Here is a 113,833-nt window from a genome sequence, read left to right on the forward strand (position 1 = left end):
GGCCTGGCGTCGCTGTGCATCGGCGGCGGCATGGGCGTCGCGCTGGCGCTCGAGCGTCCGTAAGGCGCGGCGAGCGTCGCGCCGGCAGCACGGGCAGGGACACGGAACGGCACAGGGGCAAGCGGGCGGCGCGGAGGGGCGCGGCCCGCATAACGAAAAGGGAGTCGGGAATGACGAAGCGCATAGCGTATGTAACGGGCGGGATGGGCGGCATCGGTACGAGCATTTGCCAGCGTCTGCATAAGGACGGCTTCACCGTCGTCGCGGGCTGCGGCCCGAATTCGCCGCGTCGCGTGAAATGGCTCGAAGATCAGAAGGCGCTCGGTTTCGACTTCATCGCGTCGGAAGGCAATGTCGGCGACTGGGAATCGACCAAGAACGCGTTCGACAAGGTCAAGGCCGAAGTCGGCGAGATCGACGTGCTCGTGAACAACGCGGGCATCACGCGCGACGTGGTGTTTCGCAAGATGACGCACGAAGACTGGACGGCGGTCATCGACACGAACCTGACGAGTCTCTTCAACGTGACGAAGCAGGTGATCGACGGCATGGTGGAGCGCGGCTTCGGGCGCATCATCAATATTTCGTCGGTAAACGGGCAGAAGGGACAGTTCGGGCAGACGAACTATTCGACGGCGAAGGCCGGCATTCACGGCTTCACGATGGCGCTCGCGCAGGAAGTGGCGACCAAGGGCGTGACGGTGAACACGGTGTCGCCGGGCTATATCGGCACGGACATGGTGAAGTCGATTCGCCCTGAAGTGCTGGAGAAGATCGTGGCGACCATCCCCGTCCGGCGTCTCGGCACGCCGGATGAAATCGGTTCGATTGTTGCGTGGCTGGCCTCGGAGGAATCGGGTTTTGCCACGGGCGCGGACTTCTCGCTCAATGGCGGCTTGCACATGGGCTGACGGGCGGCGGCTGTCGGATGGGCGCCCGGGGCGCCTGTCCGGACGGCCTCTGCTTGCCGGATATATCAATGATGCGGCGACCCGGCAGCAACGCTTTTTTGCGACAACGCAAGACATGCTTGCTGCCACCGCAGTAAAGTCTTGCGTTTAAAGGCGTTCAATGACCACCCCTACGACTACAAAGAAATCCGCCGAGCGACTCATAAAAAAATATCCGAACCGGCGGTTGTATGACACGGAGACGAGCACGTACATCACGTTGTCGGATGTGAAGCAGCTCGTGCTCGATCAGGAAGACTTCAAGGTGCTCGACGCCAAGTCCAACGACGACCTGACGCGCAGCATCCTGTTGCAGATCATTCTGGAGGAAGAGAGCGGCGGCTTGCCGATGTTTTCGTCGGTGATGCTTTCGCAGATCATCCGTTTTTACGGTCATGCGATGCAGGGCATGATGGGCACGTACCTGGAAAAGAACATACAGGCGTTCATCGATATCCAGCAGAAGCTGTCCGAACAGAGCAAGGGCATCTACGACGGCAACGCGCTGAATCCGGAAGTCTGGTCGCAATTCATGAACATGCAGGCCCCGATGATGCAGGGCATGATGACGAGCTATATCGAGCAGTCGAAGAACATGTTCGTGCAGATGCAGGAGCAGATGCAGAATCAGGCGAAGACGATGTTCAATACGTTTCCATTTCCCGGACAGGGGACTTCTTCTGGCGAGAAGAAGTAAGCAAGCGCTTTCTTTCCCTTCGGGGGATGCTTTTCGTTCGGTTTTTTTGCGGTTGCTTTTTATTCGCGTCGGTCTATTAGTGCGCCCCTCCCCGGGGCGGGGGTCACTTTCTTTGCTGCTGCAAAGAAAGTAACCAAAGAAAGCAGCTTTCTGGCCCGAAGCACTGAATGTCTGGTCACTTTGTAGAACCAGATTGGCACTCAGCTTGACACAGCCTTGAATCACCCTCCGCGCCCGCTGAGCGCCACGTCATGCGAGCCCCTCGGCTCGCCAAAACCGACAGGGCGCAAGGCGCAACACGAAACGCCAGCGCAACGCGTGAGAACGGCCCAAAGCAATCCGGGACGACAAAGGGTCAAGTTCGCTCGGAGCCACGTAGGCTCGCCGTGTGAGCGTGAATGCTGTCGGGGAAGTTGCGCTTTGCGTGACGCGTGGTGTCCCGAGGGTTTTGTCGAGCCGAGGGGCTCGGAGGACGTTAGTCGTCAGCGGGCGCGGAAGGTGATTCAAGGCTGTGTCAAGCTGAGTGCCAATGTGGTTCTACGGAGTGCAACGTGAACATGAACCGGGGGCGAAAAAGCTGCTTTCTTTGGTTACTTTCTTTGCAGCAGCAAAGAAAGTGACCCCCGCCCCGGGGAGGGGCGAGCTAATTGACCGACGCGAAAACAAGTTCAGCACAAGAGCCCGGTGTGCGGGCGCAAGAGCACTCGCAAAGAAAGCCGCCAACCCCATTCCGGTTAAAATAGCAAATTCGCCGCGACCCAGCGGCAAGGCACGAGCACGGTTGCAACCGTGCCCATCCCGGATGTCCCCGTGAATACTCCAGCAAAATCCACCGCCAGCGCGGCGCCAGCGCCAAAGATCGGTATGGTCAGCCTCGGCTGCCCGAAAGCCCTGGTCGATTCCGAGCAAATCATCACCCAATTGCGCGCCGAAGGTTACGAAATCTCCGGCAGCTATGACGGCGCCGACCTCGTCGTCGTCAACACGTGCGGCTTCATCGACGAAGCCGTGCAGGAAAGCCTCGACGCCATCGGCGAAGCGCTCAGCGAAAACGGCAAAGTCATCGTCACCGGCTGCCTCGGCGCGAAAAAAAGCGCGAGCGGCACCGGCCTCATCGAAGAAGTGCATCCGAAAGTGCTCGCCGTCACCGGTCCGCACGCGACCAACGAAGTGATGAACGCAGTGCACACGCATCTGCCGAAGCCGCACGATCCGTTCGTCGATCTCGTCCCGCCCGCCGGCATCAAGCTCACGCCGCGCCACTACGCGTATCTCAAGATTTCGGAAGGCTGCAACCATCGCTGCTCGTTCTGCATCATCCCGTCGATGCGCGGCGATCTCGTTTCGCGCCCCATCGCCGAAGTCATGCTCGAAGCCGAGAATCTCTTCAAGTCCGGCGTGAAGGAACTGCTCGTCATCTCGCAGGACACGAGCGCGTACGGCGTCGATGTCAAATACCGCACCGGCTTCTGGAACGGCAAGCCGCTCAAGACGCGCATGACCGAACTCGTCGGCGCGCTCGGCGAACTCGCCGCGCAATACGGCGCGTGGGTGCGGCTGCATTACGTGTATCCGTATCCGAGCGTCGATGAAGTCATCCCGATGATGGCCGATGGCGCGCTCAAAGGCCACGTCCTGCCGTATCTCGACGTGCCGTTCCAGCACGCGCATCCCGAAGTGCTCAAGCGCATGAAGCGCCCGGCCAACGCCGAGAAGGTGCTCGAACGCGTGAAGGCGTGGCGCGCGATGTGTCCCGATCTGACGATCCGCAGCACGTTCATCGCCGGCTTCCCGGGCGAAACCGAAGAGCAGTTCCAGACGCTGCTCGATTTCATCGCGGAAGCGGATCTCGACCGCGTCGGCTGCTTCGCGTACTCGCCGGTCGAAGGCGCGAGCGCCAACGAACTCGACGGCGCGCTGCCCGACGAAGTGCGCGAGGAACGCCGCGCGCGCTTCATGGAACTGGCCGAGGAGCTGTCGGCGAAGCGCATGAAGAAGAAGGTCGGCAAGACGCTGAAAGTGCTCGTCGATGAAGTCAGCGCCGAAGGCGGCGTCGGCCGGACAGCGGCGGATGCGCCGGAAATCGACGGCGTCGTGTATATCGCGCCGCCCACGAAGGCGTCCAAGCGCTACAAGGCCGGCGATTTCGTCTCGGTCAAGATCACCGGCGCCGACGGCCACGATCTCTGGGGCGAGGTCTGAACGATGACGCCGCTGAACCCGCTGAACCCGCTGAACCCGCACATTCTCGCGCTCGGCGAGGCGATGATCGAGTTCAATCAGTCAACGCGCAATGAACCGGCTTATCTGCAAGGCTTCGGCGGCGATGTCTCCAACTTTCTGATCGCGGCGGCACGGCAGGGCGCGGCGACGGGCTTCGTGTCCGCCGTCGGCAACGATCAGTTCGGGCAGTTGCTGCTCGATCTATGGCGCGCGGAAAACGTCGATACATCGGCGGTGCGGGTCGATCAACACGCGCCCACCGGCGTCTATTTCGTCTCGCACGGCGAGAGCGGGCATCGCTTCGACTATTTGCGCGCGGGATCGGCGGCGAGCCGCTATGCGCCGTCGGATGTGCCGCTCGATCTGATCGCGAACGCGAAGGTCGTGCATCTGTCCGGCATCAGTCTCGCAATCAGCGTGTCCGCGTGCGATGCCGCGTTCGCCGCCATCGACCACGCGCGCCGGCACGGCGTCAAAGTGAGCTTCGACACGAACCTGCGCCTGAAGCTGTGGCCGCTTGCGCGCGCCCGCGCGGTAATGCTCGAAGCCATTCGCGCGACCGACATCTGCCTGCCAAGTTACGACGACGTCACCGTGCTCACCGGCCACGACGACAAGGACGCCATCGTCGACGCGCTGCTCGCGCTCGGCCCCAAAATCGTCGCGCTGAAGCTCGGCAAGGAAGGCGCGTATATCGCGACGCCCGACGAGCGTCGCGTGGTGCCGGGGCGCGTCGTCAATGCGGTCGATGCCACCGGCGCGGGCGATTGCTTCGGCGGCGCGTTCATCGCGCGCATTGTCGCGGGCGACGATCCCTTCACCGCCGCGCGCTACGCGAACGTGGCGGCGGCATTATCGACGCGAGGCTTCGGCGCGGTCGCGCCCATTCCAGACCGGGCGACGGTCGAGCGGGCGCTCGGCGAATAACCTGAACGAGCACAACAAAGGAGACGACATGAAGCGCGAAGTGGTGGTGGCAAGCGGCGTGCGCACGGCAATCGGCGATTTCGGCGGCGCGCTGAAGGATTTCACGCCGAGCGATCTCGGCGCGCGCGTCGTGCGCGAGGCGCTTTCGCGGGCGCGCGTGACGGGCGATGAAGTCGGCCATGTCGTGTTCGGCAACGTGATCCAGACCGAGCCGCGCGACATGTATCTTGCGCGCGTCGCCGCGCTGGAAGGCGGCGTGACGCAGGACGCGCCCGCGCTCACGGTCAACCGCCTGTGCGGCTCGGGTTTGCAGGCCATCGTGTCGGCGTCGCAGTCCATTCTGCTGGGCGACGCGGACATCGCCATCGGCGGCGGCGCGGAAAGCATGAGCCGCGCGCCCTACGTGATGCCCGCCGCGCGCTTCGGACAGCGCATGGGCGACACGCGCATCGTCGACATGATGCTCGGCGCGCTCAACGATCCCTTCGACAAGATTCACATGGGCGTGACCGCCGAGAACGTCGCGAACAAGTACGGCATCACGCGCGAAGCGCAGGACGCGCTCGCGCTGGAATCGCACCGGCGCGCGGCGAAAGCGATCGAAGCCGGCTATTTCAAGGAACAGATTCTGCCGATCACGCTCGCATCGAAGAAGGGCGACACCGTCTTCGACCGCGACGAGCACGTGCGCATGAATGCGACGCCGGACGATTTCGCGAAGCTCAGGCCCGTCTTCGCGAAGGAGAACGGCACGGTGACGGCGGGCAACGCGTCGGGCATCAACGACGCCGCGGCGGCCGTCGTGCTGATGGAGCGCGGTGTCGCGGAGAAGCGCGGCCTGCAGCCGCTCGCGCGCCTCGTCGCTTACGCGCATGCGGGCGTCGATCCGAAAATCATGGGCATCGGCCCCGTGCCGGCGACGCAGAAGGTGCTGGAGCGCGCGGGCCTCACCGTCGACGATCTCGACGTGATCGAAGCCAACGAAGCCTTCGCCGCGCAAGCGTGCGCCGTCATGCAGCAATTGAAGCTCGATCCCGCGAAGGTCAATCCGAACGGCTCGGGCATTTCGCTCGGCCATCCGATCGGCGCGACGGGCGCGCTCATCACGGTGAAGGCGCTCTACGAACTGCAACGCATCGGCGGGCGCTACGCGCTGGTGACGATGTGCATCGGCGGCGGTCAGGGCATCGCGGCGATCTTCGAGCGCATTTGAAGTGGTATCGAAGGAAGGAAGCATGAAAGAAGCAAGGAAGCGCCGCGTAGTGTCGACCCGGCTGACGATCATGGCGGCGGCATCGGCGATGTTCGCGCTCGCGGGCTGCAACTCGCCGATGCCGCCGGATACGTCGTCGAATAGTGGAAGCAGCGGAAGCGGCGTCGTCCCGGAGGGCGAGTCTCACGGCGCGGACGAAGCCATCCGCACGCTTGCGCTGCCGCCGCAAAAGCCGCTCGCGCCGAATCCGGAGTACGCGCGCTTTCCGCGCTATGTCGGCACGCTCGGCGGCAGGCAGATCGAGATGAAGCTCGGCGCGAAAACCGACGAGCCTTCCGGCGTGCATGGCGAATACCGCTTCGCGGGCAGTCCGTCGGTGATTCTCGTCGCCGGCGACCGTGACGGCGAGACGCTCGAAATCGAGGAGTCGAACGACGGCACGCATATCACGGGCAACTGGGTCGGCAAATTCGAGGCGGACGGCAGCGTGTCCGGCGAGCGCATGGACCCGGACGATTCCAACGCGCAGCCGTTCGAACTGCGGCCCGCCGTCGCCGGCGCGAAGCTGCCGCCTTTGCCTGCTGCGGGCGCTGCGCTCCGCAGTCCCGCGCCTTCGCTCGAACCCGCGCCGCCGCCTGCGCCGCGTCCGAACGCGGTCGGCGGCACGACCAACGTGATCATCGGCGAATAGGCGTCTTTCATGCGAACGGGCGCCGCCGGAAACGCGGGCGGCGCCTGTCTTTTTGCTCTCCATTCATCACCATCGTTTCCCCGTCATGACCGATTCCAGCAGCCAGGACCGCGACCTGCAAACCCGCATCGTGCAGCCAGAAGACCGCATCACGCCCGGCTTCGAGTCGTTCGCGGTGCCGGTGGCGCGCGCATCGACGGTCGTGTTTCCCGATCTCGCGACCATGCGCGCGCTCGTCTGGAGCGACGATTCCAAGTGGCGCTACGGCCTGCACGGCACGCCGACGACGATCGCGCTCGCGCAACGCCTGGCCGCGATCGAAGGCGGCGAATACGCGCTGTTGCAGCCGTCCGGTCTTGCGGCGATCTCGAATGTGTACTTCGGGCTCGTCAAGGCGGGCGATCACGTGCTGATTCCGGACAACGCGTACTCGCCGAATCGCGAGCACGCGGACTGGCTCGCCGCCGACTTCGGGCTGGAAGTGAGCTATTACGATCCGATGGTGGGCGCGGGCATCGCCGATTCGATCCGTCCGAACACGAAGCTCATCTGGCTCGAAGCGCCGGGCTCGGTCACGATGGAAGTGCAGGACGTGCCGGCCATCGTCGCGGTTGCGCGTGCGCGCGGCATCGTGACGGCCATCGACAACACGTACTCCGCCGGGCTCGCGTTCAAGCCGTTCGACCATGGCGTCGACATTTCGGTGCAGGCGCTGACGAAGTATCAGTCGGGCGGCAGCGACATCCTGATGGGCGCGACCATCACACGCGATGCCGAGCTGCACAAGAAGCTCAAGCGCGCGCGGATGCGGCTGGGCGTGGGCGTCTCGGCCGATGATGCATCGCTCGTGCTGCGCAGCCTGCCGTCGATGAAATTGCGCTACGAGGCGCACGACCGCTCGGCGCTCGCGCTCGCGCGGTGGCTGAAGACGCGGCCGGAGGTATCGGCGGTGCTGCATCCGGCTATCGAAGATTGTCCCGGCCATGCGTTCTATGAGCGGGATTTCGCGGGCGGCGCGGGCGGTTTGTTCTCGATCGTATTCGATGCCCGGTACACCGCGGCTCAAGTCGATGCGTTCGTGGAATCGCTGCAACTGTTCGCGATCGGCTGGAGCTGGGGCGGCGCGCACAGCCTCGCGATGCCGTACAACGTTCGCTCGATGCGCACCGCGTCGCAGTGGCCGCATGAGGGCGTGCTGGTGCGCCTGTATATCGGCCTGGAAGACGAGGCCGATCTGCGCGCGGATATCGAAGCCGCGCTCGTCAAGGCGCTCGGCTGAGCGCCCGGACGGGTTGCGTCAGAACAAGCGCAGCAGCCCGTCCAGTCCCACGAAATTGAACGCGACGCTCGCGGCCTGACGCACGACCGGCTTCGCGCGAAACGCCACCGACAATCCCGCTTCGGCCATCATTTTCAGGTCGTTCGAGCCGTCGCCCATTGCAATGGCGCGCTGCGGGTCGATGCCGATCTTCTCGCACGTCTCGCGCAGCGTGCGCGCCTTGACCTCCGCATTCACAATTTCGCCGACGACCTTGCCCGTCAGCTTGCCATCGAGGATTTCGAGCGTGTTCGCACGCGTGTAGTCGATGCCGAGCCGCGCCTTCAGCCGCTCGGTGAAAAACGTGAATCCGCCGGAAACGAGCAGTGTCTTCAGACCGGCGGCGCGGGCGCCTTCGAGCATGCGCTCGGCGCCGGGCGAAAGACGCAGGCGTTCCTCGTAGACGCGTTCGAGCGCGCTCGCGTCCAGACCTTCGAGCAGCGCGACGCGGCGCGTCAGGCTTTCGTTGAAGTCCTTGATTTCGCCGCGCATCGCCGCTTCCGTGATCGCCGCGACTTCCGCTTTCAGGCCGCAGAAATCCGCAATTTCGTCGATGCATTCGATGGTGATGAGCGTCGAATCCATGTCCATCGCGACGAGGCCGAAATCCGAAAGCTGCGACTGCGGTTCCACGAACGCGTAGTCGAGCGCATGTGTGCCGCAATAAGCATCGATGTCGGGCCGTTGCAGCGGATCGGCGTCGATGAAGCGCAGCAGCGTATCGTCGATGTGCGCCGTTTCGCGGGAGCGGGCGAGGGCGGCGAGCGGCTTGACGTGCGCATCGGAGATCGGGGCGGGGCTTTGAATGACGAGGTTCATCGAAGGCGGTGCGGTGTGCGGTGAGTGCGCGGGAAACGGCTATTGTACGGGGCGCGGTGTGACTTTTTGAGATCGCTCGCGGCGTGGCGGGTTGCATTTTGCATGCATCATGCAGCGTGCCGCATGCAAAATGCCAAGCGGCTAGCGCTGCACCCGCTCCGGTGCCAAGTCCCAATAAGGCGGCTCGCCGAACCGTTCCGCGAGGAATTCGATGAACGCCAGCGTCTTCGGCGGCACGAACGCGCGGCTCGGATACACCGCCCAGATCGCGACGGTCTGCGCGAGCGGATAGTCATCCAGCACGGTCACGAGTTCGCCGCTCGCCAGCAGCGGCGCGACGCTCCACGTCGATTTCAGTCCGATGCCGATGCCGGCCGCGAGCGCATCGCGCAGCACTTCGCCGTTGTCGGTCACGAGCCGGCCCGACACGCGCACTTCCATGACGCCCGTCGGCGTGACGAAACCCCAGTCGCGCTGGTCCGCGAGAATCACGCATTCATGATGCGCGAGATCGGCGGGATGCCGCGGCGTGCCGTGCTGCTCCAGATAGGCCGGCGACGCGCACAGCACGCGGCGATTGCTCGCGAGCTTGCGCGCGATGAGCGTCGAATCCTTCAGCGCGCCGATGCGGATCGCAAGATCGATCCCTTCATCGACGAGATCGACGATCTGATCGGTCATGCGCAGATCCACGGAAACGCCGGGATACCGTCGCAGGAAGTCGGGGATCAGCGGCGAAATGTGCTGCCGCCCGAGCGATGACGGCATCGTCACGCGCAGCCGTCCGTGCGGCTCTTCGAGCGCCCGCCCGACCGATGCGCGCGCCGCTTCCGCTGCATCGAGCAGACCGCGCGCGTGCGCCGCGAAGATTTCGCCTTCCTGCGTGACGCTCACGCGCCGCGTCGTCCGATGCAGGAGCCGCGCGCCCAGCATCCGCTCCAGTCCCGCGATGCGCGCGCTCGCCACCGCCGGCGACAAGCCGAATTCCCGCGCCGCCGACGACAGATTCGCGAGCGCCGCGGCTCGCACGAAGAGCGCCACGTCGAGAAGATCGAGTCTGTCTCGCGCGTCGGCCGCCAGGATGTCGCCCGTCATTCGATGGATTTTCCGAAAAATGTTTCCACGATTATCGCGGTTTTTTGCATACCGCATGCAAGTTAAGATGCGCGCATCGTTCACGTATTGCTACAAGGAGCTACTCATGAAAGCCATCGGCCTGACGCGCTATCTTCCGATTTCGAATCCCGAATCGCTCGTCGATATCGAACTGGACAAACCGACGCCCACGGGCCGCGACCTGCTCGTGAAAGTGGAAGCGATCGCCGTGAATCCCGTCGACACGAAAGTGCGCGCGCCGAAGGACAAGGTCGAGGAAACGCCGCGCGTGCTCGGCTGGGACGCGGCGGGCGTCGTCGAGGCGGTCGGCCCGGACGTCACGCTCTTCAAGGCGGGCGATGCCGTCTACTACGCGGGCGACATCACGCGTCAGGGCGCGAACAGCGAATTCCATCTGATCGACGAGCGCATTGTCGGCGCGAAGCCGAAGTCGCTCGATTTCACGCACGCGGCGGCGTTGCCGCTCACGACCATCACCGCGTGGGAAGCGCTCTTCGACCGCCTGAAGGTCTCGGCCGAAGGCAAGGACGCGGGCAAGACCATGCTGATCGTCGGCGGCGCGGGCGGGGTCGGGTCCATCGGCATCCAACTCGCGAAGCAGGTCGCGAAGCTGCATGTGATCGCGACCGCGTCGCGGCCCGAATCGGCGAAATGGGCGACGGAGCTGGGGGCGGACCGCATCGTCAATCACTTCGACGATATCCCGAAGCAACTGAAGGACGCGGGCATCGGCCAGGTCGATTACGTGCTGATCTTCAACGACACCGACAAGCATTTCCCCGCCGCCGCCGAAGTCGTGAAGCCGCAGGGCGCCATTTGCACGATCGTCGAGAACGCGCGGCCGCTCGCGATCGATCTTCTGAAGGCGAAGAGCGCCGCGTTCCATTGGGAATTCATGTTCACGCGCGCGATGTTCCAGACGCCCGACATGATCGAGCAGCACAAGCTGCTGTCCGAAGTGGCGCGGCTGATCGACGCAGGCACGATCCGCACGACGCTCGGCAAGAACATCGGCAAGATCGATGCGGCCAATTTGCGCGAGGCGCATCGGCTTCTGGAAGAAGGGCGCGCAATCGGCAAGCTCGTTCTCACCGGCTTCTGAAACGGGCTTCCGAAACGATCGGCTGCTTTGTTTTGCCGCGTGCCCGCCTCGGGTTTTCCATGACGAAGGCCGGGCACGCGCGGCGCTAGACTGACTCCGCCTTAAGCCGATCCGGCGTGCGTTTCGCCGGATCTTCATCGAGTGCTTATCACGGAGGTGCCGGATGAATCGACGTTCGAACGCAGGCCGCCACGCCATCGCAGCCGTTCTCGCGACGAGCGTGCTCGCGACGGCGCATGCGACGCCCGGCATCAAGGTTCTCTCCGAAGCGCCCAACGACGGCCCGATCAAGTACACGGTCAAGATGGCGTCGAAGAACTTCGGCAACGAGCAGGAAACGCGCACGATCCGCTCCGGCCAGACCGACGACTTCACCTGGCAAGGCTCGGCTCCGAGCGGGGCGCAGCCGGTGCCGGACGGGTGCCCGCAAGTCGGATCGGTGCCGCGCAGCGCGGAAGGAATGGCCGTGCGACAGGTGCAGATCCGCTTTGCGCCGGTCGTCGCGGATAACGGCGTGGCGAACGTGCAGATCAGTTTTCGTGCGTATGCGCCGAAGGGCACGAGCAAAGTCACGGTGGGCGGCAAGACGCTGCAATGCCCCGCCGACAATCACGTGAGCCAGATCGTCCGTTTCTCCATGCCCACTTCCACCGGCTCGAAGAAAACCGTCACGCTCGATGACGGCACGCAACTGACCGTCACGGCTAGCCGCAAGTAGCGCACCGTTTTCTTCCAGCAAGGACCGGACGGCGCGCTTGCGTCTCGCGCCAGAACGCAACTAACGGTCGATTTTTCTCGCCACATTGCTTCGACGCCGCGCGTTGAAACGCCGATGCTCACGTGCCAGCAGCCACGCACGTACATGGCACGCTTCCTGCGGCGCCTCACCATGCGCAATGCGCCGCATCGGCGCCCCGGCGCACCATCGACCATTCCGATAGCGAGGTAATCGCGATGCCGCACATGATTTGGAAAGGCGCGATCAGCTTCGGGCTGGTCCACGTGCCTGTGCAACTCTATCCGGCGACGCAGTCGGAGAAAGTCGGCTTCAATCTGCTCGACAAGCGCTCGATGGATCCCATCGGCTACAAGCAGATCAACAAGAACACCGGCAAGGACGTCACGCGCGACAACATCGTGCGCGGCTTCGAATATGAGAAGGGCAAATACGTCGTGATGACCGACGCCGAGATCCGCGCGGCCAATCCCGAATCGACGCAAACGGTCGATATTCTTTCCTTCGTCGATGCTCCCGAAATCTCGTTCCTCTCGCTCGACACGCCGTACTACCTCACGCCCGATCGCAAGGGCGAGAAGGTCTATGCGCTTCTGCGCGATGCGTTGAAGGACACCGGCAAGGTCGGCATTGCGAGCGTCGTGCTGCACAACAAGCAGCATCTCGCCGCGCTGATTCCCGTGGGTCCCGCGCTCGCGCTCAACACGTTGCGCTGGGGCGATGAAGTGCGCGATTTCACCGAATTCAAGTTTCCCGACGAGGACACGAAGAAGGCCGGCGTCACGTCGAAAGAACTGGATATGGCGAAGCGCCTCATCGACGACATGAGCGACTCGTGGGACCCGACGAAGTATCACGATACGTTCCGCGACGACATCATGAAACTCGTCGATCAGAAGGTGAAGGAAGGCAAGATCGCCGAAGTGATGAAGTTCGAGGAAGGCGGCGAAGAGAAGGCGAGCGCCGACATACTCGATCTTTCCGAGCTGCTCAAGCGCAGCCTGAAGAGCGGCGGCGCGACGAAGAGCGGCAAGGCATCGCCATCGAAGGCCGATGCGGGCGATGACGCCGCCGAAGAACCCGCGCGCCCGGCCCGTAAGACGGCGCGTCGCAAGCGCGCTTGATCGCGCAGCGCATCGCATGGAAGAAGCACCGGCAAAGGAGCATTCACGACGATGACCGGCAAGCTCGAAACCTATCAACGCATGCGGCGTTTCAACGAGACGCCGGAGCCGTCGGGGGAGAAGGCCGCCGCGCGCAAGACGCCGTCGCGCGCGAAGAAGACGACGAAAAAGGCCCCAGCGCAGACACTTTCCTTCGTGATCCAGGAACACGACGCGCGCCGGCTGCATTACGACTTCCGGCTCGAACTGGACGGCACACTCAAGTCGTGGGCCGTGCCGAAGGGGCCGAGTCTCGATCCATCGGTGAAGCGGCTCGCCGTGCATGTCGAAGATCATCCGATCGACTACGGCTCGTTCGAAGGCGATATTCCCGAAGGCAATTACGGCGCGGGCAGCGTCATCGTGTGGGATCGTGGAACGTGGGCGCCGCAGACGGGCACCGCCGAAGACGCATCGCGCGATTACGAAAAAGGCAAGCTCAAGTTCGTGCTCGACGGCGAAAAGCTGCATGGCGGCTGGACGCTCGTGCGCAGTCACATGCGCGGCAGCGGCGACAAGGAGCAATGGTTCCTCATCAAGGAACGCGACGACGAAGCGCGTCCCGAGTCCGAATACGACGTACTCCTGAAGAAGCCGGGCAGCGTGCTCTCTGATTCTCTGGGCGCGCGGTTAGAAAACGGCGAGCTGCGCGATCGCACCGAACGCAAGGCGAAACCGGCGGCGCGTCGGACCGCGCCGCGTCCCGCGAACGAGAAGGGCGATGGCCACGCGCATCCGGATATCGTCGCGACGCGTAACGCGGAATCGCTGCGGGCGCTGTCGCACGATCCGGCGATAGAAGGCGCGACGAAGGCGAAGCTCCCCGAGCTGCTGAAGCCGCAACTCGCCACGCTCGTCGATGCCGCGCCGCCCAGCGATGATTGGGCGTACGAAATAAAATTCGACGGCTATCGCGTGCTGGCGCGCATCGAGCGATCGGGCAACAAGCGCGACATTCGCATCTACACGCGCAACGGCAACGACTGGACCGCCAAGTTTCCGAAGCAGGTGAAGGCGCTGGAGAAGCTGGACATCGAAAGCGGATGGCTGGATGGCGAAGCGGTCGTGCTCGACGATCGCGGGCTGCCGGATTTTCAGGCGCTGCAAAATGCGTTCGATGTCGGCCGTCCGCAAGACATCGTCGTGTACTTCTTCGATCTCGTCTATCTCAATGGCTACGACCTGCGCAACGTGCCGCTCGTGCAGCGGCGCGCGTTGCTGAAAGCCGTCGTCGAACCCGTCGACGATCCCGCGCTGCGCTATTCCGAAGACTTCGCCTTCAGCGCCGACGATCTGCTCAAGAGCGCGTGCGACATGTCGCTCGAAGGAATCATCGGCAAGCGGATCGACAGCACGTACGTCTCCGGGCGCAGCAATTCATGGATCAAGCTCAAGTGCCGGCGCAGGCAGGAATTCGTCGTATGCGGCTACTCGGAGCCAACGGGCAGCCGCGCGCAGTTCGGCGCGCTGCTGCTCGGCGTGTACGACGCTAAGGGCAAGCTGCAATATGCGGGGCGCGTCGGCAGCGGCTTCGATCATGCGACGCTCGTCGCGGTGAAGAAGGAACTCGACAAGCGCGAGACCGATCGCATGCCTTTCGAGCGCGAGCCGCAAGAGCGCAGCCGAACACCCGTGCATTGGGTGAAGCCGGAACTCGTGGCCGAATGCAATTTCGCGGAATGGACCAAGGAGCGCATCGTGCGACAAGCATCGTTCGTCAGTCTGCGCGACGATAAACCGGCGCGGCAGATCGTGAAGGAAGAGCCGGCATCGGCGAAGAAGGTCGAAGCGGAAGTCGAAGAGAGCGCCGCGAAGCCGAAGGCGCGCAAGACGGCGTCGGCGAAAACTGCCGCTAAAACCCCTGCAAAAACCGCATCGAAGACGCGCGCAAAAGCGGGTGCGAGCGAAGTGGAAGGCGTGAAGATCAGCCATCCGGATCGCGTGATCGACAAATCGACGGGTCTCACGAAGTTGGACGTCGTCGAGTATTACGCGTCGATCGCGCAATGGATGCTGCCGCATTTGCAAGACCGCGCCGTGTCGCTCGTGCGCGCGCCGGACGATATCGGCGGCGAGCTGTTCTTTCAGAAGCACAGCGCGCGGCTCGCCATTCCGCACATCACGCAGCATCCGGACGCCGATCCCGGGCATCCGCCGCTTCTGACCGTCGAGTCCGCGCAGGCGCTCGTCGGCACGGCGCAGATGGGCACCATCGAACTGCATACGTGGAATTCGGTGGTGTCGAACATCGAGAAGCCGGATCGGATGGTGTTCGATCTCGATCCGGGCGAGGGCGTCGGCTGGGATCGCATGCTCGAAGCGGCCACGCTCACGCGCGACCTGCTTCAGGAACTCGGCCTCGCGTCGTTCTGCAAGACGAGCGGCGGCAAGGGCGTGCATGTGGTCGTGCCGCTCGCGAAACAGGCCGGCTGGGACGAGATGAAGGGCTTCTCGCAGGCCGTCGCGCAGCACATGGCGAAGACGCTGCCGAAACTGTTCTCGGCCAAGATGGGCATGCAGAACCGGCGCGACAAGATTTTCATCGACTATCTGCGCAACAATCGCGGATCGAGCACGGTCTGCGCGTTCTCGCTGCGTGCGCGGCCGGGCCTGGGCGTATCGATGCCGATTGGCTGGGACGAACTCGCCGACACGAAGAGCGGCGATCAATGGAACATCGGCAACGCGCGCGAACGCATGGAAGCGCTCGCCGCCGATCCGTGGGAAGGCTACGCGAAGCAGCGTCAGCGGCTCACGGTGCAGATGAAGAAGCGGCTGGGTATCGGCGGATAAAGAGAAGGAGCTCACGATGAAGCAAACGAAGGACGCACCGAAGGACGGCCGCAAAGAAGACGCCGACAAGCCGCTCTTGCCGAACGAAGCAGATCAGACCGCGGAGTCGCAGCACGAAGAGGAGCCGCGCGATGTCGGCAAGCAGGCGCATGAAGACATCGAACGCGGCCTCGTCGATACGGACCGGCGCAGCAATCTCGACGGCGACGCGTCGCTCAAGTAATGAACCGGACGGTGAGTTTTGGAAGGAAAGGCACGCGTCGTGCATGACAGGGCGGCGGCCGGTTGCGTAGAATGATTCTCTATTCATGAAAGGGGCGCGATGCCGCACCTTTCTTACCGATCCGGCCGCAATACACGCATCCATCCGGTAATCACTTCCGATCAGCAGGCCTTTCGCTGCATCGCCGGAACCTCCGGCATGCAAGCCACACAATCGAACGATGCAACACACTCTTCTGTCACGCCTGAAGAACGACACCGCCGTGTGCCACACGCGGCTGGAGAACGCACTCGATCTGATGCGCGACGACCTCCAGCGCGACGAATATATCGCGCTGCTGCAACGCTTCTACGGCTACGTTGCGCCGTGGGAGGACGCGATCGGCGCGTGCATGCCCGCGTCGCTGCGCGCATTCTTCGATGAACGCCGCAAGGCGCCGCTGCTTGCCGCCGACATCGCGGATCTCGCCGCGCTGTCGGGCGAACGCGCCGCGCCCGATGCCCTGCCGCACGCCGATGCGCTCGCCGACTTGCCGCGCATAAGCGATATCGGCGGGGCATTCGGTTCGATGTACGTGATGGAAGGCTCGACGCTCGGCGGCCGCTTCATCGCGCCGCATGTCGCGCGGTTGCTGGACCTGCCGCCGGTTATCGGCAATACCTATTTCGACGGCTACGGCGCGCGCACCGGCAGCATGTGGAACGCGTTTCGCGAAACCGCCGCCGCCACCGTGCCCGAAGCGCAATACGACTCGGCCGTGAGCGCGGCCATCGACACGTTCGAAACCTTGCAGGCGTGGCTGTGCTCGTCGCTGGAAACGCCGGCGACCTCGGGAGCCGCCGCATGAGCGATCTTCCCGGCGCGCCGCGCGCACCGAACGAGGCGGAGGCACGCAGCGCAGGTCCGCCCGATGCCGAAGCGCGCCGCCGCACGCTGAGTTCGGGCGTCGTCGGCGAGGATTGCGGCGCGGAGCCGATCCACATTCCGGGCGGCATCCAGCCACACGGCTATCTGCTCGTGCTCGACGAACGCGGCGCGCAAGCGGGCGACACGCGCATCGTGCAGGCGAGCGAAAACGTCGCCGCGCTCACGGGCGAAAGCGTCGAAACGCTGCTCGGCAAGCCGCTCGATGCGCTGCTCGGGACGGCCGAGGCGCGCCGCATCGCGCAGGCGGCATCGACGATGGAAGTCGACGACGCACCGCTCTACGTCGGCGCGATGCACAAGCTTCCGGGCGCGCGCGAATCCACGCGGCTCGACGTGACGATCCATCGGCACGACGGCGCGCTGATCGTCGAAATGGAGGCGGCGGCGCAGTCGGAAGAATCCGCGTTTTCGTCGATGTATCCGCTCGTGCGCACGTTCGCGCGCGGTCTGCAAAACGCGGAGACGGTGCAGGAGCTGGCCGAACTCGCGGTGCGCGAAGTGCGGGCGATCAGCGGCTTCGGCCGCGTGATGCTCTACAGCTTCGACGCCGAAGGCCGCAGCCACGTGCGCGCCGAAGATCGCGACGAGCGCTACGCGTCGTTCCTGCATCAATTCTTTCCGGCGTCCGACATTCCGCCGCAGGCGCGCGCGCTCTATCTGCGCAACCGCATCCGCCTGGTCGCCGATGTCGACTATGTTCCCGCGCGGCTCGTGCCCGAGTGCAATCCCGTCACGGGCCGTCCGACGGACCTGACCTACGCGGCGCTGCGCAGCTTCTCGCCGGTGCATCTCGAATACATGCGCAATATGGGCACGCACGCGTCGATGTCGGTGTCGATCGTCGTGCGCGGCAAGCTGTGGGGCCTCATTTCCTGTCACGATCACGACCCGCGCCAGGTGCCGTTCAGCACGCGGCTCGCCATCGAGCATCTCGGGCACATGCTGTCCCTGCAGATCGAAGCGAAGGAAGAGCGCGCCGAGGCCGAGTATCTCGCCGAGCTGCGCCGCACGATGGCGCGTTTGATCGCCGCGATGGGCGAGCAGGAGAACTTCGTCGCCGGGCTGCGCGGCGTGCCGAACGACGTGCTGGGCTTCGCGCGTTCGGCGGGCGCGGCCATCGTCATGAACGATCAGGTGACGCTGATGGGCGCGACGCCCGACAAGGACACGGTGCGTGCGCTCACGGACTGGCTCGCGGAGCACACGTCCGGCGTCTGGGCCACGGATTCGCTCGCGCGCGAATGGCCGCCCGCGAAGGCGCACGAAGACAAGGCGTGCGGCGTGCTCGCGGTGCCGGTGTCGCAAATTTTCCGAAATTATCTGCTCTGGTTCCGACCCGAGCGGATGCAGACCATCAAATGGGCCGGGGAGCCGGTCAAGGTGCGCGGCGCGGACGGCGCGAGCGCGCCGCGCACGAGCTTCAGCCCGTGGCTCGAAACGGTGCGCGGGCATTCCGCGTCGTGGCGGCAGGGCGAACTGGAAATCGCGAGCGAGTTGCGCGGGGCGCTGCTGAACATCGTGCTGCGGCGCGCGGAAGAGCGCGCCGAACTCGCGACCGAACTCGCACGCGCGAACAAGGAACTGGAAGCGTTTTCGTATTCGGTGTCGCATGACTTGCGCGCGCCGCTTCGGCACATCGCCGGATACGGAGACCTGCTGCGCGAGCAGGAAGGCGAGCGCATGTCGGAGAAAAGCCGGCGCTTTCTCAACAACATGCTGGATTCTGCGCGTTTCGCGGGCACGCTCGTCGACGATCTGCTGACGTTCTCGCAAATGGGCCGCGCGGCGCTGCGTCCCGCGCCGGTCGATCTCGCGCCGCTCGTGCGCGCGATCGTGCAGGAATTCGAGGCGGACACGCCGGAGCGGCGCATCGAATGGGACATCCGCGACTTGCCGCGCGTCACCGGCGACGCGGCTTTTCTGCAACTCGCGCTGCGCAACCTCATTTCGAACGCGGTGAAATATACGAGAACGCGAGAATCGGCGAAAATTGAGATATTCGCGACTCGCAGCGGCGATGAGCACATCGTCGGCGTGAGGGACAACGGCGTCGGCTTCGACATGAAGTACGGAGCGAAGCTGTTCGGCGTGTTCCAGCGGCTGCATCGCGCGGAGGAATTCGAAGGGACGGGGATCGGGCTCGCCAACGTGCGGCGCATCGTCGAGCGTCACGACGGGCGCACGTGGGCCGAAGGACGGCTGGGAGAGGGCGCGACGTTCTACTTTTCCCTGCCGGTCGAGTTCCAGAGCGTCACGGGGCGCGAAGCTGCCCGCCCGAATTCCGGCGCGCCGCATTCGCAGCGTCAGTAACGAAGTCAACAACAGACCCATGCTTAAACCGATATTGCTCGTCGAAGACAATCCGAACGACCTCGAGCTCACGCTCGTCGCGCTCGGCAAAAGCCAGCTCGCCAACGAAGTGATCGTCGCGCGCGACGGCCAGGAAGCCATCGACTATCTGACCAGCGAAGGCGAATGGAAGGAACGCACGCCCGGCAATCCGGCCGTCATCCTGCTCGACCTGAAGCTGCCGAAGATCGACGGCCTCGAAGTGCTCGACATGATCCGCTCGAACGCCACGCTGAAGAGCATTCCGGTCGTGATGCTGACTTCGTCGCGCGAAGAGCAGGACCTGATTCGCAGCTACGAACTCGGCGTCAACGCTTACGTGGTGAAGCCGGTGGAGTTCGCGGAATTCGTCGAGGCGATCAGCGACCTCGGCGTGTTCTGGGCCGTCCTCAACGAGCCGCCGCCGGGCTCGACGCGCTTTCGCCGTCCGGCGGGGCAATGAACGCGCGCCCGCCCGTCTGCGAGGCCGTCTAGATCATGCAGCCTCTTCAACTGCTCCTCGTCGAAGACAACGCGCTCGATGCGGAGCTGACCATCGCCCAGCTCGAACGCGCCGATTATGTCGTGGAGGCGTCGATCGTCTACGACTCCGCGAGCTTCATCGCCGAACTCGAAGCGCGTCGTTTCGACGTGATCCTCGCCGATTTCGTGATGCCGACGTTCTCGGGCATCGAGGCGCTCGCCATCGCGAGCGAGCGCGCGCCGGACACGCCGTTCATCTTCGTGTCGGGGCTGCTCGGCGAAGAGCACGCGGTCGACATGCTCAAGCGCGGCGCGACCGACTACGTGCTCAAGCAGCGCCTGCAGCGGCTTCCCGCCGTCGTGCGCCGCGCGATGCGCGAGTCGGCGGAGCGCACGCAACGCATCGCCGTGGAACGGGCGCTGCGCGAAACGGAGACGCACTTTCGCCTGCTGATCGACGCGCTCAAGGATTACGCGGTCATCACGCTCGATCCGGAAGGGCGCATCCGCACGTGGAACGCGGCGTCGGAGCGTATTCTCGGCTTTCCGCCGCAGGACGTGCTTGGGCAGTCCGCGAGCATTTTCTATAGTCACGACGACCGCGAATCCGGCGTGTTCGACAACGAACTGGAAACGGCGCGGCGCGAAGGCAGCGCGTCCGACGATCGCTGGCTCTGGCGCAAGGACGGCCATTCGTTCTTCGCGTCGGGCGTGACGACGGCCATCCGCACCGAGCAGAACGAGCTGATCGGCTTTTCCAAGATCGTCCGCGACGCGACCGACGCCCACATGGCCGCCGACGCGCTGCGGCTCGCGAAGGATCAGGCGGAATCCGCGAATCGCGCGAAGGATCATTTTCTCGCGGTGCTGTCGCATGAGTTGCGCACGCCGCTGACGCCGATTCTCGCCGCCGTGCGCCTGCTCGAAATGAAGCATTCGCTGCCGCGCGAGGCGAGTCCGACGCTCGAACTCATCCGCCGCAACGTCGAGCTGGAAGCGCGTCTGATCGACGACCTGCTCGATCTCACGAGCATCGCGCGGGGCAAGCTGAGCCTGAATTTCGCGAGCGTTGCGCTGGACACGCTGCTCACGAGCGCGCTCGACATGTCCGACGCCGACCTGCGCGGGAAGAATCTCACGCTCGAAACGAAGTTCGACGCGGCGCGCTTCATCGTTTCGGGCGATGCCGCGCGGCTGCAGCAGATCGCGTGGAACCTGATGCGCAACGCGGTGAAGTTCACGCCGGCGGGCGGGCGCATCGAAGTGCGGACGTGGAATCCGGACGACGCGACCATCGCCGTTTCGGTGACGGACAGCGGCATCGGCATCAGCGCCGAAGCGTTGCCGCGCATTTTCTCGGCGTTCGAACAGGCCGACGATTCCATCACGCGCTCGTTCGGCGGACTCGGCCTGGGGCTCGCCATCGCCAGCACGCTCGCGCAGAAGCACGGCGGCACGCTTTCCGCCTACAGCGACGGCCGCGACCAGGGCGCGCGCTTCACGCTGACGCTGCCGCTCGCCCGCGTGCAGCCGACGCACGAGGCCGCGCCGCTTCCGCAGGCCGCGCGCGAGGAGCACGGGCATGCGCTCAAGGTGCTGCTCGTGGAGGACAACGAGCAGACGTCGTCCGCAATGGCCGAAGTACTCGACATGCTCGGCCACGAAGTCACGGTCGCGACGACCGTCGCCGAGGCGCTCGTGTGCGCGAAGAGTGGCCCGTTCGATCTGCTCATCAGCGATATCGGCCTGCCCGACGGCAGCGGGCTCGACATCGCGCGCGCGTGGAGTTCGCTGCAGCCGGGGCGGCCGTCGGTCGCGATCACCGGATACGGCATGGACGAGGACATCCGCCGTTGCCGCGAGGCGGGCTTCCGCGATCATTTGACGAAGCCGGTCAACTTCGCGCGGCTCGAAGCGCTGATCCAGTCCCTCGCGGACGAACTCGCGGGATAGCGGCATGTGAAAAATTGCGCTCCGTGCGCGGAACGATGTCGATTGGCGGCATGCTTGCACGTCGTAGGTTTGACCCGTTCTTCCACCTTTGTCCCTGCACGGAGCCGACATGACTGCATCCAACGTCAAAGCCATTCCCGAAGACATGCATTCGCTCACCCCGCACATCGTGTGCGCGGGCGCAGCCGAGGCCATCGAGTTCTACAAACGCGCGTTCGGCGCCATCGAGATGGGACGGCTGCCCGGTCCCGACGGCAAGCTCATGCACGCGATGGTGAAGATCGGCGATTCGGTGCTCATGCTCGTCGATGAAAATCCCGCCTTCGGCATGCTCGGCGCGACCGCGCTGAAGGGCTCGCCCGTCACCCTCCATCTGTATGTCGAAGACGCCGACGCCACCATGAAGCAGGCCGAAGCCGCGGGCGCGCGCGTGATCATGCCCGTCGCCGAGATGTTCTGGGGCGACCGTTACGGGCGTCTGGAAGATCCGTTCGGGCATCAATGGTCGGTCGCGACGCATGTGCGCGATGTCTCGCCCGCCGAGATGCAGCAGGCCACGTGCGGCCAGCGCGGCTGACGCGCGGGTAATCCGGCAAACGTCACGAAGGAGGAGCGCATGAACAAGATTTCGCCCTGTCTCTGGTTCGACGGCAACGCGCAGGAAGCCGTGGACTTTTATGTCGGCCTGTTCCGGAACGCGCGCATCACGCGGACCCTGCTGCATAACGAAGCGAGCCCCGGCCCGGTCGGCAGCCTGCTTGCCGTGGTGTTCGAACTCGACGGCCAGGAGTTCATGGCGCTCAACGGCGGCTCGGAATTCAAGTTCACGCCGGCCATTTCCCTGTTCATCAAATGCGACGATCAGGCCGAGATCGACCATTACTGGGACGCGCTGCTCGACGGCGGCCAGGCGATGGCCTGCGGCTGGCTCACCGATCGCTTCGGCGTGACGTGGCAGGTCGCGCCGCCGCGCCTGCTCGGGATGCTTCAGGACCCGGACCCGGCGAAGGCGAATCGCACGATGACGGCGATGCGGCAGATGATCAAGCTCGACATCGCGGCACTGGAGCGGGCGTATCGCGGGGAATGATCAGAAGCGGCGCTTCTTCTGCCGTTCGATCAGCTTCCCCGCCATGAACCGGTGATCCGGCGAGAAGAGCCGCCGGTAAGTCAGCACGACCGCGCCGACCACGCCCAGCCCGGACGCCGCCGCGATCAGAAACATGATGACGATCTGATACCGCACCGCCTGCAACGGCGATTGCCCCGCTAGCACCTGGCCGGTCATCATCCCCGGCAGGCTCACGAGGCCGACGACGGCCATCTGATTGAGCGTCGGAATCATGCCCGCGCGCACCGCCTGGCGCGCGGGCCCTTGCGCCGCTTCCCAGCGCGTCGCGCCGAGCGCGAGCGACATTTCGACGGCCCCGCGTCCCGCCGTCAGTTCCTCCGTCATCCGTTCGATGCCGAGCGATACGCCCGTCAGCGTGTTGCCGAGGATCATGCCGAGAATCGGAATGGCGTATTGCGGCTCGTACCACGGATGAATGCGGATGACCGCGAAGAGCCCGAACGCGCCGATCAGCCACGAGGCGCCCCATATCGACACGAGGCTGTCCACGCGCTGACCCGCGTAGGTGCGCCGCCCGCGATTCGACGCCGCGAGGCCGGCGATCACGGTCATCAGCGCCATCAGCGGCAGCACGACGAACCATCGGCTGAACGCGAAGACCCAGCCGAGCACGTAGCCGATCAGCAGCAGTTGCACGACCGTGCGCACCGCCGCGATCGCGAGACGCCGTTCGAGCCCGAGTTTCAGCGCGACCGACAGCGCGCCGTTCACGACGATCAACGCCGCCGCGAGACCGATATCGAAAAGGCTCAGGTTCTGATAGCCGTTCATCGCGCGTCCTTGGGTTCGGCCAGCACGCCCGCCGTCATCGTGAGATGCCGCGCGGCCACGCGGTGCGCCTGCTCCGGATCGTGCGATACCCAGATGCTCGCGCGCGACCGGTTCTCATCGCCGTCGTCGAACCAGGCGGCGACGAGCGCTTCGATTGCGCGCACGGAGGCCGGATCGAGCGATGCGGTCGGCTCGTCGAGCAGCAGCACATCGGGCGCGAGTTGCAGCACGCGAACGAACGCGGCGATCTGCGCCTCGCCGCCCGACAGCTCGCTCGCGGGCTTGTCGAGAAAATCCGCGCCGCGCCCGGCCGCATGCGCGAGGCGCGCGGCGGCGTCGCGATCGAAGCGGGCATCGTGATAGGCCTTCAGCGTGTACGGATAGTGCAGGTTGTCTTCGACGGTGCCGTCGAGCATGGCGGGCCGCTGCGCGATATACGCCACGCGCCGCCGATACGCCGGAATCCCCGCGCGCGCGATGCGTTCGCCGCGCCACGTCACGAAACCTTCGTCGCATGGATCGAGCAGCGCGAGCGTGCGCAGGAACACGCTCTTGCCCGATCCCGACGGCCCGGTGATCGAGAGGCGCTCGCCCGCGCCGAGCGTGAAGTCGGTGCGATGCAGCAGCATGCTGCCGCGCGCCGCGTCGAGGCGCACGACACCATGAGCCGCGACCAGCGGCACGGACGGATTCGTCATTGTTTTGCGTGGGGAAATTTTGACTGCCGCCATCTTACGCGCGATGCGTTTCGGGAAACGCGGGCATGCCTTGTGCTGGCGCAGAGCTAATCAGCAAAAACGGATGGAGCCGACATGGCGCAAGCCCGAACCGCGGGGAAAATCGGGAAGATCGTTGCATGGATCTTCGCCATTCTCGCGATCCTGATCGCGGTGCTCGTGGTCATTTTCCTGACCTTCGACTGGAACCGGCTGCGTCCGTGGGTGGATGACAAGGTCACGCAGGCCATCGGCCGGCAGTTCCATATCACCGGCGATCTGAAGGTCGGCTGGCGTCGTCCGCCCAACGAAACGGGCTGGAAACGCTGGGTGCCGTGGCCGCGCTTTTCGGCTGAAAAGATCACCATCGCGAATCCTGATTGGGCACGCCAGCAGCATTTCGCCACGCTCGACGAAATCGACTTCCAGGTGGCCGTGCTGCCGCTGCTCGCGCACAACATCGTGATTCCGACGATCAATCTCGTGAATCCGTCCGTCGATATCGAACGGCTCAAGGACAATCGCAACAACTGGACATTCAAGTTCAAGCAGTCGACACAGCCGTCGACGTGGAACCTGAAGCTCGGCGACATTTCGCTCGCGAAAGGCACGATCAACGTGCGCGACGAAGTGACGAAGGCCGACATGAACGTTGTCGTCGATACGCTCGGTCAGGCCGTGCCGATCGGCGAAGTGATGAAGCAGCAGGAAGCGGCATCGGCGAAGTCGTCGGCGGAAATGGTCGGCAAGGGCGGCGCCGCGAAGCTCGAAAAACAGGCGGATGTGGCGGCGGCTTCCGAAGCGTCGGCGGCATCGGCGGCGTCGGCGGCTGCGGCGGCGAACGCATCGGCGCCGAATCCGGCGAGCACGTCGGCGCAACAGAGCATCACCACGAAGAACGCGCCGAAGCCGCCCATTCCGCCCTATGCATTCGGCTGGACCGCGAAGGGCACGTACAACGGCGGCAAGGTGTCGGGCGAAGGCAAGCTCGGCGGGGTGCTCGCCGTGCAGGACGCGCAGCGCCCGTTCCCCGTCCAGGCCGATATCCGTCTCGGCGACACGCATATCGCGTTCGTCGGCACCGTGACCGATCCGGCGCATCTCGCGGCGCTCGATCTGCGACTGTGGGTCCAGGCCGTCAGCATGGCGCATCTGTATCCGTTCACGGGCGTGACGCTGCCCGAAACGCCGCCGTTCGCGACCGAAGGCCGGCTGACCGGACAGTTCCGCGAGGAAGGCAACGTCTTCCATTACGAGAACTTCACCGGACGCGTGGGCGGCAGCGACATTAACGGCTCGCTCGTGTATGCGGGCAGGAAGCCGCGTCCGCTGCTGCAGGGCGAGCTCGTTTCGCATCTGCTGCAGTTCTCGGATCTCGCACCGATCATCGGTGCGGATTCGAACGCGAGCAAGGCCAAGCGCGGCGAGGATAAGAAGCAGCCGTCCGCGAAAGCGCTGCCCACCGAGGAGTTTAAAACCGACCGCTGGAAGGCCGTCGACGCGGACGTGAAGTTCACCGGCCAGCGGCTCATCAAGGATCCGAGCCTGCCGATCACCGATCTATACACGCACGTGGTGATGAAGGACGGCGTGCTTTCGCTCGAGCCGCTGAAGTTCGGCGTGGCGGGCGGCACTTTTGCATCCAATATTCATCTGGACGGCAGCAGTGCGCCGCTGAAGGGCAAGTTTTCGGCGGAAGCGCGGCATTTGAAGCTGAAGCAGCTTTTCCCGACCAACAAGACGATGCAATCCGCGCTCGGCGAAATCAACGGCGACGCGGCGCTGTCCGCGACGGGCAATTCGCCGGCCACGCTCGCGGCGACATCGAATGGCGAAGTGAAGGCGCTCGTGACTGAAGGGACCGTGAGCCGGCTATATATGGAAGCGGCGGGCCTGAACGTGGCGAACGTGATCTACGAAAAGCTCTTCGGCAAGCGCGATGTGAACATCAATTGCGCGGCGGCGGACTTCGTCGTGACGGACGGCGTGCTCGATTCGCGCGTCTTCGCGCTCGATACCGACGACGCGGTCATCAACGTCGACGGCACCATCAATCTGAAGAGCGAGGACATGGACCTCGGCATTCATCCGCATACCAAGGGCTTCCGCATCTTCTCGCTGCGCTCGCCGCTCTACGTGAAGGGCACGTTCAAGGACCCGCACGTCGGCGTGAACGTCGGGGCGCTGGCGGTGCGGGGCGGGGCGGCGGTCGGACTCGGCCTCATCAATCCGTTCGCCGCGCTGATTCCGCTCATCGCGCCGAGCAACAACAAGCCGCTGCCTTGCCACCAGATGCTCGCCGACATGCGCAAGGCGCCGACCGCGCCGCCCGCGGGCGTGAAGGAGAAGGCGAAGGCCGCGCCGGCGTATATGTCGTCGGATGCGGCGGCAAGCGGGGCGGCGGCCGGCGCGGGCAAGAAGCCGGCGCAGAAGCCGGCCGCGCCGATCGGGGCGAGCGCGGCGCAGTATCGAGGAAGCTGAGCGGTTTGGGTGGACGGCGGGCGCGCGGCGTTTGCCGATGCGCCCGCGTGTATCGAAGAGAAACGAGAGACACGCGCTATCTGCATAGCGCGCTCATAAGGTCAGCGGGTCAAACGGAAATTCCCGGTCCGCCGTTGCTGCCGAGCATCTGCTCGACTGCGTCGGCGTCTTGATAGTCCTGCTCGGGCAAACCATCGAACACGGTGATGACATCGTTGCTGACGCCGGCTTCGCGCGCTGCGTCCACGAGCGCATCCTTGTTCGCGGGATACGTCACGCGGCGCAACACCTGCGCGATTTCGTCGTCGATCGGCTCGTCGTTCAATCCGTGTTGCTGGGATGGCTTGTCGGTCATCGTGGCGTCCTGTTGATGTTATTGGAATCCGGAAGCTGCGAGCGAGGATCAGGTCTGCACTTGAATCGCCTGACTGGCCATGCCATGACTCGGCGCGCGCGATTTCGGCAGCGGCACGTGACGCCAGCGCGCATGGTCGAGACTTTGCGCCGACACTTCCGGCGCGGGCGGAGCGACCGGCCCGGCATTCAGGCGCAACGCGGCCCGCGTGGCGGATGCAACGGCCGCCGATCCATCCGACGAACTCGTGTGCAGCGGCGCGGCATAGCACGACACCGAAACCAGAGCCATCGACAACAACGTTGAGGTCTTCATCGGGTAACCCCTCCTCACCTAAGCAGCGAGTAGCATCAAGCAAAGCATATGCCGATGCAGCACTCGCATGCCGTCCGCGCGTCGGCACTCAACGCGCCGCTGCGCACGGGCGCGACGAGCGGGCGTCGCGCGAAGATACTTCGAGTAATGCGTGAACTCTCCAACGAGTCGATGACGTCGCGCGCCTGATCGCGCGCGCCGGTAATGCGCCACGAAATTGCACGGCCGCGCAGTTTCAGCGCGGCGTCGGGTTCAAGCGGAAGTATGCGTCGAGTAGCGAGGTCTTGTACACGACGCCGAGCAGAAGCGGTTCGCTCTTGCGCTCGATCACCGGCAGCCGTTCGCCCTGGAACGCGAGGAAGTGCTGCAGCGCTTCGCCGAGCGACATGTCGGGCGTGAGCACGTCGAATTGCGGCTGAAGATAATCGGCGGCGGTTTTCGTGGCGGTATCGTGTTCTTCGAGCAGATCCGACGTGATGTCCTTCAGCGCGACCACGCCGCGAAAGTGCTCGCCTTCATCCACCACGTAGAGATACTTCACCGGATATTCGAGGAACACGCGCGTCATGTCCTTCACGTTCGCGGTGAGCGGCACGACGGTGTCGGCGGGCTTCACGAGTTCGCGCATCTGCGTGGCGGCCAGGCGCAGGCGTTCCTTCTCTTCGCGCGTGCGCCGCAGCGTGACTTCGTACATCGACGTCTGCTCGGACGTGCGCGCGATGAAATACGCCACCACGCAAGAGAGCATGAGCGGCAGCACGACCTGATACGACAGCGTCATCTCGAAGATCATGAGAATCGCCATGAGCGGCGCGTGCGTCGCGGCGGCGAGGAAGGCGCCCATGCCGACCATCGCGTAGGCGAACGGGGCCGACGTGGCATGCGGCCAGATGGTGTGAACGGCGATGCCGAACAGACAGCCGAGCACGGCGCCGACGAAAAGCGTCGGCGTGAAAATGCCGCCGACCGCGCCGGAGCCGGCGGTCGCGGCCGTCGCGATGATCTTGAAGGCGAGCACGGTCAGGAGCGCCGTCCACGTCCACGGCTGATGCAACAGCGAGTTCACCACTTCGTAGCCGTTGCCCCAGACTTGCGGCCACCAGATCGAAATGATGCCGACGATCAGACCGCCCAGCGCGAGCCGCAGCGGCAACGGCAGCGGCAGCAGCGAGAAGCGCTTCTTCGATGCCGCCAGAAGCCGCAGAAAGTGCGGCGCGAGCATCCCGCACAAGAGGCCGAGCACGACGAAGAGCAGCACTTCGACACCCGCGATGGTCGGAAACACCGGCATCTCGTACGGCGGCCGATAGCCGGCGAACTCGCGCATCGTGATGTTCGCGACGACCGAGGACACGACGATCGGCCCGAAGCTCTCCATCGCCATCGAGCCGAGCACGATCTCCGTGACGAAGAACGCGCCCGCGATCGGCGCGTTGTACGCCGACGTGATACCCGCCGCCGCGCCGCACGCAACGAGCAGACGCAGGCGCGGCGGATCGAAGTGGACCCATCGCCCGATGAGCGACGACGCGAGCGCGGCGAGCTGCACCATCGACCCTTCGCGACCGATGGAGCCGCCGCTCGTGATCGTGAACAGCGACGACAGGCTGCGCCAGAGACTTTGCTGCACGGGCACGGCGCCATCGCCGATGGTCACTGCTTCCATGTAGTCGGTGTTGCCGTTCTTCTTCGTATGCCGCCGCGCGACGATCAGGCACAAACCGGCGATAAGGCCGCCCGCCGCCGGAAGCACAATGCGCGCGGGCCACGGCAGGCTGTTCGCCAGCGCGACGAGTCCCTCGGAACGATTGCCGAGCAGCAGTTGCGTCCACGCGATGCCTTCGCGGAACACGATTGTCGCCAGCGCGCCCGCCACGCCGACGACCACGGCCCAGATGAGCATGGTGTGCGAATCGGACAGGCGAAAAAGCCGTTCGGCGCGCGTTCGCAGCTTGAGCAGAAATGAGAGCACGAGTTGTTAGCTGAAAACGTGGATAGCTAAGAAGCAAACGGAATAAGAGCGCCGCAAGGATAGCATTGCGCGGCGGGCGCATCGCCGCTTCGTGCGCAGAAAAAAGCCCGGCTCGCGTGAACGGGCCGGGCTTCATCGTGATGGCGGGCGCGTATTCGGGTGCGTCACCACTTCGGCGCGAACGATGGATTCGCGTTGCGCTTGCCCTCGTCGAGCTTGTCGATGCGAGCGATGTCATCGGCGTCGAGCTTGAGCTTCTGCGCGTCCCAGTTGATCTGCTGATGCTCCGCGTTCGTCGATGCCGACAGCACCACGATATCCCGCGACAAGAGCCACGCGAACGTCACCTGCGCGGGCGTCGCGCCATGTTTCTCGGCGATGGCCTTGATTGTCGGATCGTTGTGCGCGCGGCCCTCGCCGAGCGGCATGTAAGCGGTCACCTTGACGCCGAGCCGCTGCGTCGCTTCCACGAGCTCGCGGTTCGCGAGGAACGGATTCACTTCGATCTGATTGGTCACGATCTCGTGGCCGCCCGGCGCGTTCAGCGCCTCTTCGAGCAGCGGCGCCGTGAAGTTCGACACGCCGTAATGGCGGATCAACCCGCGCTTTTGCGCTTCCTGCATCGCGGCGAGCGTCTCGGCGATGGGCACCGCGCCGTCCGGCGACGGCCAGTGCACGAGCGCGAGATCGATGGTGCCGATGTCGAGTTGCGCATGGCTGTCTTCGAGGCTCGCGATCAGCTTGTCGCGCTCGAGCCGCTCCCACCAGACCTTCGTCGTCACCCAGACGTCTTCGCGCGGGATGCCCGAGTCGCGCACGCCCTGACCGACGGCGGCTTCGTTCTTGTAGAACTGCGCGGTATCGATGTGACGATAGCCGATCTGCAGCGCGCTCTTGACGGCGTGCACGGCTTTCTCGGCGTCGACGCGAAACGTGCCGAGACCGAAGGAAGGAATCGTTTCGACCATGGTGGCTCCTGTTATGAACAAGTGGGCATCGAATGGAACGCGCGGCTTACTTCGCGTCCTGATCGAGTTCGGGATAGTGGCGGAAGATGCCGGATTCGTTGAACGGAATGCGCCGTTCAGAATCCACATACGCCGCGATGTTCGGCCGCGCGAGGACGGCATCGTGCAGCGCGGCCACGCGCGGATAGTGCTTCGACAGCGTCTTCATCGCGCGAGGGAATGCATAATGCAATCCCTCGACGAGCTGGAACATCGACAGATCGACGTAAGTGACCGTGTCGCCGACCATCTGTTTATCGCCATGCGGATTCTGTTTCAGCACGCGCTCGAAATAGCCGAAGAACTTCGGCACGCGTTGCTCGATGAAGCTCCTCGCGCGAATCTTCGCGGCGTCCTTTTGGTCTTCAAAATACAAATCGGTGGCGAGCGGGTGATGCGTGTCGTGGACTTCGGTCACGAAATCGGCAATCGTCAGTTGCAGTCCATGCGCGACGTATCGCAAGCCTTCGTCCTTCGGCGCGAGATTCAGCTTCGGACCGAGATACAGCAGGATGTTCGCGACATGCGGCACGATCAGTTCGCCGTCTTTCAGAAACGGCGGCGCAAACGGAATATGCGGCTCGCTCTTGCTGTTGAGCACCTTCATCATCGCGTCCATGCCGTAGCCGCTTGTCTTCGATTCGCGGGCAACATCGATGTATTCCGCGCCGGCATCTTCCAGCGCGAGCCGCACGAATTCGCCGCGGCCTTGCAGACCGTCCCAGTAATAGAGTTCGTAAGCCATGCGTGAGGTCCTCGTCAGTCGTGCCGCAAGCGGCGGTCGTTGTTTATTGAAGCACGATTCGACGCGTGTTCGTTTGGGCGAAAGCAGTAGCGCGAGCAACGCCTATTCCCACTCCTGAGCCTTACACGCAGCGGTTCGGCCAAGAAAAAGCCCCGGTGTAGAATGGTTTTTTGCATGTTGCATGCCGCCGGTTGCATGCAGCATGCCGAATGCAAAAGCACATATCGACTTGGAAGCGGAGAAGGGATGGACAAGCAAGGCTTCACCACGGGCATCGTTCACGGCGACAGAAACACGGGTGTCGAGCACGGCGGCCTGCGCCAGCCGATCCATACATCGGTTCAGTATGGCTTCGATCGCGTGGAAGACCTGATCGGCGTGTTCCAGGGCACGAAAAAAGGCGGTTTCAATTACGCGCGCCAGGGCACCCCGACCACCGCCGCGCTGGAACGCAAGATCACGAATCTCGAAGAAGGCGTCGGCTCCATCTGCTTCAGCACCGGCATGGCCGCGATCACGGCCGTGTTCCTGACGCTCTTGCGCGCGGGCGATCATCTCGTCGCAAGCCGCTATGTCTTCGGCAACACGAACAGTCTGTTCGGCACGCTGCGCACGCTGGGCGTCGAAGTGACGACCGTCGATGCCGGCTCGCGCCAGAACGTCGCCGATGCCATCAAGCCGAACACGCGCATGGTCTTCGTCGAAACGATCGCGAATCCGGGCACGCAGATTCCGGACCTCGAAGGCATCGGCGAGTTGTGCCGCGAGCGCGGGCTGGCCTATGTCGTCGACAACACGATCACGTCGCCCGCGTTGTTCCGTCCGAAAGACGTGGGCGCGAGCCTCGTCATCAATTCGCTGACGAAAACCATCGCCGGTCATGGCGCGGCGCTCGGCGGTGCGGTGACGGATACGGGGCGCTTCGACTGGAGCCAGTATCCGAACATCGCCGACGACTATCGGCGCTCCGCACCGAAGGAACAGGGGCTGCTGCAAATCCGCAAGAAGGGGCTGCGCGACATGGGCGCGGCGTTGTCGTCGGAGCAGGCGCATCAGATCGCGCTGGGCGCGGAGACGCTGGCGTTGCGCGTCGGGAAGTGCAGCGACAACGCGCTTGCGCTCGCGCGCTTTCTCGAGCGGCACGATGCGATCGGCAACGTGTTCTATCCGGGGCTCGAGAGCCATCCGCAGCATGGCATCGCGAAGTCGCTGTTCAAGAGCGGTTCGTGGCTGCTGTCGTTCGAGCTGCGCAATCCCGAGAAAATGGTCGATGTCATCAACGCGCTGAAGCTGCCCGTCAAGGCAACGGGCCTGGGCGACACGCGCACGCTCATCATCCCCGTCGCGCCGACGATCTTCTTCGAAGCCGGGGCGGACACGCGCAAGGCGATGGGCATCTCGGACGGCATGATCCGGCTTTCGGCGGGCATCGAGGAAATCGACGATCTCATCGCCGATTTCGAGCAGGCGTTGCGGCTCGCCTAATTTGGTTCTTTGAATGCGGCATGCTGCATGCAATCGAAAGTAGCAAAATGCGAAAGGCCGCCTTCATTTGAAGGCGGCCTTTTGCATTATTGATGCAGCTCGGTTCAGCCGAACAGGCGCTCGACGCCGATCGTGATCGCGAGTCCGCCGCCGATGAGCCATGCATACAAAATCGCGCCGGTTGCAATCGCACGCGGACCTGCTTCGCGAATTTGCGCGATGCGCGTTTCCATGCCGAGGGCGGTCATCGCCATCGTGAGCGCGAAGGTGTCGAGCGTGTTGAGCGTGCTGATCGCGGTATCGGGCAGGATGTGCAGCGAGTTCACGACGACGAGCGCCAGAAAACCGAGCGCGAACCACGGCACCGCGAGCTTGCCCTTGCCGGCCTGGGACGCTTCGTCCTTCGCGCCACGCGACCGGCTCACCCAGAACCCGACGAAGAGCAGCACCGGCACGAGCAGCATCACACGCGTCATCTTGACGATGGTCGCAATGTGCGTCGCTTCCGGACTCACGTTGCTCGCCGCGCCGACCACCTGCGCGACCTCGTGAATCGTGCCGCCGAAGAAGAGGCCCGCGCCGAGCGTGTCGAGATGCAGCCAGCCGGCGTGCATCGCAAGCGGGTAGAGGAACATCGAAAGCGTGCCGAACAGCACGACGCTGCCGACGGCCATCGCGCTCTTGTGCGGCTTGGATTGCAGCGTCGATTCGAACGCGAGCACGGCGGCCGCGCCGCAAATTGCGCTGCCGGCGGCGGTGAGGAGCGCGGTATCGCGATCGAGCTTCATCAGCTTCATGCCGGCCCAGGTGCCGATGGCGAGCGTGCTCACCACGACGAGCACCGACACGGTGATGCCGGCCAGTCCGACATGCGCGATCTCCTGAAGACTCACGCGCAGCCCGAAGAACGCGACCGCGATGCGCAGCAGCTTGCGCGCCGAGAAGTTGACGCCTGCGGCCCAGCTTTGCGGCATGCCGTCCTTGAGCGCGTTGCCGTAGATGGCGCCGGCGAGAATGCCGACGATGAGCGGGCTGATCCCGAGTCCGGCGATGGCGGGCAGCGCCGAAAGCCGCGTGACGGCGGCCGCGAACAGCCCGACGAACAGAATGCCGTTGAGTTGCCCGCGCGTGGCAGAGTGCGAAGCGGCCGGGGCGGACGATTGAACCGTGGACATGGTGAGCGTCCTTGCATGCAAAGTTGATCCAGTGCCCATATCCTAGTCTCGATATATGCATATGAGAAATCGTGATTTAGAATGCCAAATATCGGCCATTCTGATATTTTGAATGCATGACCCCCGAGCAGCTGATAACTTTCGCAACCGTCGCCGAGCATGGCAACATCAGCCGTGCGGCGGTCGCGTTGCATCTGTCGCAGCCGGCGGTTTCCGGTCAGCTTCGACTGTTGCAGGATGAGTTCGGCGAGCCGCTGTATCAGCGCGACGGTCGCGGCATCCGCCTCACGCCCGCAGGCGAACAATTGCGCATCTACGCCGAACGCCTGCGCGAAACGTTTCAGGCCGCCCACGCACTGCGCGATGCGATGCGCGGCCTCGAACGCGGCACCTTGCGCGTCGGCGCGAGCACGACGCCCGCGAGCTATCTGTTGCCGTACCTGATCGCGGCATTCCACAAGCAATACCCCGATGTCGCGGTGACGACCATCGACGGCAATACGACTGAAATCGTCGCGGCGCTCGGTTCGCTCGATATCGCGATCATCGAAGGGCCGGCGGGGCTGGAACTGCCGCCGACGGCGGGCGTGACCGCGTGGCGCGAGGACGAGATCGTGGCCATCGTGCCGGGCGGCCATCCGCTGGCCGACGGCCGCGAGGCCGCGACGCTCGCCGAGGTGAGCGAGCATCCGCTCGTGTTGCGCGAGCGCGGGTCGGGTGTGCGGCAGATCGTCGAGCGCGCGTTTGCGGAGGCGGGCGCTCAGATGCGCGTCGGGCTGGAAATCGCCGGCGTGGAGGGCGTGAAGGAGGCCGTGCGGGCGGGCATGGGCGTCGGTTTTGTATCGGCGATGTCGATTCGCCACGAGTCCAATGTGCTGCGCCGTCTTCACATTGCTCCGGCTCCGCTGACGCGCCGCTTCTCAATCCTCGTGCCGCACGCGGCCGCGCCTTCGCGGGCGGCGTCGAGATTTCTCGAGCTTTGCGAGCAGTCGGATTCGATCGGCTAGGGAATTCCACTATGGCGCCGCGTGAAGCGTCGAGCGCACTATTCGTCCTCAGACAAGGCGCTCCGGCGTCTTTTTTCTAACCGGGAAATGGAACCGGTTCCAGACAAGGCGAGAGAGCGTGGTGGAAAGCACGAAAAGCATGGAAGTGGTGATCGTCGCGAGCGCATTCGGCGTCGATGCGATCCGTCTTGACGGCCACGCCTTCTGGGCCGAGAGGGCCGCGCTCGCGGGCGCGGACGGCTTCGAAGTCCGCCGCGAATTGTTCGCCGACGACGCCGACACGCACCTCGATGCGCTGGCGCGTCTCGGCGAGCGTATCCACGCTGCGGGGCTTTGGTCCGTGCATTCGACGCCCGCGACGCTCTTTCGCGCGGACGGATCGCTGGATCGCAACGCGCTCACACTCGCGATCGACGAGGCGCATGCGCTCGGCGCGCGCATCGTGAAGCTGCAGTTGGGAGGGTTGGAAGGCAGCGTCGCCACCGATGCCGCGACCATTGATTGCATGATGAATGCAATTGGCGGCTCGCATGCGCGGGTCGTCGTCGAAAACGGACAGATGAAAGCGGGCGGTCTGCCTAGCGCATTCGAAGCACTGTTCGCCGCACTGCCGGCTGCAAGCGGCCTCGCCATGACGTTCGATACGGGCAACTGGCGCTGGGCGGATGTCGATCCGCTCGACGCCGCGAAGCGGCTTGCGCCGCACGTCGCGTATGTCCACTGCAAGACGACGCAAGGCGAGGGCGCGCGCCGCTTCGCCGTCGCGCCCGCGCATGACGACGCAGCGTTTGCCGCGTTACTCGCGCGCCTGCCGTCGGACGTGCCGCGCGCAATCGAATACCCGTTCCGCGACGAAGCCGACGCCGCCGTTCAAGTCGCGCGCATCGCTGCGTTTTGAATTCAGCATGCAATTGCCGCGCACAAGACATCACGCATAGAACACAAGGATCCGACATGCAAGCACAGCACGCAGCCCTCGATGTGGTCACTTACGGCGAAGCGATGGCGATGTTCGTCGCTGCCGCGACCGGCGATCTCGCGACGGTCGGCCAGTTCACGAAACGCATCGCCGGCGCGGATCTGAACGTCGCAATCGGCCTGTCGCGGCTCGGCTTCAAGGTGGGCTGGATGAGCCGCGTCGGCAACGATTCGTTCGGCCGCTACGTGCTCGACGTGCTCGCCGCCGAGGGCATCGACGCGCGCTGCGTGAGCGTCGACGAGCGTTATCCGACGGGCTTCCAGCTCAAAGGCAAGTGCGACGACGGCAGCGATCCTTCCGTCGAATACTTCCGCAAGGGGTCGGCGGCGAGCCACTTGTCGCTCGACGACTATGCCGCCGACTACGTGCTCGGCGCGCGTCATCTGCATCTGACGGGCGTGGCCCCCGCGATCTCCGCGACATCGCGCGAACTCGCTTTTCACATGGCCCGCGAAATGCGTGCAGCGGGCAAGACGATCTCGTTCGACCCGAATCTGCGCCCGACGCTGTGGCCTTCGCGCGAAGCAATGGCCGACGCGTTGAATGCGCTTGCCGCGCTCGCCGACTGGGTTTTGCCGGGCGTGAGCGAGGGCCTGACGCTCACCGGTTACGCGAAGCCCGAGGACATCGCGGCGTTCTATCTCGATCGCGGCGCGAAAGGCGTGGTCGTGAAGCTCGGCGCGCACGGCGCGTATTTCCGCACCGCCGATGACGCAGAGGGGATCGTGCCGGCCGTACCGGTGGCGAATGTCGTCGACACGGTCGGTGCGGGCGACGGCTTCGCGGTCGGCGTGGTCAGCGCGCTGCTCGAAGGGCGCGATGTGCGCGATGCGATTGCACGCGGCAACCGCATCGGCGCATTGGCGATTCAGGTTATCGGCGATAGCGAAGGCTTGCCGACGCGCGCGGCGCTCGATGCACTCGAAACACGGGATTCCAACGACAAGACGGCCCGAGCCGCAGTCATCGCCTGATCGTCGGGCAAAGCAGAGCCAAAGCAGAGCCGGACCGTCACCAAGGCCATCTCGACAGACTCAACCGACTCACGTTCGGAGACAAACATGCAATCTTCCTCGACACCTACGCTCGCCGTGCGCCGCTGGTGGGCGATCATGCCGATCGTTTTCATCACGTACAGCCTTGCCTATCTCGACCGCGCGAACTATGGCTTTGCGGCGGCTGCGGGCATCAATCAGGATCTCGGCATCAGCAAGGGCTTGTCGTCGCTGATCGGCGCGCTGTTTTTCCTGGGCTATTTCTTCTTTCAGATTCCCGGCGCCATCTATGCCGAGCGGCGCAGCGTGAAGAAGCTGGTGTTCTGGAGCCTCGTGCTCTGGGGCGGCTGCGCGGCGGCGACGGGCATGGTGAGCAACATTCCATCGCTGATGGTGATCCGCTTCGTGCTGGGCGTCGTCGAGGCGGCGGTGATGCCTGCGATGCTCGTGTTCATCGCGAACTGGTTCACGAAGTCCGAGCGCTCGCGTGCGAATACGTTTCTCATTCTCGGCAATCCGGTGACGGTGCTGTGGATGTCGGTGGTATCGGGTTATCTCGTGAACTCGTTCGGCTGGCGCCACATGTTCATCGCGGAGGGTTTGCCGGCTGTGGTGTGGGCGGTGATCTGGTGGTTCATCGTGAAGGACAAGCCCGCGCAAGTGAGCTGGCTTTCGGACCAGGAGAAGCGCGATCTCGATGCGACGCTGCGTGCGGAGCAGGCGGCCATCAAGCCGGTGAAGAACTATGGTGAAGCGTTCAAGTCGCCGGCGGTCATCAAGCTGTGCGCGCAGTATTTCTGCTGGAGCATCGGCGTGTATGGTTTCGTGCTTTGGTTGCCGTCGATCTTGAAGAGCGGTTCGACGCTCGGCATGGTCGAGACGGGCTGGCTTTCGGCGGTGCCGTATCTCGCGGCGACCATTGCGATGCTGCTCGCTTCGTGGGCTTCCGACAAGCTTCAGGCGCGCAAGATTTTCGTGTGGCCGTTCTTGCTTATCGGTGCGATTGCGTTCGCGGGTTCTTATCTTCTTGGATCGAGTAACTTCTGGGCTTCTTATGCGTTGCTCGTGATTGCGGGCGCGGCGATGTATGCACCGTATGGGCCGTTCTTTGCGATCGTGCCCGAGTTGCTGCCGAAGAATGTCGCTGGCGGAGCGATGGCGCTCATCAATAGCATGGGGGCGCTGGGATCGTTCGTGGGATCGTACGTTGTGGGATATCTCAATGGGGCGACCGGGTCGCCGGCGGCCTCGTACGTCTTTATGAGCGCTGCGCTGCTCGGAGCTGTTTGGCTTACTTTGGCTGTTAAGCCTCAAGGCCTTGTTAGTACTGGTGCTGTTGCACGGTCTTAATGCGCGTTTTTGTCGTTGAGCTTGTTTTCGTGTCGGTCTATTTGGCTGCCCCTCCCCGGGGCGGGGGTCACTTTCTTTGCTGCTGCAAAGAAAGTAACCAAAGAAAGCAGCTTTAAACCGCCCGAAGCATGCCCGGTGTGCCCATTCTTGAATCACGCGGTGGCACTCGCCTAAGTGTCGCCCCCACAAACCACACCGGGCTTGGTGCGAATAGCCACTGTGTCATCGCACCTTCAAACTCACTGGCACAGCACTAAACAGCTCCGGCCCGCTACGCGGCCGATGGGTTAGTCGAATCACTGAGTAAGTTGGTGCTTGTAGCGCCTCCACTGCATTGGAAGTGAGTTTTTCTAATTGCTTGCTTCTGCTTTGCTTTTCGCTTGTTCTAACCGGACGGCAGCGCGGAGCGCTGTGCCGGATGGATGAGCTGCTTACCACTAAGTTCGAGGGTGCGAAGGGTCAGTGGCTATTCGCACCAAGCCGGGTGAGTTTTGTGGGGGCGACACTTAGGCGGGGCCGGGGTGGGTGTCAAGTATGGTGAACTGCTTGAATTCAGTGGGCCTAATGAAAGCTGCTTTCTTTGGTTACTTTCTTTGCAGCAGCAAAGAAAGTGACCCCCGCCCCGGGGAGGGGCGAGCCAATAGACCGACGCGATAACAGTCTTCCCGAAACGGCATATCATCATCAGCAAGCAAGCCAAACCGCCAGATAAAACTTCCCGCCCGAGCAAGGGCAAAGACAACAGACCATGAACCGCAAAAAAATCGTAGCCTATAAACCTTTACCGTCCGACGTAGAAGCCTACTTGCGCGACCACGCCGAAGTGGTGACCGTCGACCCGAAGGACAAAGCCGCGTTCATAGCGGCACTCAAAGACGCCGACGGCGCGATCGGCGCAAGCGTGAAGATCTCGCCGGATATGATCGAAGGCGCAACGCGCCTCAAAGCGTTATCGACCGTCTCGGTAGGTTTCGATCAATTCGACGTCGACGACCTCACGCGCCGCGGCATCGTGCTCACGCACACCCCCGACGTGCTCACCGAATCCACCGCCGATACCGTATTCGCGCTCATCCTCGCCAGCGCGCGACGCGTCGTCGAACTCGCCGAATGGGTCAAGGAAGGCAACTGGAAAGCCAGCATCGGTGAAGCGTGCTTCGGCGTCGACGTGCAAGGCAAAACGCTCGGCATCGTGGGCCTCGGACGCATTGGGGGGGCAGTCGCGCGGCGGGCGGCGCTCGGCTTTCGCATGAACGTGCTGTACACGAATCGCCATGCCAACGAGCAAGCCGAACGAGACTATGGCGCCAGGCGCGTCTCGCTCGATGAACTCCTCGCGCAATCCGACTTCGTCTGCCTGCAAGTGCCGCTCACGCCGGAAACGCGCGGTCTCATCGGCGCGAATGAGCTGAAGAAGATGAAGCGAAGCGCGATTCTCATCAACGCATCGCGCGGGCCGACCGTCGATGAAGCCGCGCTCATCGATGCGCTCCAGAACGGCACCATCCGCGCCGCCGGCCTCGATGTCTTCGAAAAGGAACCGTTGCCCGCGGATTCTCCGCTGCTCGCCATGAAGAACGTGGTCGCGTTGCCGCACATCGGTTCGGCTACCCATGAGACGCGTCACGCAATGAACCGCAATGCCGCCGAAAACCTGCTCGCCGCGCTCGACGGTATGCTCACGCAGAACATCGTCAATCGCGAAGTGCTTAAGCGCTGACAGCGACGAAACCGCTCTTCGCATGCGCTAACATGCGAAGAGCGTGCGCACGCCATCTACAGGGGATGGCTTCGCCGCCCCACCCGCAGGAGGCAGGCCGCAATGACGAACATGTCCGACGATCCCGACCATTCCAAACAGCTAGCGCGTCTGCCGCGCGCCTTCGATGGCCGCCGCGCCACCATCACCGATGTGGCCCGCGAAGCCGGCACCGGCAAGACCAGCATTTCGCGTTATCTCAACGGCGAAACCGGCGTGCTGTCGCGGGACCTGCGCGCACGCATCGAAGCGGCCATCGAGAAGCTCGACTATCGCCCGAACCAGATGGCGCGCGGCCTCAAACGCGGCCGCAATCGGCTGATCGGCATGCTGCTCGCCGACCTCACGAATCCCTATTCCGTCGAAGTGCTGCAAGGCGTCGAAGCCGCGTGCCACGCGCTCGGCTACATGCCGCTCATCTGTCATGCCGCCAACGAAGTCGACATGGAGCGGCGCTATCTGCAACTGCTGACGACGTATCGCGTGGAAGGCGTGATCGTCAACGCGCTCGGCGTCAAGGAGGAACTGCTGCAAGGCTTCACGCAAGGCGGCATTCCCGTGGTGCTGGTGGATCGAACGGTCGAAGGCATCGTGACCGATATGGTCGGGCTCGACAATCCCGCCGCCGTCGCGCAGGCCACGCGTCACCTCGTCGATCAGGGCTTCGACGAACTGCTCTTCATCGTGCAGCCGGTGACGCATGTCAGTTCGCGGCGTCTGCGCGAAGCCGCGTTTCGTGAGACCATCGCGTCGCTTGGCGCAAGCGGCTCGACGCTCGTCGTCGATCTCGCCAATGCCGCATCCGCGCTCGGCGAACTCGATGCGCGTGTCGATGCGGCGCATGCAGCGGGCAAGCGCGTCGCGCTCTTCGCGGCGAACGGGCCGGTGGCGTTGCGCGTCGCCGTGCATCTGAAGGAGCGCTACGGCGCGGACTGGCAGGCGAGCGTGGCGCTGCTCGCCATCGACGATTCCGAATGGGCAGAGCTTGCCGGAATGACAGCGGTGCGTCAGCCGACTTACGAAATCGGCCGGCGGGCGGTCGAGTTCCTGCACGAGCGGCTCGGCGGAGCGGCGATGCCGGCGCGCGAGTGCCTCTTGCCCGGCGAACTCGTCGTGCGCGCTTCGACGCAGCGCGCGACGGGCGATACACCGCCGCAAGCGACGCACGAAATATCGCAAGGAAAGTGAAGGAAGTGGAATGATCAGTCTCCCGACGCTCGCGAGCCTTGCGCTCGTGACGCTCATCGTCGCGGCCATGCCGGTCGTGCTGTATCGGCGCATGCGTGGCCGCTTCGCCCTTGTGCCGCGCGAGGCGATTCTCGGCATCGCGGTGTTCGCGCTCTTCGCGATGGTCATCGAGCGCGCGCTGCACGGCTTCATGCTCGGCAATCCGGTGACGTCGGCGTGGCTTGCGAATCCCGTCGCGTTCGTCGTGTATGGCGCGCTGGCTGCGGGCGTGTGCGAGGAAGTGGGGCGCTTCATCGGCATGAAATGGCTCATCGAACGCGAGCCAGCGGCGCTGGAAAGAAAGGGGCCGGCGCTCGGATACGGCATCGGGCACGGCGGGGCGGAAGCGTGGATCGTCGGCGTGCTCGTTCAGGCGCAATGGATTGTCTATGCGGTGCTCGCGAACAACGGCACGCTCGATTCGCACTTCGAAAGCGCACCGCTCGATGCCATCGCGCGCATTCACATGATCCTGCTGAGCCTGTCGCCGGTGTCGGCGGGCATCTTTCTCATCGAGCGCGTGAGCGCGTTCGTGTTCCAGCTCGGTTTCTCCGCGCTGATGTGGCAAATGCTGCGCGAGCGTTCGCGTCACGCGCTCGGCGTGCTGATCGCGGCGCATGCGCTCGTCGGCTTGCCGGCCGCGCTGTTTCAGGCGCGCCTCATTCCGCTCATCGCCGCCGATGCGGTCTATCTCGTGCTGGGCGTGATCGTGGCGGCGGCGCTGGTGCGGTACTATCGCCGCGCCGCGGACGCTCTGCCGATCGACGCACGCCAACCCTGAACGACCGACATTCATGGACGATTACCAATACGACTGTCCGAGCGCGGACATCGACATGCTCGCGCACGTCATCAGCGATCTCTTTCCGGACCAGACGCAGTTCGCCGAACGTATCGACGACGCGGGCCGCACGTCGCTGACCATTCACTACGTCGCGATGCGTTTCGGTTCGACGGCGCGCCGCATCACCATCGACGTTCGCTTCGATCCGGCCGCGCTTGCGCGTTATCGCGCGATGCCGCCGCGCATGCACGCGCGCAGCTATGCGGTGCTGCGCGCCTATGTGGAAGCGACGCTCGGCTCGCTCGAAGAGATGCACGCGAACGGCGAGACCGTGCCGCGCGAAATGGAGATCGAGATGGGCGAGGACTTCGCGTGATGCGTGATGCTTGAGGCTTACGCGTCGCGATAGACCTTTGCAAAACGCGCCGCCTTGACGACGCCGTAGTCGCCCGGCGCGTACTGCATGACCCAGTCGCCGGTGTCGCCGGTGAGCACGTCGCCGGACGCGGAACGCGCGATGGAGAACGCTTCGGTCATCTGTTTGGCCAGCACGACGCTCGGCCGGTTGCGATACATGCCCGGCTCGCCATGCGCGATGCCGCCTTCGGGCAGATACTTCGCGTCGAACCGGTCGCGCGAGACGACCCAGCGCTCGCCTGACGCGCCCGTGACGATGGCGTCGCCGGGCGCATACCGGTTCGGCCCTTCCAGGCTCATCAGTTCGCCGGCGACGGCCGCGAATTCGACGTTCACCACTTCGCTCTTGACGACGCGGCGCGCGGCGGGATCGGAAGCGAGATCGGGTTGCGAGAGCTTGAGCATGGGATGGACCGATGTGGAGGAAGGAGCGCGATGCTAGCGGTAATCGCCGCAAAGTGCAAAAAGCCCGCATCGGTCGATGCGGGCCTGCGTTGCCTTATATCGATGACAGCGCTTACGGCTTGGTCGCCGATGCCGCGTCCGCGCCCGACGCGCGCGGCTGGCGATGCGCGTGTTCGCGCCGTCCGTGGTTGTGGCCTTCCTGACGGAAGCTCGTGTCGGCGAGCTTCTTCTGCTCCGGCGAGAGGCTCGCGTACAGCGGCTCGAATGCATCGACGAGGCGCTTCGTGCCGTCCGCGTTCGCTTGCGTGATCTGCTGATACTGCTTCATGTCGTCGAGCGCCGACATTGTGTCGCGTTGCGCGATGCGCTGCCGATACAGATCGGCCATCGCGCGTGCGTTTTCGCGCATGGCGTCGGCGAACGGCGCCCATTGCGCTTCCTGCGCCGAGGTGATCTTCAGGCCCGAGTGCAGTTGAGCGATGCGCTCTTCCACGCGCGCTTCGCGCTTCGAAGCGCCCGGCGTGGACGCAGCCGATACCGCCGGCGCAGCGTTTTGCGCGCCGGATGCAGCGGTGGGCGCGGAGGTTTGCGCGAAGGCCGCGCTGACGGCGCATGACGCCACGATTGCGACGAGTGTTTTCTTCATTCGGGGAATCCTTCGATCGATTCAAAAAGAGGCGAGCCGCGTCTCGCTGACAGTGCGCTGACAGCTGAAACCAGCAAAGACGGGCGTTGATGCCGTCGCCCGATATTAGTATCACGATTGAGCGGCGAATCGCCTGCGTTGCCACAACTGCTTACATTCGATACGTCTCTGGAAAATTCGCGATCCGCGTGCGGATGGCATTTTGCGTGCCGCATGTTGCATGCCGCATGCAAAAGCGATAATCGACACAAACGACAACGCATCCACAAAGGACGACATGAGACCGCCGCGCCTCGACCAACTCGACGATATCGACCGCAACCTGGTCGCACTGCTGCAAACGAATGCGCGCGAGAGCGTCGCCAATCTCGCGCGGCAGCTTGGCGTCGCGCGCACGACGGTGATCGCGCGCATCGCGCGTCTCGAGAAGAACAACGTGATCGCGGGCTACGGCGTGCGGCTCGGACAGGACGTGCTCGACGCCAGCATTCAGGCGTACGTGGGCATCAAGATCGCGCCGAAATACGGCCGCGACGTGCAGAAGCGCTTCGCGCGCATGCCGGAGATCCAGTTGCTTTGCGCGGTCAGCGGAGAGTTCGATTACGTCGCCTGGCTGCGCGCCGATTCGCCCGATCGCCTCAACGATCTGCTTGATGAAATCGGCGCGCTCGAAGGGGTCGAGCGCACGACGACGTCGATCATCCTGGCGCGCAAGATCGATCGCGCGGGTTGAGGTTTCGACGTATCGCAGCGCAGCGTCGTCGAAACGACGAAATGCGTCGTCGATGCGCATCACTTTGTGCCTGTATTCAAAATTCACGCGCTCCTAGACTGATGTGTGACGTCCATGCACACCCAGACAGGAGACAAGAAATGAAAGTGGCACTCATCGGCGCGGGCCTGATCGGCCAAGGCATCGCGCGCTTGCTGCGCGAAACGGGGGACTTCGATGTCGTCGCATTCGACCGCGACGAACACGCGCTCGCGCAACTCGACGCGCTCGGCATCGCGACACGCCGCGTCGATTCCGCCGATACGCCCGCGTTGCGCCAGGCGCTCACCGGCTTCGATGCGCTCGTCAACGCGCTGCCGTATTACCTTGCGATCAGCGTGGCATCGGCGGCGAAAGCGGCGGGCGTGCATTACTTCGATCTCACCGAGGACGTGCGCGCGACGCACGCGATCCGCGCCATCGCTGACGACGCGCACACGGCATTCATGCCGCAATGCGGCCTCGCGCCGGGCTTCATCGGCATCGTCGCGCACGATCTGGCGCGGCGTCTTCACAACGTGCGCGACGTGAAGATGCGCGTCGGCGCGCTGCCGGAGTTTCCGACCAACGCGTTGAAATACAACCTGACGTGGAGCATCGACGGGCTCATCAACGAGTATTGCCAGCCGTGCGAAGCCGTGCGCGAAGGCCGCACGCAATGGCTGCAGCCGCTCGAAGGCGTCGAGCATTTTTCGCTGGATGGCATCGAGTACGAAGCGTTCAACACGTCGGGCGGGCTGGGCACGCTATGCGAAACGCTCGCGGGCAACGTCGAGACGCTCGATTACAAGTCGGTGCGCTATCCGGGGCATCGCGATTTGATGAAGTTCCTGCTGGACGACCTGCGCATGTCCACCGATCGCGACGGCCTCAAGGCCATGCTCAAGCGCGCGATTCCTTCGACGACGCAGGATGTCGTGCTGATCTTCGTCACGGTGACGGGCATGCGCGGCGGTCCCGGCGGGCAACTCGTGCAGGACGTGTTCACGCGCAAGATCTTCGCGAAGGAAGTGTGCGGCGTGCCGATGAGCGCGATCCAGATCACGACGGCCGGCGCGGTGTGCGCCGAACTCGATCTCTTCCGCGAAGGCGTGCTGCCGCAAAGCGGCTTCGTGCGCCAGGAGCAGGTTCCGCTCGATGCGTTCCTCAACAACCGATTCGGCAAATTGTACGAAGGCGCGAACGCGCTCGCGACCGCGCGGCAACTCGCGGCGGCCTGAGCTTTTCTCTAATCTTCGGCGATGAGGCGCGCAAGCAGACGCGCCTCGTCATCGTCGGACGCGGATGCGTTGTCGAACATCAGCAGGTCTGCGGCGAGCGCATCGTCGGGAAAGAAAAGGCGCTGCCGATAATCCTCCCAGTGCGCGAGCTTGTACGCATCGTTCGGATCGCCGCGCGCGACGATGCGTTCGTGTGCCACATCCTCGCTCACGTGCACCCAGACGACGCGGATCGCGACGTCATCGCCGACGCCGAGCCATGCGCGATCGAACAGCCGCCGCTCGCGCACCTCGCGCGACAGCGGCGCGATCACCACCGCGCTCACGCTGAGCGCGAGATTTTCAGCGGCCGTATCGATCAGGCCGCGGTATTCCGGATCGCGCAAATGCTCGATGAAAAGCGGACTGTCGCGGTCGTGCGGATCGCCCGTCAGCGCGCCGATCGCCGCCGCGCTGTAGGCGCCGTAGAGCGTGTCCTTGTCGAGCAGGCAGAAGGGCTCGCCCGTCGCGCGCATGAGCGGCGAGAAGAGGCGCCTGGCGAGCGTCGTCTTGCCCGTGCCCGCGTGCCCGCAAAAGAAGATCAGGTGCTTCATGGAACGGCTCTCAGTCGTTGCTCAGTCGTTGCTCAGTCGTTGTTCTGAATGCGCTGATAGCGATTCATCAGTGGCGTCGATGTCACGCCATGCACGATCACCGATGCCGCGATCGCCGCGATCACGAACGGCACGAGCGGCGCGGCGACGTTCTTCGGCGCGTGCTCGATCGCATAGAGCAGATAGTAGAACGAGCCGACGCCGCGTATGCCGAACCAGCCCATCAGCAGGCGCTGCGGACGCGATGCGCCCGCGCCGATCAGCGACGCCTCCACTGCCAGCGGCCGCACCACGAGAAAGAGCGCGCCGATCAGAAGCGTCGCCTGCCACGTGAACAGTTCGCGCCACATCGCGCCGAGCACCGCGCCGACCATCAGCATGATCGCCACTTCGGCGATGCGTTCCAGTTCGATCGTGAAGCCGTGCACGCGCTCGGCCATGAACGCGTGCGCGCGCCGGGGATCGGCGGCGGTGGCGCTGACGTCGTCGGCATCGACGGTGCCGACCGCTTCGCGCGCGGACTTGTCGCCGCTTGCCTTCTGTTCGACGCGACGCGTCGCAAGCCCCGCCGCGAACACCGCGAGGAACGCATACGCGTGCAGCAGTTCCGCGACGCCATACGACAGCGCGATCAGCCCCAGCGCATAGAAGCCTTCGGAGCCGAGCGCCTCGCCATGATGCGTGCGCAGATACGCGACGAGACGCACCGTCAGCTCGCCGAGCAGCCAGCCGCTTGCCAGCGCGGCGAACGTGCCCCACGCGGCTTGCAGAAGAAAGCCCCAGTGGAGCGCATCGTCGGGCGATGCTTCGTAGCGGCATACCGCGAGGCCGAGCAGCGCGAAGGGCATCGCGATGCCGTCGTTCACGCCGCCTTCCGCCGTCAACGAGAAACGCAGCAGATCGGTGTCGCCGGGCTGTTCGACCTGCACGTCGTGGGCGAGAACGGGATCGGTGGGAGCGAGCATCGCCGAAAGCAGCAGCGACGATCCCCAGCTCATGCCGAGCACATACACGCAGAAGAACGTGAGCGGCACGATGGTCAGCACCATCGCGACGAAGCCCAAGCGCACCGGCAAAAGCCAGCGGAGATCGGTCGGCGGCACGCGCAGCCGCAAGCCGACCGCGAACAGCGACACGAGCATGCCCACTTCGGTGACGAGGCGCAGGACGGTGGCGTCGCCGTCGAGCCGGATGCGCAGCAGATTCGCCGCGCCCGGCCCGAGCGCGAAGCCGATCGCGAGATAACACATCGCGGTGCTGATCGGCAGGCGCTTGAACGCCGAACCGGCGAGTCCCATGAAGATGAGCACGCCGCCGACGACGAGAAACCAGATCGTCTCGGTCATGGAACGCCCTGAAAACAGCGGAAGGATGGGTAAGCCATCCAATGGGTGCGAGCACGCGCCGTGCCCGTCGGCGGCGTTGAGCGTAAGATGGCCGGGCGTTGGATCCAATAACACGTGCATTGTCCGATGTTTGGCCAGGCACGCACCGGCCACGGAGGCTTACGCATGTCACAGCATTTCGATGCAGTCGTCATCGGCACCGGGCAGGGCGGTTCGCCGCTTGCCGTGCGGCTCGCCGAAAGCGGCAAGCGCACGGCGGTGATCGAGCGGCATCTTTTCGGCGGCACGTGCGTGAATGTCGGCTGCACGCCGACCAAGACGTACGTGGCGAGCGCGCGCGCGGCGCATGTCGCGCGGACGGCGGCCAAGTATGGCGTCGATATCGGCGGCGACATCACGATAGACATGGCGCGCGTGAAGGCGCGCAAGGACGAAGTGATCGGCGCATCGCGCGACGGCATCGAACAATGGCTGCGCGGCACGCCGAACGTCACCGTGTTCAAGGGGCATGGCCGCTTCACGGGACCGCGCGCGCTCGCCATCCGGAGCGACGACGGCGCGACGCAGGACATTCACGCCGACATGATCTTCATCAACACGGGCACGCGCGCGACGGTGCCGCATATCGACGGGCTGGGCGGGCTCGACGGCGTTCCGTATCTGACCAACTCCAGCATTCTCGAATTGACCGACGTGCCCGCGCATCTCGTGATCGTCGGGGCGAGCTATATCGCGCTCGAATTCGGGCAGATGTTCAGGCGCTTCGGCAGCCGCGTCACGCTGCTCGTGCGCGGCGATCGCATCCTGACGCGCGAGGACGAAGACGTCGCCCGCGCGATGCAGGACGTGCTCGCGCGCGAGGGCGTCGAGTTTCGTTTCGGCGCCGAAGCAAAGCGCGTGCAGAAAACGAGCGGCGGGCTGCGCATCGAGCTGGGCGATGAAGCCATCGATGCGTCGCATCTGCTCTTCGCGACCGGGCGCACGCCGAACACCGACAATCTCGGCCTGGAACACGCGGGCATCGCGGTGAACCGGCATGGCTTGATCGACGTGGACGGCGAGCTGCGCACGAAAGCGGAAGGCGTCTGGGCGATCGGCGATGTGAACGGGCGCGGCGCGTTCACGCACACGTCGTGGAACGACTACGAGATCGTCGCGGCCAATCTGCTCGATGGCGAATCGCGCAGCGTCGACACGCGCATCATGACGTACGCGGTGTTCGTCGATCCGCCGTTCGCGCGCGTCGGCATGAGCGAAGCGGAAGTGAGAAAGGATGGCCGCGCGGCGCTCATCGCCACGATGCCGATGACGCGCGTCGGCCGTGCGCGCGAACGCGGCGAAACGGACGGCTTCATGAAGGCGCTCGTCGACGCCGACACGAAGCGCATTCTCGGCGCGGCGATCTACGGCATCGAAGGCGACGAGGTGATCCACACCTTCGTCGACATCATGAACGCCGATGCGCCGTACACCACGCTGCAACGCGCGATGCACGTGCATCCCACCGTGAGCGAACTGGTGCCGACGTTGCTGGACGGATTGAAGCCGCTCGTCTGAAGGCGCTGAAGCCGCTGGAGACGCGCTTCACGCCTCGACCGGCGGCTTCTCCACCTTCGGCGCGACATGCTCCGTGCGCGTTTCCGGCATCGCCAGCCAGACGAGAGCGACCGCGAGCGCGCCCGCGCCGGCGAGACCGAAGAAGCTCATCGCCGTGCCGAAGCGATCGGCCGCGAAGCCCGCCGCCGCCGTCGAGAGCGTCGCGCCGACGCCCGCCGCCAGCCCGAAGAAGCCGATCGTGAGGTTGTAGTGGCCGCGCCCACCGGCGACATCGGCGGCGATGAGCGGCAGCATCACGCCGAACACGGCCGCGCTGATGCCGTCGAGCATCTGCACCGGCACGAGCAGATACGGGCTACTCACGCCCGCGAACAGCAGCGCGCGGATCGGCAGCGCGCAGAAGCCGAGAATGAGGATAGGACGCCGGCCCCATTTCTGCGCCTGCCGTCCGACCCACGGCGACAGCGCCGCCACGATGAACTGCGGCACGATGATGCACGCCGCGATCACCAGTTGAACGTTGTCGCCCATGTGCGCGGTGACTTCGCCGGCGGCGAGATTCAGCATCGCCGCGTTCGAGAGATGGAACAGCACCACGCACGCCGCGAAAATCAACAAGCGCCGATCCTTCAGCAACTCGCGCAGCGACTCGCGCTCCTCGCCTTCGGGCGTGAGCTTCGGCTTGCCGGGAGGCGCGCGCGGCACGGCGGGCGGCGCATCGTAGTGAATCATGCGCAGCGCGACGATCGCGGGCAACGCGAGCGCCGCCGTCAGAAAGAACACCGAGCGCAGCGACAGATATTCGCCGAACGCGCCCATCAGTGCGGCGGTCAGTGCGCTGCCGATCGACGCCCAGCGCGCGTTGCGGCCGAGCCGGTCGCCGAGATCGGCGCGCGAGACGAGCGCGACGGAGATCGCGGCCATCGCCGGGACGAGCATGCAGCTCGCAAAGCCGTGCAGCACCTCGGCCGCGAACACGGGGATGAACGTCGGGCTCGCGGCGAGCAATAGCGCGCTCACGATGATCGCGATGATCGCCGAGAGCGCCGCGAACTTCTTGTTGCGCATGGCGTCGACGAGCGCGCCCGCGGGAAGCTGGCTTGCCATCGCGCTGATCGTGCCGACGGACAGCATCAGGCCGATCTCGCCCTGCGTCCACTTGTGGGCCGCGAGATACGAAGCGATGAACGGGCCGAAGCCGGTCTGCACGTTGGCGACGAAGAAGTTCAGCCAGTCGAGCGCGCGCAGACTTCGTGCAATTACCATGTCGTGAATCGGTTATCCATGTCGTGATCCGTTTATCGGGCCGGGCGCGCGCCGGATGACGAGCCCTGCGCCGCCACCGCGCCCGACGCCGTCGCGCCGCCCGACGATGGTGCCGATGACGCAGCGGTTGCCGTCGCCGATGAAGCGGGCGTCGCCGGGACGACCGGCGACACGATCTTGATCGGCTGTTCGGGCGCGTACGTCGGCGCGGCCTTGAGCTGCGCGTCGTTGAAATTCATTTGAAGCACGAGCTGCTTGTTGCGTGAAACGACCTGCAGATCGCCCCAGTTCGCCGCCACGTGACGCTTGTCCGCCGCGAGCGAACTCGACAGATCGACGACGAGCGCCTGCGGCTCCGCCTGCGAATCGACGAGCACGTCGACCACGCGTCCGATGCGCGCGCCGTTTTTCTGCGTCACCGTCGAATCGACGAGCTGCGTGAAGTTCGGCGGCGCCTCGTTCACGGGCTGCGGCTTCGGCACCGGGTCCGCGGGCTTGCCTTTCGCGGGCGGCGGCGGAGGGAGGAACGTGATCGGCGCGGCCTTCGAATTCGGCGCGAAGCGGAAGGCCGTCCACGGGAAATTGACCTTGCGATCGCCGACGCCCATGAAGCCCGCGAGGTTCACCATCAGCAGCTTCGGCTTCGCGGAGGCATCGACGTACATGTCCACCGCGCGGCCCACGACCTTGCCGTCGGGGCGCTGCACTTCGGCATCGAGCAGGCCGTGCAGCTGATCGTGCTGCATGATGCGCGTCGAAATGATCTGCGGAGGCGGCGGCGGTTCGGGCGGCTCGGCGGGCGCGGTGATGACCGGCTCCACCGGCTTCGGCTTCACGATGCGGCGCTTCGGCTTCGGCGGGGGCGGCGGCTTCACGGCGGACGCCGGTTCCGGCGCGACGACGACGGACGACGCGGGCTCTTCGGTATCGGCGGTTTCGGTTTCGTCGGGAGTCGGGATGTACGAGTGCTCGACGATCGGCGCGGGCGTCTGCTGCGGAAAGATGCCGCATGCCGAGAGCGCGCACGCGGCGAGCATGACGAGGCCGGCCGAGCGCGGCAGGCCGCGCGTGCGCCATGCCAGCGCGGACAACAGTACGATCAGGCGCGATGCGGCGTGCCAGGCGCGCCGTATTGCTGAAACCGGCGCGGAAACCAGCGTGAATGCCGCATTGTTGGCCAACGCATCACCCCGATGCGAGATACCGCCTGTCATCACAAAAGCTCCATGTGTCCGGGCCACCTTCCTGGTTTGTATTGTGTGGACCGGCGACGCGAGCGTCCGGCCGTGTGTCTCAGTGCGTGCATGCGCTCACGCGCTCACGCGCTCATGCGCCCGGCGATGCGTCCGTTCCCGGCTGCCGGCCCGCGAGCTGCGCGGCGGTATCGGCTGCTCCCATTCGGGCTGCGTACTCGCGAGCGGACAAGCCGTTCTGGTCGCGTGCATCCGGGTTCGCGCCGCGCGCGATCAGCATGTCGACGATCTCCACGCGATTGAACATCGCGGCGATCATCAGCGCCGTGCGTCCGTCGGGCGATGCGCCTTCGATGTCCGCGCCGTGCGCGAGCAGCGTTTCGATCACGTCCTTGAAGCCCTTGAACGCCGCGCCGGCGATCGGCGTCTGGCCGTTGTCGTTGCGCAGGTCCGGATCGGCCTTGTGTTCGAGCAGCACGCGCACCGCGTCGGCGTGGCCGTGATAGCTCGCGAGCATCACGAGGCTGTCGCCCTTGTCGTTGCGCAGGTTCGGCGGCAGGCCTTTGTGAAGCAGGGCGTCGAGCATCGAGGCATCGCCCCGGCGCGCGGTGTTGAACACTTCCGTTGCGAACGCAATGGTGTCTTCATCGGGGCCTTCGCGTCTCGTGTCTTGCATGTTTCGCTCCGGTTGGACACGCGGCTGTGCAGAGCCGGTGGTCTTTTGCATTCGATAATGTCGCCGCGCACATCACGCGCGGCGCGGGGAATCATCGGCAGCATACACAGGTTTGACGACGCGCCGCGTTTGCATCGCGACGCGGTAATGGGGACGTCAGGCAGCAGGTTTCGCGCCATGACTTTCGAAAGGCTGCTGCCGCTTGACGCCGCAGCCTGCGCGCCCTTAGTCTCGATAACATGTTTCGCTTATCGAGCCGCTTATTCAGCCGCATTCCATGACGCAAGCCTCATCGAATTCCGACGCCGGCGTGCGCCGCCGCGCACCCGCCGCCGAACGCAATCGCGATGCGATTCTAGCCGTCCTCGCACGCGTGCTGCCGAAGCGCGGCGTCGTGCTGGAAATCGCCAGCGGCACCGGACAGCATGCGGTGCATTGCGCGGCCGCGTTGCCGGACATCGTCTGGCAGCCGAGCGATCCGGACGCCGCCTCACGCGAATCCATCGCCGCGTGGCGCGCGCATGCGGGGCTGCCGAACCTGAACGCGCCGCTTTGTATCGACGTGACGCGCGGCGATTGGGGCATCGGCAAGGTCGCGGCGATCGTATGCATCAACATGATCCACATCGCGCCGTGGGAAGCGGCCGAGGCGCTCGTTCGCGGCGCGGCCGAACGGCTCGATGCGGGGGGCGTACTGTACCTGTATGGGCCGTTCCGGCGCAATGGCGCGCACACCGCGCCAAGCAACGAAGCCTTCGATGCGCAACTGCGCGCCACCGATTCGCGCTGGGGCGTGCGCGACATGGAAACGGTCGAGGCGCTCGCACGCAAGGCCGGATTCACGCTTGCAGAAACCGTCGCGATGCCCGCGAACAACTTCAGTCTGGTGTTCGTCAAGGACGAAGGGGCATAAGGTGAGCAGGCACACGAGCGCGACCCGACGGTCCGCTCGCGCCGAAACGGGCGACGCCGTGTAGACTGCGAGAGATCGTTCCTTTGCGCCCGCATTCGCGACAGGCGCTCACATCCGATCTCACTCCTCCCGGAGGCGTCCTACATGCACGCAGCGTTGCCGCAAGGCGAGCAGGAAACCGGTGCCGTCGATACGTCCGCAAGCCAGCCGCGCGATCTGCGCCGCATCGACATTCATCCCGATCACTGGTATCCGCTCGCGTGGTCGCGCGAAGTGAAGCGGGGCCATGCGCACGGCGTGCGCTTCGCGGGCGATCCCATCGTGCTCGTGCGAACGGACTCGGGCAAGGTCTTCGCGCTCGAAGACCGCTGCGCGCATCGGCAGGTGCCGCTTTCGGCGGGCGTCGTCGATGGCGAGTCCATTCGCTGCTGCTATCACGGCTGGACCTACGACTGCACCGGCCGCTGCACCGACATTCCCTATCTCGGACGCGAGCGCCTTCCCAACGGCGTGCGCGCGTATCCGTGCCGCGAGGAAGCGGGACTCGTTTTCGTGTTCACGGGCGATCCGCTTCGCGCCGACACCGCGAGGTTTCCATCGCTCGACTCCGCCACCGATGCGGCCTACAAGACGCGCCGCTTCGGCCAGGAAGTGAAGTGCCATTACACGTTCATGCACGAGAACCTGATGGACATGAACCACCAGTTCCTGCATCGGCGGCAGATGGGCAGCATGCGCGCGCGATCGCTCGGACGGCGGCGGGGCGAGGACTGGATCGAAGTGGACTACACGTTCGCGCGCGAGGCGGGGAAGCAGCCGATCGGCGAGGCGCTGGTGTTCGGCCAGAAGCGCGGCGCCAAGCCCGATGAGACGCAGAAAGACGTGATGACGGTTCGCACCGAGTATCCGTATCAAACGCTCAGGATCCGCACGAAGGACGAGGCGATGGTGATGGACCTGTGGATCGCCTACGTGCCGCTCGATGCCGAACAGCGCACCAATCGCACCTTCGGCCTGCTGTCGATCCGCCGCCCGAAGATTCCCATCCTGCTCGATGCCGCGTGGCCGCTGCTCGTGTGGTTCACCGAGCGCATCTTCAAGGAGGATCGATGGATCGTCGAGCGCGAACAGGAAGCGCATGACCGGCAGGGCGCCGACCACAATCACGAAGTCTTTCCGGTCATCAACGAACTGCGCGCGCTTCTGATGGAGCACGGCGTGCCGCATCGCGCGGCGGGCGCGCATGACGTCGATGCGCGGCGCGTGCATCGCATCGTGCCGGTGCAGGAAGTGCCGGCGTCGTGAGCGCTTACGGTGCTTTCGGGCGCTTGCGAAGCGCGCAGGCCGCGCGACGATCCGGCGCGGCACGCACGGATTGCGGCCATCGCGCGGCGGCGCTATACAGGAACGAGGACATTCGCACTTGCCACGGAGGCAGACCATCATGAACAGCGACCCGACCGAGCCGCGCGACCCACGCTCGACCGCGCCCGATCTTTCCGAGCGGCATCCGAACGTCGAGCATTTCGATGCGGCGATCACGCACGTCGACGAATCCGTCGCGGCGGGACGCATGGCCGCCGGCGCGGCGAAGGGCATTCTCTATAGCCTGATCGAGACGCTCGGCACGCTCGTCGGCGATCCCGATCTGCCTTCGCACGCGCGCTCGGGCTACGAAGGCTTGCTCGAGACCGCGCGCGAACTGCGGGCGAAGATCGAGCAATAAGCTTTACTGCAGTCCTTCCATCCTTCCTTCCGGGCGACGCGCCGCTTTCACGCGTCGCTCGCGTCTCACGGCACCCCATGCCGATGCTTTCCGCCTCCTTTCGTAGCAAGCCCGTTTTTTCTGCCTGCCGCGCCGCCAAACATTAGCTCCTTTCGGCGCATCTCCTTCCAACGGAAAGGCCCGTCGGCCATCTGCGGCAATATTTACCGGGCTGCCGTTGCGCCTTGTCACACGGGGCTTGCTCGCTGCGAGTCATGCTCCGACGCCACGTTACTGACAGCTTCTTGTCATGCTGGCGACCGAATGCCGAATATTTGCTTCGACGCAAATACTGGTTAACCACACGGTGCAAAAAAAACGACACCGACGAAGCCGATTCTTTCGGATTCCATCGGTAAGCCATACACTTGCCAGCGATAAAAGTTACGGTCGATGTAACCGCGAGCGCCGCCTGGTTCCGGTTCCAGTCCGATCACGAACGATTCGCTCATACCGCACGATGCAAGAGGAGAAGAAATGAAAGGCTTCAAGATGACCCAGGCCGCCGCCATCGCCGCGACCGCGTTCGCAGTCGCCGCGCCGGCTTTCGCGCAAAGCAGCGTGACGCTGTACGGTATCGTCGACGACTCGATCGTTTATCAAAGCAGCCAGACGAACCTGGCGAAGACGCAGGCAGGCCGCTCGAACGTCAAGATGGCATCGGGCATCTGGGCGGGCAGCCGCTTCGGCCTGAAGGGCGCTGAAGACCTGGGCGGCGGCAATAAGGCCATCTTCCAGTTGGAATCCGGCTTCAACATCAATAGCGGCGCGCAGCAGTACACGAACGCAATGTTCGGCCGCCAGGCATGGGTCGGTCTCACGAACCCGGCGTTCGGTACGTTGACCTTGGGTCGCCAGTACACGTCGTATTACACGCTGATGGCGCCGTACAGCCCGACGAACTGGCTGACGGGCTACTTCGGCGCGCACCCGGGCGATCTGGACGAACTGGACACGATCTACCGCGCGAACAACTCGGTCGTCTACACGTCGCCGAAGCTGTACGGCTTCACGGTGAGCGGTTCGTACTCGTTCGCAGGCGTGCCTGACAGCGTCTATCAGGGTTCGACCTGGTCGGCCGCGATCCAGTATTCGCAAGGCCCGATCGGCGGCACGGTTGCGTTCACGCGCATCAACAACTCGACGATCGGCGGCGGCGTCTACGGCGATTCATCGACGACGAACACGGCCGGTCAGTCGGGCGTGTCGGCGGTGACGAACGGTTATCAGGGCGCGCAAGCCCAGAACCGCTTCGCCGTGGGCCTCGGCTACACGTTCAACAGCGCGTGGGACATCACCGCGACGTATACGAACGTTCAGTACATTCCGGGCATCGCCTCGAAGTTCACCGACGAAGCCGTCTTCAACACGGCAGGGACGGTGCTGCACTGGAAGGCATCGAGCGCGTGGGACTTCGCGGCAGGCTACAGCTACACGTGGGCCAGCAAAGCGAACGGCATCACCGACGCAGCTTCGTACCATCAGTTCAACCTGTCCCAGTACTACTCGCTGTCGAAGCGCACCGGTCTGTACGCTCTGGAAGCGTTCCAGCGCGCCAACGGCCGCACGCTCGCGAACCCGTCGTTCCCGAACGGCCAGGTCAACGCGCAGACGGCCGCGAACGCGACGATCGGCGACGGCTTCCAGACCACGCCGTCCGCATCGCGCAGCATGTTCGCAGCAGGCGTGGGTATCATCCACCGCTTCTAAGCGGCGCTTGCTTCACGGAAAACCGGACGCCTAGGCGTCCGGTTTTTTTGCGCCCGCGTTTGCACTCGCGCGGCTTTCGCAGCCTCAGATGAACATGCCCCCCGACACCTCGACGCGCTGCGCCGTCATCCATCGATTGCCCTCGGACAGCATCGCCGCAATCGCGCCGCCGATATCATCCGGCACGCCCGCGCGCCCCAGCGCCGTGTTCTGCGCGATGAAGTCGTTCACGCTCTGGTCGTCGCGCACCACGCCGCCGCCGAAATCCGTTTCGATCGCGCCCGGCGCGATGGTGTTCACCGTGATCCCATGCGGCCCCAGCTCCTTCGCGAGATACCGCGTGAGCACTTCGATGCCGCCTTTCATCGCCGCATACGCCGCGTAGCCCGGCAATGCGAAGCGCGTGAGCCCGCTCGACACGTTCACGATGCTCCCTTCCTCGTGCAGAAAAGGCAGCAGCGCCTGCGTCAGAAAGAACGGTCCCTTGAGATGAATGTCCAGCAGCGTGTCGAATTGCTCGGGTGTCGTATCGACGAACGACGCATGCACGCCGACGCCCGCGTTGTTGATCAGAAAATCGAAGTTCGTGCGTTCGAACGACTGTTCGAGCGCCTTGCAGACTTCGTCGGCGAACGCGGGGAAGGTGTCGCATCGGCTGACGTCGAGCTCGAGCATCGCGCACTTGCAGCCGAGTTCCTCGATCTCGCCCGCCACCGCTTCGGCTGAAGCGGCGTCGCTGTTCCACGTACCGATGATGCCGACGCCCTGTTGCGCGAGCTTCAGCGCCGCGCTGCGCCCGAGTCCGCGGCCCGCGCCAGTGATGACTGCGACCTTTGTGCTCATGTATCCGTCCACTGGCTGCTCCTTTGCGTGGGTGAGATTGCATCGAACCATGATCGAACTGTAGGACGCCGCGCTGCACAAGGGAAATCTCGCGCGATGCTGCGGCGCACCGCGCGCGGGCGCGGGCCTTGCTGCACCGTCGCGATCAACGCATCGAAGGAGATAGCCATGAAAAACGAAGGCAACCCGAAGCAGGAGAACAACGCCGACACGACCCGCGCCCCGGACGACGCTGCCGCGCTCGCGCGTCCGTTCCGGCTGTTCGCGGTGGAGCAGCGCGTGCTCGCGCAAAATGTCGATGGCAAGGTGATCGACATCGGCGCGATGGATTCGAGCGGCGGGCAGTTCTGCGCGCGCCTCGACGTGGACGACATCGCGGTCGAGCCGAAGCGCAGTCCCGAGCTTGCGCTAAAGGCGCTCGTCGACAAGCTGACGTTCGATTATCTCGACGGCCTTTTCACGAGCGAGGGCGAAGCCGAGGTGGCCGGCCGCCTGCAGGATTTCCCGAGCGTCGAATTCGAACTCGACGAAACCCTGCCGCGCGACATGGTCGATCGCACGCCGCCGCATATCTTCTGATCGGCGACGCGCCTTTCCTTGTCCCTTGTCCCTTGTCCCTTGCCTCTCGTCACTCGCCGAGCGGCAAGCCGCGCAACTGCTCGCGCAGGGCCGGATAGGCATCGAGAAAGCCCGGTGCATCGAGCCGGTTGAAGAGACTCGGATCGATCTTCTCGTTGAGCGCCGTGCCCGCCGCGCGCGGCACCTTCTGGCAGACGTCGCGCAAGAGCGGATTCTTGCTCGTGAACTCGGTATACGAGTCGATCGGCTCGGATGCGTACGCGGCATCCGGGATCGTGATCGGCTTGTCGAACCCGAGTCCGTGCGATTCGGCCTTCTGGCGCAACCACTCGGCGGGAATCAGCGGCAGCAGGTCGGCCGGATCGCGCGGCGGGGTGACGTAGCCGCCGCCGACGTTGGCGTGCGCGCCCGCGAACCAGCGCTGCTCGAGCGGCAACGCGCCGCGATCTTCGGTGCCCTGCGTCCACAACGTCGGCTTGTAGAGCGAGCGGAATTCGTTCGCGGCGATCGCGTGATACGCAGCCTTCGTGCGATTCGAAAGCGTCGTGTCGTGGAACTTGTAGTAGCTCGCGAAGCCCGGCACGGCAATTCCGCCGATCGGAATGCCCAGCTCGCCGACCGTATCCCATACGCCGATGAACGCGACATCCACTTCGCGCGAGAACTGCTGGCGATACGCCTTCACCGAGTCGTCGTCGGCACTCACGCTCTGATCGCGATAGATGCCGTACGCCTGGCGGACGGAATCGCCGCTCCAGTCGTTCGCGAGTCCGCACTTGCGGATGAGGCCGGCCAGGCTGCGAGCGGAATAAGCGCCACGCGAAAATCCGAAAATATAGATCGATGCGCCCGGCTGATAGCGCTGACACAGCCACGCGTAGCCGCTCTTGATGTTGTCGGAGAGGCCGTCGCCGAATGCGCCGCCGAGGAACTTGTTGGCGAGCGAGAACAGCCCGTTGCCCTGTGTGCCGACTCCGGGCACGTAGAGCGTCTCCTGATCGTCGGTTTCCGGCGCGAGCTTGTAGAGAAGATAGGCGTTGGTGCGGTCGTTGGGCTCGTTCCAGGTGCCGTCGAAGAAAAGGGCGAGTTTCGTCATGACGGTCTCCTGGACGTGATCCGTGATCTGCTGTCTAAGAGATAGGAAATCGGCGCGCGGCATGCAAGCCCGCGATCGTGCAAGTCGATGCGAAAGGCATCGCCGCGCTCGACTTTGTCCGATACGACAGCACGCCAAGCGCCCCGATGTGCGATGCTAAAGCCTCACGGGACAGTCTTTTCGTGGAGTGAATGATGAATACAAAACACTTCGCCAAAGTTCTTTTTGTCGCCGCTGCGTTCGGGGCGGCCAACGCCCATGCGCGCGACGACGGGCCGCGCTTCGCGCAGGATCGGCTGGATGCGCTCGTCGCGCAGCACGCGGAAGCGAGCCGGCACATTGCGCGATCAAGCTCCGATACGCCGCCCGCGAGCGCACCCGCGAAGTGCAGGGATAGCGCTTCTTGAGTGCATTAAATGCGGCGCGCTCAGCCTGAACGTTGCTGCAAGCAGTCCGGATTGAAAACCCGCTTCGTCGATGCAGGGTTATTCGCCAGTTTCTCCGCCGGACGGCGTGGCCGGGGCACGAGTTCGCCGCCGCAGTTCGGGCATCTGGAATTCAGAATACGATCCGCGCAGTCCGCGCAGAAAGTGCATTCAAAAGTGCAGATGCGTGCATCGGCGGAATCGGGCGGCAGGTCTTTGTCGCAACATTCGCAACCGGGTCGTAGCTCCAGCATGATGTTTTCCCGTTGATGGTTCATGGCGAGACGGCCGGTTCAGGATAGCAAGAACGAGCGCTGCCGCGTGTGCTGGTGAATGGACGGTATGAGAATTGCTGCGCCGCCGCGGATGTTCCGCGGGCCTCGCGCCGACGATCCTCCTCGCTTACCTCCACTCAGAGCCCATGATCAGGACCCTAGCCAGCACGATCCCCAGGAAAGCCTTATCCGTCGCCATCCTCAGCGCGTCGCTTCTCGCGGCCGGTTGTTCGAGCCTCGGTCCGTCGCGGCTGAAAGCCGATCAGGTCGATTACGCCCGCGCGCTCGGCGATGCCCAGAAGCGTGAAATTCTCGCCGCCATCGTCGGGCTGCGCTTTGCCGATGCGCCGTCGTTCCTCACCGTCAGCAGCATCATCGCGGCATACAACTTCGATGCGTCCGGCGGTGGCATTTTGAATGCAGGATCGGGCGCGCAGCCGAACTATGCGCAAGCGACGGGCAGCGTGTCGTACTCGAATCACCCGACGTTCACCTTTACGCCGACCACGGGCGATGCCTACGCGAGCGCTTACATCCGGCCGCTGCCGCCGACGCTCGTGCTGCCGCTCGCGGAAAGCGGCATGCCGATCGATCTGCTGTTGCGCATCACCGCGCAGTCCATCGCGGGTTTGCAGAACGGCAACGCGCTGGGCGGTCCGAATGCATCGGGCGCGCCGGAATTCTTTCTGCTGATCCAGGCTTTGCGGCGCTTGCAACTCGCGGGCGAGCTCAATGTCGAATCGCGCAATGAGGACCATGCGGCGCGCGTGTTCATCACGCTTGCCGCGACGCGTAGCGGCTCGAACAAGGCCATCACTGACGATCTCGCGCTGGTGCGCAGGCTGCTTCATCTCTCGCCGAAGATGAAGACATACGAGATCGTGTACGGGCAGTCGTCCGATAAGGACCGGATTCCGATGGTCACACGCTCGGTGCTCGGCATCCTGACCGATCTCGGCGCGCAGATTCCCGTGCCCGACCCGCAGATCGGCAGCGGCGCGACGAAGCCGACGATCGGTCTGATCGGCGGCGAAACGCGGCCGACGATCGTCGTGAAGGTGGGCGAGAAAGCGCCGCAGGATGCGTACGTGAGCGTGCTCTACGACAAGGCGCAATACTGGATCGACCGGGGCGACTTCGATTCGAAGTACGCCTTCACGGTCGTGCAGAACCTGATGGCGCTGGCGGAAGTGACGGATACGTCGAAGGCTCCGGTCGTGACCATTCCGGCCAACTAAGCGAATGGCATTTTGCGTCTTGCGTGTTGCGCGTTGCATGCAGCATGCAAAGCGCCTTCCCACCCTTACGGCATAACTGACAGCAAACCGACCGCTCGATGGCGCGGGCGACAGCTTGCTTCGCGAGGAACCGCAAACGTGTATGCATGCGACGCCCGCGACTTTCGCGCCACAACAACACTTCCCCAAAAAAACGCCAAAGATCTAAAGAAAAGCTTCCGCATAAACCCTCGCAACCGTTTGCGTGATTTGTTTTGTAAGCTTCATCTGTGTCATCGTATCGGGGCTTTTAAGCGACAGCCGAACAGCATTCGAACAACGAACACGAAAATCAAACGGGGCAGGCGGAAATTCGATGTGGATCGTAAGACTTGCACTCAGACGCCCGTACACGTTCATCGTCCTGTCGCTGCTGTTGCTGATCATCGGTCCGCTCGTCATTCTGCGCACGCCGACCGACATCTTTCCGAACATCGACATTCCGGTCGTCAGCGTCATCTGGAGTTACACAGGCCTGCCGCCCGACCAGATGGAGCGCCGCATCACGCTCAATTACGAGCGCGGCCTTTCGGTGGCGGTGAACGACATCGAGCACATCGAATCCGAATCGCTGCCGGGCATCGCGGTCATTCGCATTTATTTCCAGCCGAACGCGAACGTCGATGAAGCCATCGCCGAGATAACGGCGCTCTCGCAAACGCAACTGCGCTCGCTTCCGCCCGGCATCACGCCGCCGAACATTCTCCGCTTCAACGCATCGACGGTGCCGATACTGCGGCTCGCGTTGTCGTCGCCGGAACTGACCGAGCAGCAGCTCTACGACTTCGGCAACAGCTTCCTCAAGACGCAGCTCGCGACCGTGCAGGGCGCATCCGTGCCGTTGCCGTATGGCGGCAAGCAGCGGCAGATCATGGTCGATATCGATTCGCAGAAACTGCAGGCGAAGAACCTTGCGCCAACAGACGTCGTCAATGCGATCAGCGCGCAGAACCTGATCTTGCCGACGGGCACGACGAAGATCGGCTCGATGGAATATTCGGTCGGCCTGAACGCGAGCCCGAACACCATCGAAGGGCTCAACGATATCCCCATTCGCACCGGCCCCGGCGGCACGATCTATATCAAGGACGTCGCGCATGTACGCGATGGTTTTCAGCCGCAGACCAATATCGTGCGGGTCGATGGCACGCGTGCTTCGCTTCTGACGATCAACAAGAGCGGCAACGCATCGACGCTCGATATCGTCGCGCGCGTGAAGAAGCTCTTGCCGACCTTGCACGGCATGGTGCCGGAATCGCTGAAGATCGAACCCGTCGCGGATCAATCGTTGTTCGTGCGCGCATCGGTATCGGGCGTGCTGCGTGAAGCGGTCATTGCAGCGGGACTCACTGCGGCGATGGTGCTGCTCTTTCTCGGGAGCTGGCGCGCGACGCTCATCATCGCGATCTCCATTCCGCTCTCGATGCTCACGTCCATCGTCGCGCTTTCCGCGATCGGACAGACTATCAACATCATGACGCTGGGCGGCCTCGCGCTGGCGGTCGGCATTCTGGTCGACGATGCAACCGTCGCGATCGAGAACATCAGCCAGAATTTGGAGCAGGGCAAGGAGTTGGAACAAGCCATTCTCGATGGCGCGCAACAAATCGCCGTGCCCACGCTCGTCTCGACACTTTCCATCTGCATCGTGTTCATTCCGATGTTCCTGCTGACAGGCGTCGCGCATTATCTTTTCGTGCCGATGGCCGAGGCCGTTGTCTTCGCGATGCTCGCGTCGTACTTCTTTTCGCGCACGCTTATTCCTACGCTCGCAAAGTACCTGTTGCGTCACCATGAGCACATGGGCGGCGATGTCGAATCGATGAAGGGATCGCGCAATCCGTTCGTGCGCATTCACCTGGGTTTCGAGCGGCGTTTCGAAGCCGTGCGCGGCCGCTATCGCGCGTTTCTCGAAGCACGGCTCGTGCATCCGGGCCGCTTCGCTGCCATCTTTCTCGGATGCTGTTTGCTCTCGCTTGCGCTTGCGCCTTTTCTTGGTCGCGACTTTTTTCCATCGGTCGATTCAGGCGTCATCGCCATGCATATGCGCACGAAAACCGGCACGCGCATCGAAGAGACAGCGGCGCTCACGGACCGCGTCGACAATCGCATACGCGAACTGATTCCGCGCAAGGAGATTCACTCGGTCATCGACAACATGGGCTTGCCGGTGTCGGGCATCAACCTCTCGTATAACAACACGGGCACCGTGAGCGCAGCCGATGCCGACGTGCTCATCACGTTGAATGAAGATCACGCACCGACCGACGACTACATTCGCGAATTGAGAAGACGCTTGCCGCAAGAGTTTCCCGGCGTGACGTTTTCATTCCTGCCCGCCGATATCACGAGTCAGATTCTCAACTTCGGTTTGCCCGCACCGATCGATATCGCCATCACGGGACGTGACGTACGGGGAAATCGCGAGTTCGCCAATCACTTGCTCGAGAAGATTCGCCGAGTACCCGGCCTCGTCGACGCACGCATTCAGCAGCCTTCCGATCTTCCGTCGATCAACGTGGAAGTGGATCGCACGAAGGCGTTGCAAGCGGGCTTCACGCAACGCGACGTGGCGAACAATCTGCTCATCACGCTCTCGGGCAGCCAGCAGACGACGCCGACGTTCTGGCTCAATCCGGTCAATGGCGTGAGCTATAACGTCATCACGTCCGCGCCGCAATACGACATGAACTCACTGCAATCGGTGGCCAATATTCCGGTCACCTCCGCGAGCGGCAAGACGAACATACTCGGCGCGCTTGCATCGCTTTCGCGCGGCTCGCGCGATGCGGTCGTCTATCACTACAACGCACAGACCACCATCAATCTCTATGCGACCACCGAGCGGCGCGATCTGGGCGCGGTGTCCGACGACGTGCAACGCATCATCGACGAATCGCGCGCGCAATTGCCGAAGGGCTCGTCCATCGACATACGCGGACAAGTCGAGACGATGAACACGTCGTTCTCGGGCCTTGCGCTCGGGCTGATTCTCGCGGTCGTGCTCGTGTATCTGCTGATCGTCGTGAACTTTCAGTCGTGGCTCGATCCGTTCATCATCATCACTGCATTGCCGGGCGCGCTTGCGGGCATCGTATGGATGCTGTTCCTCACGCACACGACGCTCTCCATTCCCGCGCTGACCGGCGCGATCATGTGCATCGGCATTGCAACGGCCAACAGTATTCTCGTGGTGAGCTTCGCGCGTTCGGCGCTCGCCGAACATGGCAATGCGGTGCGTTCCGCGCTCGAAGCCGGCTACACGCGTTTCCGTCCTGTGCTGATGACCGCACTCGCGATGATGATCGGCATGGTGCCGATGGCGATCGGCCTTGGCGAAGGCGGCGAACAAAACGCGCCGCTCGGCCGCGCGGTGATCGGCGGGCTGGCGGTCGGCACCATCGCGACATTGTTTTTCGTGCCCGTGGTGTTCTCGATGGTCTACAAGCGTATCGAAGCGCGGAACCAGCGGAACCAACGTAACGAACGCATGAACGAAGCACAGTCCTGAATTGACGGAGCATGAATGGAAGAGCAGTTGACGCAACGTTCGGTGAGCGGCAAGCGCGGGCGCATAGGGCTCGTGATCGCGCTATTGGTCGTGGCGGGCATCGTCGCGCAAGGCATCTGGTCGCGGCATAGTCAACACGCCGAACTCGTGCGCGATGCCAACGAGCACGGCATGCTGACGGTCGAGGTGATCAAGCCCGTGCGCATGAAGCCGACGCAGGACCTGTTGCTTGCGGGCGATATCCGCGCGTTCTCCGATGCGCCGATCTTCGCGCGCACGAACGGTTATCTGAAACGCTGGACCGTCGATATCGGCAGCAAGGTGAAGAAGGGCCAGTTGCTTGCGGAGATCGATGCGCCCGAAACCAACGATCAACTCCGTCAGGCGCGCGCCGATGCGCAAACCGCGCGCGCGAACTATCTGCTCGCGAAGACCACGGCGGATCGCTGGGCGCAGATGGCGAAGAACAATTCGGTTTCGCGTCAGGAGACCGACGAGAAGAACGGCGACATGCTCGCGAAAGAAGCCGCTTTGAATGCCGCGCAGGCGAACGTGTCGCGGCTCGAACAGCTCGTATCGTTCCAGAAGATCTATGCACCGTTCGATGGCGTAGTGACCGCGCGCAACACGGATGTCGGCCAGCTGATCGATGCGGGCAGCGGCGCGGCGGGCCGCGAACTCTTCCACATTCAGGACGCGACGACGCTGCGCGTATTCGTCGATGTGCCGCAAGCCTATGCACGCATGGTGACGGTCGGCATGCCCGCGGAGTTGCTGTTGAACGAGGAACGCAACCGCAAGTTCGACGGCATCACGGTACGCACGGCCGGCGCGGTCGATCCGGTTGCACGCACGATGCGCGTCGAAGTCGATGTGAAGAATCCGGCTGGCGACCTGCTCGCAGGTGCCTATGCGCAAGTGCGTTTTCGTTTGACGAGCGCGAATCCGTCGTACACGTTGCCGGGCAACGCGCTGTTGTTCAGGCCGGATGGCGTGCATGCGGCGAGCGTCGATGCGAACAATCGCGTGAAGCTGCTGCCGATCACGCTCGGCACCGACTACGGCACGCGTGTGTCCATCGTCTCGGGATTGCATGGCGATGAGCGAGTGATCGTCAATCCGCCGGATTCGATCATCGATGGTGCGACTGTGCGCGTCGGGCAAGAGAAAAATAATAAGTCGAACGAACGATCATGAAGCCGATGCGCTGGATACTGCCGCTCGTATCAGTGAGCCTCGCCGGCTGCGCAGTCGGCCCTGATTATGTGCGTCCGGAAGTCGCGACGCCTGCCTCATACAAATCGACGATACCGGCGGATGCAGCGGTATCGCCGCAAGACTGGAAGTCCGCGCAACCCGCCGACGCAAAGCCGCGCGCGCCGTGGTGGGAAGTCTATGGCGATCCGCAATTGAACGCGCTCGAAGAACGCGTGGTCGCATCGAATCAGAACGTCGCCGCAGCAGCGGCGCGTTATCGCGGCGCGCGTGCCGCCGTTGCGCAGGCGCGTTCCGCGTTCTTTCCGACGATCACCGCGAATGCATCGTTCAATCAGTCGCGGGTGTCGTCGAATGTGCTGTACCGTTCGAGCGCGGGGAAGACCGTGCCCGACTATCTCGTCGAAGCGCAGGTTTCATGGGAGCCGGATCTGTGGGGCCGCATCTCGCGCGCAGTCGAAGGCGGGCGCGCCGAAGCGCAGGCCAGCGCCGCCGACTTGCAAAGCGCGATCCTCTCGATGCAGGCCGAGCTTGCAACCAACTACTTCGACCTGCGCGGCACGGTAGAAGAGGAGCGCCTGCTTCAAGAGACACTGCAAGCCTACGAAAAAGCGCTTGCGTTGACGCGCGATCGCTTCGAAGGCGGCGCCGCGGCGGAATCGGATGTCGCGCAAGCGGAGGAGCAGTTACGCGCGACGCAGGCGCAACTGATCGACCTCGAAACCACGCATACGAGTCTCGTCAACGCGATTGCGATTCTCGTCGGCGAACCGCCATCGACTTTCACCCTCGATGTCGCGCCGCTCAACGCGGATCATGTGCCGCATCCCGGCGCGGCGCTGGCTGCGTTGCCGCTCGCGGTGCCTTCGGCGTTGCTCGAACGCCGTCCCGATATCGCGGCGGCGGAGCGGCGCGTTGCCGAAGCGAACGCGCGCGTGGGCGTCGCGACTGCCGCGTTCTTCCCGAACCTTCTGCTCGCCGCGACCGGCGGTCTCGAAGCGACGCACTTCAGTTCGTGGCTGATGGCGCCGAGCCGCTTCTGGTCGCTCGGGCCGCAGCTCGCGTTCACCGCGCTCGACTTCGGCGGCCGTGCGGCGGCACGCGATGCAGCGCGCGCGGCATATGACGAGAGCGTCGCGGATTACCGGCAAACGGTGCTGACCGCATTCGGTCAGGTCGAAAATAATCTTAATGCGCTCGACGTGCTGCGCCGTGAAAGCGATGCGCAGCGCCAGGCCGTCGATGCCGCCAAGCGTGCGCTCGACAAGATCGGCAATCGCTATGAAAACGGCGCGATCACGTATCTCAATGTCGTGGTAACGCAAGCGACGGTGCTGTCGGACCAGCGCGCGGCGGTGCGCATCGAACAGCGCAGGATGGACGCGAGCGTCGCGCTCGTGAAGGCGCTCGGCGGTGGATGGACCACGGATCAGTTGCCTCGCGCCGAAGAAGTCTCGGCGCGAGAGTGAAACACCTGTGAGCCGCGATCAAACGCTTCCGCGTGGACGGCAAATCATGAAGTACTGCGAACTGATCCACCACGGTGCGTTCGGAACAGGACTCACATGCGCCGCATCGATGGCGAAACGTTCGCTCACCACATCGCGCAATTCGCGGAAATCGAAGCCCTTATGCGTGATGCGCGGATTGTCGGGCCGCTCCACGCGGATGCCGACCATCGATTTCAGCAACTCGGCGGGCGTGTATTCGGACTTCAACGTGCGGCTGCGAATCATCCAGTTCGATACCTTCGGCGCGATCGCGAGCCCATACATGATCGGCACCGAAATGACGAGCGCGCCGTTTGCCTTGAGGATGCGCGCGGCGTCGTCGAGGAGGGCGTGGACTTCGCTCGCGTAGAGATGCTCGCAGACTTCGAACGAAGTCAGCACATCGACACTATGCGATGCCACGCCGTCGAGCGATTCCGCGTACTTCACTTCGGGAAACGTCGGCGCCATGAACTTGTCGTGACCGATGAGCGTGATGTCGGGCCGCGCTTCGCCGAGCGTATGCAGAAAAAGCCCGGGCCCCGCGCCGAAATCCACCACCGTGCCGCGCATCGGGCAAAGGCCGGTGACGAGATCGGTCGCCATCGTCATTCGCGTTCGGTGCGCGAAACGCGCGAGCGGATTGCCTGACTTGACGGTCTGTGCTTCGTATGAAATCTCGCGCATTCGGAGTCCCCTGTTTTTTATCGACTCGTTATCGAATGATTTTTTGCTGGCCGTTTTTGGCGATATTGCCGAGACGCCACGCGCCGCGCAATCGTCTGCAGTAGGCGTTAGCCGCCTAACTTCTGCCGGCGTCCGCCATGCGCGAGTGCATCGAAACGGGGCATCGACATTATACGAAGAGCCATGCGCCGCATGCGATGAGCGCCACACTCCAGAGCCAGTCGACGTTGATCCAGCCCGTGCGCAGAAACCCTAAGCCCGCGCGTTCGTGCATCGACATGGCAAAGATCGAGATGGCGGCGATGACCGCGAGCATCGCCGCGGTATGAATCGACAGCGCGAGCGCGCCCGCTTCGAACGCCGCCGACGTTCCGCCCGCCGCGCCGCCGCAGAAGGGCAGCAGCGCGGGCACGAGCATGAGGCCCGCGCCATGTGCGCTCGACATCACGAAGGACCACAACGCGAGTCCCGCGAGACCCGTTCGCATACCGACAGCAGGGCGCCCGCGATGTCCGCGCCATGCACGCCATGCGCCCCAGCCGATCAAGAGCGCACCGCAGCCGCGCGCGAGCGTTTCGTGACCGACGACTGACCCCAGCGTGAGCACGCCCGCGAGCACGAGCGCAACCGATAACGCATGACCGAGCGCGATCGGCACGAGCGACAGCAGCACCACGCGCTTGCTATGCGCGTAGAGGCCCAAGGCCAGCGCGAAGAGCCAGCCCATTGCGGGATTGACGCCATGAAACGCGCCGAGCCCCGCAGCCGTGAGCCACAGCGCGGGCGTGGTGGTATTCATGCGGCCGCGCTCGCGCAATGCATCATGGATAGCAATACGAATCCGACGAGCAATCGCCGCCTTGCAGCCGGATCTGATGCGGGCGATGTCCCTTCGGCCAGTCGATGAAGAAGCGTTCGTCGGCAGTCAGCCCGCCATTCGCGCCGGCATCGAGCTTCACCATCCAGCCTTCGATGCCTTCCGGATAGAACTGCGCATCCACCGCACCGTAGAGTGAATTCGTGAAGTAGACGCGGCGTCCGTCGCGGCTCACTTCGACCATTTGCGGGCCGCCGTTGAGCTTGCCGTTGCTCGCGCCCGGATGCGTCGCGCGTGCGACGATGCCGCCGATGCGCACCTTGCCCGTGAGCTTTGGCGCGAAGGGATCGGAGACGTCGTATTGCAGCATGTCGCCGGTGCCCCAGCAGGACACGTAGAGAAAGCGGTCGTCCATCGAGAGATCGATGTCGGACACGAGCGGCGGCACTGCGCCGAAGCCCTGCAAGAGCGGTGGAAGCACGGAGGCGTCGGCGGGTTCGGCGGGAATGTCGATGATCTTCTTCACGGCCCACTTGTCCTTGTCGCGATACCACGTCCATATCGACGACGACAAATCCTTCAGGCTGATCACGCAATTGACGAAGCCATAAGCCTTGGTCGGATCATGCGCGGGACGCAGTTCGAAGACGAGTTGATACTCGTCGCCGAAGTCGATTTCCTGCACGTGCCTGCGCTTGGTCAAGTCCCAGAAATGCAGCTTGCGCCCGTATTTCGCGCCCAATAGCAACTCGGGCACGAGGCCGCTTTCGAAGGTGTCGGGCGTGCCCCATTCGCTCGTGACCATCGTGTCGTAGCCGAGATGCCACCATGCGTCGTAGGCGAGCTGCTGCGGCCCGCGATCCACTTCCCATCGGCCGAGCGGATCGAAGCTCTGCTGATCGAGCATGAGCACGCCGCCGGGCGCCTTGCCTTCCGCGTTGCCGAGCGCGGACACATAAATGCCGCCCGGTCCGCAATGAACGGTATGCGGCCGCGTATAGCCGGTCTTTTCCGCGAGCTCATCCGGCTCGATCGTCTTGACGATGACCGGGCTCTTCGGATCGGGCTTCGTATCGACGATATGAATGCGCGACGAACGCAGCCCCGGCACCACTAGGTAGCGCCGCTCCATATGCGGATGCGGCGCGTTGGGGCACAGACACGAGGAGCACGCGTTCCAGCCGAAGTGATGCAGCTCGTCGTCGACATCGGGCATCGCGAGTTCGCCCACGATCTGCGCATACTTCGGCGATTCGGGATCGACATCGACGACGGCCAGCTTGTCGGGCGTCTTGCGTTCGGGATCGAAGGTCGCGACATAGGCGAGCGTTTCGCGCGGCGCTTTGGCCGCGAGTCGCGGGGAAGGGTAAAAGCTCGGATCAGGTTTCCATGTCGCCATGTCGATTCTCCCAATGAGCGGTCCCTCTGCACTATAGGACACGCACGGGCCGATTGCGCCGGACCGCTTATAAGGGATTACGCAATACAAAGCATGCACGGATGCAACGCGCATCGATGACGCCGAAGCATCTACAATGAAGGCGTCGTCCTCTTGGACCCGAAGGAGGTTGCGATGACCGAGCCGATGATCAGCCTGATGGTCGGAGTCGTGGTGGTGCTATGCGCCGTCGTGATTCTGGTCATGCATCACAGGCACCCGCATATCCACCCGCCCAAAGCACGCTGGCTGGACACGCATCCGCCGCGCGACTGGATGCATCACAGGCATTGAATCAAGTTTGGCTTGCGTGCATGAAGCGCCGGTTTCCACCGGCGTTTTTTTTCGTTCAGCGTCTTGGCCCTTTCATCGCTTCCGCTTCCATCGCCGCGTGCCATTCCTCGCTGTGTTCGATAGGGTCGATACCTTCATCGATGGATGAGGACGCGCGCTCCGCGAATGCGCGCGTGTCCTCGTCGGCGTCTTCGCCGGATGCGTCGTCGTCGGGCGGTTCCAGCATGTCGTGCAGCATCGCCGCGAGTTCGGGCGTGTCCCAAGGCTCGCCACGCTGCTTTTTCTTCTTGATGTAATGCCTGACTTCGGCATCCTGCTCGGGCGTGAGCGGCAGGCCGCGAAACGTGCGCGTGGCGTCGTACTCGTTCATCGGATGCTCCCTCGCTAGAGCATGAGGCATGCCCTTAGTGTAGCGCCGTTCCATGCGTCGAACGAGATCTCTTCAAAGCGGCGGCAGCCTGCGCTCGATGGGCGTCGTCTTCACGATGGCGGTGCTCGTCGCGGCGCGATCCGTGACCTTCGCGAGGATGTCGTCGAGATGCTCGATGGAACGAAGATACAGGCGGCAGACGAAGCAGTCGTCGCCCGTGACCTTCACGCATTCGACGAACTCGGGAATGCGCCGTATCGATTCCTCCACGAGATGCAACTGGCCCGGCAAGGGCTGCACGCGCACGATGGCCTGCAGCGTGTAGCCGAGCGCGGATGGATCGATTTCGACGGTGAAGCCGCGTATCACGCCTTGCGCTTCGAGCCGGCGCATGCGCTCGGCCGTGCTCGGCGCGGATAAGCCGATGCGCTTCGCAAGCTCGCTCACGGCGATGCGTCCGTCGCTCGCGAGCACGCCGATCAGCGCGCGATCGATCGCGTCGATGCCCGGTTGCGGCCCACTGAGGTTTTTCTGCATGTCGGCCTTCGAAAGCAAGGTGATAAACACAAAGTGCCTTATTTTAGGCATGGTTTTCGGTTGCGCGCATCGATAGACTGCATGTCATCGAAACTGAATTCGCATCGCCGCCATGAATACTCGCGCACTGAGCCGGACGCACACTGCCGGCGACCATCGCCGGGGCGCCATCGAAATGACGCTCGCCATGCTGATGTCGGGCACCATCGGCTGGCTCGTCGTATCGTCGGGACAGTCCACATGGAACGTCGTGTTCTTTCGCTGCGTGTTCGGCGGGGCCACGCTCGTCGCCGTGTGCGCCATGCTCGGCTTCCTCAAGAAGCGCTATTTCTCGTGGCGCATGCTCGCGTGGGTCGCGCTCGGCAGCATTGCGATCGTCGGCAACTGGCTGCTGCTCTTCGCGGCGTATTCGCGCGCGTCGATCTCCATGGCGACGACCGTCTACAACACGCAGCCCTTCATGCTCGTCGCGCTCGGGGCGCTCGTATTGCGCGAGCGCATTTCGGCATCGACGCTCGCGTGGCTCGGCGTTGCGTTCGTCGGGCTCGTGATGGTGGTGCGCGTGGAGCCCGCCGTGCTCGCCATGCCCGGACGCTATCTCGAAGGCATTGGGTATGCGCTCGGCGCGGCCTTTCTCTACGCGATATCGTCCATCATCACCAAGCGCCTCAAAGACACGCCGCCGCATCTCATCGCGATGTTGCACGTGCTGCTCGGCATCGCGATGCTCGCTCCTTTCGCGCGCTTCGATGCGGCGCCTGTCACCGTCGGCGGCTGGGCGTGTCTGATCGTGCTCGGCATCATGAATACGGGCCTCATGTACGTGCTGCTGTATGGCGCGATCCAGAAGCTGCCGACGGCCACCACCGGCGCGCTCTCGTTCATCTATCCGGTGGTCGCGATCGTCGTCGACTGGCTCGCGTTCGGCCAGCATCTCGCGTGGCTGCAAGTGGCGGGCGCGGCGCTCATTCTGCTCGCGGCAGCGGGCGTGAACCTGAATTGGCGCATCGTGCCGGCGCGTCGGCGTGTCGAAGAATGACGCTGCATGATGCGGCGCGCGTCGTATAGAATGGCCCGCTTTTCCGAACAACATCGAAAGCGCCGCCATGTGGTTCAAGAATCTTCAGCTTCATCGTCTTCCCGCTCACTGGACCGTCACGGCCGATCAAATGCAGCAATGGCTTGCGCCGCTCGCCTTCAGCGCGGCGTCGAGCGTCGAGAACGAGCGGCGCGGCTGGGTCTCGCCGCGCGGCGACGATGCCCTCGTCTATACGATCAACAAGCAGATGCTCATTACGTATCGCGCGGAAAAGAAGCTCCTGCCCGCGTCGGTCGTCACGCAGTTCACGAAGGAACGCGCGCTCGAACTCGAAGAGCAGCAGGGCTTCAAACCGGGCCGCAAGCAGATGCGCGAACTGAAGGAGCAAGTGACCGATGAACTTCTGCCGCGCGCCTTCAGCATTCGCCGCGATACGCGCGTGTGGATCGATCCGGTGAATGGGTGGCTCGCCATCGACGCGGCATCGGCGACGGTCGCGGACGACATCATCGGCTTGCTGGTGAAGTCGGTCACGGACCTGCCGCTTGCGAGCGTGCGGCCCGCGCGCTCGCCGGTGTCGGCGATGACCGAGTGGCTCCTGACGGGCGATGCCCCCGCGGGCTTCACGCTCGATCGCGATACCGAGCTGCGTTCGGCCGGCGAAGGCAACGCGACGGTGCGCTATGTCGGCCACGCGCTGGAGGCCGAGGACATGCGCCGGCATATCGAGGCGGGCAAGCAGTGCATGCGTCTCGCGATGACATGGGACGACCGAGTGTCGTTCGTGCTGACGCCTTCACTGACGTTGAAGCGCGTGACGCCGCTCGACGTCATCAAGGAAGCCGCCGATCCCACCGCGGCCAACGACGACGAACGCTTCGAATCCGACTTCCTGCTGATGACGGGCGAACTCGCGCGCCTTTTCGCAGCGCTTACGGAAGCGCTCGGCGGCGAAGAGGATTTGCGCGCGGCGGCTTAAGCAGCTTCACACCGCTTCATGCTGCTTCCGCCGCAGGCGATGCGAACGCGAAGGCGTTCTTGCCGTTGCGTTTGACGGCGTACATCGTGTCGTCGGCGGCGGCGACAAGCCGCCAGTAGTCCGTCACGCGATCCGGATACGTGGCGATACCGATGCTCGCGCGCACGAGCGACAAGTCCATGCGCCCATCGGTTTCCGCCACGCACGTGATGATGCGCTGCGCGATCGCGGCCAGTTCGAGATCGCTCGAAAACTCCCGCACCAGCACCGCGAATTCGTCGCCGCCGATGCGCGCGACCACATCGCTATTGCGCACCGTCTGACGAAAACGCCGCGACACCGCAATCAGGAACTCATCGCCGATGCGGTGGCCGTGCGTATCGTTCACGCGCTTGAAGCCGTCGAGATCGATATACAGCACCGCGATGCGCTTGGCCGTCGCGCCGTGGCCGAGCTGCTCCGCGGTCTCTTCGAGCGCGGCGAACAACTTGCGGCGATTGGGCAGGCCCGTCATTGCATCGTGCAGGGACGCATGCTCGAATTCACTCGAAATGCCGACGAGCTGGCGATTGCGCTTTGCATACATGCCGAGCGCGGTGATCAACACGCCGAACACGATCGACGACAACGCGATCAGCGTATGCGACACGCTGACGATGCGCGCGCGCACATCGTCGCTCGCGCGATCGCGTTCGTTGCGCCAGTAGAGGTAAGCGGAATCGAGCGCACTGCTCGCCGCCTGGAAGTCCGATGCCGGCGGCAGCACCTCGGCGGGCAGCGCAGGCGCAGGTTCGGGACTCGATGCAATGAGCGCATGCAGGCTCGCGAGCCGCGCGGCGAACTCGGCGCGCGCGTCGCGATAGGCCGCGCGATGCGGAATATCGTCGGGCGGAGCATCCTGGAGCGAGAGCGTCGAGGCACGCGCCGTATCCGCGCGTTCGACGGCTTCCAGCACGAGGCCGATGTATTCCTGTTGAAGTTGCGCGGAGAAGATCGCGCGGACCTGGAACGCGAGAAACAAGAGACCGATCAGGAGACAGACCAGCGCGACGCCGGCTATCGGCGCGGGGCCGGGAATGCGCACGCGCCGGGCGTAGGCGCGTGCGGCGCGTAGGGCGCGCTGCGCGCGCGTCGTGAACGCGTCGTCGTCACGGACGGGAATATTCCTCTCGCTGACGGGATGTGGCATTGCGTCGATAACTCACTCGATGAAAGAACGCGCCCACGCGCGCGAAGAGTCCGGGCTCGGCCCGTTCACTCTGCGCACGACGCCGGGCGTTGTGATTCGCTTGCGCCGTGCGCACCGGCTTATCCGATGCACGGCTCGCGCGACTGGCCGGCTGCGTTGCACGACGCTGCGCGCTGTCGTCTTGCGCGATGCTGGCCGACGCTGCCGCGACGGGACTGAGCCCTGGCCGGTCCAATGTATCGGCAGGCGGGTTATCGGCGAGCGGAGTGGTTTCGATGCGCGGCGTCGTTGCGGCCGCCTCGACCACGCCCGATGACTGCGTGGCCGCCAGCACCGGCTGATCGACGCCGAGCGTCTGGCGCGCGCTCGTCATCGCTTCCGCGTAGACGCGCTGGTCGTGGTTGAACCACATGCTGTACGCGACGGTGCCGAGCACGCCGATGCCGAGCGCACTCGCCGACGCCGTCCACAACGCGAGCCGTCCGAAGCGCAACGGAGCGCGCGCGGGTTGCGCATCATCGTCGAAATCGCCGAGGAATTCGGGCGGCGACGCCGGAACGGACGGGTCGTTCGCGGGACTGGGTCCGCCTGCGAACGGCTCTTCGGGTAGCTCAGCGTGTTGAGGCATGGCAGCGCTCCAGAACATGTTCGTCGACGGCGGCAGGCGCTCGATTCATCCGGTGCGCAATGCGGCCCGCCGCAAAATACAGGTGAAGCGCCCGACGGCAACGTTCGCAAATGCGAGCGTGTCGCGGCGCATGCTATTCGAATTGAATGACGTCATGCGAAGCAAAAATCTCGCGCATATCGGTCTCGCTGCAAGCCGGCAAAATCGACCGTATGCGGCGCGTTCGAACAGGGTAAAAATGCCTGCACATCGTGGCTTGCGTGGCCACGTGGCATCGTTAATCAAACCAGACGATGCGCGTTGGTGCAAATGTCGAATAGTACCGTAGCATCGACCGAGCCAGCGGACATCCGAGATATTCCTCAGAGCAGGCATCGTGCGTTTGGTTGCATTCCGCACAGACCCGACATGGTATTTCATCGTTCAGCGCGGCGCCTGATCCGTAGTGAACGGTTGTGGTTTTTCAGGCTGCGGCAAGCCGAAGCGCTCGAACTCCGAGATGACCTGTGCGCCGAACAGCAGCAGCGTCGCGAGCGCTTCGAGACTGAACAGCACGACGATCGATGTCGTCAGCGACCCGTACACGACGCTTACTTGCGAGAGCGTTGCGAAGTACCAGACCAACACGTGTCGGGTGATTTCCCACAGTATGGCCGCCGTCACGCTGCCGAGCAGCGCGAGCCGGAACGATGGCCGTCCCACCGGCATCACGAGGTAAATGGACGTCAGCACGAAGATTTCGCCCGCGACGCCGAGCAGATAAAGCAGCAAGCGCGATGCGCCCTTGAGCGACACTTCGACGCCGAGCAGCATGACGCTGTTGTCGCCCATCGCCTGAAGGCCGTTCGACACGAGCGTGACGATCAGCATGCCCACGCCGAGAAACAGGATGTAGCAGTAAGGCAGGAGCGCGGAGAGTAGAAAATGCCGTCGCCGGACGGCCACGCGATGCACGAAGATGACCGACATCGCGTTCTCGAGCACGGTGAACGCGAGCGAGCTGAAGAAGATCATCGTGATGAGCAGCAGCCAGCCGATGACCGCGCGATGCGTCAGAAAGTTGGCGAGCTCGTTCACGATGGCGCGCGCCTGGCCGGGCACGAGCCATTCGAGCAGATGCGCGAGCGTTTCGAGCAACTCGCGCTGGCCGACGAACTTCGACAGCACGATGACGATCAGGATCAAAAGCGGCACGATGGACAGCAGCGCGTAATACGCGACCGCGCCCGCGAGCAGCATGCCCTGGTTCGCGCGAAACGCCTTGATCGTGCGCTTGAGAAAGCCGAACGGATCGCGCGCGACGCTGTAAAGCTGAGGCCCGAGCACGGGGCCGAGAATCTTCGACATGGGACCTCCGCGACGCGCGCTATTGCGGCGATGGACGCGATGTCCTGCCCGCCTGCCTCTTTGGGGGAAAGATAGTGCGTCGCGGAGCAAATTGCACGCCTGACGCGTGACTTGATTCGACCTTAAGGATGCTGCTGCGATGTGTTGCGCGCGGCGGCCTGCTGCGCGGCTTCTTCGAACGCGATATCGAGAAGCGTATCGATCTCGCCGGCGGGAAGAGCCGCTGCTTCAATGTTACGCAGACGGCAAAAGAGGGCGAGCGCTTCGGCGGCGGCGGCGAACGCGTCCCCCAGAACGGCCTGTGGCAGTTCTTTCGGCGTGGGTCCCAAATCGCGGGAGGATAGGCGTTTTTTTCTCATAGACCGCATATCGGCAGCGGCGCGGCTTTACTTGAGCGTGCGCACTTCGTTCACCTTTGCAGCGTCATGCATTACTCTTGAATCAGCGGCTGGCGCGATGAGTCGTGAACGCGTGAAGGAGCGAGCCGTCCAGTTTGCGAATGTTCATCGCGGCTTCTTTTGTCTGCCGAACGTGAGGCATCGAGCATTACGCTTCGGCCAGGGAGACGGTCATGCCAGCTTCTCACGTAGCCGATACCTCCGCGCTCGGCCCCGGCGCCGATATCGAAGTCGTCAATGCCGACGAGCGCCTCTATAACCACGATCTCGCGCCCGTGCCGCGCACGCGCCGAACGTGGACCGGCTACAGCATCTTCGCTATGTGGATGTCGGACGTGCACAGCGTCGGCGGCTACACGTTCGCGGCGAGCCTCTTCCTGCTCGGGCTTTCGGGCTGGCAAGTGCTGCTTGCGATGACCATCGGCATTCTCATCGTCTATGTGCTGATGAACTGGGTCGGCAAGCCGAGCCTCGTGCACGGCATTCCGTTCCCGGTCATGGCGCGCGTGTCGATGGGCGTCATGGGCGCGAATCTCGCCGCGCTCATTCGCGGCGTGGTCGGCATCGTGTGGTACGGCGTGCAGACGTATTTCGCTTCCAAGGCGGTCGCGACGCTCCTGCTGCTCTTCGTGCCGTCGGCCATCGCGCTGCGCGATACGAGCTTTCTGCGGCTCGACATGCTCGGCTGGATCAGCTTTCTTTTCATGTGGCTGCTGCAGCTCATCATCTTTCAGCGCGGCATGGAGATCATCCGCAAGTTCATCGACTTCTGCGGGCCGGCCGTGTATGTCGTGATGTTTTTTCTGATGGGCTGGATTCTGTATCGCGCGGGACTCGGCAGTCTCGATCTCACGCTCTCCGGCAAGGTGCTGCCCGGCGACCAGCAATTGCACGCGATGGTCAACGCGACCCTGCTCGTCGTGAGTTATTTCGCGGCGCTGCTGCTGAATTTCGGCGACTTCTCGCGCTTCGCGAAGAGCGAGCGGCAGATGAAAATCGGCAATTTTCTCGGGTTGCCGTTCAACTTCCTTGCATTCGCGATCATCACGGTGATCGTCACGGCGGGCAGCGAGAAGGTCTTCGGCGCGATGATCATGGACCCGGTCGAGATCGTTTCCCGCATCGAGAACAAGGTGGCGGTGGCGATCGGCAGCATCACGTTCATCATCGCGACGATGGGCATCAATATCGTCGCCAACTTCGTTTCGCCGGCGTACGACATCGCCAATCTTTTTCCGAAGCACGTTGACTTCAAGAAGGGCGGGCTGATCGCGTCGATACTCGCGGTGGTCGTGTGTCCGTGGATCTTCGTCGACAGCCCGAAGGCGATCACCATTTTCGTTTCGGTCTTCGGCGCCGTGCTCGCGCCCATGTACGGCGTGATGATGGCCGACTATTACCTCGTCAAGCGTCAGCAGGTGAACGCCGCCGAACTCTACACGATGCAACCCGGCGCGCGCTTCTACTACGACGGCGGATGGAACAAGGTCGGGCTCGCGGCGCTCGTCATATCGGGCGTCATTTCAGTGGGCTGGGAATTGTCGACGCAGCTTCTGAAGCTCCTGCCCGCGAACAATCTCGGCTGGCTGATCGGCGCGGCGGCGGGCGCGCTGCTGTACGTCGTGTTGATGCGTATCGCGCGACGGAAATAAGCACGCCAGGCGCCTGACGTTCCCGCTCACCCACTGCGCAAGCGCTCACGCTTGTCAGACGAAACGCGCCGTACGCATGCTGTCGCCGCCGACGCTGCTGACGATATCCGCGTTCGCGGATGCTTCAGGCCCGCTCGGTCCGCAGCGTGCCATCGACGAAATCGCGCAGGAAATCCACCCACGTCCTGATCTTCGCGTCGAGATACTGGCGCGATGCGTACATCGCGTAGATCGTCATGGTCTGCAGTTCCCATTCCGGCAGCACGCGCACGAGCGCGCCACTCTTTAGCAACGGCTGCACCGAAAGCGCCGGGAGCGGCGCAATGCCCAGGCCGTCCGTGACCGCGACGGCGAGCGCATCGGCGGCATTCACGCGCAATCGGCCGGGCGGCAATTCCACTTCGACACTGCCTTGCGGCCCGTCGAAGAACCAGCGATCGACCGGGAAAAACGCCGTCACGAGTTGCAGGCAGGCGTGTTTCGGCAGATCGTCGATGGTGCGCGGCACGCCCGCCCGCTCCAGATAACGCGGCGATGCGCACAGCACGCTCGGCATCGAGCAGATGCGGTTGGAGACGAGCGCCGAATCCGGCAACGTGGATGTCGTGATCTGCAGGAAGACGTCGTAGCCTTCGTCGAGCATGTCGGGGACGTTCTGCGAGAGCGTCAGTTCCACGCGCACTTGCGGATGCGCGTCGAGATAGCGCGTGAGCGCCGGCACGACATAGTGCTGCCCGAACGTGATCGGCGCGTGCATGCGCAGCACGCCGCTCGGCGACACTTGCGCGTTGCTGGCCTCGGCCTCCGACAGATCGACGAGCGCCGTCACTTCCTTGCAGCGGGCGAGATAGCGGTTGCCGGCATCGGTAAGGGCGACGCGCCGCGTCGTGCGATTCAGAAGCCGCGTGCGCAGATGCGTCTCCAGTTCCGTGACCGCGCGCGACGCCTGCGCGGTGGTGATGTCCAACTGCTGCGCCGCCGCAGTGAAGCTCGATGCTTCCGCGACGCGCGTGAAAATCCGCATGCTCCGCAACAGGTCCATTCGGTCATCCGCTTTCGACGAAGCCCGCACTATCCCACGAGCCGATGCGCAGGCGCAACGCCGCGCGCCTTCCGGCCGTTCTGCACCGTTCCGCGCGACCGTTCGTTTCAGCGTTCACATCTGTTACAGGCGTTGTAACGCAAGCCCGGCGGGCCGCGAATAACATGGATTCATGGCCGCATTCCCACGGCGGCTTTATCGGCAGAGGAAGAAATGAATATCAAGGGTTTCATCGGGCTTTCCATCGTTGCGTCCGCAGGCGTGGCCTGCGAGGCAGCAATGGCGCACGTGAGCATCGGGGTCAATCTCGGCGTGCCGGTCGTTGCCGCCGCGCCGGTTTACGCCGCGCCGCCGCCGCCCGTTTATGTCGAGCAGCAGCAACCGGCTTACGTCGAGCAGCAACCGGCTTACGTCGAGCAGCAACCCGTGCCGCCTCCGCCGCCGCCCGTCGTGTATCAGCCGGCGCCGCCCGTCGTCTATCAGCCAGCGCCGGTGGTCGTGGCGCCCGCGCCGGCCATCGTCATCGGCTGGCATGGCGACCGGTATTGGGACGGCGCCCGCTACTGGGACCGCCGCGACTGGTACGCGCATCACGGCGGCTATGGGTATCGGCACTGGTAAGCCAGGATTAGGCGGGAGACTGTTTCATGAATAAGCGATCAAAAAAGATATCGGGCAATCGCAGCGTCGGGCGCTTGCTGGTGCTGCCCGTCACGCTCGCGCTCGCGGCGGCGCTCGGCGGCTGCGTCTATGCGCCGCCCTACGGTTATGCGCCCGCACCCGCGTACGGCTACGCGCCTGCTTACGGTTATGCGTACGGGCCGGCGTATTACGCGCCGTCGGTTTCAGTGGGCGTCGGGTTCGGTGGTTACGGGCACTGGCACGGGCGGTAATCGCGAGGGCGTCGGTGTCCGGGTGACGCGGCGCTCGCACGACATGCGGGATCGCGACGGGAACATGCGTTGCTGCGCCACGGTAACCCTTCGCGGAGAACCCACCATGCCCGTGCAATCCGAAACGCTTCTGGCAGCCGACGCCCACTGCGAGCACTTCATGCTCGCCGCCAACGACTGGGTGCCGAACAACGCGCGCTTGCCGGTGTTGCTGTGGCGGGGCGCGATCGATCCCGAAGGGCGCGATTGCGGCAGCCGCTTCGAAGCGCTCTTCGCGCAGAACGGCTGGCCGCCGCAGTGGCGCGATGGCGTCTTCGACTATCACCATTTCCACTCGACGGCGCACGAAGCGCTGGGCGTGGCGTCGGGAGAAGCGGAACTGATCATCGGCGGTCCGCGCGGACGCGTGATTTCCGTGCGCGCCGGCGATGCGCTCATCTTGCCCGCCGGCACGGGCCATTGCCTGCTGACGAGCGGCCGCCGCTTCCAGGTGATCGGCGCGTATCCGCCGGATCAGCAATGGGACATCCGGCGCAGCGCGCTCGACGACGAGGAACTCCGCGCCATGCAGGCGCTGCCGTTTCCGGACAGCGATCCCGTCGGCGGCGATGACGGGCCGCTCACGCGGCTGTGGCGCTGAGCGGCGTAACGCGCGCGGCGAACGCGCTCACTGTTTCGCGCATTCCCGGCGACGGGCGCGCCATGAAGGCACGCGGCTGACGACGCCGGTCGCCAGCGCCGTCCCCGCGAGCACGACGCCGCACGCCGCCGCCATGCCGACCGACACCCGTTCCGCGAGGAACAGCGCGCCCCACAGAATGCCGAAGATCGGAATCACGAAGGTCACCGTGATGGCGCGCGCCGGCCCGGCCACCGCGATCAAATGAAAGAACAGCATGTACGCAACGCCCGTGCATGCCACGCCCAGTCCGAGCACCGCGCCCCACGCATTCATCGATACCGGCCCCGTTGGCCACGACGCCAGCGCGAACGGCACAAGCACGAGCGTCGCGGCGGTCATCGTGCCGGCGGCGACCGTCAGCGAATCCACGCCCATCAGATGCCGCTTCGTGTAGCTCGCCGCGATGCCGTAGCAGAGCGTCGCCGCAAGCGCGGCCAGCGCGGCGAGCGCGGTGCTCGCCGGCGTGATGGCGGAGGCGGCCGCGCTCGCATCGTGGACGAACATCTGGTCCCACACGAGCGCGAGCACGCCTGCGAAGCCGATCGCGAGTCCCGCGACGCGCAGGCGGCTCAGCCGGTCGCCCAGCCACAGGAATGCGACGAGCGCGCCCCAGAGCGGCGTCGTCGCGTTGATGACGGACGTCACGCCCGCCGACAGCGTCAGCTCGGCATAAGCGAAGAGACAGAACGGCGCGGCCGAATTGAACACGCCGACGACGATGAGCGGCCACGCGCGTTGGCGCATCGTCGCAAGGGCCGCACGCGGCGAGCCGCGCAGCGCCAGCACGATCAACAGAAACAGCGCGCCGATGCCGACGCGCAGCGCCATCAGCGGCGCGACGCCGAGATCGGTCACGCCGACGCGGATGAACAGGAACGAGCCGCCCCACAGCGCGGCGAGAACGAGCAGTTGAGCGAGATTGACAGGGTTCATGGCGGGCTTTGCAAAAGAGTCGGAGCGAAGCCATCGTAGGGGCGGGCGCGGCGCGAATGCTTCGGCGCGGCGTGAAACGAAACATGCTTCGCCTGACAGGAGAGTCATCGTAGGCGGGCGGGCGTTACGCGGCAAACGAGCAATTCTCACCGGTATGTGAAAGAAATTGCGATATGCGGCGCCGCCGCGCAGTGCGTTTCGCCTATGCCGAACGGATGAATGGCGCGTGCGGCGGTCCGGTGCGACTCTTGCGTCGTGATGATGCGCATTGATTGGCCAATGCGACAAACGACGCATACAGGAGAGGAAGTCATGGCTCAAGTGAACGGCAACGCATCGGGGATGACATCGGGAAGCGCGCCGAACGGCAGCGCCGGGACATCGTCCGCGCAGCCGCCCGAACCGCCGCTATCGCGCAGCGCGGTGACCAACGCAATGGAAGCGGCGCTCGGCCCCGGCATGGAACACAGTAACGACGACAACGTGAGCTCGCTTGCACCGGGCGCGGCGCATCGGCCGGTCAGGAACGTGCCGACGCGCTCGCCCGCGCATGTGCACGGCAGCGCGCTGGAGGGCGGCGACAGTCCCGCCGTGCTCGCGCAGCCGGCATCCGCCGCGTCTGAGGGGCAGGGCAGCCGCTTTCATCCGGACGCGACTTCGGCGGGCGTGCGAGCGAAGCGCGTCATTTCCGGCGCGCAGGACGTCGCCGTCGCGCGATACCGCCGCGTCACCGAAGGCACCGACGACTTCGTCCACGACAACCCGTGGAAGGCGATCACGATGGCCGCGATCGGCGGGCTGATCGTCGGCTTGCTGATGTCGCGCTGAGCATCGCCAAACGACCGGAGGCGCGCGGCGGGCCTCGTCCTTGCTTAAGGTCGGGTATAGAGCGGCGCTTATCGCCGTGCCGAACGGACATGGATGGAGAATCGAACCGGGCGCGGACGGGCCGCCGCGAAATCTGGACGCAACGCACCGCGGGGACGCCTCAGCCGCGGCGCGTGCTCATCGCGCACGTGGAACCGAATGTGGGCGATTCCTTCGCGCTCTTGCTCGCCATGCGCGGCTTCGAAGCCGTGCAGGTCGGCGATGAGCAGCGTGCCATCGAACTGGCGTCGACGTGGCGGCCGCAGGCGGTGTTCGTCGATACGCGTCTCGGCAGAGTGGCGGGCGGACAGGTGCGGCCCGGCACGTTCGACCACGCGCTCGTGCGCACGCTGCGCGAGCAAGCCGATACAGAGCAGCGGCTGGTCATCGCGTTCGGCGGCGACGAGGTGCGCGATCCGCCGGACGTGCTGCAAACGGCCGGTTACGACGGCGTGTGCCGCAAGCCATGTCCGATATGGTGGCTCGTGGATGTGTTGACGCGGTTTTATGCGCGGTGATCGCGCTTGCGTGTGGACAGGCTGAACGTCGCCACAGTTGAAGAAAGGCGTTACTGCATAGCGCTATCGTTAGATGAGCTTACCGGCGCGCGCGGTGTCGTCGATTGCGGAAAGCCGGTCGCGTCGGCCCCTTGAAATCGCGCGCCGCAACGGGCGCGCGTAAAGGCGTAAAGGTCGACGCGATCCGGCCGATGCGGCCTCAACTGCGTCTATTGAAATCGTTCGTTTCGAGTTCGACGGATTGGCCGCCATTGCGCTCCAGCGTCCGCCGGGCGGCCTCCTCGATTTCCACGCGCCCGCCTTCGAATGCGCTCAGCATCGCGTGCGATGACGTGCCGGCGTTGCCGAAGTGATCGTTGAGCGCGTCGAGAGAAACGCTGCACCAGACTTCGCGTCCGTCGACGGTTGCCTCGAATGCGACTCGCGCCGCCGCCACGACGTGACGCCGCCCGCTGAACTCAATCGCCATCCTTCACCTCCTGTTTTCGTTGGGAAAACGCTGACCGCAGTGTGTGCGACGAACCTGCAAGCCGGCGCATGGAGCGCAATGCCTTCGCAGGCCTTTGAGCGTGGAGCGAAGTGCCGATTTGCATGATACGCCGCGCGGCGCGTTCCGGATGGTTTGCAACGGCCATGCCCGCCGCGCTCGAACATGCCCGCGCGGCTGCAAGCGATGCCCGTCTAGCAACAGGAACAGCCCCCAACGTGACGCATGCCGTAGCCGCCGACGCCCTCGGATCCGGCCGAGTCCTTGCTGCTGCCGCCCACCGTCGGCGCGCCGATCGTCACGCGTCCAGCGGTCTCGCCGCAATCGGGACAGGATGCGGGGTCATCGCGTTCGGCGATGCGTCGCACTGCTTCGAAGGTGCCGCATCGCGTGCACTCGTAGTCATAAACGGGCATGGGATTTCTGTCGCGGAAGGGAATAAGAACAGTGTAGCAAGCCCTATCGTCAGCAAGAGGCATTCCGCTTGCCGACGCATGGGTTGCGCGTGGCATCGCTATTGCTGGATGAGCGGGTAATCAACACCAAAGGAGGCCTCAATGAAACCCAATGCAGTTCTGCTCACCGCGCTGGCATCGGCGCTCTTTGCCGCGGCGCCGGCCGTCACGCTCGCGCAGACGCAGGCAGCCAGCACGACGATGGCCAACGACTTGCCCGCGCAGGACAAGGAGTTCGTGCAGGCAGCGTCCATGTCCGGCTCGACCGAAATCGATGCGGCCAAGCTCGCGACCAAGCAATCGCAGGACAAGGACGTGAAGAACTTCGCGCATCACATGATGCTCGATCACACCAAGCTCACGATGCAGCTCAAGATGGCCGCGCCGCATGGCGTGACCGTGCCGAAGGACAACTCGGATACCGCCGTGCTCGATTCGCTGAAGGGCCTGAAGGGCAAGGAATTCGATACGGCCTACATCCAGAAAGTCGGTCTCGAGGGCCACCAGAAGGCCGTCGAGGCGTTCCAGAAGGAAGCGCAGGATGGCCAGAACGCCGACCTGAAGAAGGCGGCTCAGAAGGCGCTGCCGACCATCCAGCAGCACTTGAAGATGGCGCAGGATCTCGCGGCCAAGAAGGGCGTGCAGTAAGCAGCCAGTGAACGGCGCGGGTTCGCCGCGCCGTTGCAGAAGCGGGCGCTTAAGCCGCGCCCTGGCGCAGCAGACGCTCGCGCGCTTCGGGAATCGACTCGAAGCCGCCGCCGCCTTCGTCGAAAATCGACACTTCGCCTTGCCCGATGTCGTAGACCCAGCCCTGCACCTGCAGTTGCTTCAGCGCAAGCCGCCCGGCGACCGCCGGATGCGTGCGCAAGTGCGTGAGCTGCAGCCGGATGTTCTCCTCGACCATCGCCTGCACGACGCGCGCTTCTTCCAGCTTTCGCGCCATCACGACGCTGCGCGCGGCTTCCGCGTTGCGCAGCCAGGCGTGCACCGTCGGCATCTCATCGGCGATGGTCGCGCCCGATGCGAGGCCTTTCATCGCGCCGCAGTCCGAGTGGCCGCAAATCACGATCTGCCGCACGTTCAGCGCGAGCACCGCGAACTCCACCACCGCCGAGACGCCGCCGAGCATTTCGCCGTACGCCGGCACGATATTGCCGATGTTGCGGCACACGAACAGCTCGCCCGGTCGCGTTTGCGTGATCATCTCGGGCGACACCCGCGAGTCGGCGCAGGTGATGAAAAGCGTATGCGGCGTCTGCCGGTGCGCGAGGCTCTTGAAGAGCGCTTCGCTGTCGGGAAACACGAAGCGGCTGAAATCTTCGGCGCCTCGCAAAAGGTAGAGCAGGTCGGGCTGATCGGAGCCTTCGCGTTCTTCGGTCATCGTGGATTTATCGGACATGGGGGCCCTTGAAGTGCGGATTGGCGCGGATTGGCGAGCAGCCGCCCGCCGCCAGACAAGAGCTTGCGGGGTTTTGGGATGATGTGCAAGTCGTCGAACGTTTCAAAGCGCGAATGCGGCGCGTTCTCGCGCTGTTTCGTCTTTTGCACGGCTTTATAGTTATTGACGAATCCGCCAGGCGCGTCTGCTAGTTTTACCCTTTGGCAATCATCGAAAACGCGTCGTTCAGGCTTCGTTCATGCACTTTCATTCCCATTCTTACGATACCGCCGCCGCCCTTTATTCGAATGGCGATTTCGAGCAGGCGCTGTACGCACTGAATTCCTTGATCGCGGTATCGGCCGCGAACCCTGAAGCACTCAATCTGGCCGCCATTTGCTGTTACCGGTTGAACCGGCTCGACGATGCGGAAAGGCATTGGCGCCGCACCATCGACGACTATCCGGATCACGCGGGCAGCTACGGCAATCTCGCGAATCTGCTGATGTCGCAAGGGCGCGTCGCGGAAGCCGAATCGGTATATCGGCGGGCGATTTCGATTCGGCCGGACTTTTCCGAAGCGCATTACAACCTCGGCAATCTGTTGCGCCAGCTCGGGCGGCCGGACGAGGCCGAAGCGTGCTTGCGTGAGGCGGTGCGCGGTCGCCCGGATCTTGCCGAAGCGCATTACAACCTCGCGAACCTGTTGTCGGCTCGAGGGCGCTTCGCCGAAGCGGAAGCCGCTTATCGCAATGCGACGGCCGCACGTCCCGATTACGCCGAAGCGCATAACAATCTCGGCAACATGCTGCGCGAAGAGGGGCGGCTGGACGAGGCGCGCAGGGCGCTGCTTCGCGCGGTGCGGGCGCGTCCGGGCTTCGAAGTGGCACATCACAATCTCGGACTGCTACTGCAACAGAGCGGGAATTACGCACTGGCGCTGGCCTTTCACCGGCGCGCGACCGAACTGCGGCCCGATTACGTGGAGGCGCATTGCGGGGCCGCCCACTCGCTGACGTCGCTCGGCCGGTTCGCGGAGGCCGAAGCCGCGTTCCGCGCGGCGCTCGCCATTCGCGCTGATGACGCCGACGCCTTCATGGGACTGGCGCGCGTGCAGCGGGAACTCGGACGGCATGACGACGCGGAGCGCGCGTATCGGCACGTCATCGCTTTGCAGCCCGAGAATGCCGACGCGCGCGCCTGCCTCGCCGATACGCTTCACGCCCAACGACGGCCGCACGAAGCCGAAGCGGCATACCGCGCGGCGCTCGCGATGCGCCCGGACAACGCCGAGTGGCATTACAACCTCGGCGTGCTGCTCGGCGCAGAGGGACGCCTGGCCGAAGCGGATGCGGCATATCGACGGGTTATCGCGCTTCGCCCCGATCATGCGCATGCGCTTACGAACCTGGGCCGGATCGTGCGTGATCTCGACCGGCTGCCCGAGGCCGAGTCGCTGCTGCGTCAGTCGATCGCCATCTGCCCGGATTCCGCCGAAGCCCACAACAATCTCGCGAGCGTGCTGAAGGACATGAGCCGCATGGATGAAGCCATCGACGAGTTTCGCCGGGCGGTGGCGTGCGCCCCGGACAACGAATGCGTGCATCGCAATCTCAACTATGCGTTGACCTATCACGCGGAGACGCCCAAAGAGATTCTCGACGAATGCCTGCGCTTTGCCGCACGGCACGAAGCGCCGCTCCTTGACGCGCAGGTGCGCTACACGAACGACCGCTCGCCTTCGCGACGGCTGAAGATCGGCTACGTCGCGCCGGACTTTCGCGCGCACTGCCAGTCGATGTTCACGGCGCCGGTGCTCGCCCAGCACGACCATGCATCGTTCGAAATCGTCTGCTATGCGAGCGTCAGGCAGCCCGACGAGATCACGCAACTCATGCGCCCGATGGCCGACGTCTGGCGCGACGTCCACACGCTCGACGACGCGCAGCTCGCACAGGTGATCCGCGACGACGGCATAGACGTGCTCGTCGATCTGACGATGCACATGGCGTCCGGCCGCCCGTTGCTGTTTGCGCGACGGCCCGCGCCGGTGCAGGTGCAATGGCTCGCGTATCCGGGCACGACGGGCAGCCGCGCGATTCGCTATCGGCTGACCGATCCGTGGATCGATCCGCCCGGTCAATCGACGAGCGAGCGTTATAGCGAGCAGTCCGTCTGGCTGCCCGAGACGTTCTGGTGTTTCGATCCGCGTGTGACGTCGCCCGACGCGCCGGGCGTCGGACCCTTGCCCGCCGAACGCAACGGCCACATAACGTTCGGATGCCTGAATAATCCATGCAAGGCATCGGCGCGCCCGTTACGCATGTGGGCGGCGATTCTCGCGGCGGTACCGGATGCGCGCTTTGTTCTACTGGCCGGAGCCGGGCCGCGCGAGCGCTTCGGCGAACGACTGAGCGCGCTCGGCGTGGACATGTCGCGCGTGAGGTTCGTCGGCTATCAGGACCGCGTGGCGTATCTGCGGACGTATCGCGACATCGACATCGGTCTCGATACTTTTCCGTACAACGGTCACACCACGAGTCTCGATGCGCTCTGGATGGGCGTGCCCGTGCCTTCGCGTGCGGGCGAGACGTCGTGCAGCCGCGCCGGACTGAGCCTGTTGATGAACCTCGGCTTGCCGGAACTCGTCGCTCATGACGATGATGCTTACGTCGATGTCGTGACGCGTCTTGCGAACGATCGTCCGCGTCTTGCTGAACTGCGCGCATCGCTGCGAACACGCCTCGAAGCATCGCCGATGATGAACGCCCCGCGCTTCACGCGCCATCTCGAAGACGTCTACCGGCGCATGTGGCGCGCGTGGTGCGCGTCGCCTGCTGGCTGAACCGACACATCGCATGGCGCCTGCGCATCGCGCCGCGACACTTCGGTTTTTCCGAACCAATGCATCCGGATTCGTGCATTTCACGCCGTCGATCGTTCCGTTAGATTGGTTGCATCGAAAGCAATCAGAAAGGAATCGACATGAAATGCCCCGTCTGCCCCGCGACGGACCTGCTGATGACCGCACGCGAGGGCATCGAAATCGACTATTGCCCGAACTGCCGCGGCGTGTGGCTCGACCGTGGCGAACTCGATCACCTCATCCGGCGCGACGAGCAGGTTTCCGTGCAGCAAGCGCAGCCTTACCCGCGCGACCGTGACCGGCATCAGCACTATCGTCACGACGATCACCACTACGGCGACTCGAAAGGCCGGCACGGTTATCCGCGCCGCAAGAAGTCCTTTCTCGGCGAACTCTTCGACTTCGATTGATGCAGCGCAAATCATGCAACGGGAGAACGGCATGGCAACGGTGAAGCAAGTCCTGAAAGCGAAGACCGGCAAGTCGGTCCATACCATCGGCGCGCAGGCGAGCCTCTTCGAGGCGATCGGCATGATGTCGCACACGGGCGTCGGCGCACTCGTCGTGACGGCGAGCGGCGATCAGAACGGCGCGGTGCACGGCATCGTGACGGAGCGGGACTACGCGCGCAAGGTGATCCTGCAGGACAAGGCGTCGCGCACGACGACGGTCGGCGAGATCATGACATCGCCGGTCACGTCGATCGGTCTCGAAACGCGCACGGACGACTGCATGGCGCTGATGACGCACCATCGCATCCGTCATCTGCCGGTCATCGAGAACGGGCGGCTCATTGGCATGCTGTCGATCGGCGACATGGTGCGGCATCTCATCGACGAGCAGCAGTTCGCCATCGATCAGCTCGAAAGCTACGTACGCGGGCCGCACCACGAAGCGCCGACGTGCGCGCTCACGCGCCGCAGCCCGCTGCCGCAAACACTCGCGACGCGCCTCGCTTAAGCGCCGCGAGCAGGCTGTATCACGTCACGTCGAGTTCGGCGGCCGGCTCGACTGGACGCACGGCTTCCTTCGGTAACGCCTTCTCGTTGCGGCGCAGGCGATTCACCTGCGCCAGCCCGAGCGACAGGCCCGGATCGAGGTAATGAATGACGAGACTGCGGCGCTCGCCCTGCAGCACGTCCAGGTTGCAGTGCTGCATCAGAAAGCCGTTGAACACATACACGCTGCCTGCCGTGCCCCGGATGCGGTAACACTGGCCGCGCTCCAGATGACGTTGCGTGCGCGCCGCGCGAAGCGGAAAGGGCAGCGCGCGCTCGCCCCATTGCACGCTCTTGCGCAGGACGTTGTCGCGGCGTCGCGGAATGCCGCGCGGCTTCGGATAGACGATGAGATCGCCGCTGCGGTCAGCATCGCTTGCCGTTTGCAGCACGATCACGAGCGTGAGCACGTGCGAATCGAAATGTCGGCAATGACTGCCCGATGGCGACGCGCTGCTTCCCACGCGCAGACCGAACCACGGCCCCACGGTGCCGTCCACATGCATCGTCGACGACAGCCAGTTGGACGCGGTGCGTACCGCCTCGCTCTCCAGTTCCCGAAACGCGACGTCGTCGCGCAACGTCCGCACGATGTCCTTCGCGTAACCGAAAAACTGCTCGTGATCCGGCGTCGCAACATAGGCGGCGTCGAGATGGCGGTTGATGGCTTCGAGCGTCGGCTGCGATACCATCGATTCGAAAATCGCGATACCTCCTCGCGATGCCTGCGTCAGTGCGGCACGGTCCTGTGCATTCATAAAGCGCTCTCGGAAACGACGGGATAAACGGCGATTCGCTTACGCGCGAGACTCGATTCGAAGGCGCATGCGAAGGCGGCCGGGTCGGGCGTCGAAATGAATCGATGCGCGTTCGTGCATGACGTGCGCCGTGTTGTCCACGCGTGCCTTCCGGTCTTGCGGCACATTTGTTCTGCAATCCTATGCGTGACCATCGAGCCGAAATGTACGACGACCCACGCATGTGCGTTTCGTCACGCCGGCATGGTGCAAACACCGATTCCTGCTCGCTGAGCGCGGCGTATGTGCGCTGCCGCTCGTAGCGCCGATCGTGCGCATAAGCCGCGGTTTCCATATGCGCGCAAGCCGACACAGCGCAAGCGAACATGGGTCCGCGCCGGACGAGATTCGTGCGTATGCGCACGGATCACCGTGAACCGCATAGGTAAATTTGCGGGAACGGGGATGAGCCTGGCCAGGTTCGTCGGCAGTCACCCGAGCGTGCAAACAACAAGAGGCGGTCGATGCTTGCATTTCGCAAACGACGGCGCCCAACGACATGCGACGGTAATCAATGAACACGGTATCGAACAGGGCTTCGCTCGAAGACAGGCTGTGGGTGGCGACTTTCATCGCCGCCGTGGGCAGCGACGTGCTCTCGGGTGTCGTCCGCTATTACACCTCGATGATAGGCGTGCCGCAGGCCGCCTATCTTCCCAAGGCGCTGATGTTCGCGTGGGTGCTGTACACGCTCCTGCGGCGGCCCAAGGCGACCCATGCGTTCATCGCGTTCTACATGCTCGCGGAGTCGTGCGTTTCGCTTTCGCATGGCGTGGCGCCCGAAGCGGTCGGCTTCTGGCTATGGACCGTCATGCCGATGCTCTTCGCGCTCACCGCTTCGCCGCAAGCGCTCATGATGCTGAACGGGCGCGCGGCGACGACGGCATTCGCGGTGCTCGCCGCGCTGTGCGGCATCGGCATCCTGGCCAATACCTTCATGCCGATGCCCTGGGTCGGCGTGAGCGTGTCGGTCGGCGGCCATAACGTGCGAGCCGCGGTGGCGTCGTATGTGGGCATGGCGTCGCGGCTGTCGGGATTCGGACGCGACAGCGCATCGACGGGACTGATGGCCGGCCTGCTCACCACGTGGCTGCTCATGCGCACGCCCAAGCGCTGGATGCAGTGCGCGTTGCTCGTCGCCGCGGGCGCGGCCATTCACGCGACGACCAACAAGACGGCGCCCGTGTCGCTCGCGCTCGTCGTCGCGGTGCATTGCCTTTTCTCGACGATGACCTTCAAGCGCGCGTCCCTGTGCGCGGCGGCCTTCGCCGTCGTGTTTCCGCTCGCTTCGTTCGTCGCCGAGTTGATGTTCAATCTTTCCGGCACCGGTTTCACGACGCTCGCTTCGTTCCAGGACCGCATGTTCAATACGTGGCCGATCCTGCTCGAAGGGCTGCTGAAAGATAACCGTATTTGGCTCGGGCTCGGGCCGGGCGGCTTCGGATCGGCGACGACGTATTACGAGAGCGCGTTCGGCTTCAACGTCGCGTATGCGGACAACACGGTGCTCTATGCCCTCGCGAACTTCGGCTTCTTCGGCGCGGTGCTGCTCGTGGGATTCTTCGTGCGGCTGATGGTGCGCGCCGAGGCCAACGACCGGCCGTCGTGGGCGATGCTGCTGTTCCTGCTCTTCGCGTCTGCGACGACCGACATCTGCGAATCGATCGGCTGCCTGCTGTTCCTGGGCATCACGATCAGCTATCTGCGCGAGAACGCGACGCTCACGCAACCGCATATCTGGCGCATGCCGACGCGCTTCATGCCGGCCGGATGGCGCGCGCGAAACATGGGCACGCCGGGCACGACGGCCATGACGGTCATCGATACCCAGCACGACGGCCTGCGGGGTCTCTGACGCCATGCGAACGAGCGGCACCTTCAGGCGGCGGCTGACCGTGGCCGCGTTGCTCGCAATGTGCGGCGCGATGCTGCCCGCATCGGCGACGCCGACCATCGCGCTCGACGGCTCCGCGTCGTCGCTCGAGCGTGCGTATGTCGCGGCGCCGTCGTTTGCATCGGCGAGGGCGAACACGGGCGTGGCGATCCACCAGATCGGCGATACGAAGCTGCTCGACGCCGTGAAGGACGTCGGCTTCTCGTTCGTGCGCACCGACCTGTTCTGGGAAGCCGTGCAGGCGCCGGATGGCTGGCACTTCGCGGGCTTCGACGGTCTCGTGAACAACCTGCGTGCTCGCGGCCTCGGCGCGCTTTTCATCCTCGGCTACAAGCATTACGCGTATAGCCCGAATCAGCCGCCGACGTCCCCGCCGCAGCTCGCCGCGTTTCGCACGTATGTCTATCAGGCCGCATGGCGTTATCGCGATGCGCCGGTGCGCTTCGAAGTCTGGAACGAGCAGGACCACAAGGATTACTGGCTCGCGACGCCATCGCCATCGGCGTATCGCGCGCTGCTGGAGAGCGCCGTGAAAGCGGCGCGCTCGGCGAATCCCAATGTCGTCATTGCGACGGGCGGCGTGCAGCAGGTCGATCGCGGATTCATTCGCGCGGTCGGCGACATCAGCGCGACGCAAACCGGCCCCGATGCCGTGAGCGTGCATCCGTATCGGCAAGAGGAGCCGGAGACCGTGCTCGCCGACTATCGCGAGTTGCGTCACGACTTGTCGGGCTATGCGAAACGTCCGCAAGTGTGGGCAACCGAATGGTCATATCCGAGCGTCGGATATCACTATGTAGCCGATATCGGCAATGGTCATTCGAGCGAAGCGCGCGCACGGCAGGCGAACCATGCGGTGCGCCTGCTGCTGATGAACTGGATCGCGCAAGTCGGGCTGACGTCGTATTACGACATGCGCAACGACGGCACCGACCCGAAGGAGATGGAACACAACTTCGGTCTGCTCGATGCGGCGAACGGCAAGCTGCCCGCGTATCACGCCGTGAAGCATCTCTTCGCATTCACGGCCAACGCGAAAAATGCGCGGTATTTCATCGACGACAAAGAGCAAACGGTGGTGCTCAAGCTCGGAGACGCGCGTCGCACCAAGTATGTCGTCTGGTGCTATGGCGCGGGCAATGTCATGAATCTCGATGTATCGCGCTTACCGGCCGGCGCGGTCATCACGGATGTGTACGGTGCGCGGCGCAACGAGCGCAACGTGCTGGCAGTCACTGAAGCGCAGGGACCGGTGTTCATCACGGTCGATTAAAAGCGTCAAACGGCGTGCACGAGGGAACGCGCCGTCGTCGGTTGCGACCGACGTCTCAGGTCTTTTATTTCTTTGTTAGGGATATAACATGCTTTCATATAACATGCGCCCCGTCATGACGCCTGTACCGCAACGCGGCGACGGCCTGGCCGACTTGTGGCGCAGCGTCGTGCGGCACAAGACCTTGCTGGGCGCTGTCACCGGAACGTGTTGCGCAGCGGGCGTGCTCTACGTGCTGCTCGCCACGCCGCAATACCGCGCCGAAGCGCTGTTGCGCGTGCAAAGCAAGGCAGGCACGTCGATCAGCGCGCTGTCCGACGTCTCCGGCTCCATGGCCGCCGACGCTTCCGCCAGCGATGAAAGCGATGTGCTCACTTCACGTTCGGTCGTGAGCGCGGCGATCGCGGCGACGGGCGCGGAGACCGTCGTCGAGACCCAAAGCCACTTCCCGCTGATCGGCAATTACCTGGCCTCGCGCCACGCAACCGACAACGAACTCGCGCCCGCGCTGTTCGGACTCGATCAATACGCATGGGGCGGCGAGCGTCTCAAGCCCGGCGTCTTCACGGTGCCCGAGGCCGCGCTGAAAGCGAAGTTCCATGTGGTCGCGGGGCAGGGCGGACGCTGGACACTGTACGACAAGGACGACAACGCGCTCGCGCAAGGGCGCGTCGGCGAAACGGTGCCGTTCCAGGTCGATACGCCCGAAGGGCGCGCGCCCGGCGAACTGCGCATCGACATGTTGCGCGCGCGTCCCGGCGTGAGCTTCGAGCTGCGCAAATACTCGCAGCAGACGACTTTCGACAACGTGCTCGCGCGTCTGCGTACGGCCATTCCGCCGCGTGATTCGACGTTGCGCGATCCGGCGCTGATCCGTCTCAGCTATCAGGCCGAATCGCCGCTGGTCGCGCAGGGGATGGTCAACGCGATCATCAAGACCTATCAGGAACGCGATGTCGAGCGCCGCGCCGCGCAAGCGCAGACGAGCCTCGGCTTCCTGAAGAAGCGCCTGCCCGCGCTGAAGAGCGATCTGGAGGCCGCGGAAAACCGCCTGAACACGTTCCGCACGCAGACCGGCACCGTCGATATCGCGCAGCAGAACACCGCGCTCATCACGCGCATGAGCCGCCTCGAGGAGCAGCAGACGAACTTGCAGCTCGCGCTCGATGCCGCGCAGCATCGGTTTCAGCCGGGCAACGAGAACTATCAGAGCGCGCTCACGCAGCTCAATCAGGTGAAGCATGAGATCGCGGAGACGTCGAAGATCGCGTCGAACCTGCCGACGGTGCAGCGGCAATATGTTGAACTCGCACGCGATGTCGCCGTCACGACGCAGCTATATACGAGCGTGCTGACCAACGCGCAGCAGCTCGAAGTCGCCGCCGCCAGCACGCCGCCGGGCATTGCCGTGGTCGATTGGGCGGTCGCGCCGGAGAAGCAGTCGTGGCCGCGCGGATGGATCGTGTTGCTCGGCTCCATCTTCGGCGGCCTGTTCGTGAGCACGGTGTCGATCTATCTGATCGCGTTGAATCGCAAGGAACTTCGGAGTCCGGAGGAAATCGATCACTTCTCGCAGCTGCCGCGCCTTGCCGTGATCGCCCGTTCGACCGCGCAACTGAAGCAGGACGTGCGCGCGCTCACGCACAACGCCGCGCCCGCCAAACTGCTTGCGATGACGAGCCCGACCGATCCGAGCATCGAAGCGCTGCGGTCTCTGCGCAGCAGCGTGCGTGCGATGCTGAGCGGCGCGCCGGTCCCGATGAATCATCTGGGCCTGGGCGGCATGAACCCGTTCAATCAGATCAACGGCATGCCGTTCAACGGCACCACGACCGTGATGAATCCGTCGTATGTCGCGGATGCGAACCAGCCGGGCGGCAAGGTGATTCTCTTCACCGGCCCGACGCAGGGCGTGGGCAAGAGCTTCGTGTCGTCGAACTTCGCGTATCTGCTGGCTGAAACGCGCGCATCCGTGTTGCTGATCGACGCCGACATGCGCCAAGGGCGGCTGCGTCATCTCGTCGATGGCCGCACCGGGCCGGGTCTCGCCGAAGTGCTGGAAGGCACGGCGCGCGTCGACGAAGCGATCGTGCCGCTCGGCAATGGCGGGCTGTCGATCATGGATGCGGGCGCGGCGTATCCGGAGAACCCGGCGGAGCTGCTCGGCCGTCCGGCGTTCCAGGAGACGCTCACGATGCTGCGCGACATCTACGACTACATCGTGATCGATTCGCCGCCGGTGCTGCCCGTCAGCGACGCGCTGTCCATCGCCATGCAGAACTGCGACCTCGTGCTGCTCGTGTCGCGTGCGGATCGCACGGGCGCGCGGCAACTGGAGGAAACCTTGCGCCGCCTGGAGAACGTGGGCGCGAAGGTCGGCGGGCACGTGTTCAACGGCTTCGCGCCGGGACGCTACGGTGCGCGCGAGGAATACGGGTTCAGGGCCGTGGCGCGTTAAGCGGTAAGCAATAAACGATAAGCGGTGATCGGGAAGGGCGGTCCGGCGGTTTCAGCGGACCGCCCTTCACACGTCTGCGTGCAACATCCGCTGCAACGTGGCGACGACGTCGGTCCAGCCGCCCAGCTCCCGCGCCCGCACGAGCCGCATCGTCGGATACCACGGCGTCGACGTCGCCGCGCGTTCATAACGCCATTCGGCGACGTGATTCAGAAACATGTAGCTGCGCTTGCCGAGCGCGCCCGCGATATGGCTCAGCCCGCCATCGTTGCCGACGAACGCGTCCAGCCTGTCGATGACCGCCGCCGACTGGCCGAGCGTCAAGTCGAGGTCGAGCGTGGCGAAGCGGTCGAGATCCGCCGAGCGCGGATCGTTCAGCCAGCGCCGGCGTTCGAAGCCGCGCTGCATGATGACCCAGTAGATATCGCCCGGGCTATCGAATAGCGGGTCGAGATCGGGCAGACACAGACTGCGATTGGCAAAGTTATTCGCCGATTCGCACGACGACCAGAACACGCAGACGCAGCGCCGTCCACGCGCGCGCTGCCGGATGCGATCGACGACGGCATCGACGCTCGACGGATCGGCCGGTTCGATGTACCGGCGCGACGGCGCGTAGCCCAGCACGGGAAAGAGCGCGGTGAAGAGCGTGAACGGGTCGGTCCACATGGCGGTATCGCCGGACGGAGCAGTGAAGCCGGCGTCGTGCATCGCGCGCGCAAGCTCGGCCTGCTCGGGCTGCGGCATCGAGAGGCGGAAGAGGCGGGTGTCGTACTGCACCTCGACGCCCATCGCTTCCAGTGCCGCGATATAGCGCGCCCAGTTGACCAGGTCGCCGTAGCCCGATGCGACCGGTTGAACGTGCAGGCGTGCGGGCAGGGCGCGCTGGCCGGTCCAGTATTGTTCCAGGTCGAGATGCGGAAAAAGCACACGACGCGCTTCGTTCGACGACCAATATCGATGCATCGCCGCGACGCCGTGCGCGATGCCGTCTCGCCGCATGACGCTGCGCGCCTGATGATGGCCGAGCACATATTGCGAATGCTCGTCGAGTCCTTCCGGCGTAAGGCTGATAATCGGGTCGTCTTCACCGAGATAATGCCAGCCATATACGCGCCACAAATACGCGGCGATTGGTGCGGTGGCGGGTTTTCGGGCGAAATATTCAAGCGCCGCAAGTGCGATTTCCTTTAATCCGAGGTGCGCGCAAATGTCGCATAGACAATGAACGTGAAAAGCGAATATGTCGAATTCACGCGTGAGCTTGAAGCATATATCGAGCGCCTTGAGAAACTGACCGGCTCGTAAATGCGTAACGGCGCGCCAATGCCAGTAATCGGCGGAGTGGCCGTCCGAAGCGAGGCGTTCATCGAGAAAACGAAAACAATCTTCGATATTGCCTGCATAAAGCGCTGGATAAAGGTCGTCGTATTGCCCGATCATGGTGTGATCCTGGAAAAGAATCGCTGCGCGCGATGATGCGGGACTATGGCACGCTGATCGGAGAGTTGCACCTGCAGGATGGATCGCCGAAAAAATTTGACGATTATCGGATCATGCGCCTGACCGGGTGCCGGGCAGGGTGGTCGCGCATGGCTCAAGTGCGCCGGGCGGACGCCGCCACCGGAGGGCGCGTGTCTAGAACGGATCGCGCATGTCGCGTGCGGCGCGGAACATCACATCGATTTTCGGCGAGACACTTCCGAAAGCGCCATCTAGCAGACGCTTGCCCAGCAAAATCAAATCATCCAACTGGTCGCTCATGCTTCCAATTCCGATACGGTTCAGCAGAGCGATTTCTTCGAGAATGACCGGGTCTCGCAGTGTAGTAACGAGCAGAATGGGGACAGTGGGAAACCGCCGTCGAAATTGAGCAAGCAACTGCACGTTTCCGATATCCAGGTCCGGCTGTACAAACGCGGGATTCATAATCACCAGATCGACGATACTGTATTCCAGGCAGGAAAGAAGCTGGGGTTCGCGGGTCGCGATTTGCACCGAATTGCGAAACGAGCCGGCGCTGAGCAGATTCCTTATAGGCTCAGCAACTATCGGCAATGGTTCAGCAATGAGAATGCGGTGATGAACATTTCCCTGTTTCATTCTTGGCCTCACAGAGTGTTTGAAGATGAACCCCGATCCCCAAAACCGAGGATAACTGAGGAAATGCTCATGTACTATTAAATTCTTTCGATATTGCACTCTAAAAACAAATTCTCAATACATTTTTATAGATTGGACCGTTAAATCGATGCTTGCACGATGCATCGACGGATTCGAAGCAGTTAATTGGCGGTGGTCGGTGACAAATAGCTGCGGGAGATGGACGTAATCATCGAAGGTGCGGCCATGCAGGAAAACGCGCACGGCAGTAATACCTCGCAGATAACAACGCGGCGGCCGGTGAAACGTCTCGACTTCAGCACACCGCGCCGTGCTCACTAGCTGCCCTTGGATCTCTCCGATTTTTCGTCGCTCGGCGGCACACCCGCAGGACTCGGCGGATCGCGCAGTTCGGCGTCCTCGCCCGGACGGTGCGGCGGATCTTCGGGCTGTGCCGGACCAAGGTCGGTCAGGCCTTCGGAATCGATCGGGTTCTGAGGCGGATTGCTGTTTTCCGTGGACATGAGCGGCTCCGGTGTTGAACGTCATCGTGGAACGCTTGCAGCAAATCGCGTTCCGTCGCGGGCATTCTTCGTGCTGTCCGTGTCGTGCGCGATCGAGCGCGGCTGTCACACGTCACACTAACGCATGGATTGGAGATCATCATGACGATTCCGCAGAACGAACCCGGCACCGATGTCGTCGATACGGACAAGGCCAAGCAACCGGCGCCGACGCCCGAGAAGTCCAACGAAGACTTGCCGCTCACCGAAGCCGATGATGGCAACACCCGCACCCCGACGAACCCGTCATAAAGCGTTCGAGCACAGGCGGCCGCGCGTGAAAGGCCGCTTCCGACTCATGAAGTGAGCTGCTATAGAAAATGCGCTAATTTATCTTATGTCAAATGTGGTCCGTGCAGATGGATCATCGATCCAACTCCCCAGCGCGCCCCAATAAAAACTCCCGCTCCCTCGCGTTCCTCGCCAACTCTGCCGCCCGAAGAAACTCCTCGCGCGCCTCGTCCTTGCGCCCGACGCGCGCCAGTAGATCCGCCCGTACGCCCGGCAGCCAATGATAATTCCGCAGCGCATTCTCATCGCGCAGCCGGTCGACGATATCCAGCGCCGCCTGCGGCCCGAACGCCATGCTCACGGCCACGGCGCGGTTAAGCTCGACGACCGGCGTCGGTGCAACCTGCATCAGCACGTCGTAGATCGCGACGATCATCGGCCAGTCGGTATCCGCGGCGGTCGGCGCGCGGGCGTGACACGCCGCGAGCGCCGCTTGCAGCGCATAGACGCCACGCGCACCGCCCAGCGATTCGGCCCGCTTCAACGCCGCCAGCCCGCGCTGAATCAAGAGCGGATCCCATCGGCTGCGATCCTGATCCGGCAGCAGCACCGGACGTCCGTCTGCATCGACGCGCGCCTTCATCCGCGATGCCTGTATCTCCATCAATGCGACGAGCCCATGCACTTCGCTGTCCTCGGGCGTCAGTTCGGCGAGGATGCGCCCGAGCCGCAGCGCGTCGTCGCATAGCGCGGGACGCATCCAGTCGGCGCCGGCGGTCGCGGAATAACCTTCGTTGAAAATCAGATAGACGACTTCGAGCACCGAAGCGAGCCGCGCCGCGCGTTCATCGGCCTTGGGCGCTTCGAACGCGACGCGAGCCGCCGACAACGTCCGCTTCGCACGCACGATGCGTTGCGCGATCGTCGGTTCCGGCACGAGAAACGCGCGCGCGATTTCGTCCGTCGTGAGGCCGCCGAGCAGCCGCAAAGTCAACGCGACGCGCGCATCCAGCGACAGCACCGGATGACACGCCGTGAACAAGAGCCGAAGCAAATCGTCGCCGATATCGTCTTCGCGCGCGGCATCGAGGGCATCGACGAAATCGGGGGTGATGTGCCTCTCCTGCGCGTCCAGATCGCGGCCGAGTTCCTCGTGCTTGCGCGCGTGCAGCGCGTGCTGCCGCAGACGGTCGAGCGCCTTGTTCTTCGCGGTCGTCATGAGCCACGCTCCCGGCTTGTCCGGCACGCCCTCGCGGCTCCAGTGCTCGAGCGCTGCGACGAACGCGTCCTGCGCCAGCTCTTCCGCCAGCGCGACGTCGCGCACCACGCGCGCCACGCTCGCGATCACCTTCGCGGCCTCGATGCGCCACACCGCGTCGATGGTCCGCCGCGTCGCCGCTTCGCGTTCGTCGAAGGCTGCGCTCACGCGGCTTCCGGCGCCATGTGCACGAGTTCCCAGATGTGGCCGTCCAGGTCCTCGAACGCATGGCCGTACATGAACCCGTGATCCTGCGGCGGACGCGGCGCGCGCCCGCCCGCGGCGATCGCCTTCGCGACGAGATCGTCCACTTCCGCCCTGCTCTCGCACGACAGGCACACGAGCGTCTGGACCTGCGTGTGCGCGTCGATCAGCGTCTTGTCGGTGAAGGTCTGGAAAAACGGCGTGGTCAGCAGCATCGCGAAGATGTTTTCGCCGATGACGAGACACGCGGCATCGTCATTCGTGAACGCGGAATCGAAGCCGAGACCGAGCGCCTTGAAGAACGTCATCGATTGCTTCAGATCGTGTACCGGCAGATTCACGAAGATTTGCTTGTGCATGGTGCGGTTTCCTGGCTCTTGTTGGTTGTTTCGATGACGACGTTCCACGCGCGCACGAATCGACGCCGCATCACAAATAACACGGCCCGACCTTGCGGACTTCGACCGTGCACCACGACGCGGCCGGGCATTCGGCGGCGATCGCGACGGCTTCGGCGTGCGTCTCGCAGTCGAGCAGAAAGAAGCCGCCGATCATTTCCTTGGCTTCGGCAAACGGCCCGTCGATGACGCGCGCGTTGCCGTCGGCACGCGAGACGCGCGACGCATCCTTCAGCGATGTCAGCGATTCGCACGCGCGCAACACGCCGCGCGCCGTCAACGCATCGGCGAATTCCCCCATCTGCCGATACGCCTCGCGGCCTTCTTCCGGCGATCGCGCCGCGCGCTGTTCGACCGGTTCGACGATGAGCAACAGAAAAGCCACGGCGGTCTCCTTTCACGGTGTCGGTGTGGCCCAAGTTAAACCGTCGCGCCGCACTCGGCAATCCGGAAAAATTCGTATGACAATAATGCTCATTTGTCGGACGTTACATTGCGTTACGCGACGTTGCGTGCAAGATACGCAAATCGTATGTAGTATCTGCCCGCAATCGTCTGATCGCCCGCTGCCCGGCAGGCAAAAATGACCGGGCCATCCGATTACCGTCGTTATCCGGTTGTAATTCGCCGTTGTAGTTCACCGTTGTAGTTCGCGCTGCGATTCCCCGCTGCTTCCCGATGCGCATCTCCTGAATGCGTCGTTAGTTGACCTAATCGAACAATGAAGAAGAACCCGTTCCTGCTTTCCACGCTCGTCCTTGCGCTCGCCGGTTGCGGCGGTGGCGCCGATGATTCCTCCACGCCCGCTTCCGTCGTCAACGCGGCGGCCAGACCCGCGCTGACCTGCGCGTCGCCCGTGACGGCGGCGGCGTCGGGCGGCAGCGGACAGATCACCGTCGACACCCCGAGCACCGATGGTTCCCGCATGTATCCCGCCGGCACGAAGTTCCAGGTCGCGGTGACCACGCGCCCCGGCAGCGCCGATACGCTCAAGTGGAGCATTGCCGATGCGCTCGGCAAGACGGTCGCGAGCGGCAGCTTCGCCGCGCCCGCCGCCGCCACGAAAACCACCCTCACCTGTTCATCGACGATCGCGGGTTACTTCGCCGTCTCCGCGACGTTCGTCAACCACGGCGGCCGGGTGCAGACAGCGGGCACGCGTCCGAACGGCATCGCCACGTTCGGCGTGCTGCCGAATCTCGGCGGCGTCATTCCGCCCGTCACGTATGCGAAACAGGAGCAGCATCGCTTCGGCATGCAGGGCTTCAACGACAACGGCACGATGCTCGCGGCGCTCGGCATTTCGTCCACCATCGACGATCGCCAGATGTCCGTCATGGAGCCGAACGGCCGCAACACGTTCAACCCGTCTGCAAACAATCTCGATCCGTTCTACACGTCGGGCAAGGTCATGCGCCTCGTGCGGCTAGACGGCATTCCTGGCTGGGCGAGCGCGCACGGCCTGAGTCCGGACTACGGCTATCTGCCGAGCGATCCGTCGTACTTCGCGGATTATCTGTCGCGCGTCGGCCAGGAAACGGAAGCGATCCGCGCGCGCTATTACCCGACGATGTCCGCGAACTACTATCAGGTCACGTGGGAGCCGTACATTCTGTGGAAGGACACGGACGCGAACTTCGTCGCGCTGTACAAGGCGGCGTATCAAGGGCTGCATTCGAAGGATCCGCACGCGGTCGTGATGGGACCGGCCGAGCCGTTCCCGTCGCTCACGACGGAGCGCCTGAAGCGCCTCGCGCCGCTCGGCCTCGCGCACTATCTCGACGGCATCGCGACGCATGGTTATTACGATGCGGGCACATCGCCGTCGCATCCGCCGGAGCGCCATCACACCGACGCGAACGCCGCCGACGCCGCCAACTCGCTGCTCAACGAAATGCGCAATCTGCGCGCGGAAATGGCGAAGGACTACAAGCCGAACATGAAGCTGTTCGTCACGGAGACGGGCATCAGCTACGACATCGGCTCGAACTACGGTCCGAACTATCCGACGCCGAACGTGCTGTTCGCGCAGGGCGCGGTCGTCGCACGCACGCACATCATCCTGCTCGGCGAAGGCGCGGATCAGACTTACGTGTTCTTCGGGCCGGACTTCCCCGGTGAGCCTGGCTACGGCACGTTCTTCGATCTCGATCATCCGCAAGCCGCGTTCGGCACGACGAACATCAGCCCGAAGCCGGCGGCGATGGCCGTCGCCGCGATGACGCGCGTGCTCGACGGCACGATCACGCTCGGCCCGGTGAACAACCTGCCGTCCGGTGTGTATGCGTATGCGTTCCAGCAGCGCGGCAACGGTAAGGTCATCACCGCCTTGTGGACGCACAACAACGCGGTCTGGCCGGCATCGAACGGTGCGTTCAGCGCGACGTACAGCACGCCGTACAAGCTCAACGTCGATGCAGCCGGCACGAGCGGCACCGTGCAACTCATCGACGCGATGGGCAACGTATCGAGCGCGCCGTACACGAACGGTGTCGTCACGCTGACGTTGACGGAATCGCCGCAATACGTCGTGTCCGTGAATGCGGATGTCGCGAAGAAGAACGCGACGAAGCCGCTGGGCTATACCGGCGCGTAACGTACGTAACGTCTTGTCGAGGCGAACGGCATCTCGTTATTGACAGCGCCGCACGTTCGCCTCGATACTGCACGACATGCACGCAGCCCTTCTCATCGCCATCGCCGCGATTAAAAACCCAATGAACGCCATGGATGGCGGGTCATCGGGAGAGCGTGTGCGCTAGCGAAGAGAGAAGCAAAAGCTGGCAGAATCGATTCCGAAGGCCCCGCCGAAAGACGGGGCCTTTTGTTTTGATGCGTGCGTGGCCCTCCGTCTTCGGCTCACATCATGGAGAGCAGGATGGAAGAGCTGTCGAAAGTTGAAGGCCGTGGCGCGCGCGTCGTTGTGTATCTCGAAGTGGCCGCGCGCCGGACCGTGTCATGGCGCGTATCGCGCGATGCGGAGTTGCGCATCGGGAACGCATCGGTGTGGCTCACGCGTCATCGCGATCCCTACGACTACTGGATGCAGCCCGGCGACGTGCTGCGTCTCGTGCGCGGCGAACGCGTGTGGCTGTCGTCGGATTGCGATCACGCGGTCGAGGTCTCGGTGACGTCGTATCGCAAGGCACGTGAGCGGCCCGCGTGGACGCGCATGTTCGCGCGCTTCTTCCCGCGCTCCGTCAATGCGATATGAGCTGGTCGACGCTCACGGCGCGACGCATCGGAAGCTCGCCGCGAGATTGACGCTGCCCTTGCCGACATAGCGCGGATAGCCCGGATACCGGCAGATTGGCCGCGTGCGTCCGTTGGTGGCGGGCGCGATGTCGCTGCCGATGAGTGTCTCCGGCGCGACGCCGTTCGTCACCCAGTCGTCGAGCGCGCCGAGTTCGTCCCATGCGGGAATGAACACGCCGTTGCCGTGCTGGAAGCCCGGCACCATGTAAAGCCGCATGAACGAATCGACGGTGTCCTGCCCGTAATGCTCGATGAGCCCGCGATAAAACGCGATCGTCTGGTTCGGGCTGATGACTTCGTCGGCGAGGCCGTGCATGGCGACGAGCTTGCCGCCGTGCGCGATGAACGCGGAGAAATCCGGGTTCATCGCGCCGACGGTGTACGAGAGCGTGATGAGCCGCTGCCGGAAATGCGCGGGATTGTCGATGTCGAACGCGAGCGCGTTGAAGTTCGGATCGCGCGTGACGAAGTGGCGGATATACGCGTCGCCCTGAGCGAAGAGATAGCCGTTCGCCGCGAAAGTCGGCGGCGTGAGGAGCGTCGGCGAATCGCCGAGGCCGAGTGCGCCCGTGAAATCGACGCCCTGGAACACGTTGTAGCCGGGGTAATCGGCGACGCCGTACGCGAGCGCGTAAGGCATCGACAAACCGTCGCGCAGGAGTTCGAGCGTGTCGAGCTGCGCATCGGAGAGGCAACTGTCGCGCAGGGACGGACGCTGCCCGTTCGCGCAACGCAGCGACGCGATGATCTGCGGCTCCAGCTTGCGGCAGGCCTCCACGTTGCCGACGATGCCGTCCGCGAGACCGTCGAGCCGGTCGCACTCGTGCATGACGGTGTCGAACACGCGCCGCTGCTGCGCGATCCCGACGAAGCCGCCCGGTTTCGCATACGACGCCTGCCCGACCTTCACGCCGAAGAGCCGCACGCCCGAGAAGTTGATCGCGGGCGCGTTGGCGATCACGCCGTCGTAATCGTTCGGAAAACGTTCGATGACGGTGAAGCCTTCGCGGCCGCCCGTCGAGCCGCCCGCGAAATACGTCTTGTCCGGCATGCGCCCGTAGCCCATCTGGATGAGCGCGAGCGCCACGTCGCGCGTTTTCTTGAGATGCGCGAAGCCGAAATTGACGATGGCTTCGTCGTTCACCGCGAAGTCCGCGCGTCCCGAATTGCCGACGTGGCCTGAATCCGAGCCGAACGTCGCGTAGCCGCGCGCGAGCGGCGTCGAGTCGGGCGCGAACGGCATCGGCTGCGTGCCGGAAACGAGCACGCCGTTGTAGCCGCCGCCGCCCATCTGCAGCGCGCGGCCGTTCCAGCGGCTCGGCAAATTCACTTCGAAGCGGATATCGGGCGTGGTGTCCTGCAGCGCCTTGATGATGCCCGTGATGCGGCAGTACTCGCCGTTGCGGTTGCCCGGCGCCACGGCCTTCACCACCGATGCCGTCGCGATCAGCGCGCCGCGCGTCGGCAAGCCGATGACCGATGCGGGCACTGTCTTGCCGGCGAGATCGTCGCAATGCCTGGTGACGTAGGCGGCCGCGTGCGCGTTCGCGAGCGGGATCAGCGCGGCGAACGCGATCAGAAGCGCGCGGCACGCGAAGGGCAACCGGCGCCAGGCATCGGACGATAGGAAACGGCGTATGGGGAACACGGGTTGGACTGGATACTTCGATGGCCGCTCAATATATAAGAAGCGATCGGCGATAGCCATTCGGAGCCGCCGTCCGGCGTTGCAGCGGCACAACCGGGCGTGAGCAGACGGCATGCCGCGCCGCGCGCGCGTCGTTTGCGTTATTCCCCGTCCCATTCGCCGCGCAGGTCGCTGTCCTGCAGAAGCTGGAGCAGCGTTTCGGCGGGCCGGCTCAGATGCTTCGCCCCGAACGCGATGAACTCCACTTCCGGCAATTCGGGCAAATCCGCACGATTCTCGGGCGCTGCGAGTCCACGCCCCGCCAGGAAATGCGAGCGCACCGTGAGCCCGAGGCCGCCGCGCGCCGCCGCGATACAGCCCGCGTGACTGCTGCTCGTGCAGACCATCTGCCAGCGCGCGCCACTCATGGCGAGTGAATCGAGGACGACCGCGCGCGTGACGCTCGGCTCCGCGACGAGAATGAGCGGCAGCGGCAGGCTCGTATCGACGACGGTGCCCGGCTTTGCGAGCCATTCCAGCCGCCCGCTGAAAAGCCGCGTGCCGCGCGCATCGCCGAGTCTTCGCTTGCCGACCGCGAGGTCCAGTTCGCCCGAATCGACCAGTTGATAAAGCCGCCCCGTCATGCCGATGGTGATTTCCAGTTCCACGTCCGGATGCGTGTCGCGAAACGCGGCGAGCACGCTCGGCAGCGGCCCGAGCGCGAGGTCGTCCGACGAGCCGAGGCGCACGCGCCCGCGCAGCTTGCGCGAGCTGAACTGCGACTCGGCATGCGACATCGCTTCGAGAATCACGCGGGCGTGGACGAGCATGGCTTCGCCGTCGGCGGTGAGCGCGAGCGAATGCGTGTCGCGCACCAGCAGCCGCCGCCCGACGCTCTCTTCCAGACGTCGAATATGCTCCGAGACGCTCGACTGTCGCAGCCCGAGCTGCCGCCCCGCGTCCGTGAAACTGTGCGACGCGGCCACCGTCGCGAAGGTGTTCAGCCAGATGGGATTGAGCATGCGGCATTGTGATCGGCATTGCCGATCGCAGTCAATGCGGTTAGCGGGCTTCCCGATAACGCGCGCCGTCATTAAAATTTCATGATGCGTGCTGGAACCGGTATCAGCGGCGCTCTCACCATTGAATTCCATGACCAGACAGTCTTCGCACACGGCGCTTTTGTGGATCGTCGCCGTGGGCTTCTTCATGCAGGCGCTCGATACGACGATCGTCAACACGGCGCTGCCTTCGATTGCGCGCGACCTGCACGCCGCGCCGCTCGCGATGCAGGCGATCGTCGTCGCCTACACGCTCACGATGGCCCTGCTCACGCCCGCCTCCGGCTGGCTCGCGGACCGCTTCGGCACGCGGCTGGTGTATCTCGTGTCGATCAGCCTGTTCGTCATCGGATCGCTGACCTGCGCGATGGCGCATTCGCTCGATCAGCTCGTCTGGGCGCGCGTGCTGCAGGGCGTCGGCGGGTCGATGCTGCTGCCCATCGGCCGGCTCGCGATTCTGCGCGCCGTCAGCGGCGAAGCCTACGTCTCCGCGCTCGCGATGATCTCCGTCGCGGGTCAGGTCGGCCCCATTCTCGGCCCGACGCTCGGCGGCTGGTTCGTGCAGTCGTTCACGTGGCACTGGATCTTTCTGATCAACGTGCCGATCGGCGCGGTCGGGCTGTATGCGGTGCATCGCTTCCTGCCGAACGACACGGCGCACGACGCGCCGCCCTTCGATTTCATCGGCTGCGGATTGCTGTCGCTATGCATGGTGTCGTTTTCGCTCGCGCTCGATTGTCCCGTCGAAACGCATCGCGGAGCGGTGTCGGCGGCGCTCTTCGCCGTGGCCGCCGTTTCGGCGTTCGCCTACGTGCCGTATGCGCGGCATCGGCGTAATCCGCTCTTTCATCTCGCGCTGTTTCGCGAGCCGAATTTCAGCGTGGGACTCGTCGGCAATCTGCTGTGCCGCATCGGATCGAGCGCCGTGCCGTTCCTGTTGCCGCTCATGATGCAACTCGAACTCGGCTACAGCCCGCTGCACTCCGGCATGATGATGCTGCCCATCGCGATCGCCGGCACGCTCTCGAAGCGCTGGATCGCGCGGCTCGTCAGCCGTTATGGCTACGACAACTTCCTGCTCGTGAACACGGCGCTCGTCGGCGCGTCGATCGTCGCGTTCGCGGCGTTTTCGCCGTCGTTGCCGCTCGCCGTCGAGATCGCGATTCTCGTGTTGTTCGGCGCATGCAATTCGATGCAGTTCGCCGCGATGAACAGCGTCACGCTCAAAGGCTTGTCCAGCAAGGACGCGGGCAGCGGCAACAGCCTCTTCTCGATGGTGCAGATGCTCGCCATCGGGCTTGGCGTGTCGATCGGCGGGTTGCTCGTGCAAGTGTTCGAAGGACAGTTCGGCTCGGCGTCCGTCGGCTTCCGGCTGAGCTTCGTGTGCATGGGCGTGGTGACGCTGCTGTCGGGCGTCGTGTTCCGCCGGCTGGATTCCGCGCCGCGCGCGGCCGCGCAGGCATCGGCGGCGCGTTAGCGCTCGATACGCCGCTTTAGTCCGCTTCGGCAGGCGCGCGGCATCGGCGCTATTCTGCCGGGTATCGTCCGCCCTTCCCTCTCTGGAGCGCAACCGTGCAATACCGCAAATTCGGCAACACCGGCTTAACCGTATCGCGTCTCACGCTCGGCACCATGACCTTCGGCCTGCAAACGGACGAAAACGTCTCGCGCGCCATCATGGACCGTGCGAGCGAGGCGGGCGTCAATTTCATCGATACCGCCGACGTCTATCCGCTCGGCGGCACGCACGACGTCGTCGGTCGCACCGAGGAAATCGTCGGGCGCTGGCTCGCGGGCAAGCGCGACCGCTACATTCTCGCGACGAAGGCCGTCGGCGTGATGGGGCCGCTCGCGTGGAACAAGGGCGCGTCGCGCAAGCATCTGCTCGACGCGATCGATGCATCGCTCAAGCGGCTGAATACCGATTACGTCGATCTGTATCAGCTTCACATGGACGACCGCGACACGCCGCTCGACGAGACGCTCGAAGCACTCGATGTCATCGTGCGGCACGGCAAGGCGCGCTATATCGGCGTGTCGAATTTTCTGGCGTACCGGCTCGCGCGTGCGCTCGGCCGTGCGGACGTATTGCGCACCGCGCGCTTCGTTTCCGTGCAGCCGCGCTACAACCTGCTGTTCCGGCAGATCGAGCGCGAACTGCTGCCGCTCGCCGAAGAGGAAGGACTCGCCGTCATTCCGTACAACCCGCTCGCGGGCGGATTGCTGACGGGCAAGCATCGTCACGACGCCGCGCCTTCCGATGGCCGCTTCACCGCGACAGTCGGCAAGGCGGGCGAGATGTATCAGGAGCGCTACTGGCACGAGCGCGAGTTCCAGACCATCGAAAAGCTGAAGGCAACCGTCGCGCCGACCGGACGATCGCTCGCGAGCACGTCGCTCGCGTGGGTGCTGGAGAATCCGGTGGTGACGTCGGCGATCATCGGTGCGAGCCGTCCCGAGCAGCTCGACGACACGCTCGCCGCCGTCGATCAGCCGCTCGATCCCGAGATCAAGGCGAAGCTCGACGATCTGACGGTCGAATATCGCTGGGGCGACGCCCAGCGCTAAATTCGCGGGTTGCGTTCAGGCTCGCGCGTAGCGCGCCCGGTAGATGCCTTCGAGCGAATACAGCGCGAGCGCGGCCCAGATCGCGCCGTAGCCGATCAACTGGTCGTGACCGAACGCCTCGCGATACAGCACCACGCCGATCAACAGTTGCAGCGTCGGCGTGATGTACTGGATGAGCCCGAGCATCGAAAGCGGAATGCGGCGCGCGCCGGCCGCGAACAAGAGCAGCGGCACGGCGGTGACGGGCCCCGCCGCGGCGAGCAGCAGCTTCACGCCAATCGACGCATGCGCGAATCCGCTTCCGCCATGCGTATTCAGCAAGAAGAGATAGAGCAGCGCGACCGGGCACAACAGCATGGTTTCGAGCGTGAGGCCTTCGAGCGCGCCGAGCGTCGCGGTCTTGCGCAAGAGGCCGTAGCCGCCGAACGTGAGCGCGAGCGCAAAGCTGATCCACGGCGGCGCGCCGTTGGCCCACGTGAGCCACACGACGCCCAGCGCCGCGACGATCACCGCGATCCACTGCACCGGCCGCAGGCGTTCGTGCAGGAACGCCATGCCGAACAGCACGTTGACGAGCGGATTGATGAAGTAGCCGAGACTCGCCTCGACGATGCGTCCATCGTTCACGGCCCAGATATAGATGCCCCAGTTCGCCGACAGCAGCACCGCGCTCGCCGCGAAGCGCGCGAGCAGCCGCTTGTCGCGCAGCACCGGCCCGAGCCATTGCCATTGACGCCGCACCGTCAGCACGACGAGCAGGAAGAGCATCGACCACGCCATGCGGTGCGAAAGCATTTCGACCGCGCCGATCGAATGGAGCGTTTTGAAATAGATCGGAAAAAGGCCCCAGATGGCAAAGGCCAGGAATGCGTAGACGACGCCTGGATTCATGTTCGATACTTTTGCGCAGTAAGGCTTCGAAGCAATCCGGAAGCCGGCTGCAAGAAATGGAAGCAGAATTTTAGTCGACGCCGCTGCGTTTTCCGCCGTTCGCGCGAACGTCAGGCGAGATTCGTGCTCCAAGGCACAGCATGAAAGCGCTTCGATAGCTCAACCCGCATTCGCTAATGAACCAAAATCAGCCGTCCGTACACACCCAGTTCTTCCACATCCTGCTGTTCGTCGTGACGGTCGCGCTCGGATGGGTTTTGCTGCCGTTTTTCGGTGCGATCTTCTGGGGCGCGATTCTCGCCCTGCTCTTTCACCCGATGCAGCGCTGGCTCACCGTCCGTTTCGGCAAGCGGCGCAACCTCGCCGCGCTGACGACGCTCGCCGCCGCGATTCTCATCGTGATCATTCCGGTGTCGGTCGTCGCGGTCACGCTCGTGCAGGAAGTCGCGCTGGTCTACACGCGCATCAAGAGCGGCGATCTGAATTTCGGCCTCTACTTCCAGCACATGTTCCATGCGTTGCCCGTGTCCGCGCAGCAGATGCTCGGTCGATACGGCCTCGACGACATCCCCGGCATCCAGCGCAAGCTGATGGAAGGCGCGTCGCAGATCAGCCAGTTCGCGGCGGCGCAGGCGCTGTCGATCGGCCAGAACACGTTCCAGTTCGTCGTCAGCTTCGGCGTGATGCTTTACCTCGTGTTTTTCCTCTTGCGCGACGGCGGCGAGATCGGCCGCCGCATCCGGCGCGCGATTCCACTCGATCCCGCGCCGAAGCAGCATCTGATTGCGAAGTTCACGACGGTCGTGCGCGCCACGGTCAAGGGCAACATCGCGGTCGCGGCCGTGCAGGGCTTTCTCGGCGGGCTGATCTTCTGGATACTCGGCATCAACGGATCGCTGCTGTGGGGCGTGCTGATGGCGTTTCTTTCGCTGCTGCCCGCCGTTGGCGCGGCGATCGTGTGGGTGCCCGCCGCCGTCTATTTCTTCATGACGGGCGAGATATGGCGCGGCGTCGTGCTGGTGCTGTTCTGCGTCGTCGTGATCGGACTCGTGGACAACGTGCTGCGGCCGATTCTCGTCGGCAAGGACACGAAGATGCCCGACTGGGTCGTGCTCATTTCCACGTTAGGCGGCATGGCGCTCTTCGGCATCAACGGCTTCGTGATCGGCCCGCTGGTCGCGGCGCTCTTCATGGCGAGCTGGGATATCTTCACGCAGGACGAGGAAGGCAAGAGCATGTAGAAAAACGGCTCCTTCACGGAGCCGTTTTTCTCTGCAAGCAAGCGCCAATCAGCGTTGATTCGGCGCGTTATACCGGCACTCGAAGCGCTTCCTCACCGTGCCGTTCTCATCGACGCTTTCCAGATAGACATCGAACTGCCACAAGCGCGCCATGTGCTTGAGCACTTCGTCGCTGTCGTTCGACAGATGACGGTTATCGGTCATGAAGTGACGCAGCGTGAGACTGCGATCGCCGCGCGTATTCACCGAATACACCTGGATATTCGGCTCGCGATGATGGATGTCGTACTGCCGCGACAACGCCTGCCGCACATAGCGATAGCCGCTTTCATCGTGAATGGCCGAGACTTCCAGCGCATCGCGCATGTCGTCGTCGAGAATGGAGAACAGGCGCATCTCACGAATCAGATGCGGCGACAGATACTGCGCGATGAAGCTCTCGTCCTTGAAGTTGCGCATTGCGTAATGCAGCGATTCGAGCCAGTCGCTGCCCGCGAGTTCGGGGAACCACTCGCGGTCTTCATCCGTCGGGTTCTCGCAGATGCGGCGGATATCGCTCATCATCGAAAAGCCGAGCGCATACGGATTGATGCCGCTGTAATACGGCTTCGTCACCGGCGGCTGATACACCACGTTGCTATGCGAATGCAGGAACTCCATCATGAAGCCGTCTTCGAGCCGGCCTTCGTTGTAGAGCGTGTTCAGAAGCGTGTAGTGCCAGAACGTGGCCCAGCCTTCGTTCATCACTTGCGTCTGACGCTGTGGATAAAAATACTGCCCGACCTTGCGCACGATGCGAATGACTTCGCGCTCCCAAGGCTCCAGCAACGGCGCGTTCTTTTCCGCGAAATACAGCAGGTTTTCCTGCGGCTCCGGCGGATAGCGGCTTTCGGCTTCTTCCGCGGACGGCGCCTTCTTGTTCGGCAGCGTGCGCCACAACTCGTTGACCTGCGATTGCAGATACGCCTCGCGCTCGCGCCGCATCGCCGCTTCCTTCGCGAGCGACAGCTTCTGCGGACGCTTGTAACGATCCACGCCATAGTTCATCAGCGCGTGGCACGAATCGAGCAATTCCTCCACACGATCCAGCCCATAGCGCTCCTCGCATTCCGCGATGTAATTCTTCGCATAGACGAGGTAATCGATGATCGCATGCGCGTCCGTCCAAAGACGGAAGAGATAGTTGCCCTTGAAGAAGGAGTTATGCCCGTACGCGGCATGCGCGATGACGAGCGCCTGCATCGTCATCGTGTTCTCTTCCATCAGATACGCAATGCACGGATTCGAATTGATGACGATCTCATACGCGAGTCCCATCTGCCCGCGCCGATAACTCTTCTCGGTCGAGAGAAAGTGCTTGCCGAACGACCAGTGCCGATAGTTCACCGGCATGCCGACGGACGCGTACGCGTCCATCATCTGTTCGGCGCTGATGATCTCGAGTTGAATGGGATAGACATCGAGCCCATAACGATTCGCGACGCGCGAGATTTCGGCGTCGTATTCCTCGATCAGCTCGACGCTCCAGTCCGACGGGCACGGCAGAGGCCGCTTGTCTGCAACGTTCATCCTGCCTTCCTTGTGCGTCCTCGCGGACGCATTGCGCTGCCCCGCTTCCGGTCCAAGTTTCGAAGGAGCACGATCGTCCGTGCCGTCCAGGTGATAACCACGCGTTTCGTTATTCGAATCCCTGCTCGTCATGCGGCCGCCTGTTGTTTTTCGAAGAGTTCGCGGAACACCGGATAAATGTCCGATGCCGAGTCGACTTTCTTCATTGCCAGTTCAGGTGCGCCGGCCGCCAGTTGAGCATACTCCAACCAGAGATTCTGCTCCTCTGGCGCGACTTGAATATAGGCAAAATACCGTACCTTCGGGAGAATGTCTTCCGCGAGCAGCTTGCGGCATTTCGGGGAATCATCGGTCCAGTTGTCGCCGTCCGAAGCCTGTGCGCCGTAAATGTTCCATTCAGTCGGCGAGTAGCGTTCGTCCATGATCTTCTTCATCAGCTCGAGCGCGCTCGACACCACCGTGCCGCCGCTTTCCGTCGAGTGGAAGAAGGTGTCCTCGTCCACTTCCTCGGCGCGCGTGTGGTGGCGAATGAACACCACTTCGATCTTCTCGTAGTTCCGCTGCAGGAAGAGATAGAGCAGGATGAAGAAGCGCTTGGACAAGTCCTTGCGCTGCTCGTCCATGGAACCGGAGACGTCCATCAGGCAGAACATCACGGCTTTGCTCGATGGCGTCGGCTGCTTCACGCGGTTGATATAGCGCAGGTCGAAAGGATCGATGAACGGAATGCGCGTGATCCGTCCCTGCATGACGACGATTTCCGCTTCGAGCCGCGCGATCTCTTCGGCGTCGCCGTCTTCTTCCTTCAGTTGTTCGAGCTGGCGTTCCATCTCGCGCAATT

At 64.0% G+C, this 113,833-nt stretch carries 109 protein-coding genes (1 of these 109 cut by a window edge); 62 read left to right on the plus strand and 47 right to left on the minus strand.

Features of this window, described 5'->3' with window-relative positions; translation table 11 throughout:
• Positions 1-170 precede the first annotated feature (170 nt).
• The 7 genes from AWB72_RS14225 to AWB72_RS14255 all read left to right on the plus strand — a co-directional run bounded on the left by AWB72_RS14225 (position 171) and on the right by AWB72_RS14255 (position 7,980).
• Positions 171-911, plus strand: a complete 741-nt coding sequence (locus AWB72_RS14225) for a 3-ketoacyl-ACP reductase (protein ID WP_040048396.1) — start codon at positions 171-173, stop codon at positions 909-911.
• A gap of 160 nt (positions 912-1,071) precedes the next feature.
• On the plus strand, positions 1,072-1,647 hold the full coding sequence (phaR, locus tag AWB72_RS14230) for a polyhydroxyalkanoate synthesis repressor PhaR (protein WP_040048397.1): 576 nt from the start codon (positions 1,072-1,074) through the stop codon (positions 1,645-1,647).
• A gap of 864 nt (positions 1,648-2,511) precedes the next feature.
• A complete protein-coding gene (gene rimO, locus AWB72_RS14235; protein ID WP_052449640.1) occupies positions 2,512-3,849 on the plus strand; it encodes a 30S ribosomal protein S12 methylthiotransferase RimO in 1,338 nt (445 codons plus the stop codon).
• 3 nt (positions 3,850-3,852) lie between these two features.
• Positions 3,853-4,797, plus strand: coding sequence for a sugar kinase (locus AWB72_RS14240; protein ID WP_040048399.1), 945 nt, complete (start codon positions 3,853-3,855; stop codon positions 4,795-4,797).
• A 28-nt stretch (positions 4,798-4,825) separates the two neighbouring features.
• Complete coding sequence (gene bktB, locus AWB72_RS14245; protein WP_040048400.1) at positions 4,826-6,010, plus strand: beta-ketothiolase BktB; 1,185 nt, start codon at positions 4,826-4,828, stop codon at positions 6,008-6,010.
• Between the two features lie 22 nt (positions 6,011-6,032).
• The gene (locus AWB72_RS14250) at positions 6,033-6,701 is read left to right on the plus strand and encodes a hypothetical protein (RefSeq protein ID WP_244285633.1); all 669 of its coding nucleotides are present in this window, start codon (positions 6,033-6,035) and stop codon (positions 6,699-6,701) included.
• Positions 6,702-6,786: 85 nt separating this feature from the next.
• Complete coding sequence (locus AWB72_RS14255) at positions 6,787-7,980, plus strand: cystathionine beta-lyase (protein ID WP_040048401.1); 1,194 nt, start codon at positions 6,787-6,789, stop codon at positions 7,978-7,980.
• An 18-nt stretch (positions 7,981-7,998) separates the two neighbouring features.
• Here the strand turns inward: AWB72_RS14255 and serB are convergent, their stop codons facing one another.
• Together serB and AWB72_RS14265 are read right to left on the minus strand one after the other, a co-directional pair.
• Entirely contained in the window at positions 7,999-8,838 is an 840-nt protein-coding gene (gene serB / locus AWB72_RS14260) for a phosphoserine phosphatase SerB (RefSeq protein WP_040048402.1), read from the minus strand.
• 141 nt (positions 8,839-8,979) lie between these two features.
• Positions 8,980-9,933: a LysR family transcriptional regulator gene (locus AWB72_RS14265; RefSeq protein WP_040048403.1), complete on the minus strand. Its 954-nt coding sequence runs from the start codon at positions 9,931-9,933 to the stop codon at positions 8,980-8,982.
• Positions 9,934-10,039: 106 nt separating this feature from the next.
• On the opposite strand from AWB72_RS14265, the gene AWB72_RS14270 reads away from it, so the two are divergent.
• The 11 genes from AWB72_RS14270 to AWB72_RS14320 all read left to right on the plus strand — a co-directional run bounded on the left by AWB72_RS14270 (position 10,040) and on the right by AWB72_RS14320 (position 22,752).
• Positions 10,040-11,056: a zinc-binding alcohol dehydrogenase family protein gene (locus AWB72_RS14270; protein ID WP_040048569.1), complete on the plus strand. Its 1,017-nt coding sequence runs from the start codon at positions 10,040-10,042 to the stop codon at positions 11,054-11,056.
• 163 nt (positions 11,057-11,219) lie between these two features.
• Positions 11,220-11,774 carry a DUF6013 family protein gene (locus AWB72_RS14275; RefSeq protein WP_040048404.1) on the plus strand — a complete coding sequence of 185 codons (555 nt, stop codon included), beginning with the start codon at positions 11,220-11,222 and terminating at the stop codon, positions 11,772-11,774.
• A gap of 236 nt (positions 11,775-12,010) precedes the next feature.
• Positions 12,011-12,916, plus strand: a complete 906-nt coding sequence (gene ku / locus AWB72_RS14280; protein ID WP_040048405.1) for a non-homologous end joining protein Ku — start codon at positions 12,011-12,013, stop codon at positions 12,914-12,916.
• A gap of 51 nt (positions 12,917-12,967) precedes the next feature.
• The gene (ligD, locus tag AWB72_RS14285) at positions 12,968-15,748 is read left to right on the plus strand and encodes a DNA ligase D (RefSeq protein ID WP_087128144.1); all 2,781 of its coding nucleotides are present in this window, start codon (positions 12,968-12,970) and stop codon (positions 15,746-15,748) included.
• A gap of 16 nt (positions 15,749-15,764) precedes the next feature.
• Complete coding sequence (locus AWB72_RS14290; RefSeq protein ID WP_040048407.1) at positions 15,765-15,971, plus strand: hypothetical protein; 207 nt, start codon at positions 15,765-15,767, stop codon at positions 15,969-15,971.
• 220 nt (positions 15,972-16,191) lie between these two features.
• Positions 16,192-16,818, plus strand: a complete 627-nt coding sequence (locus AWB72_RS14295) for a biliverdin-producing heme oxygenase (RefSeq protein ID WP_040048408.1) — start codon at positions 16,192-16,194, stop codon at positions 16,816-16,818.
• On the plus strand, positions 16,815-19,208 hold the full coding sequence (locus AWB72_RS14300; protein WP_040048570.1) for an ATP-binding protein: 2,394 nt from the start codon (positions 16,815-16,817) through the stop codon (positions 19,206-19,208). Before AWB72_RS14295 ends, AWB72_RS14300 begins: the two co-directional genes overlap by 4 nt.
• 19 nt (positions 19,209-19,227) lie before the next feature.
• The gene (locus tag AWB72_RS14305) at positions 19,228-19,689 is read left to right on the plus strand and encodes a response regulator (RefSeq protein WP_040048409.1); all 462 of its coding nucleotides are present in this window, start codon (positions 19,228-19,230) and stop codon (positions 19,687-19,689) included.
• Between the two features lie 35 nt (positions 19,690-19,724).
• A complete protein-coding gene (locus tag AWB72_RS14310; protein WP_040048410.1) occupies positions 19,725-21,662 on the plus strand; it encodes a hybrid sensor histidine kinase/response regulator in 1,938 nt (645 codons plus the stop codon).
• Between the two features lie 109 nt (positions 21,663-21,771).
• On the plus strand, positions 21,772-22,239 hold the full coding sequence (locus AWB72_RS14315) for a VOC family protein (RefSeq protein WP_040048411.1): 468 nt from the start codon (positions 21,772-21,774) through the stop codon (positions 22,237-22,239).
• Positions 22,240-22,278: 39 nt separating this feature from the next.
• Complete coding sequence (locus tag AWB72_RS14320; protein ID WP_040048412.1) at positions 22,279-22,752, plus strand: VOC family protein; 474 nt, start codon at positions 22,279-22,281, stop codon at positions 22,750-22,752.
• On the opposite strand, the gene AWB72_RS14325 is transcribed toward AWB72_RS14320, so the two are convergent.
• Positions 22,753-23,565 carry an ABC transporter permease gene (locus AWB72_RS14325; RefSeq protein ID WP_040048413.1) on the minus strand — a complete coding sequence of 271 codons (813 nt, stop codon included), beginning with the start codon at positions 23,563-23,565 and terminating at the stop codon, positions 22,753-22,755. It abuts the gene before it with no gap.
• The gene (locus AWB72_RS14330; RefSeq protein WP_040048414.1) at positions 23,562-24,263 is read right to left on the minus strand and encodes an ABC transporter ATP-binding protein; all 702 of its coding nucleotides are present in this window, start codon (positions 24,261-24,263) and stop codon (positions 23,562-23,564) included. Before AWB72_RS14330 ends, AWB72_RS14325 begins: the two co-directional genes overlap by 4 nt.
• Before the next feature lie 114 nt (positions 24,264-24,377).
• Between AWB72_RS14330 and AWB72_RS14335 the strand changes: the two genes are divergently transcribed.
• Positions 24,378-26,762, plus strand: coding sequence for an AsmA family protein (locus AWB72_RS14335; protein ID WP_087128146.1), 2,385 nt, complete (start codon positions 24,378-24,380; stop codon positions 26,760-26,762).
• A 109-nt stretch (positions 26,763-26,871) separates the two neighbouring features.
• Here AWB72_RS14335 and AWB72_RS14340 read toward each other — a convergent pair whose 3' ends face one another.
• The 5 genes from AWB72_RS14340 to AWB72_RS14360 form a co-directional block, all read right to left on the minus strand.
• Positions 26,872-27,117 (minus strand): DUF2795 domain-containing protein, encoded by a 246-nt coding sequence (locus AWB72_RS14340; RefSeq protein ID WP_040048416.1) that lies wholly within the window; start codon positions 27,115-27,117, stop codon positions 26,872-26,874.
• Positions 27,118-27,165: 48 nt separating this feature from the next.
• Positions 27,166-27,432 (minus strand): hypothetical protein, encoded by a 267-nt coding sequence (locus AWB72_RS14345; RefSeq protein ID WP_040048417.1) that lies wholly within the window; start codon positions 27,430-27,432, stop codon positions 27,166-27,168.
• A 235-nt stretch (positions 27,433-27,667) separates the two neighbouring features.
• Entirely contained in the window at positions 27,668-29,404 is a 1,737-nt protein-coding gene (locus AWB72_RS14350; protein ID WP_040048418.1) for a ClcB-like voltage-gated chloride channel protein, read from the minus strand.
• Positions 29,405-29,568: 164 nt separating this feature from the next.
• Positions 29,569-30,372 (minus strand): aldo/keto reductase, encoded by an 804-nt coding sequence (locus AWB72_RS14355; RefSeq protein ID WP_040048419.1) that lies wholly within the window; start codon positions 30,370-30,372, stop codon positions 29,569-29,571.
• A gap of 46 nt (positions 30,373-30,418) precedes the next feature.
• The gene (locus AWB72_RS14360; protein WP_040048420.1) at positions 30,419-31,156 is read right to left on the minus strand and encodes a glutathione S-transferase; all 738 of its coding nucleotides are present in this window, start codon (positions 31,154-31,156) and stop codon (positions 30,419-30,421) included.
• A gap of 246 nt (positions 31,157-31,402) precedes the next feature.
• Between AWB72_RS14360 and AWB72_RS14365 the strand changes: the two genes are divergently transcribed.
• Positions 31,403-32,641 (plus strand): cystathionine gamma-synthase family protein, encoded by a 1,239-nt coding sequence (locus AWB72_RS14365; RefSeq protein ID WP_040048421.1) that lies wholly within the window; start codon positions 31,403-31,405, stop codon positions 32,639-32,641.
• Positions 32,642-32,745: 104 nt separating this feature from the next.
• Here the strand turns inward: AWB72_RS14365 and AWB72_RS14370 are convergent, their stop codons facing one another.
• Positions 32,746-33,816, minus strand: coding sequence for a YeiH family protein (locus tag AWB72_RS14370; RefSeq protein WP_040048422.1), 1,071 nt, complete (start codon positions 33,814-33,816; stop codon positions 32,746-32,748).
• A 116-nt stretch (positions 33,817-33,932) separates the two neighbouring features.
• Between AWB72_RS14370 and AWB72_RS14375 the strand changes: the two genes are divergently transcribed.
• The 8 genes from AWB72_RS14375 to AWB72_RS14410 all read left to right on the plus strand — a co-directional run bounded on the left by AWB72_RS14375 (position 33,933) and on the right by AWB72_RS14410 (position 42,293).
• The gene (locus AWB72_RS14375) at positions 33,933-34,823 is read left to right on the plus strand and encodes a LysR family transcriptional regulator (RefSeq protein WP_040048423.1); all 891 of its coding nucleotides are present in this window, start codon (positions 33,933-33,935) and stop codon (positions 34,821-34,823) included.
• A 139-nt stretch (positions 34,824-34,962) separates the two neighbouring features.
• The gene (locus AWB72_RS14380) at positions 34,963-35,721 is read left to right on the plus strand and encodes a sugar phosphate isomerase/epimerase family protein (RefSeq protein WP_040048571.1); all 759 of its coding nucleotides are present in this window, start codon (positions 34,963-34,965) and stop codon (positions 35,719-35,721) included.
• A 56-nt stretch (positions 35,722-35,777) separates the two neighbouring features.
• Positions 35,778-36,776 (plus strand): sugar kinase, encoded by a 999-nt coding sequence (locus AWB72_RS14385; protein ID WP_040048424.1) that lies wholly within the window; start codon positions 35,778-35,780, stop codon positions 36,774-36,776.
• 87 nt (positions 36,777-36,863) lie between these two features.
• Positions 36,864-38,147, plus strand: a complete 1,284-nt coding sequence (locus tag AWB72_RS14390; RefSeq protein WP_040048425.1) for an MFS transporter — start codon at positions 36,864-36,866, stop codon at positions 38,145-38,147.
• A gap of 748 nt (positions 38,148-38,895) precedes the next feature.
• Entirely contained in the window at positions 38,896-39,867 is a 972-nt protein-coding gene (locus AWB72_RS14395; RefSeq protein ID WP_040048426.1) for a 2-hydroxyacid dehydrogenase, read from the plus strand.
• Between the two features lie 111 nt (positions 39,868-39,978).
• Positions 39,979-41,094: a LacI family DNA-binding transcriptional regulator gene (locus AWB72_RS14400; RefSeq protein WP_052449657.1), complete on the plus strand. Its 1,116-nt coding sequence runs from the start codon at positions 39,979-39,981 to the stop codon at positions 41,092-41,094.
• 10 nt (positions 41,095-41,104) lie between these two features.
• Entirely contained in the window at positions 41,105-41,914 is an 810-nt protein-coding gene (locus AWB72_RS14405; protein ID WP_040048427.1) for a YhfC family intramembrane metalloprotease, read from the plus strand.
• Between the two features lie 13 nt (positions 41,915-41,927).
• Positions 41,928-42,293 carry a DUF3022 domain-containing protein gene (locus AWB72_RS14410; RefSeq protein WP_040048428.1) on the plus strand — a complete coding sequence of 122 codons (366 nt, stop codon included), beginning with the start codon at positions 41,928-41,930 and terminating at the stop codon, positions 42,291-42,293.
• A 17-nt stretch (positions 42,294-42,310) separates the two neighbouring features.
• Here AWB72_RS14410 and AWB72_RS14415 read toward each other — a convergent pair whose 3' ends face one another.
• The gene (locus tag AWB72_RS14415; RefSeq protein ID WP_040048429.1) at positions 42,311-42,739 is read right to left on the minus strand and encodes a PGDYG domain-containing protein; all 429 of its coding nucleotides are present in this window, start codon (positions 42,737-42,739) and stop codon (positions 42,311-42,313) included.
• Positions 42,740-42,851: 112 nt separating this feature from the next.
• The gene (locus AWB72_RS14420; protein WP_040048430.1) at positions 42,852-43,385 is read right to left on the minus strand and encodes a Spy/CpxP family protein refolding chaperone; all 534 of its coding nucleotides are present in this window, start codon (positions 43,383-43,385) and stop codon (positions 42,852-42,854) included.
• Positions 43,386-43,662: 277 nt separating this feature from the next.
• On the opposite strand from AWB72_RS14420, the gene AWB72_RS14425 reads away from it, so the two are divergent.
• Both AWB72_RS14425 and AWB72_RS14430 read left to right on the plus strand, forming a co-directional pair.
• Positions 43,663-44,118, plus strand: coding sequence for an Lrp/AsnC family transcriptional regulator (locus tag AWB72_RS14425; RefSeq protein ID WP_040048573.1), 456 nt, complete (start codon positions 43,663-43,665; stop codon positions 44,116-44,118).
• A gap of 140 nt (positions 44,119-44,258) precedes the next feature.
• A complete protein-coding gene (locus tag AWB72_RS14430; RefSeq protein WP_040048431.1) occupies positions 44,259-45,377 on the plus strand; it encodes a saccharopine dehydrogenase family protein in 1,119 nt (372 codons plus the stop codon).
• Between the two features lie 8 nt (positions 45,378-45,385).
• Here the strand turns inward: AWB72_RS14430 and AWB72_RS14435 are convergent, their stop codons facing one another.
• Entirely contained in the window at positions 45,386-45,970 is a 585-nt protein-coding gene (locus AWB72_RS14435) for a P-loop nucleotide/nucleoside kinase family protein (RefSeq protein ID WP_040048432.1), read from the minus strand.
• 32 nt (positions 45,971-46,002) lie between these two features.
• Positions 46,003-47,316 (minus strand): cation:proton antiporter, encoded by a 1,314-nt coding sequence (locus tag AWB72_RS14440; protein ID WP_040048433.1) that lies wholly within the window; start codon positions 47,314-47,316, stop codon positions 46,003-46,005.
• Between the two features lie 165 nt (positions 47,317-47,481).
• Between AWB72_RS14440 and AWB72_RS14445 the strand changes: the two genes are divergently transcribed.
• Positions 47,482-48,873, plus strand: coding sequence for an FAD-containing oxidoreductase (locus AWB72_RS14445; protein WP_040048434.1), 1,392 nt, complete (start codon positions 47,482-47,484; stop codon positions 48,871-48,873).
• A 27-nt stretch (positions 48,874-48,900) separates the two neighbouring features.
• Here AWB72_RS14445 and AWB72_RS14450 read toward each other — a convergent pair whose 3' ends face one another.
• The 3 genes from AWB72_RS14450 to AWB72_RS14460 all read right to left on the minus strand — a co-directional run bounded on the left by AWB72_RS14450 (position 48,901) and on the right by AWB72_RS14460 (position 52,008).
• Complete coding sequence (locus AWB72_RS14450) at positions 48,901-50,139, minus strand: MFS transporter (RefSeq protein ID WP_040048435.1); 1,239 nt, start codon at positions 50,137-50,139, stop codon at positions 48,901-48,903.
• 32 nt (positions 50,140-50,171) lie between these two features.
• Positions 50,172-51,353 (minus strand): hypothetical protein, encoded by a 1,182-nt coding sequence (locus tag AWB72_RS14455; protein ID WP_052449641.1) that lies wholly within the window; start codon positions 51,351-51,353, stop codon positions 50,172-50,174.
• Positions 51,354-51,465: 112 nt separating this feature from the next.
• Positions 51,466-52,008 carry an ankyrin repeat domain-containing protein gene (locus AWB72_RS14460; RefSeq protein WP_040048436.1) on the minus strand — a complete coding sequence of 181 codons (543 nt, stop codon included), beginning with the start codon at positions 52,006-52,008 and terminating at the stop codon, positions 51,466-51,468.
• 277 nt (positions 52,009-52,285) lie between these two features.
• On the opposite strand from AWB72_RS14460, the gene AWB72_RS14465 reads away from it, so the two are divergent.
• The 4 genes from AWB72_RS14465 (at position 52,286) to AWB72_RS14480 (ending at position 56,396) form a co-directional block, all read left to right on the plus strand.
• Positions 52,286-52,921, plus strand: a complete 636-nt coding sequence (locus tag AWB72_RS14465) for a DUF938 domain-containing protein (protein WP_040048437.1) — start codon at positions 52,286-52,288, stop codon at positions 52,919-52,921.
• 144 nt (positions 52,922-53,065) lie between these two features.
• The gene (locus AWB72_RS14470; RefSeq protein ID WP_040048438.1) at positions 53,066-54,226 is read left to right on the plus strand and encodes a Rieske 2Fe-2S domain-containing protein; all 1,161 of its coding nucleotides are present in this window, start codon (positions 53,066-53,068) and stop codon (positions 54,224-54,226) included.
• 139 nt (positions 54,227-54,365) lie between these two features.
• On the plus strand, positions 54,366-54,647 hold the full coding sequence (locus tag AWB72_RS14475) for a hypothetical protein (RefSeq protein WP_040048439.1): 282 nt from the start codon (positions 54,366-54,368) through the stop codon (positions 54,645-54,647).
• 516 nt (positions 54,648-55,163) lie between these two features.
• Positions 55,164-56,396 carry a porin gene (locus AWB72_RS14480; RefSeq protein WP_040048440.1) on the plus strand — a complete coding sequence of 411 codons (1,233 nt, stop codon included), beginning with the start codon at positions 55,164-55,166 and terminating at the stop codon, positions 56,394-56,396.
• A gap of 84 nt (positions 56,397-56,480) precedes the next feature.
• Here AWB72_RS14480 and AWB72_RS14485 read toward each other — a convergent pair whose 3' ends face one another.
• Entirely contained in the window at positions 56,481-57,239 is a 759-nt protein-coding gene (locus AWB72_RS14485) for an SDR family NAD(P)-dependent oxidoreductase (protein WP_040048441.1), read from the minus strand.
• A 168-nt stretch (positions 57,240-57,407) separates the two neighbouring features.
• Here AWB72_RS14485 and AWB72_RS14490 point away from each other — a divergent pair, with 168 nt between their 5' ends.
• Positions 57,408-57,818, plus strand: coding sequence for a hypothetical protein (locus tag AWB72_RS14490; protein WP_040048575.1), 411 nt, complete (start codon positions 57,408-57,410; stop codon positions 57,816-57,818).
• Between the two features lie 49 nt (positions 57,819-57,867).
• Here the strand turns inward: AWB72_RS14490 and AWB72_RS14495 are convergent, their stop codons facing one another.
• From AWB72_RS14495 to AWB72_RS14505, 3 genes are all read right to left on the minus strand, one after another.
• Positions 57,868-58,914 (minus strand): T6SS phospholipase effector Tle1-like catalytic domain-containing protein, encoded by a 1,047-nt coding sequence (locus AWB72_RS14495; protein ID WP_040048576.1) that lies wholly within the window; start codon positions 58,912-58,914, stop codon positions 57,868-57,870.
• Between the two features lie 164 nt (positions 58,915-59,078).
• Positions 59,079-59,234 (minus strand): hypothetical protein, encoded by a 156-nt coding sequence (locus AWB72_RS28910; protein ID WP_159459369.1) that lies wholly within the window; start codon positions 59,232-59,234, stop codon positions 59,079-59,081.
• 107 nt (positions 59,235-59,341) lie between these two features.
• The gene (locus tag AWB72_RS14505) at positions 59,342-59,593 is read right to left on the minus strand and encodes a DUF1272 domain-containing protein (protein ID WP_084592695.1); all 252 of its coding nucleotides are present in this window, start codon (positions 59,591-59,593) and stop codon (positions 59,342-59,344) included.
• A 191-nt stretch (positions 59,594-59,784) separates the two neighbouring features.
• Here AWB72_RS14505 and AWB72_RS14510 point away from each other — a divergent pair, with 191 nt between their 5' ends.
• The 4 genes from AWB72_RS14510 to AWB72_RS14525 all read left to right on the plus strand — a co-directional run bounded on the left by AWB72_RS14510 (position 59,785) and on the right by AWB72_RS14525 (position 67,086).
• The gene (locus AWB72_RS14510; RefSeq protein WP_040048577.1) at positions 59,785-60,852 is read left to right on the plus strand and encodes a hypothetical protein; all 1,068 of its coding nucleotides are present in this window, start codon (positions 59,785-59,787) and stop codon (positions 60,850-60,852) included.
• A 355-nt stretch (positions 60,853-61,207) separates the two neighbouring features.
• Positions 61,208-64,402, plus strand: coding sequence for an efflux RND transporter permease subunit (locus AWB72_RS14515; protein WP_040048443.1), 3,195 nt, complete (start codon positions 61,208-61,210; stop codon positions 64,400-64,402).
• 15 nt (positions 64,403-64,417) lie between these two features.
• Entirely contained in the window at positions 64,418-65,599 is a 1,182-nt protein-coding gene (locus AWB72_RS14520) for an efflux RND transporter periplasmic adaptor subunit (RefSeq protein ID WP_040048444.1), read from the plus strand.
• The gene (locus AWB72_RS14525) at positions 65,596-67,086 is read left to right on the plus strand and encodes an efflux transporter outer membrane subunit (RefSeq protein ID WP_040048445.1); all 1,491 of its coding nucleotides are present in this window, start codon (positions 65,596-65,598) and stop codon (positions 67,084-67,086) included. Before AWB72_RS14520 ends, AWB72_RS14525 begins: the two co-directional genes overlap by 4 nt.
• 18 nt (positions 67,087-67,104) lie before the next feature.
• On the opposite strand, the gene AWB72_RS14530 is transcribed toward AWB72_RS14525, so the two are convergent.
• The 3 genes from AWB72_RS14530 to AWB72_RS14540 form a co-directional block, all read right to left on the minus strand.
• Entirely contained in the window at positions 67,105-67,794 is a 690-nt protein-coding gene (locus tag AWB72_RS14530; RefSeq protein ID WP_084592690.1) for a class I SAM-dependent methyltransferase, read from the minus strand.
• Between the two features lie 169 nt (positions 67,795-67,963).
• Positions 67,964-68,593: a hypothetical protein gene (locus AWB72_RS14535; RefSeq protein ID WP_040048579.1), complete on the minus strand. Its 630-nt coding sequence runs from the start codon at positions 68,591-68,593 to the stop codon at positions 67,964-67,966.
• A gap of 22 nt (positions 68,594-68,615) precedes the next feature.
• Positions 68,616-70,010: a selenium-binding family protein gene (locus AWB72_RS14540; protein ID WP_040048446.1), complete on the minus strand. Its 1,395-nt coding sequence runs from the start codon at positions 70,008-70,010 to the stop codon at positions 68,616-68,618.
• 174 nt (positions 70,011-70,184) lie between these two features.
• Here AWB72_RS14540 and AWB72_RS29160 point away from each other — a divergent pair, with 174 nt between their 5' ends.
• Entirely contained in the window at positions 70,185-70,343 is a 159-nt protein-coding gene (locus AWB72_RS29160) for a hypothetical protein (RefSeq protein ID WP_167550960.1), read from the plus strand.
• A 55-nt stretch (positions 70,344-70,398) separates the two neighbouring features.
• Here the strand turns inward: AWB72_RS29160 and AWB72_RS14550 are convergent, their stop codons facing one another.
• Both AWB72_RS14550 and AWB72_RS14555 read right to left on the minus strand, forming a co-directional pair.
• Positions 70,399-70,713 carry a hypothetical protein gene (locus AWB72_RS14550; protein ID WP_040048448.1) on the minus strand — a complete coding sequence of 105 codons (315 nt, stop codon included), beginning with the start codon at positions 70,711-70,713 and terminating at the stop codon, positions 70,399-70,401.
• A gap of 72 nt (positions 70,714-70,785) precedes the next feature.
• Positions 70,786-71,250 (minus strand): Lrp/AsnC family transcriptional regulator, encoded by a 465-nt coding sequence (locus tag AWB72_RS14555; protein WP_040048580.1) that lies wholly within the window; start codon positions 71,248-71,250, stop codon positions 70,786-70,788.
• A gap of 112 nt (positions 71,251-71,362) precedes the next feature.
• On the opposite strand from AWB72_RS14555, the gene AWB72_RS14560 reads away from it, so the two are divergent.
• Both AWB72_RS14560 and AWB72_RS14565 read left to right on the plus strand, forming a co-directional pair.
• Positions 71,363-72,289, plus strand: coding sequence for a DMT family transporter (locus AWB72_RS14560; protein ID WP_087128147.1), 927 nt, complete (start codon positions 71,363-71,365; stop codon positions 72,287-72,289).
• A gap of 67 nt (positions 72,290-72,356) precedes the next feature.
• Entirely contained in the window at positions 72,357-73,268 is a 912-nt protein-coding gene (locus AWB72_RS14565; protein ID WP_040048450.1) for a recombination-associated protein RdgC, read from the plus strand.
• A 16-nt stretch (positions 73,269-73,284) separates the two neighbouring features.
• On the opposite strand, the gene AWB72_RS14570 is transcribed toward AWB72_RS14565, so the two are convergent.
• The 4 genes from AWB72_RS14570 to AWB72_RS14585 all read right to left on the minus strand — a co-directional run bounded on the left by AWB72_RS14570 (position 73,285) and on the right by AWB72_RS14585 (position 76,791).
• Positions 73,285-74,352 (minus strand): GGDEF domain-containing protein, encoded by a 1,068-nt coding sequence (locus AWB72_RS14570; RefSeq protein ID WP_040048581.1) that lies wholly within the window; start codon positions 74,350-74,352, stop codon positions 73,285-73,287.
• Positions 74,353-74,416: 64 nt separating this feature from the next.
• Positions 74,417-75,085, minus strand: a complete 669-nt coding sequence (locus AWB72_RS14575; RefSeq protein WP_040048582.1) for a hypothetical protein — start codon at positions 75,083-75,085, stop codon at positions 74,417-74,419.
• A gap of 423 nt (positions 75,086-75,508) precedes the next feature.
• On the minus strand, positions 75,509-76,432 hold the full coding sequence (locus AWB72_RS14580) for a YihY/virulence factor BrkB family protein (RefSeq protein WP_052449643.1): 924 nt from the start codon (positions 76,430-76,432) through the stop codon (positions 75,509-75,511).
• Between the two features lie 122 nt (positions 76,433-76,554).
• Positions 76,555-76,791 (minus strand): hypothetical protein, encoded by a 237-nt coding sequence (locus tag AWB72_RS14585; protein WP_143754630.1) that lies wholly within the window; start codon positions 76,789-76,791, stop codon positions 76,555-76,557.
• A 212-nt stretch (positions 76,792-77,003) separates the two neighbouring features.
• Here AWB72_RS14585 and AWB72_RS14590 point away from each other — a divergent pair, with 212 nt between their 5' ends.
• Positions 77,004-78,482, plus strand: a complete 1,479-nt coding sequence (locus AWB72_RS14590) for an NCS1 family nucleobase:cation symporter-1 (protein WP_040048452.1) — start codon at positions 77,004-77,006, stop codon at positions 78,480-78,482.
• Between the two features lie 124 nt (positions 78,483-78,606).
• Here AWB72_RS14590 and AWB72_RS14595 read toward each other — a convergent pair whose 3' ends face one another.
• A complete protein-coding gene (locus AWB72_RS14595; RefSeq protein ID WP_040048453.1) occupies positions 78,607-79,524 on the minus strand; it encodes a LysR family transcriptional regulator in 918 nt (305 codons plus the stop codon).
• 213 nt (positions 79,525-79,737) lie between these two features.
• On the opposite strand from AWB72_RS14595, the gene AWB72_RS14600 reads away from it, so the two are divergent.
• The 3 genes from AWB72_RS14600 (at position 79,738) to AWB72_RS14610 (ending at position 81,057) form a co-directional block, all read left to right on the plus strand.
• Entirely contained in the window at positions 79,738-80,145 is a 408-nt protein-coding gene (locus AWB72_RS14600; protein ID WP_052449644.1) for a hypothetical protein, read from the plus strand.
• Between the two features lie 26 nt (positions 80,146-80,171).
• Positions 80,172-80,417 (plus strand): hypothetical protein, encoded by a 246-nt coding sequence (locus AWB72_RS14605; RefSeq protein ID WP_244285634.1) that lies wholly within the window; start codon positions 80,172-80,174, stop codon positions 80,415-80,417.
• 106 nt (positions 80,418-80,523) lie between these two features.
• The gene (locus AWB72_RS14610; RefSeq protein WP_143754631.1) at positions 80,524-81,057 is read left to right on the plus strand and encodes a cupin domain-containing protein; all 534 of its coding nucleotides are present in this window, start codon (positions 80,524-80,526) and stop codon (positions 81,055-81,057) included.
• 27 nt (positions 81,058-81,084) lie between these two features.
• On the opposite strand, the gene AWB72_RS14615 is transcribed toward AWB72_RS14610, so the two are convergent.
• Positions 81,085-82,032, minus strand: coding sequence for a DMT family transporter (locus AWB72_RS14615; RefSeq protein ID WP_040048454.1), 948 nt, complete (start codon positions 82,030-82,032; stop codon positions 81,085-81,087).
• Between the two features lie 312 nt (positions 82,033-82,344).
• Between AWB72_RS14615 and AWB72_RS14620 the strand changes: the two genes are divergently transcribed.
• Both AWB72_RS14620 and AWB72_RS14625 read left to right on the plus strand, forming a co-directional pair.
• Positions 82,345-82,860 (plus strand): ElaB/YgaM/YqjD family protein, encoded by a 516-nt coding sequence (locus AWB72_RS14620; protein ID WP_244285635.1) that lies wholly within the window; start codon positions 82,345-82,347, stop codon positions 82,858-82,860.
• A gap of 89 nt (positions 82,861-82,949) precedes the next feature.
• Positions 82,950-83,417: a response regulator gene (locus tag AWB72_RS14625; protein ID WP_040048456.1), complete on the plus strand. Its 468-nt coding sequence runs from the start codon at positions 82,950-82,952 to the stop codon at positions 83,415-83,417.
• A gap of 199 nt (positions 83,418-83,616) precedes the next feature.
• On the opposite strand, the gene AWB72_RS14630 is transcribed toward AWB72_RS14625, so the two are convergent.
• Positions 83,617-83,886, minus strand: a complete 270-nt coding sequence (locus tag AWB72_RS14630; RefSeq protein WP_040048457.1) for a DUF1488 family protein — start codon at positions 83,884-83,886, stop codon at positions 83,617-83,619.
• A 212-nt stretch (positions 83,887-84,098) separates the two neighbouring features.
• Positions 84,099-84,320 carry an FmdB family zinc ribbon protein gene (locus AWB72_RS14635; protein ID WP_040048458.1) on the minus strand — a complete coding sequence of 74 codons (222 nt, stop codon included), beginning with the start codon at positions 84,318-84,320 and terminating at the stop codon, positions 84,099-84,101.
• A 141-nt stretch (positions 84,321-84,461) separates the two neighbouring features.
• Between AWB72_RS14635 and AWB72_RS14640 the strand changes: the two genes are divergently transcribed.
• Positions 84,462-85,007 carry a DUF4142 domain-containing protein gene (locus tag AWB72_RS14640; protein WP_040048459.1) on the plus strand — a complete coding sequence of 182 codons (546 nt, stop codon included), beginning with the start codon at positions 84,462-84,464 and terminating at the stop codon, positions 85,005-85,007.
• Positions 85,008-85,056: 49 nt separating this feature from the next.
• Here AWB72_RS14640 and AWB72_RS14645 read toward each other — a convergent pair whose 3' ends face one another.
• Positions 85,057-85,758: a carbonic anhydrase gene (locus AWB72_RS14645; protein ID WP_040048460.1), complete on the minus strand. Its 702-nt coding sequence runs from the start codon at positions 85,756-85,758 to the stop codon at positions 85,057-85,059.
• Between the two features lie 238 nt (positions 85,759-85,996).
• On the opposite strand from AWB72_RS14645, the gene AWB72_RS14650 reads away from it, so the two are divergent.
• The 3 genes from AWB72_RS14650 (at position 85,997) to AWB72_RS14660 (ending at position 89,563) form a co-directional block, all read left to right on the plus strand.
• A complete protein-coding gene (locus AWB72_RS14650; protein WP_052449646.1) occupies positions 85,997-88,582 on the plus strand; it encodes a tetratricopeptide repeat protein in 2,586 nt (861 codons plus the stop codon).
• A gap of 140 nt (positions 88,583-88,722) precedes the next feature.
• A complete protein-coding gene (locus tag AWB72_RS14655) occupies positions 88,723-89,013 on the plus strand; it encodes a TFIIB-type zinc ribbon-containing protein (protein ID WP_040048461.1) in 291 nt (96 codons plus the stop codon).
• 31 nt (positions 89,014-89,044) lie between these two features.
• Entirely contained in the window at positions 89,045-89,563 is a 519-nt protein-coding gene (locus AWB72_RS14660; protein WP_040048588.1) for a CBS domain-containing protein, read from the plus strand.
• A gap of 19 nt (positions 89,564-89,582) precedes the next feature.
• Here the strand turns inward: AWB72_RS14660 and AWB72_RS14665 are convergent, their stop codons facing one another.
• Positions 89,583-90,359 (minus strand): hypothetical protein, encoded by a 777-nt coding sequence (locus AWB72_RS14665; RefSeq protein WP_052449647.1) that lies wholly within the window; start codon positions 90,357-90,359, stop codon positions 89,583-89,585.
• Between the two features lie 553 nt (positions 90,360-90,912).
• Between AWB72_RS14665 and AWB72_RS14670 the strand changes: the two genes are divergently transcribed.
• From AWB72_RS14670 to AWB72_RS14680, 3 genes are all read left to right on the plus strand, one after another.
• Entirely contained in the window at positions 90,913-92,253 is a 1,341-nt protein-coding gene (locus tag AWB72_RS14670) for an O-antigen ligase family protein (RefSeq protein WP_208863144.1), read from the plus strand.
• Between the two features lie 4 nt (positions 92,254-92,257).
• Positions 92,258-93,565: a cellulase family glycosylhydrolase gene (locus AWB72_RS14675; RefSeq protein WP_040048462.1), complete on the plus strand. Its 1,308-nt coding sequence runs from the start codon at positions 92,258-92,260 to the stop codon at positions 93,563-93,565.
• Positions 93,566-93,653: 88 nt separating this feature from the next.
• Complete coding sequence (locus AWB72_RS14680; RefSeq protein ID WP_084592691.1) at positions 93,654-96,023, plus strand: polysaccharide biosynthesis tyrosine autokinase; 2,370 nt, start codon at positions 93,654-93,656, stop codon at positions 96,021-96,023.
• A gap of 66 nt (positions 96,024-96,089) precedes the next feature.
• Here AWB72_RS14680 and AWB72_RS14685 read toward each other — a convergent pair whose 3' ends face one another.
• From AWB72_RS14685 to AWB72_RS14695, 3 genes are all read right to left on the minus strand, one after another.
• On the minus strand, positions 96,090-97,466 hold the full coding sequence (locus tag AWB72_RS14685; protein ID WP_040048463.1) for a glycosyltransferase family 9 protein: 1,377 nt from the start codon (positions 97,464-97,466) through the stop codon (positions 96,090-96,092).
• 195 nt (positions 97,467-97,661) lie between these two features.
• Positions 97,662-98,126, minus strand: coding sequence for a response regulator (locus tag AWB72_RS14690; RefSeq protein WP_040048464.1), 465 nt, complete (start codon positions 98,124-98,126; stop codon positions 97,662-97,664).
• A 338-nt stretch (positions 98,127-98,464) separates the two neighbouring features.
• On the minus strand, positions 98,465-98,650 hold the full coding sequence (locus AWB72_RS14695) for a hypothetical protein (RefSeq protein ID WP_040048465.1): 186 nt from the start codon (positions 98,648-98,650) through the stop codon (positions 98,465-98,467).
• A 141-nt stretch (positions 98,651-98,791) separates the two neighbouring features.
• Here AWB72_RS14695 and AWB72_RS28915 point away from each other — a divergent pair, with 141 nt between their 5' ends.
• Positions 98,792-98,941 (plus strand): hypothetical protein, encoded by a 150-nt coding sequence (locus AWB72_RS28915; RefSeq protein ID WP_159459370.1) that lies wholly within the window; start codon positions 98,792-98,794, stop codon positions 98,939-98,941.
• Between the two features lie 112 nt (positions 98,942-99,053).
• On the opposite strand, the gene AWB72_RS14700 is transcribed toward AWB72_RS28915, so the two are convergent.
• The 3 genes from AWB72_RS14700 to AWB72_RS14710 all read right to left on the minus strand — a co-directional run bounded on the left by AWB72_RS14700 (position 99,054) and on the right by AWB72_RS14710 (position 101,165).
• Positions 99,054-100,346 (minus strand): RNA polymerase sigma factor, encoded by a 1,293-nt coding sequence (locus AWB72_RS14700; RefSeq protein WP_040048466.1) that lies wholly within the window; start codon positions 100,344-100,346, stop codon positions 99,054-99,056.
• Positions 100,343-100,741, minus strand: a complete 399-nt coding sequence (locus AWB72_RS14705) for a VOC family protein (protein WP_040048467.1) — start codon at positions 100,739-100,741, stop codon at positions 100,343-100,345. Before AWB72_RS14705 ends, AWB72_RS14700 begins: the two co-directional genes overlap by 4 nt.
• A 70-nt stretch (positions 100,742-100,811) precedes the next feature.
• Positions 100,812-101,165, minus strand: a complete 354-nt coding sequence (locus AWB72_RS14710; RefSeq protein ID WP_040048468.1) for a YciI family protein — start codon at positions 101,163-101,165, stop codon at positions 100,812-100,814.
• A 336-nt stretch (positions 101,166-101,501) separates the two neighbouring features.
• Here AWB72_RS14710 and AWB72_RS14715 point away from each other — a divergent pair, with 336 nt between their 5' ends.
• Complete coding sequence (locus tag AWB72_RS14715; RefSeq protein WP_040048469.1) at positions 101,502-103,376, plus strand: hypothetical protein; 1,875 nt, start codon at positions 101,502-101,504, stop codon at positions 103,374-103,376.
• 282 nt (positions 103,377-103,658) lie between these two features.
• The gene (locus AWB72_RS14720) at positions 103,659-103,994 is read left to right on the plus strand and encodes a DUF2917 domain-containing protein (RefSeq protein WP_040048470.1); all 336 of its coding nucleotides are present in this window, start codon (positions 103,659-103,661) and stop codon (positions 103,992-103,994) included.
• 12 nt (positions 103,995-104,006) lie between these two features.
• Here AWB72_RS14720 and AWB72_RS14725 read toward each other — a convergent pair whose 3' ends face one another.
• Together AWB72_RS14725 and AWB72_RS14730 are read right to left on the minus strand one after the other, a co-directional pair.
• Complete coding sequence (locus AWB72_RS14725) at positions 104,007-105,638, minus strand: tannase/feruloyl esterase family alpha/beta hydrolase (protein ID WP_040048471.1); 1,632 nt, start codon at positions 105,636-105,638, stop codon at positions 104,007-104,009.
• A gap of 185 nt (positions 105,639-105,823) precedes the next feature.
• A complete protein-coding gene (locus AWB72_RS14730) occupies positions 105,824-106,684 on the minus strand; it encodes a LysR family transcriptional regulator (protein WP_040048472.1) in 861 nt (286 codons plus the stop codon).
• 130 nt (positions 106,685-106,814) lie between these two features.
• Between AWB72_RS14730 and AWB72_RS14735 the strand changes: the two genes are divergently transcribed.
• On the plus strand, positions 106,815-108,200 hold the full coding sequence (locus AWB72_RS14735) for a DHA2 family efflux MFS transporter permease subunit (protein WP_040048473.1): 1,386 nt from the start codon (positions 106,815-106,817) through the stop codon (positions 108,198-108,200).
• A gap of 95 nt (positions 108,201-108,295) precedes the next feature.
• Positions 108,296-109,291, plus strand: coding sequence for an aldo/keto reductase (locus AWB72_RS14740; protein WP_040048474.1), 996 nt, complete (start codon positions 108,296-108,298; stop codon positions 109,289-109,291).
• Between the two features lie 15 nt (positions 109,292-109,306).
• Here the strand turns inward: AWB72_RS14740 and rarD are convergent, their stop codons facing one another.
• Positions 109,307-110,182, minus strand: coding sequence for an EamA family transporter RarD (rarD, locus tag AWB72_RS14745; RefSeq protein WP_040048475.1), 876 nt, complete (start codon positions 110,180-110,182; stop codon positions 109,307-109,309).
• 176 nt (positions 110,183-110,358) lie between these two features.
• On the opposite strand from rarD, the gene AWB72_RS14750 reads away from it, so the two are divergent.
• Positions 110,359-111,423, plus strand: a complete 1,065-nt coding sequence (locus tag AWB72_RS14750) for an AI-2E family transporter (protein WP_040048476.1) — start codon at positions 110,359-110,361, stop codon at positions 111,421-111,423.
• A 48-nt stretch (positions 111,424-111,471) separates the two neighbouring features.
• On the opposite strand, the gene AWB72_RS14755 is transcribed toward AWB72_RS14750, so the two are convergent.
• Both AWB72_RS14755 and AWB72_RS14760 read right to left on the minus strand, forming a co-directional pair.
• Complete coding sequence (locus tag AWB72_RS14755; RefSeq protein WP_040048477.1) at positions 111,472-113,124, minus strand: SpoVR family protein; 1,653 nt, start codon at positions 113,122-113,124, stop codon at positions 111,472-111,474.
• Positions 113,121-113,833, minus strand: the 3' portion of a protein-coding gene (locus AWB72_RS14760) for a YeaH/YhbH family protein (RefSeq protein ID WP_040048478.1). Its footprint extends 553 nt past the window's final position; 713 of the gene's 1,266 nt are visible here — the last part of the coding sequence; its start codon lies beyond the right edge, outside the window — the gene reads right to left on this strand; its stop codon occupies positions 113,121-113,123. Before AWB72_RS14760 ends, AWB72_RS14755 begins: the two co-directional genes overlap by 4 nt.

Source organism: Caballeronia concitans (assembly GCF_001544615.1).
GTDB classification, from domain to species: domain Bacteria; phylum Pseudomonadota; class Gammaproteobacteria; order Burkholderiales; family Burkholderiaceae; genus Caballeronia; species Caballeronia concitans.

Coding starts and splice junctions, on each gene's coding strand:
- AWB72_RS14310 (WP_040048410.1), top strand. CDS start 19,725: ATGCAGCCTCTTCAACTGCTCCTCGTCGAAGACAACGCGCTCGATGCG.
- AWB72_RS14615 (WP_040048454.1), bottom strand. CDS start 82,032: ATGAACCCTGTCAATCTCGCTCAACTGCTCGTTCTCGCCGCGCTGTGG.
- AWB72_RS14735 (WP_040048473.1), top strand. CDS start 106,815: ATGACCAGACAGTCTTCGCACACGGCGCTTTTGTGGATCGTCGCCGTG.
- AWB72_RS14580 (WP_052449643.1), bottom strand. CDS start 76,432: ATGTCGAAGATTCTCGGCCCCGTGCTCGGGCCTCAGCTTTACAGCGTC.
- AWB72_RS14690 (WP_040048464.1), bottom strand. CDS start 98,126: ATGAAACAGGGAAATGTTCATCACCGCATTCTCATTGCTGAACCATTG.
- AWB72_RS14295 (WP_040048408.1), top strand. CDS start 16,192: ATGCAACACACTCTTCTGTCACGCCTGAAGAACGACACCGCCGTGTGC.
- AWB72_RS14540 (WP_040048446.1), bottom strand. CDS start 70,010: ATGGCGACATGGAAACCTGATCCGAGCTTTTACCCTTCCCCGCGACTC.
- AWB72_RS14655 (WP_040048461.1), top strand. CDS start 88,723: ATGAAATGCCCCGTCTGCCCCGCGACGGACCTGCTGATGACCGCACGC.
- AWB72_RS14490 (WP_040048575.1), top strand. CDS start 57,408: ATGAAAAACGAAGGCAACCCGAAGCAGGAGAACAACGCCGACACGACC.
- ku (WP_040048405.1), top strand. CDS start 12,011: ATGCCGCACATGATTTGGAAAGGCGCGATCAGCTTCGGGCTGGTCCAC.
- AWB72_RS14610 (WP_143754631.1), top strand. CDS start 80,524: ATGCCCGTGCAATCCGAAACGCTTCTGGCAGCCGACGCCCACTGCGAG.
- AWB72_RS14595 (WP_040048453.1), bottom strand. CDS start 79,524: ATGGACCTGTTGCGGAGCATGCGGATTTTCACGCGCGTCGCGGAAGCA.
- AWB72_RS14250 (WP_244285633.1), top strand. CDS start 6,033: ATGAAAGAAGCAAGGAAGCGCCGCGTAGTGTCGACCCGGCTGACGATC.
- AWB72_RS14435 (WP_040048432.1), bottom strand. CDS start 45,970: ATGAAGCACCTGATCTTCTTTTGCGGGCACGCGGGCACGGGCAAGACG.
- AWB72_RS14360 (WP_040048420.1), bottom strand. CDS start 31,156: ATGGCTTACGAACTCTATTACTGGGACGGTCTGCAAGGCCGCGGCGAA.
- ligD (WP_087128144.1), top strand. CDS start 12,968: ATGACCGGCAAGCTCGAAACCTATCAACGCATGCGGCGTTTCAACGAG.
- AWB72_RS14420 (WP_040048430.1), bottom strand. CDS start 43,385: ATGAAGAAAACACTCGTCGCAATCGTGGCGTCATGCGCCGTCAGCGCG.
- AWB72_RS14395 (WP_040048426.1), top strand. CDS start 38,896: ATGAACCGCAAAAAAATCGTAGCCTATAAACCTTTACCGTCCGACGTA.
- AWB72_RS14635 (WP_040048458.1), bottom strand. CDS start 84,320: ATGCCCGTTTATGACTACGAGTGCACGCGATGCGGCACCTTCGAAGCA.
- AWB72_RS14375 (WP_040048423.1), top strand. CDS start 33,933: ATGACCCCCGAGCAGCTGATAACTTTCGCAACCGTCGCCGAGCATGGC.
- AWB72_RS14305 (WP_040048409.1), top strand. CDS start 19,228: ATGCTTAAACCGATATTGCTCGTCGAAGACAATCCGAACGACCTCGAG.
- phaR (WP_040048397.1), top strand. CDS start 1,072: ATGACCACCCCTACGACTACAAAGAAATCCGCCGAGCGACTCATAAAA.
- AWB72_RS14755 (WP_040048477.1), bottom strand. CDS start 113,124: ATGACGAGCAGGGATTCGAATAACGAAACGCGTGGTTATCACCTGGAC.
- AWB72_RS14750 (WP_040048476.1), top strand. CDS start 110,359: ATGAACCAAAATCAGCCGTCCGTACACACCCAGTTCTTCCACATCCTG.
- AWB72_RS14685 (WP_040048463.1), bottom strand. CDS start 97,466: ATGATCGGGCAATACGACGACCTTTATCCAGCGCTTTATGCAGGCAAT.
- AWB72_RS14660 (WP_040048588.1), top strand. CDS start 89,045: ATGGCAACGGTGAAGCAAGTCCTGAAAGCGAAGACCGGCAAGTCGGTC.
- AWB72_RS14550 (WP_040048448.1), bottom strand. CDS start 70,713: ATGAACGAGTACGACGCCACGCGCACGTTTCGCGGCCTGCCGCTCACG.
- AWB72_RS14270 (WP_040048569.1), top strand. CDS start 10,040: ATGAAAGCCATCGGCCTGACGCGCTATCTTCCGATTTCGAATCCCGAA.
- AWB72_RS14430 (WP_040048431.1), top strand. CDS start 44,259: ATGAAAGTGGCACTCATCGGCGCGGGCCTGATCGGCCAAGGCATCGCG.
- AWB72_RS14300 (WP_040048570.1), top strand. CDS start 16,815: ATGAGCGATCTTCCCGGCGCGCCGCGCGCACCGAACGAGGCGGAGGCA.
- AWB72_RS14450 (WP_040048435.1), bottom strand. CDS start 50,139: ATGGTAATTGCACGAAGTCTGCGCGCGCTCGACTGGCTGAACTTCTTC.
- AWB72_RS14670 (WP_208863144.1), top strand. CDS start 90,913: ATGAACACGGTATCGAACAGGGCTTCGCTCGAAGACAGGCTGTGGGTG.
- AWB72_RS14600 (WP_052449644.1), top strand. CDS start 79,738: ATGAATATCAAGGGTTTCATCGGGCTTTCCATCGTTGCGTCCGCAGGC.
- AWB72_RS14335 (WP_087128146.1), top strand. CDS start 24,378: ATGGCGCAAGCCCGAACCGCGGGGAAAATCGGGAAGATCGTTGCATGG.
- AWB72_RS14640 (WP_040048459.1), top strand. CDS start 84,462: ATGAAACCCAATGCAGTTCTGCTCACCGCGCTGGCATCGGCGCTCTTT.
- AWB72_RS14495 (WP_040048576.1), bottom strand. CDS start 58,914: ATGACGAAACTCGCCCTTTTCTTCGACGGCACCTGGAACGAGCCCAAC.
- AWB72_RS14240 (WP_040048399.1), top strand. CDS start 3,853: ATGACGCCGCTGAACCCGCTGAACCCGCTGAACCCGCACATTCTCGCG.
- AWB72_RS14675 (WP_040048462.1), top strand. CDS start 92,258: ATGCGAACGAGCGGCACCTTCAGGCGGCGGCTGACCGTGGCCGCGTTG.
- AWB72_RS14275 (WP_040048404.1), top strand. CDS start 11,220: ATGAATCGACGTTCGAACGCAGGCCGCCACGCCATCGCAGCCGTTCTC.
- AWB72_RS14410 (WP_040048428.1), top strand. CDS start 41,928: ATGGACGATTACCAATACGACTGTCCGAGCGCGGACATCGACATGCTC.
- AWB72_RS14425 (WP_040048573.1), top strand. CDS start 43,663: ATGAGACCGCCGCGCCTCGACCAACTCGACGATATCGACCGCAACCTG.
- AWB72_RS29160 (WP_167550960.1), top strand. CDS start 70,185: ATGACCGAGCCGATGATCAGCCTGATGGTCGGAGTCGTGGTGGTGCTA.
- AWB72_RS28915 (WP_159459370.1), top strand. CDS start 98,792: ATGACGATTCCGCAGAACGAACCCGGCACCGATGTCGTCGATACGGAC.
- AWB72_RS14560 (WP_087128147.1), top strand. CDS start 71,363: ATGAATACTCGCGCACTGAGCCGGACGCACACTGCCGGCGACCATCGC.
- AWB72_RS14330 (WP_040048414.1), bottom strand. CDS start 24,263: ATGACGAATCCGTCCGTGCCGCTGGTCGCGGCTCATGGTGTCGTGCGC.
- AWB72_RS14380 (WP_040048571.1), top strand. CDS start 34,963: ATGGAAGTGGTGATCGTCGCGAGCGCATTCGGCGTCGATGCGATCCGT.
- AWB72_RS14315 (WP_040048411.1), top strand. CDS start 21,772: ATGACTGCATCCAACGTCAAAGCCATTCCCGAAGACATGCATTCGCTC.
- bktB (WP_040048400.1), top strand. CDS start 4,826: ATGAAGCGCGAAGTGGTGGTGGCAAGCGGCGTGCGCACGGCAATCGGC.
- AWB72_RS14680 (WP_084592691.1), top strand. CDS start 93,654: ATGCTTTCATATAACATGCGCCCCGTCATGACGCCTGTACCGCAACGC.
- AWB72_RS14630 (WP_040048457.1), bottom strand. CDS start 83,886: ATGGCGATTGAGTTCAGCGGGCGGCGTCACGTCGTGGCGGCGGCGCGA.
- AWB72_RS14355 (WP_040048419.1), bottom strand. CDS start 30,372: ATGGTCGAAACGATTCCTTCCTTCGGTCTCGGCACGTTTCGCGTCGAC.
- AWB72_RS14520 (WP_040048444.1), top strand. CDS start 64,418: ATGGAAGAGCAGTTGACGCAACGTTCGGTGAGCGGCAAGCGCGGGCGC.
- AWB72_RS14320 (WP_040048412.1), top strand. CDS start 22,279: ATGAACAAGATTTCGCCCTGTCTCTGGTTCGACGGCAACGCGCAGGAA.
- rimO (WP_052449640.1), top strand. CDS start 2,512: ATGGTCAGCCTCGGCTGCCCGAAAGCCCTGGTCGATTCCGAGCAAATC.
- AWB72_RS14480 (WP_040048440.1), top strand. CDS start 55,164: ATGAAAGGCTTCAAGATGACCCAGGCCGCCGCCATCGCCGCGACCGCG.
- AWB72_RS14575 (WP_040048582.1), bottom strand. CDS start 75,085: ATGCCTCAACACGCTGAGCTACCCGAAGAGCCGTTCGCAGGCGGACCC.
- AWB72_RS14470 (WP_040048438.1), top strand. CDS start 53,066: ATGCACGCAGCGTTGCCGCAAGGCGAGCAGGAAACCGGTGCCGTCGAT.
- AWB72_RS14720 (WP_040048470.1), top strand. CDS start 103,659: ATGGAAGAGCTGTCGAAAGTTGAAGGCCGTGGCGCGCGCGTCGTTGTG.
- AWB72_RS14445 (WP_040048434.1), top strand. CDS start 47,482: ATGTCACAGCATTTCGATGCAGTCGTCATCGGCACCGGGCAGGGCGGT.
- AWB72_RS14505 (WP_084592695.1), bottom strand. CDS start 59,593: ATGCTGGAGCTACGACCCGGTTGCGAATGTTGCGACAAAGACCTGCCG.
- AWB72_RS14665 (WP_052449647.1), bottom strand. CDS start 90,359: ATGAATGCACAGGACCGTGCCGCACTGACGCAGGCATCGCGAGGAGGT.
- AWB72_RS14475 (WP_040048439.1), top strand. CDS start 54,366: ATGAACAGCGACCCGACCGAGCCGCGCGACCCACGCTCGACCGCGCCC.
- AWB72_RS14605 (WP_244285634.1), top strand. CDS start 80,172: ATGAATAAGCGATCAAAAAAGATATCGGGCAATCGCAGCGTCGGGCGC.
- AWB72_RS14530 (WP_084592690.1), bottom strand. CDS start 67,794: ATGCGCGAGATTTCATACGAAGCACAGACCGTCAAGTCAGGCAATCCG.
- serB (WP_040048402.1), bottom strand. CDS start 8,838: ATGAACCTCGTCATTCAAAGCCCCGCCCCGATCTCCGATGCGCACGTC.
- AWB72_RS14345 (WP_040048417.1), bottom strand. CDS start 27,432: ATGAAGACCTCAACGTTGTTGTCGATGGCTCTGGTTTCGGTGTCGTGC.
- AWB72_RS14390 (WP_040048425.1), top strand. CDS start 36,864: ATGCAATCTTCCTCGACACCTACGCTCGCCGTGCGCCGCTGGTGGGCG.
- AWB72_RS14650 (WP_052449646.1), top strand. CDS start 85,997: ATGCACTTTCATTCCCATTCTTACGATACCGCCGCCGCCCTTTATTCG.
- AWB72_RS14290 (WP_040048407.1), top strand. CDS start 15,765: ATGAAGCAAACGAAGGACGCACCGAAGGACGGCCGCAAAGAAGACGCC.
- AWB72_RS14645 (WP_040048460.1), bottom strand. CDS start 85,758: ATGTCCGATAAATCCACGATGACCGAAGAACGCGAAGGCTCCGATCAG.
- AWB72_RS14625 (WP_040048456.1), top strand. CDS start 82,950: ATGGATGGAGAATCGAACCGGGCGCGGACGGGCCGCCGCGAAATCTGG.
- AWB72_RS14225 (WP_040048396.1), top strand. CDS start 171: ATGACGAAGCGCATAGCGTATGTAACGGGCGGGATGGGCGGCATCGGT.
- AWB72_RS14415 (WP_040048429.1), bottom strand. CDS start 42,739: ATGCTCAAGCTCTCGCAACCCGATCTCGCTTCCGATCCCGCCGCGCGC.
- AWB72_RS14565 (WP_040048450.1), top strand. CDS start 72,357: ATGTGGTTCAAGAATCTTCAGCTTCATCGTCTTCCCGCTCACTGGACC.
- AWB72_RS14620 (WP_244285635.1), top strand. CDS start 82,345: ATGGCTCAAGTGAACGGCAACGCATCGGGGATGACATCGGGAAGCGCG.
- AWB72_RS14455 (WP_052449641.1), bottom strand. CDS start 51,353: ATGACAGGCGGTATCTCGCATCGGGGTGATGCGTTGGCCAACAATGCG.
- AWB72_RS14730 (WP_040048472.1), bottom strand. CDS start 106,684: ATGCTCAATCCCATCTGGCTGAACACCTTCGCGACGGTGGCCGCGTCG.
- AWB72_RS14695 (WP_040048465.1), bottom strand. CDS start 98,650: ATGTCCACGGAAAACAGCAATCCGCCTCAGAACCCGATCGATTCCGAA.
- AWB72_RS14555 (WP_040048580.1), bottom strand. CDS start 71,250: ATGCAGAAAAACCTCAGTGGGCCGCAACCGGGCATCGACGCGATCGAT.
- AWB72_RS14365 (WP_040048421.1), top strand. CDS start 31,403: ATGGACAAGCAAGGCTTCACCACGGGCATCGTTCACGGCGACAGAAAC.
- AWB72_RS14715 (WP_040048469.1), top strand. CDS start 101,502: ATGAAGAAGAACCCGTTCCTGCTTTCCACGCTCGTCCTTGCGCTCGCC.
- AWB72_RS14590 (WP_040048452.1), top strand. CDS start 77,004: ATGCCAGCTTCTCACGTAGCCGATACCTCCGCGCTCGGCCCCGGCGCC.
- AWB72_RS14485 (WP_040048441.1), bottom strand. CDS start 57,239: ATGAGCACAAAGGTCGCAGTCATCACTGGCGCGGGCCGCGGACTCGGG.
- rarD (WP_040048475.1), bottom strand. CDS start 110,182: ATGAATCCAGGCGTCGTCTACGCATTCCTGGCCTTTGCCATCTGGGGC.
- AWB72_RS14585 (WP_143754630.1), bottom strand. CDS start 76,791: ATGAGAAAAAAACGCCTATCCTCCCGCGATTTGGGACCCACGCCGAAA.
- AWB72_RS14265 (WP_040048403.1), bottom strand. CDS start 9,933: ATGACGGGCGACATCCTGGCGGCCGACGCGCGAGACAGACTCGATCTT.
- AWB72_RS14370 (WP_040048422.1), bottom strand. CDS start 33,816: ATGTCCACGGTTCAATCGTCCGCCCCGGCCGCTTCGCACTCTGCCACG.
- AWB72_RS14340 (WP_040048416.1), bottom strand. CDS start 27,117: ATGACCGACAAGCCATCCCAGCAACACGGATTGAACGACGAGCCGATC.
- AWB72_RS14400 (WP_052449657.1), top strand. CDS start 39,979: ATGTCCGACGATCCCGACCATTCCAAACAGCTAGCGCGTCTGCCGCGC.
- AWB72_RS14325 (WP_040048413.1), bottom strand. CDS start 23,565: ATGAACGGCTATCAGAACCTGAGCCTTTTCGATATCGGTCTCGCGGCG.
- AWB72_RS14405 (WP_040048427.1), top strand. CDS start 41,105: ATGATCAGTCTCCCGACGCTCGCGAGCCTTGCGCTCGTGACGCTCATC.
- AWB72_RS14465 (WP_040048437.1), top strand. CDS start 52,286: ATGACGCAAGCCTCATCGAATTCCGACGCCGGCGTGCGCCGCCGCGCA.
- AWB72_RS14535 (WP_040048579.1), bottom strand. CDS start 68,593: ATGAATACCACCACGCCCGCGCTGTGGCTCACGGCTGCGGGGCTCGGC.
- AWB72_RS14515 (WP_040048443.1), top strand. CDS start 61,208: ATGTGGATCGTAAGACTTGCACTCAGACGCCCGTACACGTTCATCGTC.
- AWB72_RS14460 (WP_040048436.1), bottom strand. CDS start 52,008: ATGCAAGACACGAGACGCGAAGGCCCCGATGAAGACACCATTGCGTTC.
- AWB72_RS14440 (WP_040048433.1), bottom strand. CDS start 47,316: ATGACCGAGACGATCTGGTTTCTCGTCGTCGGCGGCGTGCTCATCTTC.
- AWB72_RS14705 (WP_040048467.1), bottom strand. CDS start 100,741: ATGCACAAGCAAATCTTCGTGAATCTGCCGGTACACGATCTGAAGCAA.
- AWB72_RS14255 (WP_040048401.1), top strand. CDS start 6,787: ATGACCGATTCCAGCAGCCAGGACCGCGACCTGCAAACCCGCATCGTG.
- AWB72_RS14525 (WP_040048445.1), top strand. CDS start 65,596: ATGAAGCCGATGCGCTGGATACTGCCGCTCGTATCAGTGAGCCTCGCC.
- AWB72_RS14385 (WP_040048424.1), top strand. CDS start 35,778: ATGCAAGCACAGCACGCAGCCCTCGATGTGGTCACTTACGGCGAAGCG.